Consider the following 115343-nt stretch of genomic DNA (forward strand, 5'->3'; position numbering starts at 1 on the left):
CTTCCCACCAGAACTAGTAGCAAGAGCCCGGAAAAATGTTTCAAAATATCAATGGATGGCTGGACAAAAGAATGCGATTATTAAAGCAGCGCAACCCTGGCTGAAGATGTCAGATGATGAGCTTTGGGCGCTCATGTTTGGGCCAACTATTCATCGTGCATGGCATGTGCTTTCTGATGGCAACTGCCCTGCTTGCAAGAAACCTGTTCCCATGTATGGTTGGCGCCATGATGCACTGAATCATCCGTGGAAGGTTCAATGCCCACACTGCAAAGAGTTCTTCCCAAAGAATGATTTCTACAAATTCTATCTTTCTGGCCTTGATGAACATGGCATTTTTGATCCAAAGAGGGCCGACCGAACACTTCTCTTCAATACCGAGCATCCAAATCCAGACGACCCACTCCATAAGTTCGGTGTGGATGATGGTACAGGTTACGTTGAAGGTGGAAGGAAGTGGCAATTTATTGGCGCATATCTGATTTATGGCCAATGGAAACAGGCGGTTCTTGGCGGCATTCGAAACCTTGCAGCTGCATATGTAGTTACCGGTGACCGCAGATATGCTCACAAAGCTGCTATACTCCTTGATAGGGTCGCTGACCTTTATCCAACCTTTGATTTCATGTCCCAGGCGGATTTATACGATGGGCGAAACCAGGGCAACGGGTATGTCTCTGTGTGGCATGATGCATGCGAAGAAACCCGTGAGCTTGCAATGGCGTACGATATGATTTCTGCCGCCATTTTTGAAGACCGAAAGCTGATCGAATTTCTTTCACAAAAAGCAAAGCTTTTTGGCATCAGTAGCCGAAAGACCTCCGCAGAAGATATATGCCGCAATATTGAGGACCGCATTTTGCGCGATGCTTTAGCCAATCCAGCGAAAATTCATTCCAACTACCCTCGTGCGGAGATTACTAAGATAGTAATCATGGCAATTCTGGGTTGGCCCACAAATAAAGACCAAGTGATGGCTATATTTGATGCAATGATGGAACGTGCCACCGCTGTGGATGGCGTAACGGGAGAAAAGGGACTGTTTGGATACTCAGCAATAACCATTCAGAGCGTCGCTGGATTGCTAGAACAGTTTTCAAGAATTGACTCGAGTTTTCTAGCGGATGCTCTAAGGCGGCATCCGAGAATTCGTGATATGTTTCGCTTTCATATCGACACCTGGTGCATGAAAGAATACTATCCTTGCGTAGGTGACGCTGGAAGTTTCGCTCGGAAGTGTACTTCGTATGTTGGGGTGATTTTCTCCAAAGACCCGGCGGCTGGGAGCATGTGGACGTTTGCACTTACTCCATCGATGTTTAGCTTCCTGTGGCGTTTGTACGAGGTGACCGGAGATGCCAATTTTGTCAAAGTGCTTTACCATGCGAACGAAAACAAATTGGAAAACCTCCCATACGATTTGTTCTGCGATGCCCCCGAAGCTTTTCAAAGGGATGTCCGCAATGTAATTGCTCGAGTTGGGCCAACCATAGAGCAAAAGAGTGTCAACAAAAAGGAATGGCATATAGCAATCCTTCGGTCTGGCACGGGTAAGAACGCCCGCGCAGCATGGCTTCTGTATGACTCAATGGGCGGACATGGGCATGCAAATCACATGCACCTAGGCCTCTTTGCAAAAGGTCTCGACCTCCTGCCTGACTTTGGCTACAAGCCTGTCCAATTTGGCGGCTGGGGATCACCTAGGGCAATGTGGTATGGCATGGCGGCGGCGCACAATACGGTGGTGGTGGATGGAAAAGATCATGCTGGCGGTGCTGGCACCTCCACACTATGGGCTGATGGTGCGGAGTTCCACGCAATTCGAGCTACAGGAGGGGAGCCAGTCGGCACCAGGCGGTTTGAGCGTTTGATAGCCCTTGTGGATATTTCGGAAACTAGTTTTTATATATTTGATGTGTTCAGGGTATTTGGGGGAAGTGATCATGCTAAGTTTACCGGAAGCCATTTCGGAACTATTTCAACAGACGGATTGTCACTCAAACCAGCACCAGATTATGGCTACGGCACGCAAATGCGTAATTTCCAAGTTGATTCCAACCCCCAGATTCCCTGGAGCGTTGATTGGAAGATTGAAGATAAATATGAATATCTTCCAAAAAACTCTGATATCCATTTCCGATATACCGACCTGACTTACGGTGCTGAGGCGTATGTCGCAGAGGCATGGGTTGCACTCGGCATAAGCACTACTGCGGACGCATGGATACCGCGAATCATAACGCGCAGAAGGTCAACTGCTAGAGACTTATCTTCAACCTTTGTTGCGGTAATGGAACCGTATGAAAGTAGGTCTGCCATTAAGGAGATTCGGAGGCTTTTTCTCTCAGATGCTAAGGGCGAACCATGCTCAGACAATCAAGTGGCAGTCGAAATACTATTAGCAGATGGAAGTCGCGATTTAATCACCTCATTAGATATTGAAAACACACACCGTATCCTTGTCCAAAAGGAATGGGATATGCAAACAGATGCTGAGCTTTGCATGGTTCGACAGGACGAGAAAGGCAAAATCAGAAAAATAATCGTGTGTAAAGGTAGTTTCCTTGAGGTCGATGGTGTCAAAATAGCTTTTAACGGCAAACCTGAGTTTATTGAGCTAGCCATTGATGAAAGCAAAGCATTGCTTATCTCCGGCGATGCTGAAGATATCAAGACCACTAGTTTGAATGTCATTAAGTAGTTCGGTTTGTTAAACCAAAGATGCCAACACGACGCGAATTTTTAAGGCGAGCAGCTGGTTTTATAGTCGCTGGGGAAATCACTTTGTGTAACGAAACTAAGGCGGATAATATGTCGCAGAAAACTAAGTTACCGGAAATTATTACCCTTCCTGCAAGCTATTACCGGCAATTCGATGCCGATTTTGATCTCGATGTTCCCGCTGAGGGCTATGGCGGGTGGAAGAAGGCGGAAATTGAAATCTCACGTGACCACACGGCGCTTGTCGTAATGCACGCGTGGGATATGGGCACGAGGGAAAAATACCCTGGCTGGCATAGGGCGGTCGAATATATTCCTAGAGCCAATAAAATCTGTCAAACTGTTTTTCCTAAGCTGCTTTCGGCGGTTCGAGAAGCTGGCTTTAAGCTTTTCCATGTGGTCGGTGGTAGCAGGCATTACTATAGTCAATATCCTGGTTATCAGCGAGCAGTCAAGTTGGCAGGCGCTGAACCTGAGCGACTGGAAAGCATAAAAGCTGACCCAACTCTTGAAAAGTTAAGAAAGTTCAGGGATGACCGCGTTTTTGTTGGTCGTCATAATGCAACAGATGTGGCAGAGGGCTTTAAAAATCTCGATTTTCATCCAACAGCAAAGCCTGTCGGGGATGAGGGAATCGCTGAGAATGGCCACCAATTGTTTGCTTTGTGTAAGGAAGCAAGTGTGAATCATCTTATTTACACCGGATTTGCGATTAATTGGTGTCTGCTTCTCTCGCCGGGCGGAATGGTGGACATGTCAAAGCGGGGGATAATGTGTTCTGTAATCAGGCAGGCGACTACTGCTGTGGAAAACAAGGAAAGTGCGCGAGAGGAGCTTCACAAAGAAGAAGCTCTTTGGCGCGTTGCCCTTGCGTTCGGCTTTGTTTTCGACATAGATGATTTTATTAAAGCGTTGAGGGTAACTTAGTAATTATTGATGCATTGTGGAGCTTTGTAATTGACTTAATCCACAAAATTGTGCTGTTATCTTTAAGAATTTTGTTGCTCTAGAGGGGAAATCATGGCTAATTATATTTTCCGAAAACTCGAAGAAGTTCCTACAATACAATGCCCCTGTGGTGAGAGCACAAGGATAATAACATGCGAAGATACACCTGTTGCCAATATCCACGTAACCTATATCACTGATTCCAAAAAGCATTACCATAAAGAGGTTACCGAGTTCTATTATATTCTCGAAGGTTTTGGGGAAATGGAACTGGGTGATGAGGTGGTTCCTTTAAAGCCTGGCGTAACTATTCTCATTCCACCTGGCTTGCCACACAGGGCCTATGGCGAGGTTAGATGTCTGATTGTTGGTGTGCCCGCATGGCAACATGACGATGAGTTCTTTTGTGGTGAATAGAAGACCTTGCTGATGAAGGAGGCCGCTTTAATTGTCCAACCAAGTAGCTCTCGAACAGCAACTCAATAGTTTCGACCATGGTGAGCGCCGTGCCGCTTTGGAAGAACTTGCATTGCAAGTTCAAAAAGGGCAGATTAAGGTACCGCCGCCGAAAGAAGAGGTCAATCTTCACTTCCACACATTCTTTTCCTTCAATGCGAATGGGTGGTCGCCAAGCTGCATTGCATGGGAGAGCCTAAAATATGGCTTGGAGATATCAGGAATAGTAGATTTTGATGTCCTAGATGGCATGGATGAGTTTCTTGCGGCAGGCGAGATTCTTGGATTGAAAACAGTTGTCGGCCTTGAAACCCGCGTTTTTATCAAGGAGCTTGAGGATAAAGTGATGAGCTCTCCCAATGAGCCGGGCATTGCCTACTTTATGGCAGCAGGATGCTTTAAACAACCTCCTGAGGGAAGCGAAGCTGAGCGCATACTTAGGTCAATGGCTCAGACAGCCCACATGCGAAATATCGGCTTAATGTCACGGGTGAATGCATACCTGGGTGATGTTCAGCTCGACTATGAATCAGATGTAATTCCTTTGACTCCTTCGGGCAATGCAACCGAACGCCATCTTTTGAAAGCTTATGAGTATAAGGCTGAGCAAGTATTTGGCGGAAACATAGACAAAATTACATCGTTCTGGTCGGAGAAGTTAGGCATGTCAAAAGAGGAAGTGACGGCGCTTATTCCTGATACGCCGAAGTTCCATGAGATAATGAGATCGAAACTTATGAAGTTTGGCGGGGTAGGGTACGTGCCGCCGGATAGCGGAAGCTTTCCTACCATTGAGGAAGCAGTCCAAATGATTCATGGAATGGATGCATTGCCGATGATTGCGTGGTTGGATGGTACTAATGCAGGCGAGGAAAATACGATAGAGTTTCTTGCACTACTTCGTTCAAAGGGTGTAGTTTCGGTTAACATTATACCTGATCGGAATTGGAACATTAAGGATCCGGCTGAGAAAGCGCTCAAGCTCCGCAAATTGGACGAGGTCGTGCGGGCCGCAAGAGATTTTAGAATGCCAATCTCCGTTGGCACGGAAATGAACAGGGCAGGACAGCCCTTTGTGGACAACTTCTCGGCGCCAGAACTGAAGCCTTATGTGAAGGATTTTATCGATGGGGCGCGATGCATCTATGGGCATACCATTCTTGCGAGATACGCAGATTTTGGCTGGTTTAGCGAAAAAGCGTATGCGGCTTTTGGGCGCGATGAAGGTGCCAGAATGCGGTTCTTTGTCGAAGTCGGCAAGTCAATCGTTCCTTTGACAAAGATAGATGGGCGTCTCAAGGATATAAATGACCCTGAAACTATTATTCGATTTCTAAAAAACAGCTAGTAGAGGAGAATCAGTTGGCAGGATTCACCACCAGGCCTGTAATAATGAGCACACACGCAGTAATTTCAACCGGACATTACCTTGCGACGAGTGCAGGGCTGAGAATTCTTCATCAAGGTGGCAATGCAATTGATGCAGGGATTGCCGCTGGCTTTTGTCTTGCAGTTCTTGAGCCGCAGCTTAATGGAATTGGCGGCGAGGTGCCAATATTGATTTATTCTGCTGAGCGCGGGAAGGTCTTTGCAATCAATGGGCAGGGAACAGCTCCAAAGCGGGCAACCATTGAATGGTTTAGAAAACAAGGAATTAGTTTAATTCCAGGCGATGGCTTTCTTCCCGCCACTGTGCCAGCAGCTTTCGATGCGTGGGTAACGGCGCTTCGGGAGTTTGGCACAATGACGCTTGCCGAAGTACTTGTGCCAGCGGTTGAGATTGCAGAGTTTGGTTTCCCCATGTACGCTCATCTCAGAAATGCCCTTTGCACTCATGCGGAAAAATTTCTTTCAGAATGGCCAACTTCTGCAGAGGCATTTCTTCCGGACGGCAAAGTTCCCGAAATTGGAGAAATCTACCGCCAGCCATACTGGGCAGCTACTTTCCGGAAGATTATCCAAGTGGAGAAAGAAGCATCAAACAGGGGCCGTGATGGCGCTCTTGAAGCCGCTAGGGATGCTTTCTATAAAGGCGAAATTGCTGAAAGGATAGCAGAGTTTGCCCAGAGCACAAAAGTGAAGGATGCAACCGGCGTTTCGCATTCTGGATTGATTGAATATGATGATCTCGCAGGCTACCGAAGCCGAATAGAGGACCCCGTTTCCGTCAACTACCGTGGATATGATGTGTTTAAGTGCGGCCCGTGGTCTCAGGGGCCGGTTTTTCTACAGCAGTTAAACCTTCTGGAAGGTTTTGACCTTAGAAAAATGGGTCACAACTCAGCGGATTATATCCATACAATCATCGAGTGTGCTAAGCTTGCCTTTGCAGACAGGGAGGCATATTATGGCGATCCTGAGTTCGATGACGTGCCGCTTGACATTCTTCTGTCGAAAGATTATGCGGATTCCCGAAGGGCATTGATAGACCAACGGCAGGCATCTGATGAATTTAGGCCGGGAGATGTTGGCCGTGGACCATTACCATATGACCCAGCGTCTGTCGCCTCTCCAAATGAGTCGGATTCAGCCGACCATGACACAACTCATTTGGATGTTGTTGATGCCGCTGGAAACATGTTTTCAGCTACCCCAAGTGGCGGTTGGCTGATGTCGTCGCCGGCGATCCCAGGTCTCGGGTTCCCCCTGGGCACCAGGGGACAAATGTTCTTCCTAGATTCACGTCGGCCAAATGCACTCCAACCTGGCAAGCGGCCGAGAACGACTCTCACACCGTCTTTATGTATTAAGGACGGCATGCCGTTTATGGCGTTTGGTACCCCTGGCGGCGATATGCAGGACCAATGGACACTTCAGTTCTTCTTGAATGTTGTGGACTTTGGCATGAATGTTCAGGAAGCTGTGGATGCGCCATTATTCCATACATCTCATTTTCCAAGCTCATTCTATCCACGCACTATGTTGTCCAAGCGGTTGGCTGTTGAAGAACGCATACCCGAAAGCATTCGAGAAGAGCTGGCGCGGAGAGGGCATATAATTGCTGTTGGTGGGCCATGGGCTTTTGGCAGGGTGCTTGGAATTCAAAAACGTAATGATGTGATCTTTGGCTCTGCCTCGCCTCGTATGGAGACGGCGTATGCGGCGGGGTGGTGACGGAACACCTTGTGATAGAACATTTGCCGCCGTAAAAATAAAGGGAATCGTCAAAGGCTTAGTAGCTATGAAGGTGCATGCTGGTCTAAAATAAATGTAAATTAAGAATGCATTACGGAGAGCTGGACTTTGGATAAATCAAAGACATTAGTGGATACTCAGAGTAGCCATGACCGAAGGAAGGTATATCTCCAGCGGGTCGGTGTCAAAGGCGTGGAAATTCCGTTTCAAATCAAGGCTATGGAGGATGGCCATCAAACCGTTCTAGCTACCGTAGACCTGATGGCGGACCTGCCCCACTATTACAAGGGCACACACATGAGCCGATTCATTGAGATACTGGAGGAATGGCGCAACCGTCCAGTTTCAGGCCATGAAGTCAGGTTGATACTTCAGCAAACCAAGGATCATCTTCGAGCTGAGATGGCGCATGTTAACATCAGATTTAAGTATTTCATCGAAAAACAAGCGCCTGTATCAAAGCTGAGGAGCATACTCGGCTATACCAGTGCGTTTTGTGGCGACCTAAATGGAAAGACATTTGACTTTACACTTCGAGTAAATGTCCCAATTAATATTGTATGTCCTTGCAGTAAAGCCATATCGGAGGTTGGAGCACACAACCAAAGGGCTTTCATTCGAGCAAGCGTGCGTTTTGTTCCAGGAAAATCGCTTTGGATTGAGGAACTAGTCCACATTTTGGAACAGCAAGGGAGTGCCCAAATCTATCCAATCCTCAAGCGTGAGGATGAGAAATTCGTTACTGAGCGTGCGTTTATGACTCCAAAGTTCGTCGAAGATGTTGTCCGTGACTGCGTTCTCGTTCTTCGGAAGGAGCCTCGCCTTCGGTGGTTTGAAGTTGAGTGTGAATCAGAGGAATCAATTCACGCCCACAACGCATACGCATACCACCAAGAGACGCTTATGCAATCCTAGGCAACATCTCCTCGGTAACAAGACGCGAAGGAGTCCCGCCGGAGAAAAAGATTTCAAGGTTGTGTACTGCTGCCTCTCCTTGGCGGCGAACCATCTCAGGTGTGCCTCCTGAAATGTGTGGCGTAAAGACAACGTTTTCAAGCGCAAAGAACTCATGACCATCTGGAAGAGGTTCGGGGTCGGTTACATCTAAAGCCGCAGTAAATCGACCTGTTTTCAATTCTTCCAACAGCGCCTCGTGGTCAATAATTGCCCCTCGCGCAGTATTAATCAGAACCGCTCCTTCCTTAATTGACTGCAAATGCTCACGGCGAATCATGTGGCGGGTTTCTTCCGTCAGCGGCGCATGGATTGAAATTACATCGCATTTTGCGAACAGTTCCTCTAGGGAAACCTTTTTTGCCCCGAGGTTCTCAGCTTCCTCGGCAGTAATGTAAGGGTCATAGATACAAAGCTCAACATCCCATGGCTGAATAAATCTGATTACTTTGCGTCCGATTAGGCTTGCACCAACGATGCCAACGTGCTTGCCATTCAGTTCTCGTGGCTCTGCAACTCCGTAGGGCCGCCAGGTTTTTTGTGTACGGATGGCAGAAGCTAAGTTGACTACATTTCTAAGCATTATTTCCATCATAGCTACTGTCATTGCAGCTACTGAAATAGCCATTGCTGGTTGTGATGTGCAAACAGTGATACCTCGTTTGAAGACCTCAGGTGTAATTATTCCCTTGATTGAACCGGCGGCGTGGACGATAACCCGCAGTTTATCCGCATTTGCGATAACGTTAGGACTAAATCGTGGCGAACCCCAGCTCGTAATGCAAGCATCGAATCCTGGTATAAGCAAAGAAAGCTCTTCTTCGGTGTAGTTTTGGTCATGTGGATTTGCGACAACCTCACCAAGAGCATTGAGTCTAGCTTCCGATTCTTGGCTGAAGAGTCGTGCTCTGAGTGTTGGTCCAGGAAGGATAAGTATCTTGTGCATAATGTGTCTCCATTTATTGGTTGTTATCCCCAGCTTACCTGGCGGTATCTTATAAGTCAAGAGCAAAGTTTGGTTGACACCGAAAGCCTTAAAGTAGTAGATTAGATAACCGTGGAATTGCACAAAATTAGCTTATTGTGCGTCTAATAAACGTGGATTTATTGTACAAGGCATGCCATAAAAAGGCAGGATTCCCTTCTCGCGAATGTGAAAGGTCTAGAGTTGATGGGTGGAGTGAAAGTTGGCTAAGAAGATTGCAATCAAAGCAGATAGGCATAGCTACTACAATGAGCCGGTTATTGTAGCAATAGATGGGATGGAAGACCCAAAAGATTTGGGTCTTTCTCTTGTCGAGATTGGAACGGGCCGGACAATTCCGGCCCAGGTCATGGCCAGGCATGAAGATTGCATCCATCTTTGTATAGTGGTTGACGCTTTACCAAGAGGAGAAAGCCGTGAATTTGAGATAGGCTGTTCTTCTGATACGACCGATGGTGTGAATCTTATTGATGATGGCAAAAAAGTCGAATTTTGGATAGGTGGGAAGCTGTTTACAGCCTATCACTACGCATCTGATCTCCCAAGGCCATTTATGTTTCCTTTAATAGGTCCAGGCGGTGTAAACGTGACCAGGCGCTTCCCAATGGAGAAGGATGTCCCTGGCGAGACTAGCGACCACAAACACCATAGGTCTTTGTGGGTTGCTTTTGGCGACCTAAATGGTGCGGATGGATGGTCTGAGGAGCCTGGTCATGCTGTAACCGTGCACAAAGAGTTTCTCGATAAAAGCAGTGGCACAGCTTTTGGACGGATAAAAACGTTGAATGATTGGCTCGATTCCTCTGGAAATAAGATAATGGAGGAGGAGCGTGAAGTTATCGTATACAATGTATCAGAACATGCCCGTTTGATAGACCTCCGCGTCGTATTTAAAGCAACCCAAGGTGACGTTCGGTTTGGTGATACCAAAGAAGGCGGCATAGTAGCGATTAGGGTCGCTACGAGTATGGATGGCAACAAGGGAGGCTTGATTACAAATTCATACGGCGGCGTTACTGAGATTGAAACTTGGGGCAAGCGCGCACATTGGTGTGATTACTCTGGACCGGTAGAAAGCCAAACCGTTGGAATTACTATATTTGATAATCCAGCCAACTTCCGATATCCTACATATTGGCATGTTCGAGATTATGGCCTTATGACTGCGAATCCATTTGCTTTATCGGCATATAAAAAAGACCCCAGCGTTGATGGGAGCTACATTTTAAAGGCTGGAGAGATATTTCCATTTGCTTATCGGATATATATTCATAGCGGCGATGTGATTGCCGGAAATGTAGCTGAGAAGTATCACGGATATATCAACCCGCCTGTTGTGGCGGTGGAATAGGGTGCAAAAATTTCCAACCAAGCTAATTCTGCAGGCATTATTTATATAGGTAATGATGTTGTCTACCGGATGCTCGACCTTGGGTCGGGTTTCCGAAGAGGAGTTATTGGTGACGCCAGGAACGCCATGGAGCTGGTGCTGGCGCACGTATGCGAATTTATTTTCCGCGTCGGCTCACCTGGTGAGAATGCCCCATCTGTTGAAATCAATCCCAATAATGCTGATTTTTTGGAAGTACGAGAATCCGAGGGCTCAGGTTTAGCCTTCTTTTTCAGACATCATAATCCCGAATTGGAAATAGAGCTTCGTGTGAGCGCAGGAATAGGTCCTCAGTTATCAAAGCAACTATTAATTAAAAATATCGAAGAAAAATCGCTCGTGCTTTTCGACGCGGTGCTCGATAGGTTCGAGGTACCTGAGGATGTAAACCTTTCTGGAGGCGGGCGTGGTTTGCCGGTAGTTATTGGAAACAGCGCATTCACCGCAATTGAGTTTCCGGAATCCGAAAACATTATCAAGGATTCGTTGGTCTCATTAGAATATTATCCGGCGTCGATAATTAAGCCAGGCGAAACTTTTAAGACCGAGCGTGCCATCTTCCGACTTTGCACTAGAGAAATTGAGGCTGAGGTTTTAAGCTATATCGAAGAGGTGAGAATTAATAAAAGCAAGCATTTTCGCTGCTGGTACTCTTCTCGTGGTGCCCATGAGTGCGAAGGGCCAAGTGAACATATCATAGCGGAACAACTAAGACATGTCTTAGACTTAAAAACAAATTGGCGTATACCATTTGAGTATTTTATTCTCGACTTTTCAGATTGTGATGTTGTGCCAGCCTTCTCTTCCGGAGACGAATGTTTTCCCGATGGTTTAGGCAGCACCCTAGAAAAAATAAAAAACGCTGGCCTTAAGCCGGGAATTAGTTTTGATTTTAATCATTTGTCGGAAATTGGGGACCCCCGGGATCTCCTCTTGGGGTTAGTGAATAGGGGGCTGAAGTTTATCTCCTTTCATTTGGGCTCCCAAGACAATGTGCTTTCTGACAAATATCAGCTGAATCTGCGCGCTCGAAAATTGATAGAATTGTTCTCTAATCTCAAGGCAGCTGATCCTGAGATTATCATCCAAGTCTCGACATCTAAATGTTCGCCTTGGTGGTTAAAATTCGCTGATTTTGTTTCCGAGGATGGTGACGGCACGGCCGAGATTCCAGCACCAAGCTTGAGGCATAGTCAAATATTGCATAATGACCTTAGGCATTGCTTATTTAAAGTAGATAGCGGCACTTATATTGGTTATTCGGACCGGCCTTTCTGGTCTGGAAAGCAGTTTTGGAAACGTGATTTGATTATGTCGCTTTCCCGAGCTGGGCGAATAATGCTTTCAGGAGAGCTACATTTGTTGGATGATAATGATAGGCTTTTCCTTCAACGTCTTGTACAAGTGAGGAGCGCTCACCGTGCGAGTATTGGTTTGCTTCAGCGAGTCATCGGAAAGCCCGAATTAGGAAAGGTATATGGGTTTTCAAGTGCAATACACGGCCGAGGCTTGGTTGCCCTTTATAATCCCTCCTGGGAAACAAAAGTCTTGGAACTTCGTGCTGAGGATTTACACTGTGATCCGTCTGTAAGAAATATCTGCGTTCAAATTTTCCCGGAACACGCGGCATGGGCGATCCTTCCAGGAAGTAGCTTTCATATTCATATTGACCCTTGGGAGGTAAAATGGCTTGAAGTAGAGCCATCCGATGAACATATCGAGTTATTGGAAAAGAAATTTAGGCGAACGGAAAATGAGCAAATCCCTGTTACGTTAGTGCTGCCACCGGAAGGTGTAATAACAGAAATTACTCAAGCATTGGAAATGATCGATTTTGGTACCGGACTGGCATTTCGTTGCCGACCTGAATTGCCTCGTGCTTGGGAGTCCTTTCCGTTAATGATTGATATTAGTGGCCTAAAAGGCGAATTATATATAAACAACCACCCAATGGGAGTAAACGGAGAAGCTGGTTTCTCTATACTTTATCCTTGGACTAGGGATTATAGCTATATCGATTTCGGGAAGCAAAACCTGGTCTATTTGGCTACCAAAGAGGGCAATATTAAGCCGCAGTCGAACATCAAACTCCGCTTATTGCCTTACTACAGTAGTAGCGCATGTCGTGAAGATTGGCCGCACTCAACCGATTGCTCTATGGTCATAATTATCAGATATTTTGAGGATGAGAAGCCTTTCCGGCCCTCACTTGATCCGAGAATTGCTCAATGTGCCATATGGCTTGATGGTGTATGGATGGAACCATATAGGGTGCCACCGCTTATTCCACGCGTTCGCTCGGGCTTCTCATGGGCTGTCTTTATACTTGATCTTGAGGGCGATTGGGAGTGTGTTCGCATTCTCGTCCCAAAGATTGTCAATTGTGAATATAACGTTGAGTTTTTCCTTACCGATAAATTAAAAGCAGCTACTTTTGCGCAGGGCGAGTGAAATGAGGGGCAATCTGCCAAACATTTGGGGAAAAGGCGGAGCGCTCTTTGCATTCTCCGGTTTTGATGGCCCAACAGATTGGGCTCATCCATTTGTAGGTTCGACCTCAGGTGAGGGTAGGGGCATTGATTTTCACACCAATACTCCTGCCTCTTTGATGTTTCATTTCCCTCCTATTTGCTCCATTGAAGATGAGGTAGTCGCATGTGATGTCATTTCTTCGTTGATTACTTTGCGAAACGGCAGGCTGCGTTTAAGATATTTATTCCTCGACGAAAAAACTGTGACAGGTGAAATATTCGCTATAGAGTCGCAGTCCCCCCAAGATGTTTCTATTGTTATTATGATGCAGGGAACGCTAGAGGTCCAGGATGCCACGAGTATAATATTCAAAGCAGGGCCCGAGGAACTTATTCTCATGGGCAAGGGCGCTAATTTGCACGTTTTCGAAGGAAAGCTATGTACATCGCTTGGAGAGGGTCAAGGCATAAGGTTTGTATTGACTTACTCATTTGATATGCCGACTGGATCTAGGCTTGCTGATGCCGAACGGGCGCTGGCTGTGGACTTAGGTAAGATTTACAACGACCGGCTTGCCTTTTTTGAAAAATTGCCGTTGCCCGAATTCGAAGACCAGCTTTTCGTAAAAACTTATTATAAATGTGCGTCGGTTCAAAAAATAAATTGCAACAGGGCTGAGGGACGTATTAAATTCGACTGGAGCACACCCGACCGCTGGCCGCACAAGCATATGTGGATATGGGATTCCGCATTTCACGCACTTGGTTTGAGGCATTTTGCACCAAAATGGGCGATGAACTCAATAAAGGCTGTTTTGTCAAAGCAAAGGCCTGACGGTTTTATCCCACATATGATGACGCCAAATGACGAACAAGACTCATTACTTGTTCAACCGCCAATCCTTTCATGGGCTACGTGGAAAGTGTATGAGACGACACGAGACGAGAAGTTTCTCCAATACTGTTACCCACGGCTAAAGGCAATGTTGCTTTATGATTGCAGGGAGCTTGACAAAGATGAGAGCGGCTTGTGCGAATGGCCGAGTAGCAATGCCTCTGGCATGGATAACTCTCCGCGGTTTGACCAACCCATTGGTGACGCGGTCGATTTAAATGCGTATTTAGTCAATGACCTTGCCTACCTTGAGAAAATTGCTCGAAGGCTGGGGTTTTCTAATGAAGCTGGCATTTGGGCAGACCTTAAGTACAGCCGTATAGCCTTGATCAATGAGCGGCTATGGAATGCCAACGAGGGTTTTTACTATGATTTAACACCCGATGGAGTACAGATTGACCTTAAAACGATAGCAGGATTTACTCCTTTATTTGCCGGAGTATGCAGTGAGAGCCAAGCAGAAGACCTCGTGAGGCATTTGAGGAACCCTGACGAATTTTGGCTGAAGTTCCCCATCCCTAGCGTTTCGTTTGATGAGCTTTCGTTCTCAGATGATATGTGGCGGGGGCCGGTCTGGATTAACTTCAACTACATGGTCATAGAAGGTTTAATTCGATATGGCTACCTAACTTTGGCTGACGAGATAAAGAAAACAACATTGAGCGAGATTGCACGCTGGTATGCAGAGGATGGGGTTGTATACGAGTTTTATGACAGCAAAGCTTCGAAGTCGCCTTCAAAACTTAGCCGAAAAGGTAAGCAAGACGTTAAAATTGGGGGCTGGCAGGTGGCCGAGTGTATAAAGGACTACCATTGGACGGCGGCATTGTTCATAGATATGGCATTGGGTTAGCGGTAAACAAAAAGAAAACTATCCTGATTACATGCTAATTGGTTAATTGTTGATGAGTATCCCTACTGATATTAAAACAACAAAGGCTGTTGAGACCACAGCAAAACCACAAAAAGGCCTCACTAAACGTGTTGTTTTTATCGCCTTCATTCTGACCATTATTAACGACTATTGGATTGTGCAGATGGAGGTCGTACGTTATTCGTTTGCAACTTATGCCTCTCCATTTTATAACTGCCTCTTCACCTTACTCGTTCTAAGCCTAATAAATATGGGAGTAAGGAGCAAGTGGCCAAAATTTGCCCTTAATAGGGCTGAATTAACAACTATTTACATCATGGTTTCCATAACAAGTGCTGTACTTTCGCACAATATGATGGAAATCCTTGTCTCGTTGATTGGCTATGCATTCTTTTTCCAGTCGCCAGAAAACAACTGGGCAAACATGTTCCTTCACTGTCTGCCAAAATGGCTAACGGTAAGCGACCCGAAGTCATTGCGGAACTTCTATTATGGTAATTCGACGCTCTACGACCCAGCAAACTTTACACCGTGGATAATACCGGTCATTTCTTGGTCTGTGTTTTGCTTTGTTTTGATAATAACTATGCTTTGTATAAATAGTATATTTCGCAAGCACTGGATAGAGTCCGAGAAATTGACATTCCCTGTGGTAATGCTTCCTTTAGAAATGACCGACGAGACAGGTTCGCTATTTAGAAACAAATATATGTGGATGGGTTTTGCTTTCTCGGGCATGCTAACCCTCCTTGCTGGCTTAAATTATCTTTTTCCATCTGTTCCCCATATCCAAATTGTGCGCAGGGACATTGGTAAGTACATCGTCAACCAGCCCTGGAAATCAATGGGTGGAATTCCCTTGGGTTTCTATTTTTGGGCAATCGGTATTGCATTCTTGATGCCGTTTGAACTTTCATTTTCATGCTGGTTCTTTTATTGGCTTGTGAAACTTGAGTTGGTGGCAAGTCATTTGCTGGGATTGCATGAGCTGATGGTTGTTGGCGGCGGTTTTGACCGAGCCTATCCGTTTGTAAACAGCCAGGCATATGGGGCATATCTTGGCTTTTTTGTTATGAGTATGTGGACCGGTCGCCACTACCTTAAAAAGGTATTCCGAACGGCGTTCCTACGAACCCGCGAAATTGATGAATCAAAAGAGGCCGTCAGCTACCGGACAGCAATTCTTGGAGCAATTGCTGGCATTTTATTTCTCAGTCTTTTTGCCTATCGGATGGGTATGTCGCCATTAATAATCGTTATTTTCTTTATACTTTATTTTGTGTTTGCAGTCATTGTAAGTCGAATTCGAGCTGAACTTGGTTTCCCAACGCACGACATGCACGTAATGGGTCCTCAAAATCCCATAGTGACAGCAGCCGGAACGCAAAATCTTTCCTCACAAGATTTGGTTGGATTCTCAATGTTTTATTGGTTCAACAGAACTTATGCAAGCCATCCATCACCGCACGAAATGGAGGGTTACAAGCTCTCGGAACGGACAGATAGCCATGCTCGCCAAATGTTTTATGCTGTTGGAATTGCCGCAATCTACGCTATGCCAATTGGGTTTTGGATGCTCCTGCACACCTACTATCAAAACGGCGGCGCCACTGCAAATATGGAGCAATGGGCGCTTGGCTTTGGGAAAGAAGTTTACAACCAACTTGCAGGCTGGATGAAACAGCCTTTTCCGCCGAACCCAACGGCATTTATGTTTGTTGGTGTTGGGTTCCTTGGCTCAATGTTCCTCGGATGGATGAGAGTTCGTTTTCTTTGGTTCCCATTCCATCCTTTAGCATATGGTCTCGCGAGTAGTTGGGGAGTGGCACAGCTTTGGATGCCGCTTTTCATAGGGAGCACTGCAAAACTCCTCACTTTAAAGTTCGGCGGGCTATCTCAATACAAGCGAACACTTCCGTTCTTCTATGGATTGATTCTCGGTGAAATCACAGTCGGATGCTTGTGGACCATCATTGGCATAGTCCTCGATATCCCAACCTATGATTTTTGGCCTGGGAAGTTTGCCTCATAGGCTTAGAAGCGCTGAATTGAAAAAAATCTTAGAAAACTTTTTTAATATATCCCTTGACATGGAATATATTGTGTGATAGTCTAAAAACACCACAATATATTGTAGATGCGCATCCAAGTTTTATCATGAAATGTCCTTACTGCGGTCAAAATAATGACAAGGTTTTAGATTCCCGCTCGGTTCGTGATGGAGAGGGAATCCGCCGTCGCCGAGAATGCCTCGAATGCGGTAGGAGATTTACTACGTACGAGGAAATAGAAGAACTTCGTCTTGTCGTGGTGAAAAAAGACGAACGGCGGGAGCCTTTCGACCGTTCAAAATTACTTAAGGGAATGGTTACTGCCTGCGAGAAGCGGCCGGTTAGCGTTGCTCAACTTGAAGCTGCTGCAGATGAAATTGAGCGCACACTCTACAATCGTGGTGAGAAGGAGGTGCGCTCATCCGAAATTGGCGATATGGTTATCGAGAAGCTCAGACGCCTGGACCAGGTTGCTTATGTAAGATTTGCATCCGTCTACCGTCAATTCGAGGATGTAACGCAGTTCAAAGAGCTCGTAGACGTTCTTGATGCAGATTTGGCAGGCAATTAAGAGCACACAAATGCCAACGGCGTAGTCCAGCTTCGGCTGGATAACGATTTACAAAGTCAGGGTCGTCTTCAGACTGCATTGAAATTTTAATCACTCTGGATTCAGCCCTGCGTTTGCATTACCTAGAGGTTTTTCGCCGGTGGAATCCGGCTAAAATTTTCTATAGGAGGGGTCGAAGATGCTCACCAAGAACGCAATCACCGTTTTAGAAAGGCGTTATCTTAGGAAAGACGAGCAGGGCAACCCAATCGAAACGCCCGAGGGTATGTTCCATCGCGTCGCTAATGCGGTCGCGGCAGCAGAGCGGCTGTATGGTAAGTCTGATGATGAAATCAGAGAAATCGAAGCCGAGTTTTACCGAATGATGTCAGAGCTAGAATTCCTGCCAAACAGTCCTACGCTGATGAATGCAGGAAGGAAGCTGGGCCAACTAGCCGCATGTTTTGTTTTGCCAATCGAAGATACAATGGAGAGCATCTTCGAAACCATCAAGCACACTGCGCTCATTCATAAGAGTGGCGGGGGTACGGGATTCTCATTCTCACGTCTCAGGCCAGCGAAAGACGTCGTCCAATCTACCAACGGCGTTTCCAGTGGCCCAATTTCCTTTATGGAGGTCTTTAACGCGGCTACCGAGGCTATTAAGCAGGGTGGCACCCGTAGGGGAGCGAATATGGGTTGCCTACGTGTAGATCACCCTGATATCCTTGACTTCATTACAGCAAAAAAGGACAACAACCGGCTTACCAATTTCAACATTTCCGTTCTTGTTACCGAACAGTTCATGGAAGCTGTCGAGAAAAACCAGGACTACGACCTAATCAATCCTCGTACAGGCCAAAAAACAAAATCGCTAAATGCGCGCAAAGTCTTCGATTTGATAGTAAACATGGCGTGGCGGAACGGTGAGCCGGGGATTATTTTCATTGACCGTATCAACCGCGATAATCCTACTCCTAAGCTTGGAGAGATTGAATCAACAAATCCGTGTGGCGAACAGCCACTCCTTCCCTATGAGGCATGTAATCTGGGCTCAATTAACTTGTCAAAATTCATTGCTAACTCTGGAGGTGAGCCCGCGGTAGATTATATGAGGCTGGGGAAGGCCGTTAGGATGGCGGTTAGATTCCTTGATGACGTCATTGATGTCAGCAAATACCCTCTGGTGCAAATTGATAAGATGGTCAAAGGCAACCGCAAGATTGGACTAGGGGTCATGGGCTTTGCAGATATGCTCATTATGCTAGGTATACCTTATGATTCTGAACAAGCAATCACTTTAGCAGAGGAAGTGATGTCGTTCATCCAAACCGAGGCTAGACAAACGTCCGCGGAACTTGCCGCTGAACGAGGAGCATTTCCAAATTTCGAGGGGAGCATCTACGATGTGCCAGAGGGAACTCGAATGAGAAATGCAACAGTGACAACCATTGCCCCAACTGGTACTCTGTCAATAATCGCTGGATGCTCTAGCGGAATAGAACCACTGTTTGCAGTTGCATACATCCGTACCGTTCTCGATGGGACCCAACTTGTAGAAGTCAATCCATTATTCGAGAAAATTGCCAGAGAGCGAGGGTTCTATAGCGATGCCCTGATGAAGGAAATCGCTGTACGTGGAACGGTAAAAGGAATAGCCGAAGTACCGACGGAAGTTCAGCGCATATTTGTTACAGCTCACGACATTGCGCCCGTGTGGCATGTAAAGATGCAGGCGGCGTTCCAAAAATACGTAGACAATGCGGTTTCGAAAACTGTCAACTTTCCGAATTCCGCAACAACCGAAGACGTAGCGGAAGTCTTCAAGCTTGCCTACCGTTTGGGCTGCAAAGGCGTTACTGTCTACCGGGACGGCAGCCGTGAAGAACAGGTGCTGAGCGTTGGCACTGGCAAAAAGGAGGCAACATCGAACTCTGAGACCGGTGTGCTTCAGCCGCGACCGAGGCCGGTTCGAACGTTTGGTGTGACCGAGAAAGTTAAAACGGGTTGCGGAAATCTATACGTGACGATAAACGAAGATAGCGAAGGCCTATGCGAAGTATTTGCGAGAATGGGAAAATCTGGTGGATGTGCCTCATCTCAGCTTGATGCGGTGTCGCGCGTTATCTCGGCGGCACTTCGAGCTGGGGTTAAGCCTGAATCCATCATCAAGCAGCTTAGGGGGAATGTTTGTCCCTCGCCAGCATGGGACCAAGGAGGCCGAGTACTCTCATGTCCCGATGCTATTGGGATTGCTCTTGAACATTACCTTCAATACAAGCAGACAGGCGAGCCGGTAGAGACAGTAAGCAAATGGCAAAGCCCGCTCGACAATCTTGTTGGTGCTTGCCCTGACTGTGGCAGTGCTGTCGAACACGAATCTGGATGCATTGTTTGCCGCTTTTGCGGGTTCTCCAAGTGCGGGTAGGCGCTTTGCGGCGAAAGTTGCAGATTTGAAGCCTTCTTGACATTAGGCGCGGGAGAAGCTATCATTGTTTCAGCGTGACTGGCGAATGAGCGGAATTGACCGCGATGGAGCGCTAATACCTATTGAATGCCGACCGCCTGGGCAAAATAACGCCCAGGCTTTTTATTTTTACGCGGTCAGTAGGCGAAAATTGGAAGTATAATAGGTTCTGTTGGCCTGATTATAAAATTATTATTGTAGCCAGATATGGGGGAGGAAAATAAATGAATCAGCAAGTTATTCCACTTAGGTATGGTATGAATCCACATCAGAAGCCTGCACAGGTCATCTTGACTGACAGAAGTCCCAAAATAGAAATTCTGAACGGCACGCCAGGGTATATTAATTTTCTTGATGCTCTAAACGCTTGGCAGCTCGTTCGAGAACTTAAGGCTGCGCTCAATCTTCCGGCCGCAGCGTCATTTAAGCATGTGAGCCCAGCTGGAGCCGCCGTGGGATTGCCACTATCGGATACTTTGAAAAAGGCATATTTTGTTGATGATATGGACTTATCTCCGCTAGCTATTGCCTATGCTCGTGCTCGCGGTGCGGATAGAGTCTCCTCATTTGGCGATTTCATTGCTTTGAGCGATACCTGCGACCTATCTACTGCGCAGCTTATCAAGCGCGAGGTTTCAGATGGTGTTATAGCGCCGGCATACGACGGGGATGCGCTGGCTCTATTGCGAGGGAAGCGTGAAGGCAAATATCTAGTTCTCCGCATTGACCCGGATTATAATCCGCCAGAAATTGAGCAACGTCAAGTTTTTGGCGTAACACTTGAGCAGAAACGCAATGACATTAAGATTGATGCCAGCGTACTTGCGAATGTTGTTACAGCGAAAAAGGAAATCCCACCAGAAGCTCAGCGGGATTTAGTTGTTGCGCTTATTACATTAAAATATACCCAATCGAACTCTGTCTGCTTTGCCTACGATGGCCAGGTTATAGGCGTTGGTGCGGGCCAGCAATCTAGAGTGCACTGCACTCGACTGGCCGCCGGGAAAGCGGATCTATGGTGGCTGAGACAGCATCCTAAAGTGCTTGAATTAGAGTTCAGAAGTGGTTTGAATCGCGCTGAGAAGAATAACGCCATTGATGAGTTTCTCTGCGACGACCTGACTCCTCCTGAAGAGGCGCTTATGCGGGAGAACTTGCCTGGTGCTCAGCGCTTAACGAAAGAGGAGAAACGCCACTGGCTTGACAAGCTTACAGGAGTCTCACTAGGCTCCGATGCCTTCTTCCCATTCAGGGACAGCATTGATCGCGCAAGCAGGACAGGCGTAAAATACATAGCCGAGCCAGGTGGGTCAACGCGGGATAATGAAATCATTGCAGCAGCCGATGAATATGGTATGGTAATGGTATTTACTGGCATTCGCCTGTTCCATCACTAATCCAAAGTAACAGAAAAATTAAAATTGATGATTTTAAAACAATGGGAAAACAAAAAGTAACATGAGAACAGGTACTGCGAACCTGCCATTGCATGGCGGAACTGCGCCTGCATGGCTTTTTTCTAGAATGACAAAACTATCACGTGAGATTATTTCCCTCATGGTGATAGAGTTCGGCACAAACGAGGTGCTTGCCAAGCTCTCGGACCCTTATTGGTTCCAAGCTTTGGGATGTGTCCTGGGGTTCGATTGGCATAGCTCCGGGGTCACAACTACCGTTTGCGGTGCCATCAAGGAAGGTCTGAAGGGCATAGAAGATGAAATAGGTCTCTTTGTTGCTGGTGGAAAGGGTAGTGTCTCGCGTCGAACTCCCCAGGAAATTGTGGCTTATGCCGACCGCTTTTCTCTAAACCTTGATCCCTCGAAGTTAGTCTACGCAAGCCGGATGTCAGCAAAAGTGGATAACACGGCTGTTCAGGATGGTTATCAGCTCTATCACCACGTGTTCATTTTCAATAAGCATGGCGAATGGGCAGTTGTTCAACAAGGCATGAATGAAACAAATCGTTGGGCGCGGCGGTATCATTGGCTTTCTACAAGCATGCAAGACTTCGTGTGTGAGCCTCATGCCGCTGTTTGTTCAGATTCTAAGAGTCGGTTTGTGCTAAATATGGTGGCAGAAGAGGCGGAGGAGTCACGGCGTACCTCTGCTGTTCTCGCGTCAGAGAGGCCTGAGAAACTTGTAAAAGAAATCGTGCGCATAAAAGAACTCAACCTTCCAAAACATCACGAAGTCCTCATAACTGATCTTTCCCCGCGTTCGCTTGAGAAGACCCTATTAAAGGCATATGAACGCAGGCCGAAGAATTTTCGGCAGCTTTTAGAAATAGAAGGTGTAGGGCCAAAGACTGTCCGAGCCCTTGCTATGATTGCGGACCTCGCTTATGGGGCATCTGCTTCAACGCGCGACCCTGCTAAATACAGTTTCGCGCACGGAGGAAAAGATGGACATCCATACCCTGTAAACCGCAAATTATATGACCGCTCGATTGAGGTTGTAAAGCGGGCTGTTGAACAAGCGAAAATAGGGAATACAGAGAAGTTAGATGCACTGCGCAATCTAAGCCGATTCTACGATTTCTAGGTTTTTTAATATAAAAGTTTGTTTGTCATATCGAGAAATGCTGTACTACATTGGACGCACACTTTTTAGGCTCGCATTTTGGCTACTTGGTGGGTTAACATCAGTTGGGGCCGAAAATATACCTCCTAGCGGCGGTGTTATTCTTGCGCCCAACCATAGGAGCTTTGCGGACCCCCCTGTAGTGGGATGTGGAATGAATCGAAAAGTTCATTATATGGCAAAGGAAGAGCTTTTCAAAGTTCCAATACTTGGCAAGCTCATACGTGCTGTTGGCTCCTTTCCAGTTCGGCGCGGAACGGCAGACCGAGCTGCTCTCAAGAAGGCGATTAAGATGTTGGAAGAAGGGCGTGTGATTTGCATCTTCCCCGAGGGTACTCGAAGTGTTGATGGAAAACTGAAAGACCCAGAGTTAGGCATTGGCCTTGTAGCACTCAAATCAAGGGCGCCGGTTGTGCCAGTTGCTGTTTTGGGAACAGATAAAGTACTAGGCCCTCATTCTAAGCTTCCTAGAAGACATCCGATTAAAGTAGTCTATGGCAAGCCGATTACCTTTGACGACTTGTATGAGGGAAGCCATGGACGCGAAGCCTTGGAGGAAGTTGGCCGTCGGACAATGGATGCGATTGCTCGCCTTCTAGCCGAAGCAGGTGACCCTAAAGCAACCGAAAGAAAACAGTCCTAAACTTTACACAGAGCTATTGACAAAACGTTTACAAATACTTATACTTTTTTGTAGCTGGCTCTCGCAAAAGCCTCGAGTGAAAGCATTGTATGCTGAATATTTAGTCAGCCCAGCGTCCACCTTCCGAAGCCGCAAAACCGCAGGGTGTGCAATCTTCGATTGGGCGCATCTTCACGGATGACTGACGCATGGCGGGAGCGCTAATTGGAAAACCGTTTGCTTATCTTTATAGGGTTTTGCAACCCTGTGGTATTATTATTTCCCGCAGGTCTAATTGAAAGCCTTATGCAACAGCAACACTAAGATCTTAAAGCGTTCAACGGAAGAGAGGTTTTTGACCGTGGCCAAACAGAAAGTTCTTGTAGTTGACGATGATGAAAACACTTGTGAATTGGTAAGGCTTCAGTTGGAGATGGCCGGATTCGAGCCAGTGTGTGCTTATAACGGAAAGGAAGGACTAGCAGTTGCCCGCGAGCACCGGCCCAATTTGATAATCCTCGACCTTATGCTCCCAGAGTTAGATGGAATAGAGGTATGCCGTGAAATTCGACGTTTCTCCGATGTCCCAATTATTATGCTAACAGGCAAGGGTGATGAGTTCGATAGAGTACTTGGGTTGGAAATGGGTGCGGATGACTATGTAGTAAAGCCGTTTAGCCCGCGTGAACTTATCGCCCGAGTAAAGGCAGTCTCGCGGCGCACGAAGCAGGCGGCAAGCCAAGAAGACCAGCAGGTTCTAAACTTCCCCGGTTTCTATATTAACCTTCTTTCAAGGGAAGTAAGGGTTAATAACGAAAAGGTAAGCCTAACTCCAAAAGAATTCGATTTGCTCTGGCATTTGGCAAGCAATCGAGACAGAGTGTTCACTCGTGAGCAGCTCCTTAAACAGGTTTGGGATTATGATGAGTTTTTTGGCGACGAGCGAACGGTGGACCAGCATGTAAAGCGGCTAAGGCGAAAAATTGAAAGAGATAATTCTTCATGTAGGATAGCTACCATTTGGGGAGTTGGCTATAAGTTCGAATTTAACAACAATAAGTAATGGCAGCTTACAACCAGTTTGGTCTGAGTTGGCTCGTAATTTAAGCGATAGAACCCCACGAAATTACATGAACCGCACATTCATATGCCTAAGGGTTCGATTGATCATTCTCCGAAGGATTTTTCCCTTGCAGTGATGAACTTCTATTCTGAATAATCCTCATTATTCCTTCTAGGAGGTTTTTGATGCGGTCTAACTTTATTTTAAGGCCAGTGTTGCTTGCCAGCCTGGCCATCTTACTGTTAATTGTCTCATTTGGATGGGCACAAGATATCCCAGATTTTACTTTTATCCATGGCAGCGACTCACATCTGCCTGACAGTATGTCTTCAACGCAATCAGTAATAAGCGAAATCGCAAATCTCGGCGAAATAAACTTGTTGCCTTATAAAGTAACAGTACCTGCGCCGTCTTTTGTCATAGTAACTGGCGACCTTACGGAGTTTGGTCCTTTCCAGGGCGGTCTTGATGCTTATCTTAACTGCTGGAAGAATGTAAAAATTCCTATCTACAACCAATCTGGCAATCATGACGGTACATGGTATTGTATCCGCCGCGCACTTCGTAGATGGCATGGGTCGCACTGTTATTCATTTGATTTTAACGATTGCCACTTCATTGGTTTAGATACCTCCACACCTCAAGATCCTCGTCCGACCATTACGACCGAACAGCTTCTTTGGCTAAAAGAGGATTTCAAGAAGGTGAAGCCTACTACGCCGGTTTTTCTATTCTTTCATCATCCCCTATATGGAAGTGAGTTTGCAAGCGAATTCGAGTGCGATAGGCTTGTAGATATTTTGCGCCCTTATAATGTCGTTCTTATGATGGCTGGGCATTCACACGGACATGTACTTGCAAATGCAGTGGGATATGATCTTGTAACCGGTGGTTCGTTCTTAAAGCCTGACCCGGGGTTTAGCATAGTATCTGTAAAAGATGGCATTCTGCGCGTTGCATATAAAAAAGCGGGAGAAAAGGATGCTACTATTCCGATTCTTCAGAAGCCACTTTCTATAAAAAGCACCTATCCCGAAATCAAAATATTAGAGCCCCAGGAGGGCAAAGTATATGCAGGCGACTCAGTTCCTGTAATTGTAACTATTACTGGAAATACTAGCCGTATAAATGTGGCCACCTATAAGGTTGATGGAGAAGTTGTTGGCGATTTTATGTTGGAGATGGAACAATACAAAGATTCCCTAGATATACGCCAGCTTCAGCCTGGCGCTCATTACCTAAAAGTTACTTTTACCGACGAAAATGGTAGCACCTTCCAAAAGTCGGTAAGCTTCTACACGGAATCATCTTCGGGTGCTAAAGCTATTTGGCGAGCATTCGCGGGCGGTTCATGTAAAGGCGCGCCTGCCATTACCAATGATGCGGTTTATGTTGGTGCTACTGATGGCAAGCTTTATGCTTTTAGACGTTCAGATGGAAAACTGCTCTGGACTTTCAAGACAGGAGGCGAGATACTGTGTCAGCCACTTGTGGTGAATGATACAGTATATTTCGGCTCAGGCGATGCTAAATTCTATGCTGTTGGCATAGATGGTAAGCTGAAATGGTCATATAATGCAGGCGGTCCTATTTATTCTTCACCTGTGCTGGCAGGTGATTTAATAATATTCGGATGCAACGACTCCAAGCTCTATGCACTCAATTCATCCGGAAAATTAGTTTGGGCGAACGATGACGCCGCCTATACTATTGAGAGCAAACCATTTGTTGACGGCGATACTGTTTACTTTGGCGCTTGGGATACTTATGTTTATGCTGTTGACGTCAAGACTGGTGCCACAAAATGGAAATGTGTTGGCTATGGTTCAGCAACAAAGCCTGCAGCTAGATATTATAGTCCAGCCGACTGTGGGCCCGTTGTTTCAAATGGCAAGGTGTTTATTGCAGATAGGAACATGAGTTTAAGCATAATAGACGCCGCTTCGGGCAAGATGTTAGATCACCGCGATAACTGCGCAGGGGTGGGGCTGTCCGAGGACGGACAACATGTATACCTCAGAGGCGATTCGAATAATGTCACAAAGATAGATCTTGAGGGGAAAGATGTCTGGAGCGTAAATGCTGGCGTACGGTTCATGCCAGCGGCCCCGACTGAGCGCGACGGCGTAGTTTATGTATGCACAAACACTGGCACGCTAAAAGCTTTATCTGCTTCAGATGGCAGCCTTTTGTGGACTTATCAGGTTACTCCGCGTCTTTTCGTAATGTCGAGCGTTGAGGCAAAAGACGGCGTTGCCTTCGTCACTGGCATGGATGGTAGCATAACGGCAATCTCAGGAGGGTCAACCATAGCGAATTAAAAAATCTCGCCAGACCTTGGAGCGAGATTTAATAAAATGGCGGGGGTGCTTCCCGCCATTTTTCTATATCTAATAGCTTATTTTCTAGAACTAGATTTTATAATTGTCGCCTGAGCCGTATCTCATCCCTTCGGGGTATTCCGGCGAACCCTACTTGGACCTCGTTGTCTTTGGCAATGAAGTTAGGTTTCACATCATATATTTGGAATCCATTTTTCTGGTAGAAGTAAATCGTCGGAAGGTCATCATTAGGCGTGGAAACCAAAACTTCTTTCTTTTTTTCGGACGAAGCCTTCTCAATGAGGCGTTCTATGAGCATGCTACCTGCTCCCAAACCCTGATATCCTGGTAGAACATCAAGCATTACGATTACCAAAACCTCGGGTTCAATTGCATAGGAAAGCACTCCAGCTATGTTGCCATTTGAATCCGCGACATAGGCAGGCAAGCTCAATAAATCATATTCTTTATCCAGGGAACTTACTTTTGTCTTGCCTTTAAAGTATTCTGCTAGCTGCTTTATTCGTGAGTAATCTTCAGGGGTTGCTTCTCTTACCGAAAGGCTGTCGGATGAGCCAAAACTAAGTCTCGATACTACCTCGATGCGGGCGTGTTCGGCGCAAACAGGGCGGCCGCTCCGACCACAAACGAATAACGCATCAGCCCCACAAATTGTGCATTGCATACGCAGTCTCCTGAGGCAAACTGTCCAAAAGCTAATACATATAGAAATTAATATTTGCTCTTAGAATATCAAGCGCCTAGGGATTTGTCAACGAGTAAACTACCACTCTTCTTCTTCCTCCTCTCCTTCCTCCTCTTCCTCCTCCACTTCCACTTCCTCTTCCTCTATCTCTTCTACTTCTTCTACTTCTTCTTCTTCTTCTATCTCTTCTTGTTCGCCGGCAAGCGTGAGACGCCCTGGTGGCCTCACATATCCGCTGGCAGGCTCCTCGCTTGGCCCAACCGCCTGGCTGGACCAATATTCGTAGTAGGGTTCAAATGCGGGAGCCCCCTCATGAAACTCTGGTGCCAAGCGAATTTTCTCTGCGTGAGTCAGAATGCGAACCGCGTCGTCGAGAATTTCTAGCTCTTCAACCGGAACGAGGACGTGTTTTCCACCCATACCAACCATGCCATTGAACTCAATTGCCGCCATTTCGACCTGACGATTGCGCGGATTCACATAAAGGTCTTCAACAATTCCAACCTCCTCGCCAAGAGGATTGACTACCGCATGGCCGCGGATGTCGGGATAATGATTGAGATAATCTTCTTGATCTTCAAGGTCGCTGAGCTTTTCTAAAATCAATGGCTCGTGGGTACCCGGCTCTTCCATCGATATTTCAGTCATCAGCACCACTCCTCTCTTTAAAAAATATTTTCCTGAGTTCATTTACCCTAGAATGCCGTGCTCAAACTTATGACAATGGAAATATGCGTGGCTGCGTGCTTAATTGGCAAACACTTTGTGATGGTATCTAGAATGCTTGATAATCTTAACTTTGCTATGTTAGAATACTTTGTCATTTGCAAGAGCAAAGCGATGCTCGCAAATACGAAGCCGCAGGGGTTAATAACTGAGCTATAAGAAAATATATCTCCTTGAAAGCACCCGGTGGCACTGGCGCAGAACTTTAATTCTTACACATCCAAGTGGGCTATTGAGCGTCAATAGCCCATTTGAGGAAACATAAAGAATGCCTGTAGTAGTTGGAGTGTGCTTTAAAAAGGTTGGGAAGATATACTACTTTGATCCTGCCGGGCTTGACTTGCAGGAAGGTGATTTCGTCATTGCCGAGACTGCGCGCGGCATCGAGTTAGGCCAGGTAATGACCGAAGTCCGCGAGGTTCCCGAGGAAGAAATAGTGCCGCCTTTGAGAAATATTCTCCGAAAGGCAACGCCTGAGGATTTCGAGCGCGAGGAGAGCAATAGACAGAAAGAAGAGCATGCTTTTCGAGTTTGTGCTGAAAAAATCCAAAAACACAACCTGCCAATGAAGCTAATCGAAGCTGATTACTCATTTGACGGTTCTCAGGTGACGTTTTATTTCGCCGCCGAAACGCGAGTTGATTTTCGCGAGCTTGTAAAGGACTTGGCAAGCACTTTGCGAATAAAGGTTCAGCTTCACCAAGTCGGCGTGCGCGATGAAGCCAAGTTTTTTGGCGGTTTGGGGATGTGCGGGCGAGCGTTGTGCTGCGCAACTTTCCTAAAGGATTTCGAACCAGTCTCCATGAAAATGGCAAAAGAGCAAAGTCTTTTCCTCAATCCTATCAAGTTTTCCGGCATATGTGGCAAGTTAATGTGCTGTTTGAAATTCGAATATCCAATCTATAAGGAGGCTAAGTCCAGGCTTCCAGCAGTCGGCTCCACGGTAATGACGCCAAGAGGTCCAGGCAAAGTAACAGAGGTAAACATTATTAAAGAGGTACTTACGATTGACTTTGGCGAGGGGATCATTAGCCACTATCCCGCTTCCGAGGTTAAAGTAGTTTGTAGCTTATCCAAAGAAGAAAATGACAGAGTGGAAGACGAGCAAAGGGAAGCCGAGTTTCAACCGCCTTCGATGTGCAGATGTCCTGCAGAAAGTTGTTCTGCGCATTTGATAAACCAAGAAGAGGGCGATTTTGAGCCCAGGGAAGAGCGATTCCAAGAGATTCCTAGCGACTACAAAACGCAGAAGGAGCAGTAGAAGATTAGACAATGCCAATATACGAGTTTAAGTGCCAAAATTGTGGAACGCGGTTTGAGAAACTCTGCAATATTAACTCTGCAGCGAGCGGTATAAATTGTCCAAACTGCGGCGCTTCTGAGGTGCGCCGTCTAATATCTGCATTTTATTCACATGGTAGTAGCTCACCTTCGAGTTCAGGCTCGTCGAGCTGTGCGTGTTGCCAAAAATCAAGCTGCGCGGGTTGCAAATAAAAGTTGCTTGCGAAAGCGTAATAAGCCTCAATTGGAAGTTTGTTAATTAAGAAAGGGTTTATCTCGTGTGTAGAAAAATTGACAAAGTATTCTACATAACAACGCCTATTTATTACGTAAATGATGTGCCACATATTGGCCATACGTACACCACTACCGCCGCAGATGTCCTAGCTCGGTTCAAGCGTCTGCAAGGATTCCGAGTGCTGTTTGGCACAGGCACCGATGAAAATGCACCAAAAGTTGCAGAAGCTGCTGAGGCAAAAGGGCAAACACCTCAAGAGTTTGTGGATGAAATTGTCTCCGAATACCTAGAGACTTGGAAGCGCATGCACATCGCTTACGACGACTTCATTCGCACAACTGAGGAAAGACATCGTCGCGTTGTAGAAGCAGTGTTCGAAAAGCTGCTTAAAAGCGGGGATATTTACAAGGACTTCTATAAAGGATGGTACTGCATCTACGATGAAACCTTTTTCCGAGAATCCGAAGTCGTCGATGGCTTGTGCCCCAATCCTGAGTGCAGAAGGCCAGTTCGCTGGGTAGAAGAAGAGAATTATTTCTTCCGCCTCTCGGCATACGGCGATCGCCTGCTCGAGTACATTGAGTCGCATCCGGATTTTCTTGGCCCAGAATTCAGAAAGAACGAGGTAATCAGCTTTATCAAAGCTGGTCTAAGAGACGCTTGTGTTACGCGAGCTTCTTATGGATGGGGCATTCCAGTCCCCGGCGATCCAGAGAAAGTCATCTACGTTTGGTTCGACGCCCTTCTTAATTATCTCACCATGGCAGGATATTTGTCAGATGAACGGAAGTTTGCCGAAGTATGGCCGCCCGATGTTCAACTTATGGCAAAGGATATCTTTGTAAGGTTTCATTCCACGTTGTGGCCTGCCATGCTAATGGGCTTAGATTTGCCGCTTCCTAAGCGTATATATGCACATGGGTTCTGGACCGCCGAGGGTGAGAAGATGTCGAAATCAAAGGGGAATGTCGTAGCGCCGGTGCAGCTCGCGGAAGAAATTGCCGCCATGTCGCAAGCAGACTTGGATATCGCCATAGATGCGGTGCGCTACTACCTTATGCGTGAGGTAACTTTTGGGCTAGATGGCGATTTTTCACGCGCTGGTTTGATTGGGCGATTTAACTCAGATTTAGCAAACGACCTTGGAAACCTCCTGAATCGAACTCTGCCGCTTCTTCACCGCCATCGGGGCGGTGTCGTGCCCGAGCCGGCGGCTGACGATGAGCAAAGCAGAAACCTTGCTGACACGGTCTTGAAAATGGTCGAAGAGGTTGCGGAGTGCATTGACCGCCTGCAGTTCAGCGAGGCGCTTAGTTCGATTTGGGGTGTAGTCGCCCGTGCAAATAAGTATTTGGAAGAACAAGCGCCTTGGCGACTTGCAAAAGATGAAACAAACGGCTTGCGATTAGATACCATACTGTATACTGTGCTAGAAACAGTTCGCACAATTGCAATTGTCATACAACCCTTTATGCCTACGGTTTCGCAAGCTATTTGGAGCCAGCTCGGCATACCCGAGCCGCTTTCAGAGCAGTCTTGGGATGACGCGGCCGCTTGGGGAAAGTTGAAGCCGGGAACACGCACAGCCGAACCTAAGCCGATATTTCCGCGAATAGAGACCAAAAAGATTGCTTTAACTCAGGCTGGCGAAAGTAAACGCCCCGCACCAGCGGTGGCGGCAGAACGCAAGGAGGATAAGCAAGTGGAGCAAATTTCGTTTGAAGAATTCAAGAAAATTGACCTGCGTATCGGGAGAATTGTTGCCGCCGATAAAGTCGCCGGAGCTGACAAGCTCCTCCAGCTTAAAGTTGATTTAGGAACAGAGCAAAGACAAATTGTTGCAGGAATAGCTCAATGGTATTCACCTGAGGAATTGGTTGGGCGTGAAATTGTTGTAGTGGCTAACCTAGCTCCCGCAAAAATCCGCGGCGTGGAATCAAAAGGTATGCTTTTGGCAGCAGACGTTGACGGCACAGCGGTGCTATTACAACCCGATAAAGAAGTTCCTCCTGGCTCTGGCGTAAGATAATGCAAAAAGAGCGGAGACTATAAAAAAAGTCTCCGCTCTTTTTGTTGCTGGTTTTATCAGCTACTTTTGAACATTATTAGATTTGGAATAGTCTAATTGAATAGCGCATGATTGCTTAAACGTGAGCACAGTTCGCGCCCACCCCAGAAAAGAGGAGGAGAAACAAAATGTTTTCAAGCACGCATGGAAAGGTCCTAATCGCAGTGTTAGCGCTGGTGGTGCTAGTCAGCATGATCGCAATCTTGGCGAGCAATCCCAGACATGCGCTTGCTCAAGTGCCGCCTGCTCTTGATGAGCGGCCTGCACCAGCACAGCCTCCCAGCCAGCCACCCATGGGCGATATGAATATGACGCGTCGGCCCATGATGGGTCTAGGTGGTATGTCAATCGCCGCCAATGAAAAGTATGTTTATGTAGTAATGGGCGGCACGATTTATCAGTTTACTGCTGATACCCTCAAAAAGGTCAAGGAGACGACCATTTCACCTGCGGCACAGACAACACCAGGCGGAATGATGCCCCCAATGAGCCCAAACAATTCGCAAAGGATGCCTCGTCAAATGGGCACACCAAGCCAAAATCCTTAAAGAAAATAAAGAGAATAGTTATAAAGATTAACTACCAGCGTCTCTTTCTATATTAGAATAGGGACGCTTTCTTTTATCGGAAAAATTTGACGAGGAACGGAGAGTATGCTACATTTTTGCAACATAAGGTCTGCAAAAAACCGCAATGATTTTTAAAAGATTTTTATTTCTCACTTTACAACACCAAGGACATGTGATACACTTATGCGCAGAAGGCACGTTCCAAGTTGAATAGCCATGCTATTCAACCTCATCCGATTCAACGAAAGTGTTCTCGTGGTACTCACAGTCCTCGCGACCACTATTCTAACGGGTATATAGCCTTCAATTTAATGTAGAGGTACTCGTCGCCCTTGAGAGTCGTGGAGATACTTTTCTATGACCAAAACAGGGTCAAATTGGTCGTCGAGATGTCTGACCCGACTCGATACTCGACAGAACATGCTCCGCACATCCCTCGCTTGCTCTTTAAGCTATTTCCACATTTAGCTCGGCACCGATGCGACAATGACAACGGATACACATTCAAGAAAGAATGCCGAAATACTGAGATTCCACACCTTTTTGAGCATCTTATTATCGAATTGCAGGGTCAAGTTCAAAAAACTAAGATTCTCAAAGGCGAGACACAATGGAACTGGCGAATAGATCCTAGAGGCCGCTTCCATGTGTACGTTGACTACGAAAACGAAATCCTTGTTCTCGGCGCAATCCGACTTGCGGAACGCATAATCAATGCCCTCGACGACCGCAGAATTGATGAAATTGACATTGATAAGGAAATCGGGCGTCTAAAAGAGCTAGCCGCTCTTGGAATGGAGATTGCTAATCCCAGCCAAAAGCGAAGTGAAGCACATTCTGCATCAAATCTGTCGCCAACGCCTACAACCGCAAACCTTTAGCCAAAAAGCCAAAGTAAAAATACGAATACGATAACCTACTAATTTAAAAAATCTGTACCTCCCGTGAGAACATATTTCCAGGGTTTCTCTCTATTTCGCCCCCAAAATTTCAACTTCGTTTGCCTTCTGGAGTCCTCCCTCCGCCGCAAAAGGCTAGCAAATTCTTGAGCGAGAGTCCAAAACAAAATTGTTGCTGTAATGATGCCTAAATGAAAAATTGCAAACTACATGATTTAGCGTGCCTCATAAAAAATATCTGCGACAACGAAGGAGTTGTTGGAGCTTGCAGATAAAATTATGAAAACGTTATCATTTTTTCGCTGAAACTGGTTGACTATCTGAGCAAGCGTAGTTATAATAAAGAAAAAGCGGGCTGTTTGCACTGTGGAGACCACCCGTTGAAAATTTATATCTCAGTAGATATTGAAGGGATAACGGGACTGGTACACTTTCACCAATATTCGGCAGAAAGCGGCCAGCAGTACGATATGAGACTGCAGATGACGCGCGAAGCAAACGCCGCCGTGGCAGGAGCATTCGAAGGCGGTGCAACCGAGGTATTGGTGAATGATGCCCATGGAACCCAAAAAAACCTTATACCGTTTGAATTGGATAAAAGAGCTAGGCTAATCCTAGGGAATACCAAGCCCCTTTCGATGATGCAAGGGATAGATGAATCATTCGACGGGGCTTTCTTTGTCGGCTACCACGGCGGCGCTGGAATGCAGGCAGTGTGTTCCCACACGTACACCGATTATGTGTCAGAGGTTAGATTAAACGGACAGCCTGCCGGCGAGGTTATGATAAATGCGGCAGTCGCAGGATACTTCGGAGTCCCCGTCGCGCTTGTGACCGGCGATTCCGCCGTCTGCAATGAAGCGTTGTCTATCCTCGGCGCAGTCGAAACGGTAGCAGTAAAAGAACCCATAACAAGGGCTTCAGCCAAAAGCTTGCATCCTGAAATCGCATGCGAGCGGATTAAAGCCGCCGCTAAGTCAGCCGTTGAGCGGCTATCGGAGCTGGAACCATTTACATTGGAACCCCCTATCCGATTAGCGATATCCTTTACACACGCTGGCTGTGCGGACCGCGCGGAAATCATGCCTGGCTCACGGAGATTGGATGCCGTCACAGTCGGCTACGAGTCAGAAGACTTTCACAATCTTTATCGCGGATTTCTGACAATGTTGGACTTAGCGGGAACAGCCGCATAACGGGTAAAAAAACTATTTGGATAATGTAGAGCCAACGCTGTTTGCTCAATTAATCAGAAAGTCGAATTATCACAAATGGTAGATATGAATCTAAAGGAGAAAATTGGACAGCTCCTAATGTTCGGCTGGCAGGGTGAAACAGCCGAAGAAAACCTGAAAGTGTCCGCTCACGCTCGTGCGCTTGTTGAAGAATTCAAAGTAGGCGGAATTATCCTTCTTGGAAGGAACGTTCAAAATCCAGAGCAGGTTGCAAATACCCTAAACGAGCTCCAAAGCCTTTCGAAGCTCCCCCTTTTTATAGCGGCCGACCAAGAAGGCGGCCTAGTTACGCGCCTTAAGGACCCATTCACCATCTTTCCAGGGAACATGGCTCTTGGAGCTACAAGATCGCCGGATTACTGCTACAAAGCCGCGAATACAATTGCTGAGGAGCTATTAGCAGTCGGCGTTAATTTTAACTTCGCACCATGCGTTGACGTAAACATCAATCCAGATAACCCCATCATCGGCGTACGGTCGTACGGGGAATCACCTGAACTTGTCGCAGAGCTGGGAGTTGCCGCTATAAAAGGCTACCAATCCGCTGGAATCCTTGCCTGTGCCAAGCATTTCCCCGGACATGGCGATACTTCGGTCGATACTCACCTTTCACTGCCTGTTATCCCTTACGACCGCGATCGCCTAAACGCAGTTGAACTAAAACCCTTCGCTGAGGCAATAAAAGCCGGCGTGGCATCAATCATGACAAGCCACATTGCCTTTGCCGCACTCGATGGCAAACTGCCAGCCACCCTTTCAAAAAGCATTCTCACCAACCTCCTCAGAGAAGAAATGGGATTCGACGGCCTTGTCGTTACCGACTGTCTTGAAATGAAAGCCATCGCAGACAACTTCGGCACCGCCGAAGCCGCAATTCTCGCCTTAAACGCCGGTGTGGATATCCTGCTCGCTTGCCACACTCTCGAAGTTCAGGCAGAAATCCGAGATGCGTTAATCCGAGCAGTTGAATCAGGCGAAGTACCAGAGCAGAGAGTGGATGAGGCTGTCGAAAGGATACTTGCTGCAAAAGAAAAATTCGACATTGAGTCAAAACGCTTTGTTAAGGTGGAAAAGCTTCGAACGGTCATTGGCGCAGATGACCACCGCAATCTCGAACTCGAAATAGCGCACAAAGCCGTAACCGTGCTTAGGAATAAAGACAAAATACTGCCGCTCAAACTTGGCGAAAATGACCAAATACTTGTGCTAGGGATGCATCCAGCGACCGAGTCGTTCGCTCAAGCAATAAGAAAATATCACAAAAATACAAAGCACTTACGCGTAAGTGCTTCGCCCAGCCCCGAGGAGATTTCTCGGATAAACCAGTTGATGAAGCAGTCGAAAGTTGCGCTTCTAACAACTTGCCCTTCGGAGCCGTGGACGAGAGGCTTTATTAAAGAAAAAATCCAAGCCGAATTTGTAAGTCGCATGCTGAATTCCAAAACTCCCGCCGTGATTGTAACTGTAAGGGAACCATACGACCTGCGGCATTTCCCCGATTCGAGAACGTGCATAGCAACTTACGGATACCCCGCAGCAACCGTACAGGCAACCGCAGATTTGATATTTGGCAAAGTAAGGCCAAGCGGCCGCCTCCCCGTAAGCGTTCCCGGATACGCAGATTTCGGGGCCGGTATTAGCTTCTAACAAGCCGAAGCCTAAACATCCAATCCAGCCAGCAAAAATTTTCCATCTCTTCACGATTCGCCCCAATTCTGCTATAATAAAAACGAGCGGAGGGGTGCCGGAGTGGTTTATCGGAGCGGTCTTGAAAACCGTCCTGGCGATGAGCCAGCGCGAGTTCGAATCTCGCCCCCTCCGCCATTCCATTAAGTGGCTGCAATTCTCCAAAAAATTCAACCTTCCACCGCTTGCGCATCTCAAAATTCTCTGCCACAAAATAAACCCGTCCAAATATGAGCATAAGGAAAATCACCAAATGCATAAATAATCCAAATAGCTCCGCTGAATATCCCAACCTAAAGTCTCAGAAGCCGGTGCATAAAAGACCAAAATAAAATAAAAAACCAATATCCACAGCGCTTTTTCCCAATTCCAATTTCGCTTGGAGCAGGGGCTACGTTATTGAGCCTGAAAAACAAGAGGCTCGTAGCTTTTTCCAAGAAGATTGCCGCATCCAGCAAATCCATTGCAAGCTAAAATAGCCGATATTTACCTTGTTACCATCGCTTGGTGCTTGTGTACCATCAAATGGTTGGCGTGTACCATCCGATGGTTGGCGTGTACCATCGAATGGTTGGTGTATACCATCGGATGGTTGGCGTGTACCATCGGATGGTTGGCGTGTACCATCGGATGGTTGGTGTATACCGTCGGATGGTTGGTGTATACCATCGCTTTGTAGCAAAAGATAATTCCATGGTTGCGCTTGCCATCTAAGGCGCATCCAATCCAGGCTCAGAGAGCATATTTAATCTGCAATGATAAGCCAAAAATCTCGGAAGCAAACAAAAGATCCAGCTTATTGGCGGCAATTCGCAGTACGTATATTGACCGTCTCATCTCGACATGATAGAATATGCAAGCTGAGGATAGGAGGAATAATCGTTGTTTGAACCAATCCCCGACTTTGAGCGCCTACGCAAGGCTTTAACCTGCGATGGAGAACCCGACAGAGTTCCGCTATGCGAATTGGGCATTAGTCCGACAGTTATGCCGCAATTTATCGGGCGAGAGGCGAAAAATCTTGAGGACTACGCAGAATTCTACGCGAAGGCGGGCTATGACTACCTGAAGGTAACCCCAATTTACAATTGGAATCCCGAGGGCAGAGTGCCAAAGGAAGGCGTTCGCAGGGGAGCTGGCAAAGCCGCAGACACAGATACCGAGGTGAGCATTCAGTATGCTCCAGAAGGCGAGGGGATAATTACAACACTTGAAGATTTCGAGACCTACCCCTGGATGGACGTTGAGGATGTGGATTTCAGCGTCTTTGACCAAGCGAACAAGATACTCCCCGACGGCATGCAGATAATAGGCCACCAAGGCGACATCTTTACCAACGCTTGGTGTTTGATGGGATTTGAGACATTCTCCTATGCGATGGTTGAAGAGCCAGAGTTAATTGAAGCCATGTGCCACAAGTGCGGGGAGATAATCTACGAAATCTTCGAGGTTATAGCCGAGCAGGAAAACATCGGCGCTCTTTGGCTTTCCGACGACATTGCATACACGGAAGGCCTAATGGTTTCGCCATTGTTCCTAAGGAAGCACATATTCCCGTGGTTCAAGCGCATTGGGAACCTAGCGCGCAAGATAGACGTCCCATATATGTATCACTCTGACGGCGACCTTTGGCAGGTAATGGATGACCTAATAGACGACATCGGATTCAACGCACTGCATCCGATTGAACCGAAGGCGATGGACATAAAAGAGCTTAAGGAGAAGATTGGCGACCGCGTTTGCTTGATTGGAAACATCGACCTAGGATACACGCTCACCAGAGGCACGCCCGAGGAGGTAGAAGAAGAGGTTAAGGAGAGAATACGCGATATTGCGCCGGGCGGCGGGTACTGTGTTGGTTCTAGCAATACCGTGCCTTACTACGTTCCTTCCGAGAACTTCCGCGCAATGGTGGAAGCAACGCTCAAATGGGGAAAATACCCAATCAGCATTTAAATTTTCATCTGAGAAAACCGAGCAAATTGGAGTAAGAGAAAGTCCTTCGATTCGCCGATATTTACAACTTTTCCACAATCAAAACTAATGCGGAGTAGCACAAATGGCAAAATACATCTCACTGGCGATAATTCTAGCATTTGGACTAATGATTGCCGGATGCGGAGGCGGCGGTGGTGGAGGCGGTTCGTCCCTCACAATTAGCCCTAGCTCCGTTACCCTCAATATTGGGGGGACGAAAACATTCACGGCAAGCGAGCCTGTTGACTGGCGGGTAGCTGAGATTAATGGAGGTACTATAACAACAGGTGGAGTTTACACCGCTCCGAACGTGGCTGGGACTTATCATATTGTTGCGACAAGCAAGGCAAACCCTAGCAAGGTGGCAATTGCGACGGTATTCGTTGCCGCCAGTGGGACTAGCGTTATCATAGACCCAAGCAGTGTTGCACTTAGGCCAGGTGGGAAGGTAACGTTCTATTCAAACATACCCGTTAACTGGAGAATACAGGAAACCAACGGCGGAACCATCGTTCCTTTGAGTGAGACTTCGGCAGAATACACTGCGCCCTCGAGAAACGGCGATTATCACGTTATCGGCACAAGCAAAGCAGACCCGACAAAGAGTGGAACTGCAAATATATTTGTAGACAGCGATCTCCCTCCTCCTCCGCCACCGGGTTAATTTGGCAGACTTGGTTGCCCTGGGAACCAGATAGCCCCCAAGAAGCGTACTCCTAATAGAGCAATCTGCTGGACACAGGGGATTGTTTAAGGGGAGTGGGGTATGACAGCTAGGCACTGCAGTTGGCTAGTCGAATTTGGCTGGCTAATCTGGTTATTCATTTCTCTGGGACTTATTCTCTTTCATCCAGCCGCAGTCCATTCATAACCCAAAGGGTTGAAGTGCGGGCTTTGCGGTTTGCGAATCTAGGGCTGAAAGAGAATAGCTATATCGTTTTGTGAGCGGACCTTGAGCAGGCGGAGGAGATTGGAGCCGCTTTCCTCGCAAGAACTAATCCCCGTTACCATAACAAGGCTGTTCAAACCGGGCAGTGTGAGGTTCGGAGCGTAGCATTTTAGGTGGGCATTTGAGCCGTCGTTGATTACAAACCAATCTGTTCCCACGGATTCGACGTGGCCCCAAGTTCGGACAAGGAGGCCAATGTTGTTCAGTCCAGTTCCCCCAAGTACGCCCTTTTGCCCAACAACTGGCGGGCCCTCGGAGTAATGGAAGTCGGAGCCTCCTATGTCGGAATTCTTCAGCCCGACGGGTCTGAGAGAAATGGGCGAACTAATTTCAACTAAGTCTGGGTCGAGAATAGCCCTCTCGCCATTGACCGTTGCCATCATCCCTTGGATGTCGAGCACCATTCCGCGGACTACGGGCGGAACATCCGAAAAATAAAGTTGGATTCCACAGCCTCGGTCAGCATTTTGCACATATATGCAATTGCCGATTTCATCTTTGGCGGTGGATGCAACGGCGCCCGAGATTTGGACTAAGCTGTTGTCTGGGAGGCACTTCGCCTCCGCAATAGTTACAGGCGCCAGCGCCGAAGCGAACTTAACGTTGTAGTCCTGGCAGTCGAAGTAAGCGGCGTTAACGTTGCCCAAAGAATCAAGTGCGTAGCTCAAGTGCCCGCCTGGTGGTGGAAGCGGGTCAATTTCTTCGGTGAACCACCTGCCTCCGAATTTCCATGCATTCATTAACCTTCCTGTGGAGGGATCGAAGTAGCCAATCATGGGTATGCCGCCCTGCGTTATAGAAAGGGCACAGTTGTAGAAAAAGCCCATCGAGAGCGTTGCCACTGTTTCCGGCGCAAAGGATGCCGCTATTCTCAGGAACTTAAGCTCCGCCCTATCGAGCGACAATTGGAAGTAAGCTACGCAAGGAATGCCATCGGGGCCTAAAGCAATGGCCGACTGTCCGAAAACTGGGGATGAAGAACTCCCGTCAAGGGTTTTGACATTCCACTGGCCATCGCCTTTGCTTGTTGCCAGCTTCAACTCGGATGAGGACGCGTCGACAAAAGCAATATATATGTCATTGCCATTGATGACCATGGCTGGCTTCGTTACATCGCCGACTTGGGCAATATCCTCAGTAAACCAAACGCCCGAATCAATTCGACGTGCGAAACTAACGCTGAATAATTCGCCAACTGCGCGGCAGAAAGCTATACAAGGCTTCCCCGAAGAGTTGAATCCCAGAGAAATATTGCTTGGAAGCCAGCCGATATCTCGGACGGTCTCAAAATTCCAGTTTCCATATTGTTTATAAGCGAATCGAAGCAAAATTCCGAAATAGTCAGGGCATTCAATATAGGCAATACACGGCTGACCATCTGGGGTAAAGGCAAGCGATGAATATCCGCCTGCAAATCCTGCGGCTGTAACGCGTGTTGAACTCCAGCCGCCGAGGTCCTTTGAAGCTAAATAAAGATCTCCAGCCGCTGTGTAGCTTATCGAAGGGATGTTTTCAGGGCCAATTGCGATGGAACAATCGCCATTGGCGAATCCACCGCTGTATACTTGCTCGACATCCCAGAATGCGGCGTAGGAAGGTAAAGCAGTCAAAAATGCTATTGTTACAATAGTTAGAAAAACCAAAGCCTTTTTGTTCATTGTTGGATAAAATGAGGGCCGGAGAGCATTCGCTCCGCCGGCCCTTAGTTATCAAGGTGTTCTATAGACAATTACTGCGATGTCGCCGGAGGTCAATGGACCGCCTGCCGAATACGCTATCTTCGACAGCGAGTCGCTTACGAGAGGGATTGCCCTGATGTAGAATTCATCCCTCAGCGAAGTGCTTGGATCATCCGGCGCAGCGTTGTCTATTGCCTTTACCTCAATCAAGGCAGGCCGTCCGTTAAATGTGCCCTTGCCGACCATCACCGCCACGTTTTCTGATATTTGGAGGTGTTCTACGGCTGGCAGGTAGATTTTAACTGGAGGACGAATTGAAACGGCTTGAACCAAAGGGTTGTACTCCACATAATACAAACTGCCTTTTACCACTCCGTTGATTTTTGATGCCTCAAAGGTGAACTTGCCAGTATTCTTTCCTACGGCTATTGTCCCTTGGCCCTTGGCGGACAGATTAGGAGTCGGAGGGGCAGAGTAAACAACAATATCCCCCTTGATTACACCGCCTGCCTTGTCGTAGATGATGGGCAGCGGGCTGTTTAGAGGCTTGGCGACTATGTGGAACCAGTCTTGATTCAAATCGTCAATAACTTCCACCATCAGATTCGCCGCCATCCCATTCCACCAGCCGACGGCGTGAATCCAGGCGTGATTGCCCTCAATCCTCAATCCTGTGACAGATCGTGAGTAAATCACGCATGGACGTATTGAGGGATTTGAGGGAAGCTCTTGATACTTGAAGCCGCCAAAAAGCACATTCCCCGACCTTGCAACGTTGATATCAAAAACGCCGTAGGTCGTTTGGTCAACCAAGATGGCGCCTGTACCCTTGACGCTGGCTTCTGGAACTGGGGTAGTCTGGGCTGTCAGATGGGGGCTAAACACGACTGCCATCAAAGCCGCCGCAATTACCACTAAAGCAGTTCGCCTAAGCAAACTATTCACCTCCTTTCTTTCTTAGAGGGTAGCATGCTATGGGAACTTAAATTTAAGATAATAGCATTTGAGCGGTTTGTCAATAATAATTTTTTTGATGATTCTTCGAACGCAAAGGATTATCTGTGAAGTGAATTTAAAGATGCATAAAGGGTCGAAAAATCTAACTGCTTTCAGCTCTTCTTGGAAGAGGAGGTTTTTGAAGTGAGCCTGAGAACAGTTTTTGCTTGCACAGCTCTAATTGTTTTGACTATGGTTAGCCCGCTTTTCCCTGCAGAGGAGATGCTTTCTTCACTGCCGGTCTATCCGGGCGGGAAGGTAGATTTTGAGCTCAACATTGCCGAGGATGACTTCCTGCCAGCATTTCGTCACTTGCTTTTGGCAGTTCCAATATTCGCTGGCAAGATGGCAACAAGTTTTCCAACTTCTGAGGCAGCAAAAGATGGGGTGCCGGGGACTCATCCAGTTGACCCAAAGACATATATGAGAATTAGCTCGGAGATTGCAAAAGAGCTCCAGGCCGCTACTACCGGCCTCAAGCAATTTTCGGTGGTGACCTACCGAATAGATAATGCTGTAAAGCGAGAGCAGGTTGCCAACTTCTACATGCAAAAGCTTGGCTTGACCAAGGGATGGAGGAGCATTATGCGAGTGGATTCACCGCTTTGCATGTGCCGAATCTATGCCAAGCCGGGCATCGAGGGCATCTTTGTATTGATTGTGCAGTTTGACCGCATAATTGCAAGTAGGACCAGCGGCAAGATTGACTTTGTAGCGATTAGCAGAACATTGGAAAAGTACTTGCCGGCAATTTCCGAACAAATGACAAACTTGAAGCTTCCGCCTCAGCCTGAGCAGCCTGCGTCGGTGCCTGGGCAATCTGACAAGGATTCGAAAAATGGAGGCCAGGCTGAGTAGCTCGAATTTTCCAAAAGCAAGAAACTTTTAGTTTTACTTCCTTCCGTGTGCTTGCCAGAATTCCTCGACGGCACGGCGCTTTTCTCTGGCAAGGCGGTCGCTCAACCCAACCCAATAGGTCTGAGGGTTAACCAGGCGCCTCATTTCCGCCGGGATGTGCTTGATTTGCTCCTGGGCGAAAGCTCGAATTTCTGGGACAGGTTTTGGGGGGACGAGTCTCTTTCCTTGGCGCATGACAGGTTGGAGGAGAGGATGCCTCTCACAGTGGCTGGAGAATCTAAGTATTTGTTCGAACACCATGCGGTCGTGTGAGACAACCTCGCCCATTTTCCAAGATTCATCATCATCTTGGAACATCACGTCCCCTGCGATGAAGCCGTTTTTGTCATAGAATCTAATTGGCATCTTAATTCCAGGGTCTGTCATTTTCTCGGGGTTATCCGTAATCTTAAACTTTGGTTCCCAACGGCCGTTTTCATAGATTGCCGCAAGTTTGTAGACTCCACCGAGAGCAGGTTCTGAGCCTCCAGTCATGAGCTTGGTGCCAACGCCCCAAGCGTTTACTTTTGCACCTTGGCGTTTGATATCAGCGATTAGCATTTCATCAAGCTCGCTTGATGCCACAATTAGAGCGTCCTCAAAGCCGGCTTCGGCAAGCATTTTGTAGGCTTCTTTGCTTAATTTTGCCAAATCACCCGAGTCTATACGAATTCCTGGCCTGCCAGTCCAGCCTTTAGCACGAAGCTCTTTGAAGACTTTAATTGCGTTGGGCACGCCACTTGATAGGGTGTCATATGTATCCACGAGCAGGATTAGATTCTTGGGAAATACCTCCGCATATGCACGGAAGGCGTCAATCTCCGATGGAAAAGACATTATCCAGCTGTGTGCTTGGGTCCCGACGGCTTGGACGCTAAAGCATTTTGCCGCTTGGGTGTTAGATGTGGAGTCGCAGCCGCCGATAATTGCAGCGCGAGTTCCGCTCATTCCGCCATCTGGTCCTTGCGCTCTACGAAGGCCGAACTCGAGGACGGGGTCGTTTTCTGCGGCGTATTTTACCCTTGCGGCTTTTGTTGCTATTAGGGTCTGATAGTTGAGCCGGCAGAGAAGTAGCGTTTCAATGAGTTGCGCCTGCGCAAGGGGGGCTTGTACTCTGACCACTGGTTCATGGGGGAAAATTGGCGTGCCTTCGGGCGGCGCCCACAGGTCACCCTCGAATTTAAAGTGTTTCATCGCCTCCAGAAAGTCTTTTTGGAAAAGGCCAAGGCTCCGTAGATAGTCTAAGTCATCGTCGGAAAAACGAAAATCGCTTAGGTCGTCAAGCAAGTCATCGAGTCCAGCGAAGATTGCGAATCCTGTGTCGTTTGGCAGTTTGCGGAAGAAATACTCAAAGACGGCGGGCTCATTTTGTTTGTGATGGTAGTAGTAGCCTGCCATCATTGTTAATTCGTAAAGGTCTGTGAATAAAGGTCCTAATGGCGACATGCCGCAATTTCTTGGGCGCATTTTCCTTGTCTCCGTTGAGTTTCTCCGATGCGATTCTACCCACAATTTTCGCCTGCCATCATTTTTGCATATATGCAATACGAACAATCGCTGAAGGGTAGGGCGGTAGATTTGGCGAACATTGAAATTAAACTAAAAAATAATTAGCTTGGCAATATTTGCATTGCCGAATTAGAAAAGAGTGATGGCATGGTTGAGGATTATAAATTGAGTAGGCGCGATTTTCTAAAAGGCTCAGCGGCTACTGGGGCCGCTTTGAGCTTGGGCGTTTATGGCGGTAATGCCGCACTTGCTGAACCTAAGGTAATTGGCGCGAACAACCGCATTCTGGTGGGAATTATCGGCTGTGGAAACAAGGGGACAAGTCATCTCAGGGGTCTAGTTCAGAAATCAAAAAACGAAGGGAAGGTTGCGGTTGTTGCGGTATGCGACATCTACGAGCGCCGAAAGCAGCGTGCAAAGGAAATCTCTGGTGCAGAAGTATATCACGACTATCGTAAGCTTCTTGAGAGAAAGGACATCGATGCCGTTGTTATTGCCACTCCGGATCATTGGCATGCGCCTATGGCGATTGATGCCATGCAAGCTGGAAAAGATGTGTACCTTGAGAAACCAATGACGTACACATGGGAGGAAGCAAAAAAGGTGGCGCAAGTTGCCAAAGAGACAAATCGCGTCCTTCAGGTGGGCGCACAATCCTGTTCTGATGATAGGTGGTGGCAGGCAAACAAGCTGATTAAAGAAGGAGCAATTGGCAAAGTGCTTTGGACTTCCGCGAGCTTCTGCCGAAACTCAGTTAAGGGTGAATGGAACTATCCAATTGACGAAGATGCTAGCCCGGACAACCTTGATTGGAACGCATGGCTTGGCCCTGCTCCAAAAAGGGAGTTCGACAAGGAGCGGTACTTCAGATGGAGAAAATATTGGGATTACTCAGGCGGGATTGCAACCGACCTTTTCTATCACACACTTTCGCATCTTCAAATTGCCCTTGGTCCTGAGTTCCCAAAGCGCGTCTCAGCTGGCGGTGGGATTTATGTCCAGCACGACCGCGATGTGCCTGATACGTTCCACATGATTATTGACTATCCGAGTGATCATTCCATCGTGCTTTGTTCCTCCATGGCGAATAGACAAGGCATAACCGAAATGATCAGGGGTCACGAAGCAACGATGTACTTTGAGGAGCCAGGAGTAGTTATTCGCCCGGAGAATGAATTCAAGGATTTGAAGCAAGAGATTAGGGTTGCTCTCAATGAGCGGCCCAGCCATATGGATAATTGGCTTGATTGCATCAGGACTAGGAACAAGCCTCATCTCGACGCCGATACCGCCTACAAAGTTATGGTAGCAATTGCTCTCGGGGTTGAGTCCTATCGCAAGGAGAAGGTCATGCGGTTTGATTCCGAAAAGGAAGAAGTAGTTTAGAAAATAGATGAACACGACGTTTGAAAAACTAAAAGCAGAAGGACAAGTCTTTGTTCGGTTGCGCCGTTGTGCGATGGGATGCCTGTTTGAGCTGGCACTTGCGGGACATGATGAAGATTATTTGACGGCTGCTGGGGCTGAAGCACTTGATCTTTTAGAGCCTTTGGAGCGCCAGCTGAGCGTCTTCATCCCCGATAGCGAGATTTGCTATATAAATGGCTGCGCTTGGAGGGAGCCAGTTAGAGTAGAGGCAAGGCTTTACAAACTGCTCAAACTTTCGGCTCATTTAAGTGAAGAAACGGACGGAGCTTTTGATATTACATCCGGCCCTTTGGTTAGGTTATGGGGATTTGCCGGTGGGGGTAGGCAATCGCATATTCCTTCGGACAAGGACATTCAGGACGCGCTGAAATGCGTGGGTTTTAGATATGTCCAATTTGACGATGAATGGTGTACTGTTCAGTTTCTAAGGGAGGGCATGGAGTTCAACTTAGGGGGAATAGGAAAAGGCTATGCTATTGACGAAATTGCCTCCTTTCTAATGGAGCGTGGGGTTACCAGCGGCTTGATACATGCTGGAACGAGCACCGTTTATGCGCTTGGGTGCCCGCCAGGCGAAGAAGGGTGGAAAATTGGCATCCGTTCAGGAAGTGATTCGAAAGAGATAGTGACAACCATCACTCTGAAAAATCAGGCACTCTCAACATCTGGCGGATATGAGCAATACATCGAGTTGGACGGTTTAAGATATAGTCATATAATAGACCCACGAACAGGTTTTCCTGCAGAGGGATTACTCAGCGCCAGCGCAATAACTAGCTCAGCGACCTTAGGCGATGCTCTCTCAACGGCCTTTTTTGTACTCGGTGTTGAGGGTACACGTGACTATTGCAAAAGGCATTCGGACGTAAGCGCAGTTTTGGCGCAGAAAGATGGAAGCTGTCTACAGATTACTCATTCATCTTAGGTGAATACTGTTGATTATTAATCTTTAAGTAAAGTACTCATCAGGAGGTAAAAATGACAGAGCAGGATTCATTAAGCAGAAGAGATTTCCTTAAGGGTTCGGCTGCTGCTGTTGCGGCAATGTCGGTAGGAGTCTTTGGAGCGGCCCAGACGAAGGCAAAGGCAAGCGATGTAGAACCCGTCATTTGCGGTTTCATCGGCACTGGCAGCCAGGGGCAGCTCGATTTAGGGCGGCTCATGCGCGTTAGCGGAGTGAAAGTCGCGGCGGTATGCGATATTTATCCGCCGCACCTGAAAAAGGGGATGGAGATAGCGCAGACGCTCAGGGGATATACAGATTATCGGTGGATGCTTGATCGAAAGGATATTCAGGCGATTTGCATTGCAACGCCCCTTTATCTTCATGCTCAGATGGCAATCGATGCAATGCAAGCCGGAAAGCATGTCTTCACAGAGAAAATGATGGCATATTCAATTGACCAGGCAAAGGCAATGGTAAAGACAGCACGCGAGACTGGCAAGATCTTGCAGGTCGGCCACCAGCGTAGGTATAGCCCGATGTATCATCACGCTTATGATTTGGTGAAGCAAGGCGTTTTGGGCAAGATAACACATGTACGCCTGATGTGGAACAGAAATGGGAGTTGGCGTCGTGCGGTTCCAGAACCTAAGTACGAAAGATTGCTAAACTGGCGTTTGTATCGCGAGTATTCGCAGGGCCTTATGGCCGAGTTGGGCAGTCATCTACTACATGTGACGAATTGGTTTCTCGAGGCGACGCCTCTTTCTGTGATGGGTATGGGAGGCATAGACTATTGGAAGGATGGCCGCGAAGTTTACGACAACGTAAACGTCATTTGGGAATACCCGGGCGGCGTCAAAGTATACTTCCAGTCTTTGACCACAAATCAATTTGACGGCTGCTACGAGCAGTTTATGGGCGACAAGGGCACCCTGGTATTGGGAAGCAAGGCACTGCTTTATCCCGAGCCTAAGGCAGAAAAGCTTGCGTGGAGCGATTTTGCACACAAGGAAAAAGTTGACGGCAAGGAAGCAATCCTTCTGGATGCCGGTGCTACGAAAAAATTAGACGAGCAGGCTGCTAAAAAGGGTGAGGAAATAAGCGGCCGAGAGGCGAATAAGGACGACTACCTTAGTGAGATGGAATCGTTCATTTCGTGCATACGCGAGGGCAAGCAACCAGCATGTAATGCCGAAGAAGGACTGTGCGCCACCGTCACATGCCTTCTTGCAAACGAAGCAATGGATAAAGGCAAGAAGCTGGTTTTCACGCCCGATATGTTCAAGGCATGATGTCAGATGAATCAGCATGCTGATTAATGGTTAATTGGCAAAAGGTAAGGTTGCCTTAAATTCAATAGGTTGATGCATATTTTAATCCAAAAAATCTTGGAGGTTGATTATGTCTAAAAAAATCACACGTAGGGAGTTCATCGGCAAAGCTGCTGCAGGTGCAACAGGGCTTGCGTTGGCAAGCACAGGATTGTTGTCTTCATCAAGAATTCTTGGGGCTAATGATCGCCTCTCAATTGGCATAATAGGCTATGGTCAGCGGTGTCGAAGTCTTGCAAACGATTTGTATAAAGTATCTAAGGAATGCAATGCGGAAATTACTGCAGTGTGCGATATTTGGACGCTCAACCTGGAGCGAGGGGCGGCAAAGGTAAAGGAATGGTGGGGCAATGAACCACGCAAGTTCCGCTATATTGAAGACATCCTGGCGCTTGATGATCTTGACGGCGTCATCATTGCGACCGCCGACTTCCAGCACGCAAAGATGCTGTTGCAAGCAATCAAAGCAGGCAAGGACGTCTATTGTGAAAAGCCTATGGCAAATGATATGAAAGACGCAAGGAATGTGCTTAAGGCATACCGAGAAAGCAAATGTGTTGTTCAAATTGGCACACAGCGTCGAAGCGAAGGCATCTATCCAGCTGCCGCTAGGTTTATTCAAGGAGGTGGCCTCGGCACACTCAGCAAGATTGATGTTTCGTGGAACTACTTTGGTCCGCGCTGGCGGCGAGACGATGTGAATGAGGTCAGGAAAGAGGATACCGACTGGAAACGATTCTTGATGGGAAAGAAATACCGCCCGTGGGATCCACACCAATATATGGAATGGCGCCTCTTTAGGGATTTCTCGAGCGGCATTCCCGACCAATGGTTGAGCCACATGATTGATGTTGTTCACTGGCTTACTGGGGAGAGCTATCCTACGAGTGTAGTTGCTCACGGCGGTGTCTATGTTTGGAAAGATGGTCGTGAGAATGCTGACACCTTCCACGCACTCCTAGAATATCCAAAGGGCTTCTTGGTGAGCTATTCCACAATGTTCGGGAATTCAAGCCCCGACACATTCAAATTCTACGGGACGAACGGTACACTTGACTGCAGGACTTGGACGGTTACTAGAGAAGGTGGCGGCGGCGACAAGAAATGGAAGGAAGAAATCAGACTTCAGAAGCAACCGGACGAAAATCATATGAAAAATTGGCTCGACTGCATGAGAAGTCGCAAGACACCAAACGCAAGCGTCGAGGCTGGTTATTCGCATTCTATAGCTTCCATTATGGCGGCTCGGGCGCTCTGGACGGGTCGTAAAGTCATTTATGACCCCGAAGAGATGGAAATTCACGTAGTGTAGAATCGAAGCCTTTAATTCCTCAGGGTTAAAAGGGACATGACATGAAGAAAGGTTTCTTGGTCCTAACTATTCTAGTGTTGCCATCTGTGTTGTTGGGGGCGGGCAGTGGTGGCAAGCTCATTAGCATTGATATTCCTTCCAGCCAGACCGGAGTAGCGATACCAGTAGCTCTGAACGTTAACATGGGTGACTGGAGATTAGAAGAATATCCTTCCGGTGGCGAAGTTCCATGCCAGCTAGACAGAGCAAACGGTGTTTTATACTTCGTCGTTGAAACGCCAAAATCAGACAAGGTAGTTAAAAAACGTTTCAAACTGATACGAGGCCGTTCCTCAACACGCGTTGGCTTCTCGCTAGAAAATGTAAAGCACAAACAGCTCGTGCTTAGGGAGAATAATAAACCGGTTCTCGCATTCAACTACGGTATGATTCTTGCCGAAGGAGTGCCAGAAGATCGGCGCAGGTCATGCTATATTCACCCAGTTTATGGTCCGAGTGGCGAGTTGCTTAGCGATGACTTCCCTAAAGACCATTATCATCACCGTGGCATTTTTTGGGCTTGGCCTATCGTAAAAATAGGAAATAAAACCTACAGTCTATGGTCAATAGTGGGTATTCGCCAGCGCTTTGAAAAGCTGCTTTCAGTCGACCTTGGGCCAGTCTATGGCAAGTTTAGTGTACGAGATGGATGGTATACCGACGATGGTACAAAGATTATGGATGAGGTTGTTACCGTTACCGCATATCGCACAACCACCGTAGGCAGAGTGGTTGACATAGAACTAAAGTGGACGCCGGTTTCCAAGCCAATAACATTAGATTCATCTGAAAGAGGATATGGTGGATTCAGCATGCGTTTTGCGCCGAGGAAAGATACGATTGTTTATACACCAAAAGGGCAAGAGAAAGGGGACGTTGACCGCGTACAGTTCGAATGGAGCGACCTATCTGCCAAATTTGGCGATGTGTCCGAGTTCTCCGGTGTTACAATTATCGATAATCAATCGAACCCAGTGTATCCAACGGCATGGAGCAATCGGTATTATGGATTCCTGAATCCCAGCTTTACCGGTTTGGGCCCAGTAACGATAGATTCTGGCAAAACGATTACGTACCGCTACCGCCTTTGGGTCCACAAAGGCAATGCTCTTTCAGGAAATGCAAAGGAAGCATATGAAGCCTATACAAAAGGAGTGAAAGTATACAGCGACTGCGAATAAGGAAGCGTTTTAGGCTGGGCAAAACGTAGAAGCAGTTGTGACTATAAAGCTCACGTCATTCTTTTTATGGGTGATTTGCTAGCCCTAGCTGTTATATTAAGGAGGATTTTATGAGCGATAGTAAAATTGGAAGGCGAGAATTCCTCGTAAAATCTGCGTCGGGAATTGCCGGGTTAGCATTGGGCACAATGCTTGCGGATTCGAGGGCAATAGGCGCAAATGACCGTCTTTCCATTGGTGTAATTGGAGCTGGTGGGAAGGGACGCGACAACATGGCACAGGCAATGCGATATTCGGATGAACTTAACCTTGAGATTACAGCAGTCTGTGATGTTTGGAAAGTAAACCTCGAATCTGCCGTGGCTGCAGTTGAAAAACAATACGGCAGAAAGCCCCGTGCATTTACTGCTTACGAAGATTTGCTAGCACTCAATGACGTTGACGCTGTCTTAATTGCAACACCCGACCATTTGCACTGCCGCATGTTAATTGACGCGATGAGAGCCGGAAAGGACGTTTTTGTTGAGAAGCCTATGGCTATGTTCCTTGACCAGGCTAATGAATCTCTTCGAGTGCAAAAAGAGACAGGCCGCGTTGTACAGGTGGGCACTCAGCGGCGGAGCGATGGGCGGCACGCTGCTGCAGCCAGGTTTATTCGTTCGGGCGCTCTTGGTACAATTAGCCGCGTGGAGGCGGCGTGGAACGACTGCGCGCCTCGGTGGCGAAAAGGTGATTTGTCAAATTGCAAGCCCGAAGACGTGGATTGGAAAAGGTTTCTCATGTGCGCCAAAACACGTCCTTTCAGTGCAAGTCGCTTCCGAGAATGGCAGCTTTACCGGGATTACACGTTGGGGCCAGTTGGCTTGCTAGGAAGTCACATGATTGACGTTGTCCATTGGTTTATGGATGACTACCTGCCTACGAGTTGCGTGTGCCATGGCGGAAACTATGTCTGGAAGGATGGCAGGGAGCATGAGGACACTATATATGCGTTGTTCGAGTACCCCAAGGGATTCATACTTCGATATTGCACAGGTCTTGGCAACACCTCGGGCAATGGTTGCTACTTCTATGGAACGAACGGTACATTTGACACGGCTACTTGGAAAGCCACCGGTGATGGTGGCAGCGGGAAAGACAAAATCAAAGAAGAGATAATAATTCAAACAAGTGGCGGAGTGAACCATGTGAAGAACTTCCTCGAGTGTATTAGAAGTCGGCAGACTCCCAATGCGAGTATATTTCATGGATACGCTCATTCGGTTTGTGCAATCATGGCTGCTCGGTCGCTCCGAACAGGCAAACGCGTAACCTTTAATCCAAAGGAGCAGAAAATCTATGAGACCTAGCATATTCTTGCTATTATTATTAGTTTCCACAATAGCATTTGAAATACCCGGATTTGGCAAGCAGACAATATCAGTCGTGGCAGAAGAGACGGATTACAACGAAGTGCCCGTCACTGCGCTTGTTCCAAATCCCGGCAAGACATCTGGAGTTATAGTACTAAAAACAAGTAAAGGGGAGCTTGTTCCTTGCCAGTCGGAAGTCGTTCCCGAGGGATTGCGAATTACTTGGATTGTCCGCAACCTCAAGAAAGGCGAGAGGCGAACCTATACAGTGGTCCAAGTCGATGATAGGTTTGCAGTACCAGGGAAGCTTGTGCGCCTAAGGGATACCGAAGGGTCCGTTGCAGTGTTGATAGGTGGTTCGCTCTTCACTAGCTATATATACACGGGTGCGCCCAAGCCATATTGCTACCCAATAATTGGTCCAAGCGGTGGGCGAGTTACCCGCAACTACCCGATGCAGGTTGTGCCTGGAGAGACGACAGATCATCCTCATCACCGCTCGTTTTGGTTTGCACATGGTGATGTGAACGGTGTTGACTTTTGGTCCGAAAAGCCTGAAGCTGGCAAGATTGTTCACCGAAAGTTCGAGGCGTTGGAAAGCGGCCCTGTCTTTGCAAAAATATGCTCCCTGAATGATTGGGTAGGTCCTGATGGAAAGAAAGTTTGTGAGGACAAGCGCGAGCTCAGATTTTACAATACCTCTAGCGGAAGGCTTATGGATTTTGAGATAACAATTCGCGCTACCGAAGGCCCTGTAAAGTTTGGGGATACAAAGGAAGGTACGATGGGCATTCGGGTTGCCTCCTCCATGGATGTTGATAAGGGGCAAGGTCACATTCTCAGTTCGCGTGGAGAAAAAGATGGTAGTGCCTGGGGCAAGCAGGCGGAGTGGTGTGATTATTACGGTCCGGTCAATGCAAAAACTGTTGGGATAGCGGTTTTTGACCATTCATCCAGCTTCCGACATCCAACCTATTGGCATGTTAGAACCTATGGCCTGTTCGCCGCCAATCCCTTTGGCTTACACGATTTTAAAAATGACAAAAAGCTAGATGGCAGCCATACTATCCCAGCGGGTGGTGAAATTACATTTCGATACCGCATTTTTATTCACAAAGGCGATCCTGACTCCGCTGGCGTTGCCGCCGCATACTCCGCATATGCTAATCCACCCAAAATAGAGGTCGGAGAATGACCGCAAATAAAGACGGGAATACTGTCGAGACTCTATCAAAGCCATTTGTAAGACCGACGCCATCAAAAGATTCGCGGTACGAGCGGTGGCGTTATACAACGTTCGCGGTTACCTGGATTACATACGCAGGCTTTTACCTAACTCGGCAGTCGTTTTCTGCCGCCAAAGCTGGAATAATAGAAGATCCACTTGTACATGTCAGCAAGAGCATGCTTGGCGTGGTTGATGCTGCGTATCTAATTGCTTATGCTATTGGTCAGTTTATTTGGGGAGTAGCTGGCGATAGGTTTGGTTGTCGTAAGGTTGTACTTACTGGTATCCTGCTTTCCATCGTGGCTGGGTTTGCGATGGGCGTGTCATCGGTTATCTTGCTTTTTGGAATATTTTCATTTGCGCAGGGGATAGCCCAAGCTTCGGGATGGGCGCCGCTAACGAAGAATATCGGATGCTGGTTCTCGCAGAAAGAGCGCGGTCGAATTTATGGTTGGTGGTGTTCGAATTACTCTATTGGTCCAATGATCGCCACACCTTTCGCAGGATATATGGCTGAACACTTCACAAATTGGCGTTACGCATTTTTTATTCCGGCGGCGACTTTCCTTCTTATATGGTTTTTGGCTTTGGCTTTCCAAAGAAACAAGCCAGAGGATGTTGGCTTAGTGGGAATTGAAGAGTATCATTGCGAGTGCTCGACAGACTTGGTTGCGCCAAAAGAAAATTCCGAGGACAAGGAGAGCTCCTGGGAGGGTATATGCAAGGCTTTTAAGAACCTGATGGTTATTCGCCTTGCAGTTGTTTATTTTCTTTTGAAGCCGACACGCTATGCACTTATTCTTTGGGGACCTCTCATGGTAAAAGAGAAGCTCGGAAAGGGAATGGGCGAGTCGGCTTTGATAAGTGCTTTATTTACGGCAGCGGGTCCTCTAGGAGTGTTGTTCGCTGGCTATGCATCAGACAAGCTTTTCAACGCTAGGCGAGTACCAATTTGTGTAATAAGCCTCATTCTTCTTGCGATTATTACCTGTCTTTTTGATATTCTTACGCATAGTAGAAGTCCTTTTGTAATGGGGCTAATGCTTTTCGCAATCGGCTTTCTTTTGTTTGGCCCAGACTCCATTCTCGTGGCGACCGCCGCTGTGGATTTTGGAACCAAAAGAGGTGCTTCTACAGCCGTTGGCTTAATCAATGGTTTTGGGTCCGCCGGGGCCGTACTGGGCGGCTCGTTGCCTGGGTTAATTTCTGAAAAGTTTGGTTGGGGGGCATTGTTTTATAGCCTGGCAGCATGTTCTTTTGTTGCAGGCGCACTCTTGCTGCCCAAGTGGAATGCCGTTCCGGCCAAGGAAGAATAGTGTTTGAAATGAAAATGGATTCGCGAGAGCGCGTATTTCGCGCCTTGAATTTTGAGCAACCAGACAGGGTGCCGATTGACTTTTGGATGTCTAGCGGTTTCAAGAAAAAAATCCTCAGCTATCTTAGGATAGACGAAAAGTCATTTCTTGACGTATACGATATTGACTTGCGGTACATCGAAGGACCTAAATATATTGGCCCACCGCTTAGAACATTCTCCGATGGCACAGATGAAGATATCTGGGGTGTTCGGCGTTCAACAGTAACTGTACCAACGCCTGGTGGACAGGAAACATATAAGGAGGTTGCCTGGTCTCCTCTTGCCTTTGCTAATTCTGTCGAAGATGTTTATTCCTATGACCACTGGCCTTCGCCTGATTGGTTTGATTATAGCGAGATTGAAAAACAATGCGACGAGATTCGCAATGAAGGACGAGTGGTCGTATTTATGGGAGACCGCATGAATCGTTTGGCACAACTCAAGCCAGCGATGTACCTCCGAGGAGTCGAGGAAATTTTTGTCGACATGGGTGTTTCTCCCGAAATTGCTGAGGCAATCTTCGAAAGGATTTGCAATTTCTATTGCGAATATGCGGAAAGAATATTCGAAGCGGCAAAAGGCAAAATGGATATTCTTCTTATGGGTGATGACTTTGGCTCACAGAATGGACCGTTGGTTTCGCCGGAGATGTGGGCACAATTTCTTGGCAAGGGGTTTTCTAAATATATTTCGCTTGCAAAAGCATATGGTCTACGTGTAATTCATCATACTTGTGGCTCTGTTCGGCAAATAATACCTCTAATGATTGAGCGTGGCCTCGACGTACTTCAATCGCTCCAGCCGGAAGCGGCGGATATGGACCCAAGAACGCTGAAGTCTGAATTCGGGAACCAACTAGCATTCCACGGGGGGATTTCTGTTCAAAGAACACTCCCTTTTGGTGCGCCTAGGGATGTAAGGAGCGAAGTCAGAGACAGAATCGAGGCACTTGCGCCTGGCGGAGGTTATATTCTTTGTACGGCGCACAATATCCAAGCAGATACGCCAGTGGAGAATGTCGTTGCACTTCTCCATGCATACATGGAGTATGGACGATACTGAAGCAAGAAGGGATTTACCAGGAAATCAAAGTTCAGGAGGGGGTAAGTGGAAAACTTTACCATATTCGACCTCATAGTAGTGCTTGCTTATCTTATTGGCATAGGCGGCATTGGAATTTACCAAGCTGTAAAGATAAAAAGTTCAGGCGACTACTTTGCCGGAGGCAGGAAGTTCAGCAAATGGCTGATGATGATGCATGCTCTTGGAACTGGGACGCACGCAGATGACCCAGTTGTTGTCACCGGTGCGGCATACAAGCACGGTCTCTCAGGAATTTGGTATACTTTCGTTTATTTATTTGTTACGCCCTTTTATTGGATTATTGCGCCGTTTTTTAGGCGTTCGCGGTTTATAACTACTGCAGACTTTTTTAAGGTGCGTTTTGGAAGAAAAATGGCGCTCTTATATTCGGTAATGGGCGTAATTACCTTTGCGCTTTACACGGGGATGATGCTTAAGGCAACTGGTACCCTTGCCCATGCTGTCACCCAAGGCGCCGTGCCAGAGTGGGTTGCAATTGCCGCAATGACGGCGGTATTCGTTTCGTACGGGCTCGCAGGTGGTTTAGTAGCAACGGTTGTGACGGAGTCAATCCAAGGACTGCTGATTGTCGTAATGTCTTTGCTTCTCGTTCCATTTGGTTTGATTAAAGTTGGAGGATTTTCACGCCTTCATGAGCTCCTTAGTGCAGATAAGTTCAGTCTTCATGCGCCAACCGAACTTACAATACCTTGGATTATTACGGGCTCGATTATGATGTTAATTGGCATTGTTTCTCAGCCTCATATTATGGAGGTTTGCTCGACAGGTAAGACGGAATTTGAGGGGCGAGTAGGATTCACATATGGCAACTTCGTGAAGCGGTTTTGCGCTATAGGGTGGGCGCTTACAGGCGTCATAGTGCTTGGCTTGGTGACAATGCCGCATGGCATACCGCCACTTGGGGCAGAAAGAGAGGCGGCCTTTGGAACAGCGATTCGGGTGCTCCTGCCTGCAGGATTTACAGGGTTGATGTTTGCTGCAATTCTTGCAGCACAGATGTCTACATTGAGTGCGTTTATGGTGGCGTCATCGGCGTTGCTGGCGCGGAACATCTACAAAGAGCACATCAATCCAAATGTCGACGACCGGCAGCTTCTGTGTTTGGCGCGTTGGATAGGTTTGATAGTTGTTGCAATCGGCGTCATTTTTGCGCTTTGCGTATCAGGCGTGGCGCAGGCTTTAGTAATAAACTGGGCTGTGTCAACGCTTACTGGCATCTTTATGTGGTTTGGGGTATTATGGCGCAGAACTAATGCTACTGGCACATGGGTTTCTTTTGCCGTCATGGCTGTGATTTGGTTGGTTCTTGGTCCAGCTGGCGGCGTGATTAAAAACTTTTGGCCTGCTGCACCTGCGGTTGTAGGCATTTACGCAGATAAGAGTATGCTCCAAAACTTGGGATTATCTTTTCTGCCTGCAGGTATAGTAGCATTAATTATTGGAAGTATTGTTGCTGACAGAACAAGAAGCAGATTGCCCGCGCTCATTTGGCTTGGCATAATTGCAGTTTTCTGGGCAATCGTCTTCCCTCTAAAGCTTAGTTTTGGAACGTTTATGGATTTCAATAAGGTTGCTCTCATGATGACCAATTGTTTGTGTGCCGCAGTACTTGCTTTGTTGGTTGGAATAGTTTTCCCTAGCCACCAAGATAAACGAAAGCTGGAAGAATTCTATCTTCTGCTTAAAACGCCGGTTGGACGAGAAGAAGAATTGCGAAAAGCAGGCGTTGAGGTCGTATACGCAGGACACAGCGAAGGGCATCCGTGGGAGCTCAAGCATCCGCGATTGGTAAACATTGGTGGGTTCTTTGTGGCGCTTGCATTTTCACTTATTGTTTTAGGTATTCTGTGGGGGATTTCACGGATAGGCGCGTAAATTTTGGGGGCTTGATGTCGAGAATTGGCATAGCAACGTGGAACTTTGGCGAGGGACCGCTTTGCGAAAGGGTGCGAACTTTCGCAGAAATGGGCTATAACGCAGTAAGCATAAACAATAGGGCCCTCGATTTTCTTACTGAGGAAGAAGAAGGAGAGATAAGCAAAATCGCCGATGAGCATGACCTTTTGTTAACGTTTCACGGCAGTTTGGTGCCCAAGGTTGCCAATGAATCCACGATTGTTGCCCATGCCGAAAGAATGGTGAAATGGCAAAAGCGCACCGGGCGAATCAAATGCGCATCGTATGATACTCCACATGTAGCAATTGCTGAGGGAATTTACCGTGCAGATCCACAGCCCATACTAGGCATCCTAGACATGGTTCTCTCAATCTTTTCGGGAACTGGAGTGCGTGTACTATTAGAAGACTGCCCGATTTTTCCTTGGCAAGCAGAGCGCATGAAAGAATTAGCTGAAAAACATGTTCACCTAGCCATCCTGATGGATCTTGGCCATATGAATCTTCGCCTGCGGGAGCCGAGACATAACCCACAACCACTCAAAGCAGGGGCGGTCGAGGAATATCTCAAAGGTATCCCGTATGAAATAGCGGAGTTGCACGTTCACAGCAACGATGGAACAAAAGATCAACATGCTCCGCCTTATGCGCCCAATGCCGACCTTGCAACTGCTGCAAAAGTTCTGCGAGAAACAGGCTTCAAAGGCATTTCCACCATTGAGCTAGTGCCAGCTTGGTGCGGAATGCAGCCTGAGGAGATTATTCCCGCCTGCAGAAAGTCATTAGATTATTGGGCAAATCTCCTTGCTTAGGCAAAGTAGCTTTAACAATTGCACAGTGGCAATGATTGGCATTAACGAATGCTTTCAACGCTTGCCAACATTGCTAGTACCTCTCTGTAGCTTGCATTCTCGGCTATGGATGGGTATAATTGTGCGAGCGGGTGCACAATGGCCTGCTAGAAGGAGCTAAACACATGATGACTTCAGCAGCAACGATGGTAATCATCGCAATATTGGGCGTAGCCGGCCTAATAATTCTTTGGCTGGTATACCTATACAACCGATTAGTTGTTTTGCGAAATAGGATTAATAATGCCTGGTCGCAAATTGACGTCCAGCTTCGTCGGAGATACGATCTAATCCCAAATCTCGTCGAGACTGTGAAGGGCTATGCAGCGCATGAGAAGGAGGTTTTCACAAAAGTAACCGAAGCTCGGGCCGCAATGGCTTCAGCACAGACTATCGCAGAACAGGGGCAGGCGCAAAATATGATTACTCAGGCTCTCAAATCCCTTTTTGCAGTTGCTGAGGCGTATCCAGATCTTAAAGCGAACCAAAATTTCATGATGCTGCAAGAGGAATTGTCTGGGACAGAGAGCAAGATTGCATATGCCCGTCAATTCTATAACGATACTGTGATGGCTTACAACACGCTTATCCAGTCGTTTCCGGCCAATCTTTTTGCAAAGGCATTTGGTTTCACCGAAAGAGAATACTTCCCCATGGAAGAGGCCGCACGTGAACCCGTTCAAGTCAAGTTTTGATAGAAGGCGAGGAGTATTGCTTAAATAAAGGCTTTCCCATTACTAATTATTGCCCCATGTATGAGCAAGTCGCTTCAAATATACGCAGGTCATACTTACTAATATTCGCCTTCATCTTATTGATTGGCGGGCTAGGGTACTTGTTTTCAGAATCCACCGGCTATCCTGAGATTCTCCCACTTGCGCTTGTTCTAGCCATCGTGAGCAGCGTAGGTAGTTACTACTATAGTGACAAAATTGTGCTTGCGATGTCCAATGCGCGGCCAGCGACAAAAGAGGAACATGCCTTTCTAATTAACTCAGTTGAGGGGCTTGCAATTGCAGCTGGAATTCCTGTCCCAAAGATATATGTCATTGATGACACCGCACCGAACGCATTTGCAACCGGCAGAGACCCTGAACACGCAGTAATTTGCGTGACAACGGGTTTGATGCAAAAACTGAGCCGTATTGAACTAGAGGGAGTTATTAGCCACGAGATGGCACATATAAAGGGATTCGATATTCGCCTAATGGCGCTGGTTGCAGTTCTTGCAGGCACTGTTGTCTTAATATCCGATTGGTTGCTTCGGAGCATGCGGTTCGGCTTAATTCGCCGCAATAGAAACCGTGGATTGGGTGGGAATCCTTTTATGTTGGTAATTGCACTAATTGCCGCTTTACTTGCACCTTTAATCGCTCTTTTGATGCAGCTTGCTATTTCGAGGAAGCGGGAGTTTCTTGCCGATGCTCAGGGTGCATTGCTTACTCGATATCCAGAAGGTCTGGCAAGCGCTCTTGAGAAAATCGCATCAGACACAGAACCACTCGAGGTAGCAAATAAAGCAACCGCCCATATGTATATCTACAATCCTCTGCGCTACTATGGAGGATGGCTAAACAATCTTTTTAGCACACATCCACCAATTGAAGAACGCATTCGCCGCTTGAGAAACATGTAATCTTGACGTTTAATTTTCGAACGTTGAGTGCCAAGTATTAAGCGCCCAAATGTATGAAAGGACAGCAGCAACAAAAAACATCGGGCTCGAGCATGACCAGCGAGAGGTCAGGAGAAGTTTTTGCCTTCTCTCGATGGATGCCATTTTCTATTTTTGTGGTCTTGCTTTAATTGATTCTCAAACCGTTCTTCCCACTTTCTTGGCGACACTTACGAAATCTCCTATGCTGATTGGCGCATTGATGGCTATTCGCCCTGCAGGTGTTTTCATCCCCCAGCTCTGGAGTGCTCACTATCTTCGGAAGCGGACGCGCCATAAAGGCTTCCTTATTAAGGTTGCCTCAATTTCGAGAATTGCCGTAACTTTCTTGGCAATAATTCTTTTCTTTGCAAACAGCGGAGATAAAGTACTCATGCTTTGGGCTTTTGTTGCAATGTATACAGCGTTTTGGTTTTCAGAGGGTGGAGTGGGGGTTTCTTGGACCGACCTAGTTGCTAAGACGATTCCCGAGCGGTTGCGCGGGCGATTGTTTGGATTGATGCAGGTAGTTGGAGGCATATTAGGAGTACTGGCTGGTGTTTTCGTGAGCCGAATGCTTTCGGAAAAAGGGCCAGATTATCCAACAAATTTTGCAGTCCTAATGGCTGTATCGGCGTTTTTCTTCTGGATGAGTTTAGCTAGTCTTTCTGCTGTTCGTGAGCCAGAAGGGCCCGCCGATGATTGTGACGGCGGCTTTCTTGAGTATATCGGCAAGCTGGGCAATACCCTCAAAGAACATAGCCAGCTTAAGCGGCTGATTGCAGTGCAAATGCTAGCAGGACTAAGTGGACTTTCGCTTCCATTCTATATCCTATATGCGAAAGAAACATCTAAAGTCACTGGGGAAATGGTTGGTATTTTTCTTCTTGTTCAAACGATAGGAAGTATTCTCGCTGCACTGGTAACAGGCTATCTCAGCGACCACAGAGGGCCAAAGACCGCAATAATATTGACCCTTGTACTCGGTATTTCAGCGCCTGCCACGGCTCTTGTGGTTGGTGGTGCACAGGCATGGGCGTTTGGATTCGTCTTCCTAGCGGTTGGTGGACTCTTGGGAAGCTCGTGGATTGGCATAACGAACTTCCTTCTCGAGATTTCCGAGCCAGAGGAGCGGCGAGGGTTAATTGGGTTGATGAACACTGCGAATACACCGGCAATGCTGTATCCCCTTCTTGGCGGCCTAATAGCGCAAGAATTATCATACCGTGCCGCGTTTGTTCTGACAGCGCTGGCTACATTAATTGCCCTCCTTCTTTCATTAGGATTAAAAAAGCAAGAAAAATGATAGCTCTACTAAAATTCAGCATCCAGCGCCAATTTGGTATTAGAATGCCGTGGAGTCCTAGTTCGAATTTTAAGCCTAAACTTCTAAAATTCTTTGTTTTTGGAAAAATTAGTAAGGCATGTTGGGAAATAAAGTACGATTAAAACTTGAGATGCAAGTTCGCATCTGTGTTTATCCCTTAGGTTGACTTTCCGACAGACCACTTCTTTTTAGTATAGTTGTTTTCAATTACTGGCTACTAATACAATGCGATTGCGGAAGCAGGCTTTTTATGTTATACTATGCGGGTATACTAGGTTTGCATTCGACAGGTTGCCGGAGGGGCAATTGTGCGGCATGGTTTGGTAGTTGGAATTGTTGGTCCCACGGCAACGGGGAAAACTGCCGTCGGGATTGAGCTTGCAAAGCGCTTGGATGGGGAGATAATCTCCGCTGATTCGATGGCAGTCTACAAGTTAATGAATATTGGGACTGCGAAGCCGACACCAGAGGAACTTGGCGGAGTTCGGATTCACCTAGTTGACGTTGTTTGGCCAGATGAAGAATTCAGCGTTGCGGAGTTCAAGCGGTTGGCAGAAGAAGCAATTGCAGATATTCTGTCACGAGGAAGAATGCCTTTGGTTGTTGGCGGCACTGGGCTTTACATAAAAGCGCTCACAGGCGGTTTAAGCATTCCAAGTATAGGACCCAACCGGATGCTTCGAGAGCAGTTAAAAGCTGAGGCGGAACAGTATGGAAATGAATATTTACTTGAACGTCTTCGAGCAATTGATCCGATTACAGCGAGCCGACTGCATCCAAATGACCTTAAAAGGATAATTCGGGCACTTGAAGTTTATGTAATTTCTGGAATGCCAATATCGCATTTTCATGGAGTTGGTGGTGAGTACAAAGCGCTTTATGATTTTAAGCTGTTCGGCCTTACCATGAGCAGGCCTACCCTCTATGCTCGTATTGAGGAAAGAGTTGAAGAACAAATCAGGGCTGGACTTATAGAGGAAGTTCGATCACTTTTGGAGAAGAATTATAGTCCTGATCTACCTTCGATGAAAGGTTTGGGGTATAAGCAAATTGCAGGATATTTGCGTGGCGCATATGATTTAGAAACCGCTATTAAGCTGCTCAAGCGAGATACTAGGCGATTTGCAAAAAGGCAATTTACCTGGTTTCGTGCGGATAAAAGCATACATTGGATAGATGTTGAAGGACTCAGTCCGTCGCAAGTTGCCGAGAAGGTTATCGGCCTGCTAAAGGTAAAAGTCTAGTCTACGTATAATGCTAGGGGGAGCCCATTTAGGTACGGAGGATAAACGTGATGAACAAGGGACCGGTAAACCTGCAGGATTTGTTTCTCAACCAGGTGCGCAAAGAAAACGTTCCAGTGACCATCTATTTGATTGGTGGCGTGCAACTCAAGGGAGTTGTGCGCGGCTTTGATGCCTTTACTGTGATGCTGGACAGTCCTGGCAAACCCACACAGCTTGTGTATAAACATGCAATTGCTTCGGTAGTACCTTCAAGGCAGGTAACCATACAACAAGAGTCCCAAAAGGAAACGTCTGAAGAGCAGGATGCAGAAGCTTGAGTTTGTAAAAATGCACGGAATCGGCAATGACTTTGTTCTTGCCGATTTCGTTACAAATGGCATACCCGATATTGACTTAAAAGACCTTGCCATTCGTATTTGCGATAGGAACTTTGGCGTAGGTGCGGATGGGCTTTTACTTGTCCTGCCTTCGGAGATTGCCGACTATCGAATGCATCTCATTAATCGCGATGGAAGCGAGGCTGAGATGTGTGGCAATGGAATCCGTGTTTTCGCAAAGTATCTTTATGACCGCGGTATGGTAGGCGAAACGGCGAAGATAGAGACCCTTGCGGGTATTAAAACAATCCAGCTTGAAGTGAAAAATGGAAAAGCAATTGGAGCAACAGTTGGAATGGGCAAGCCACGTCTTCGGGCAGAGGATATTCCTGTCATCGGCTATGAAGGTGAAGTTGTCAATCGGCAGCTTGATGTCGAAGGCGAAAGTTTGCAAATTACATGTGTCTCGATGGGCAACCCACACTGCGTTATCTTTGTGCAATCAACAGACAGGGTTCCTGTTGAAACACTTGGTCCTAAAATTGAGAAGCACCCCGTGTTCCCGCAGGGTACTAACGTCGAGTTTGTGGAAGTAATAGCTCCGACAGAACTAAAAATGCGTGTCTGGGAGCGCGGCGCGGGTATGACAATGGCATGTGGAACCGGTGCTTGTTCTTCAGTTGTGGCGGGAGTGCTAAACGGATTATGTGAACGGCAGGCTACAGTCCATTTGCCTGGCGGGAACTTATTCATTGATTGGCAGGAAAATGACGAAATATTTATGACAGGCCCTGCCGAGGAAGTTTTTGTGGGCAAATATATGTATTAAATTGGCATTGGAAAGTGGGACAAAAAGAGCAATGGTAGAGTTCGCAAAGAGACTTCAAAGCATACCACCCTATCTATTTGGAGAGGTTGCGAAATTGAAGGCGCAGGCTCTCGAAAAATGGGGGGATATTATAGATTTTGGGATAGGAGACCCTGATCAGCCAACTCCGAGTCCTATTATTGAAGAATTAGCCAAAGCTGCTATGGACCCTACTACCCATAGATACGATGAAACAGACTATGGATTACCCGAGTTTATCAATGCGGTGGCAGGGTGGTATGGACGAAGGTTTGGCGTGGGTCTCGAATCAGATAAGGGCGAAGTACTATTACTTATTGGGTCAAAGGAAGGACTAGCTCACCTGGCATGGGCATTTATTGACCCAGGTGATATAGGATTAGTTCCTGACCCTGGATATACGGTGTACAAGATCAATATTGCTCTTGCCGGTGGGGTGCCTTACACAATGCCGCTTCTGGCTGAGAATGGCTTTCTGCCTGATTTTTCTGCTATACCATCGGACATTGCGCGGAAGGCAAAACTGCTTTATATCAACTATCCAAATAACCCAACAAGCGCAACTGCTACCCTTGAATTTTTCGCCGATGTAGTAGCTTTTGCGAAAAGTTATGATATTATTGTTTGTCATGATGCCGCATATTCAGAAGTCACTTACGATGGTTATCGCGCACCAAGTTTCTTGCAAGCGCCTGGTGCAAAGAATGTAGGAATTGAAATACATTCGCTTTCGAAGACCTACAACATGACGGGTTGGAGAATCGGTTGGGCAGTTGGCAATCCCGATATAATAAAGGGCCTAAGTAAGCTTAAATCATACGTTGATTCGAAACAATTTGAGGCGATTGACCGTGCCGCAGCATATGCACTTAATCATTTGAATGGTGTTCCTGATACTTTGGTTTTGTATAAAAAGCGGCGGGATATTCTTATAGATGGATTAAATAGTCTCGGTTGGAGCTTGCCAAAGACAAAGGCAACGTTATATGTTTGGGTGCCAGTGCCGCCAGGTTATACGTCTGTTGAATTTAGGAACACACTAATTGAGAAAGCTGGTGTTCTCGTAGTACCTGGTATTGGTTATGGCGAATACGGCGAGGGCTTTGTGAGATTTTCCCTTACTGTGAGCGGTGATTCCGATGGCGAACTTGTCGCCGAAGCCATAGAAAGAATTAGGAAGAATATAACGATACGCTGGTAGGATCTGTTTGCATATGCGAATAGTAGGCGTACTTGGGAGTAAATTAGTCTTATAGGCGAAAAACATCCGGTATGGCAATATTTGTGGCCAGTAAGGTGAAATGGATTCGGCTTGCAGAATGAATTGGGAGTTTTCTGCAAGCCGAATGTTCTTAGGGGTGGTTGATCAATTAATCAATTTTTATGGTTGATGGATCTGCCTTTTCAAGTTCAAAAGCTGAGTGCAGCACTTGTACAGCTTTCTGCACGTCAGCCTTGGGAATTAAACAAGTGATGCGTATTTCGCTTGTTGTAATTGAAACTATGTTTATCCCCTCCGCTGCCAGTGCGCCAAACATTTTATCGGCATAGCCAGGATGGCTTCGTATCCCTGTGCCGACAATCGAAACCTTGGCTAAATCGGAGGAGCTTATCATTTCTTTTGCGCCAACTTTTTTGATTACAGGTTCGAGCACCTTCTCAGCTTTTGCTAGGTCTGCAAGATTAACGGTAAAGGATAAGTCGGTTACTCCATGACTGCTGACGTTTTGGACAATCACGTCCACGTTGATATTTGCCTCAGCGAGGGCGTGGAAAATCTGGTATGCAATCCCAGGGCGATCGGGCACCGAGCAAACAGTAATCCTTGCAACATCGGTGTCGTGTGCGATCCCTCGGACGGGATTTCTTAATTCCATGCTCTCATCCTCCTTAGTAATTAATGTTCCTACTATGTCCTTAGCACTGTGGGCTACGTAAACGTCTATTCCGTAAAGTTCGGCTAACTCAACCGCCCTTGAATGCATGACACGAGCTCCTTGTCCCGCCATTTCCAGCATTTCTTCATAGGATATTCGGTCAAGTTTTCTTGCTTGTGGTACAAGCCTTGGGTCAGCGGTGAAGACTCCGTCTACGTCGGTATAGACCTCGCATTTATCTGCATTTAAGGCCGCAGCTAGGGCCACTGCCGTGGTGTCCGAGCCACCTCGACCAAGTGTAGTAATATCAGCCCAAGTTGCGTTATCTGTGATACCTTGGAATCCTGCGACGACAACAACCTTTCCCGACTCGAGTTCTTGACGGACACGGCTAGGATCAACACTTGCGATTCGAGCTTTCCCTGGCACCTTCTCTGTTATGATGCCTGCTTGGCCTCCTGTGAGAGAAACTGCAGGGACGCCGACCTCGTGAAGTGCCATCGTCAAAAGTGCACTGCTAGCTTGTTCACCGGTTGACAAAAGCTTGTCAAGCTCGCGTTCATCAGGGTGTTGGGTGATGGCTTTTGCCATTGCAATAAGGTCATCTGTAGTGTCACCCATTGCGGACACAACCACCACAACTTTATTTGATTCGTTGGCAACTTTTTTTATTCGATCGGCTACTAAGCAAATCTTTTCTGTTGTAGCTACCGAACTTCCTCCATATTTCTGAACAACAATCACTTCGTCAAACCCCTTCCCGGCCCCTGAGTATGAAAACCAAATGATAATACTGATAAAAGGTTAAACGCCTTTATGCAATTTCCTGCATTATAGCGCCCCAAATTTTGCCATCAGGCATCTTCAACTTACTTCAAAGTATACAAAATATATTAATGATTTTGCAATATAAGATGGGAGTATTTTTAAGTTGGCGGTTAGAGTGCTTTGCTGTTGGGGCAACAAGGTAATTGAAGCAGAAAGATATTGTGAGTCGACTATTTGGTTAAAAGCTGGGTGGTCTTACCACCCAGCTTTTGATGTGATGTTACGCGGCTTTTGCCTCTTCCTCTGCAGGCCGGCGTGCGCGTCTTGGTACAACTTTTATTTCATTGTGAACATCTACGACGCCTGGTATCCACCAAGCATCATCTCCTGCAGCATGTTTGATTCGCTTGCTTGGAACCTCACCGCGGAGGTAAACAGTTCCCGCCTCTACGGTGACGTCAATATTGGCATCAAACGGGATAAGCGGGTCTGCGTCAATTGCATCATAGATCATCTCTTCAATCTCGGAGTCTGTGGGCAGTCCACCATAGTAGGCAGGCGTATAAGGTGGAGCATACCCCCATGAAGGAGCTGCCCAAGGAGAATGTCTCCAAGCAGGGCTTTGCATTGGTGTCGTCCATCCTTGAGCCCACCATCCAGGGCCAGCTCCCCATGCTGGTGCCGACCACATTGGAGCACCTTGCCATCCGGTTTGTGGATTCCCACAACAAGGACATATTGCGAAACCGTTTGCCAATACTAACACCTCCTTTTGTAGCATTGATGCAATATTTTTATTTTCCTAATCGATGGGGTTTGAAACCAAAATTGGTGAATTTAATGTGGTTAGACAATTTAGTCGCTTTGTCTTGTTTGAAGCTCACTGTGAACGTCCACCACGCCAGGTGTACTCAGCGCGTAATTTTTTGCCACTAAAAGTTCTTTTTCTGAGTTCACAATGCCGGAAAGCGTGACTACGCCATTTTTTACTTCAACTATGATTTCACGAGGGTCAAGTTGAGGGCTCGATTCAAACGCTTGAATTATATCTCCTCTTATTTCTTCGTCAGAACGCTCGATTCCAGCCTTGGGGCCATATTGGGTAAATAATGGTTGATGTATGTCATAAAGTTTATTAATCTGGTTTTTATTCATAAGAATATTCTTCCTCGGCTTTTTTGATTATCAAATGATTTTCAACTTGCTGAACGCCTGGAACTGCTGAGGCAATTTCTTTTGCCAAGTCTCGTTGCTTTTCATTTGTCACTTCGCCATAAATGCGTACTACCCCATCGTGAGACTGTACGTCTAGGTTTAGAACTGTTAGCCGTGGGTCGTCGGAAATTGTCTCTGCAACGTCATTGGCTATCGTAACATCATCAATTGGTTTACCTGGTGCTATATGGATATCGGAGATAACCTCCCTGACTCCTCTCACAGATTCGGCTATTTCAATGGCATGTTTTTTAACAGCTAGGCTTGGAACCTTGCCCATTAACACGACAGTTCCATGATAGGATCTTGCACCAACAGATATTAGGTCCGGTTCGCTAGCAAACTTTTCGCTTAATTCTTTTTCAATCTCAATGTCGGGATGTTCGCCGTCGCTGCTAACAGTGATGTCATTTTCTACGGCCTTGACTCCTTTGATACTTTGGGCAATCTCTCCAGCAATTTCTTTTTCCTCGAGGGTGTCTACCACGCCTGACAATATTACTTTCCCATCGTGGGTCTCTACTATAATGTTAGTTTCTTTAACATATGGTGATGCGCCAAAGGCGGCTATTATTTCTCCGGTAATTTCATCATCGCTACGAGCCTTCACCTTGTCCTCCTTCTTTAGTAGTCAGCAATTGAAATGGGAAGGGCAGAACTTGCTGCTCTGCCCATGTTTTCATCATCTTATTGAGCACATAGCCTTCTTTACGGAAGCTTATTGCTCTTTTGTTTTTGGGAATCAAGTGCAATTTTGAATACTTCATCAATGCTCTCAACGAACTCAAAATTCATTTCTTTACGCACGTCCTCGGGGATGTTTTCCTCGACGTCTTTTCGGTTGTCTGCTGGCAGTATCACTGTTTTAATTCCCGCACGGCGTGCTGCTAAAACCTTTTCCTTAATTCCTCCAACGGGCAACACTCTGCCAGTAAGCGTAATCTCGCCCGTCATCGCTACGTCAGGCTTGACAATCCTACCCGTGAGGAGAGATGCCAGCGCAGTTGCTATGGTTATGCCTGCTGATGGACCGTCTTTTGGTATTGCTCCCGCCGGAACGTGCAAGTGAATGTCGCTTTTTGCAAAGAACTCTGGGTCAATATTTAGTTCAGACGCATGAGAGCGAATATAGGAAAGAGCGGCCTGAGCCGATTCCTTCATTACGTCGCCTAACATGCCTGTCATTGTAAGTTCCCTTTGGCCCGGCATTTTGGCAGCCTCAACAAACATTACCTCACCGCCAATCGGCGTCCATGCGAGTGCCGTAGCCACCCCAGGTACCCGCACTCTTTGCAAGACTTCTTCATGTTGGAACCTAGGTGCACCCAGATACTCTACTAGCTTGTCAGGATCAAGGTGGACACTTTCGGTTCTGCCTTCGGCGAATTGTCTAGTTACCTTGCGACATACTGCGGCAATCTCACGTTCGAGATTTCTGACACCAGCCTCGCGCGTATATCCTCTAATTAGAGTATAGATGGCATCATCAGTCCAAATGAGGTTTTCTTCTTTCAAGCCATGCTCTGCCAGTTGTTTTGGAATAAGATGATGCTTGGCAATCATCAACTTTTCTTCTTCGGTATAGCCAGCAATTTCAAGAACCTCCATGCGGTCTTTTAGCGGCGGCAGGATTGGGTCTAGCATATTTGCAGTTGTAATGAACAGCGTACGAGACAAGTCAAATGGAACCTCGATATAGTGGTCACGAAATTCCCTATTCTGTTCTGGGTCAAGCGCCTCAAGGAGAGCTGCAGAGGGGTCACCTCTAAAGTCTGCTCCGACTTTGTCAATTTCATCCATCATAAAGACAGGATTGTTCGATCCTGCGCGCCGGATGCCTTGAATAATTTGTCCTGGCAATGCTCCAATGTATGTTCGGCGGTGTCCGCGTATTTCGGCTTCATCGCGAATGCCGCCCAGCGACATGCGCACGAACTTTCTGCCCAAAGCGCGCGCAATTGACATCCCAAGCGATGTTTTTCCCACACCAGGTGGTCCGACAAAGCATAGAATCGGTTGCCGAACCTCGCCGGACGCCTTGAATTTTCTCACCGAAAGGTATTCGAGAATCCGTTCTTTGATCTTATCGAGGCCATAGTGGTCCTCATCGAGTATCTTTTTAACATGTAGGATGTCTAGATTATCTTCTGTGCTTATGCTCCAAGGCAATGAAATGAGCCAATCTAAATAAGTGCGAGACATTGAATACTCAGGAGCGCCGGGCGGCATTCTTTGAAGACGGTCAAGCTCTCGATTAGCTGCCTTCTCAGCTTCGGGAGGCATTTTTGCCTTTGCTATTTTTTCCTTAAGCTCGTTAATCTCCATTGTGCGCTCGTCTATTTCGCCAAGCTCCTTTTGTATCGCCTTTAGTTGCTCGCGCAAATAGTACTCGCGCTGGGTTTTTGTCATTTCGCTTTGGATTTGCGATTGGATGCGACTACCTATTTCAAGAACTTCTACTTCGCGGGAAAGAATTGCCAAGAGTTTTGAAAGACGTTCGCGAACATCTACTGCCTCAAGGAGTTCTTGCTTTTGGGGAGTTGGGATGGGCAGATTATTGGCTATCGCGTCCGCCAAAAAACCTGGCTTCGTTACAGTATTGGGCAACGCTTGAAGTTCATCAGGAATATTCGGCGATAGAGCGACCACGCGCTGGAAAAGGTTGCCAACATTTCGCCGCAGTGCTTCAATCTCGATTGTTTCCTCAGATGTGTAATCGGTTTTCTCTGGCAGGACCTCAACCTTCGCGCGAAGATAAGGCTCAAGCTGAGTGACTTCTCGGATTCTTATTCGCTGGATGCCCTGCACGATTAAGCGTATGTTATCGGGCAGGCGCATCATTGTATGTATGACAACGGCTGTTCCAACTGGGTATATATCTTCCTGCTTTGGGTGCTCTATTTGGGGATCACGCAGTGTGGCTACAGCAATGATTCGCTCACCACTTGTTACAGCGTCGTCTATTAATTTTATAGAACTTTCTCTTCCCACTGAAAGCGGGCTAACGACGAGCGGGAAGAGGACAGTATCGCGCAGCGGTAGCAAACGAAGCTCCTCTGGAATCGGCATCTTCGTTCGGTCTTCTGCAGAGCTTACAACATTTTCCATTATTTCAGATGATACGTCTTCCATATGCAAATTGCTCCGTAGATTTAATGTCTTTGTAGAAAATGCTAATTGGACTTTTTCTCTTCCTCTGTGTGTCCTTCAATTGGTACTTTGCGCGAAGTTGGTATGTGTTCAAGCTTGGGAAGAGTTACGATTAGAAAACCTTCCTTATATTTAGCGCTAATTCGGTTTCGGTCAATTGAAATACCAGGAGGAAGAGGTATGTCCCGCTCAAAATGCCCAAAATAACATTCTAATTGATAGTAGCGTTCTTTGCGCCTGTTATCTACGTAGGCTTCGGACCTGTTGCCTTGAACGTTGAGAATGCGTCCGTCTGCCGACAAGGTAACGGATAACGATTCTCTTGGCACACCGGCAATCTCAACTCGCACGACCAGCTCGCCTGGTGTTTCATATGTATCGGCTTTTGGAACCCAAAACTCGGGCTCCTCGGCTGGAAGCTCGAGTAGTCGACGCATGGCCTCAGCAGAACAACGCTGCATTTCCAATTCCATTTGTCTGATTAAGTCTTCATAGTCTTTGAACATTTACAGACGTACCTCACTTAAGCTATACTTTAATCTCTTAAGAATTTTGCACGGATTACTTCCCCATCGTCACATAAACGTGGTGCACAGCGCCATCTTGGAACGCTGGAATTAAGTTTGAAGGATACTCTTCCCCATCTACAACTATTTTTTTAACACCTTTATTTACGTGTTCTGGGTTTTCTACGTGTATTTCGTAAATAGCGTTCCTAAAAGTTCGTTTTATTGAATACCTATCCCATGAGCTTGGAATGCATGGATCTATTCTTAGTCCCTCCAATTCTGGTCTAACGCCCATTATCCATTCGAGCGAGACCTTCCACATCCATGCCGCTGTTCCAGTCATCCATGTAAATTCGCCAAGGCCAAAATCTTGCGAGTCTGGGCCGTGGACATACTCAGCGTAAACGTATGGCTCGGCTTTGTAAACATCAGGGTTTTTGCCCCTTATTATAAATGAACTCCTTTTCCAAATGTCGTAGGCTCGGTCTCCTCTTCCCAATATGCATTCTGCCATGACCGCCCATGCCACAGGATGGTTGAAAATCGTTCCATTTTCCTTGGTGCCGGGCGCGAACCGGGTAATTATTCCAATCTTGGGGTTCGGCTCGGAGTATGCCGGAAGGAATAGTACTGGGCCGTATTGGGTTTCAAGATGCTTTTCGACTGCTTGCATGCATGTTAACGCACGTTCGCCTTTGGCGACACCGCTCATCACCGCCCAGCTTTGGGCATTTAAGAAAATTTTGCCTTCAGGATTTTTTGAACTCCCGAAGACTTGACCATCGTCTCGCGTGCCTCGAACATACCATTCACCATCCCACAGATGTTCGTTTACTGCGTCGGCAATTTCATCGGCAGCTTTTTCGTATTTTTCAGCCAATTGTTCCATACCTGCAGCTCGGAGAATCACAGATGATTCTTTCAGCATCCAGACTAAGTGCTCTGAGACCATTGTGCTTTCGCCTCTACCTTGACGACCTACATGGTCGAGGCCATCATTCCAGTCGGCAGCCTCCATCAAAGATATGTGTCGTGGGCTTAGCCTGGATAAACTATAGTCCAATGCATGGATTAGGTGCTGGCGAACAGTCTCTGCTCCGCCGTCATAGTAAGGGGCTAGCTCATCAAGAAATGATAAATCACCAGTTTCTTTTATGTATTCAACAATACCCATCACGAGCCACAGGGGGTCATCGCTGTGTCCGGTTTTTACTCCAATATTTGTAAGCGGGTCCCAATTGTGCAGTGTGCTTCCATCAGGAAACTGGTGCTCAATAATATAAAGAGCTCGCTGGCGCGCCCATTCGGGGTTGTTCGGTAAGACGCCTAGCATATCCTGCCAGCTGTCGCGAAAACCTACTATTGAGGCGCCGCCAATGTAATAGGAATCCATCCTTGACCACCGCGAGGTAATCCAGGACTGATATTTATTCCAGATATTAAAAGAAAGGCAGAAATCAGGGTCGGGTGTTTCACACCAAGTATGTGATATATAACCTTCCCAATATTTTTTAACCTCTTCAAGAGCATGTTCTGCTTCTTCCCACGTATCATATCGTTCTTTTGTAGTAAAGGCATCCTCTTTGCGGGGTGCTACCCCTAAGATTATTAGAAAACGCTTTTCTTCTCCTGGTTGGAGCTCAAAGTTATGTTGAAGAACACCAACAATTTCTCTTCCATTTCCTAGGCTATTTGTGCATTGCCCTTGTTCGACTACTATAGGACGTTCCCAGCCTCGGTAAACCCCTAGAAAGTTTTCCTCTAGGCAATCAAAACCAACGGGCTTGGTGTTTGATGTGAAAAAGGCATATTTATCCCACCGAAGATTTGGATTGCCGGTGCCAATTGGCGCAACGTTCCAGAACCGTGTGGTAACAACGATTGTGTCATTTTCAAAGTATACCTCATTGAAAAGTTGAGCGAAAGACGCCTCAATTAAATTGAACGCATAGTTTGCTAGCGACCACTCGATTGTTGAGAATGACGCAAGTTTCCTAGGTCTGTCGCCAACGTTTTTAACCTTTACCATCCAGATTTCGCAATCGTCGCGCCTTGGGACAAAATATGTAATCTCGCCGGCGATTTCGCTGTACTCCGATTTAAGTCTTGTATATCCTAGGCCATGTCTGGACTCCCAATTTACGTATGGTTTTTGGACCGGCTGCCAATTGATGTTCCAGTATTCCCCAGTCTCCATGTCACGAAGGTATACAAATCGGCCTGGGCAATCGCGGTACACAACAAATGGAGGGTATTCTTTGGTGATTCGATTGTAACCCGAAGTTTCATAAAATGAATACCCGCCGCCTGTTTGTGAGCAAAGGGCACAATACTTTTCGTTTGAAAGATAGTTAATCCAAGGCCGCGGGGTATCTGGTCTGTACATGATATACTCTTTTCCATCAAGCGAGAACTCACCATATTTACTCATCGATCCAACCCCCTTACCAAAAGTTCGTCAACGTTGACATGCCTGACCCCCGGTACTCCGCTAACAATAAACTGCGCGACGTCTCTTTGCTCGAGATTTTCTACATACCCTTTGAGGAAAACATTACCTGCAGAGACACGCACCTCTATTGGTAGTCCGCTTATTCGTTTGTCAGATGCAAGTGCATTCCTAACTCTGTTTGATAAAGCTTCATCTGCGACAGTCATTTTTAAAACCTCTCTTACCTCGGTTATTTTGGGATGTTTGATAGATTATAAAGCAACAATATTGCGTTGAACGAGATCTATGCTTTATGAAGTTTTGCGATTCCTGTATTATATCTTCACAAACACAATATCCGGCTACAAAATGCCTACCCATGGGTGCGATAGTTCTAAACTCAGCAGAAACAAGCACACCTAGCGCTTGATTTGCAGTTATGCACAATCTAGCCTAACAAAATGTTATTTGCATATGCTTCGGGCATCTTAGTGGAAGGTTGATTTGTAATTGGGGCTAGCCAAGACATGAAAAATGCGTTAAAATCTAGGTTGTTGTGTTTTGGAAAGGTTTAAATAAGGCTCATGCCCACAACTCATAGCGATTAAAATAAGAAAGGAGAAACATTAGTGGCTTACAAGATTACTGATGAATGCACCATGTGCGGAACCTGCATTGAGGAATGCCCATTTGAAGCAATTAAAGAGGGTGACCCCAAATACGTAATTGACCCTGATATTTGCACCGACTGTGGCTCATGCCAGGCTGTGTGCCCGACAGGAGCGATTGTAGAAGACTGAGTTTTTAAAAGATTAAAATTGCGTGAACGGCATCCAGGGATGGTTCTGTTGGTGGGTGCCGTTTTTCTTTTTCGGCTTTGGAAAGAATGCGTTGTGCGTCTGAGGAGGCAAGCAATGAAGGTAGCGGTGAATGTTCGAAGTTTTGCCCTGAATTTCTATCGAGGTGAAATGGATCTTGAGAAATTTATATGGAAGGCAAAAGAGTTGGGTGCTGATGCTGTGGAACTTAGTAGCTTTTATTGGCGAGATCGAAACGCAGAAATTGGGAAGGTCAAAGTTGCATTAAAGGAAGCTAAAATGCCTGTATGCACCTGGGCTGTATGGAATAACTTTGTGAATCCAGAACGTGGTAAGCGTGAGGAAGCTCTAAACAGTATCTACAATGGCATTGAAGAAGCAGTGAACCTAAACTGCGGTGTAGTTAGGGTTTTATTGGGTACTGTTGCTGATGGGGTTTTGTTTCAGACTGCTCTTGATTGGATAGTTACCGGGTTGGTGGAAGCAGTTAAATACGCGGCGGTACATGGGGTGGTGCTTGCTATTGAAAACCATGGATTTTTGGTTGGTAAGTCTGAGCAAATCGAAGGGGTAATTAAAACTGTGAGCTCACCTATACTGCGTGCAAATGTTGATACAGGCAATTTTCTTCTTGTAAACCAATATCCTGCAGATGCAATTAGAAGGTTGGCTCCTTGGATTGTCTCTGTGCATTTGAAGGATTACAAAGAGGTTCCTATTGGTTACCAAGGAAATGCTTGCATTGCAGCAGATGGTAGGAAATATATGGGGACAGTACTTGGTGAGGGCGATGCAGATATCCAGGAGTGCTTGAAGGTGTTAAGAGAAACAGGTTACAAAGGCTATCTTAGTATTGAATACGAGGGGGATGAAGATCCTTTCGGTGCTGTTTCAAAAAGCATTTCCTACGTGCGTTCACTCATAGCTGCACCTAGTTAATAGATTGGAAATGAAATAATTGCCGCAATAATAGCTTCCTAGGGGTTAGCCAACTGTAGTTTTTATTTAAGGTAAAAGTGTCATAATAATTTTGGAGATAATTGGTTGCAGATAATAAGGTAGCATTATGCCTTCAACTAACAGAAGGATAAGTTTAAAAATCAGGTTATTAGTTGTACTCCTTGCCGCTGTGATTATCCCTTCGGTAGTGATTGCAGGAATTCTAGTGCGCACGGGTGCCGAAAGAGAGCAACGCCGAATCTTTGCTGAGATGCAGGCGGTTACAGAAGCGGTTTCAGACGACATTAGCGAATTTATGGGCAATGTGCAATCGATCTTGGTAACGGCTAGCCTTTCTCACGCTTACTGGGTTTCTCGACGACAAGCCCTAAGCGATCTCCAAAAGAAATTCCCCTTTTTCGAGCAATTAGCAATCTATGATTTTTCAGGCCATGCCCAAATTATAGTTCGACAAATGGGTACCACTTGGCAACCCCCACAAGTTCTGACGAGACTGGCAATAAAAGAAGCAATGGCGGGGCGAAATTATACTAGTGATGTTCAGTTCGTCATGCCTCACTCCCCTTTAGTTCTTGTTGCTGTGCCAATTGGTCAGCCAGGAGAGCCTCCATCAGAGGTGCTTTTTGGCGTTGTCAGCCTTGAGACCTTGGAAGACATTATAAGCAAGGTTCGCATGGGGCGGGGGGAATATGTTTTCGTTGTCGATAAAAAGGGGCGAGTTATTGCCCATCCCCTAGAACGCATGCACTTAATAGGTGCCGATTTCTCACGTCTTGGCCCCGTGCGACAAGCTCTTCAAGGAAGAACTGATACTGCTCTTGCGCGAGAAGATATTTTTATAGACCCGTCAGGGAGGGAAGTTGCAGGAGTTTTTCGCCGGGTTCCCAATCTTGGTTGGATTGTGGTTGTTCAACTTCCGGTAAGCGAAGCTTTTGGATCTCAGGCTGGAACGTTTGCAATAGCATTGGCTTGGGCATTTTTATTTGCTGTTCTTTTTGGTTTATTTGGGTTGTATTTGGTTCGGCGAGTAACCATCCCTATATCGAAGCTCAAAGAGGGAGCCGAAGCTATAGGCTCCGGAAATCTTTCTTGGCGCATTAATGTTCGAACGCAAGATGAATTAGAAGACCTTGCGGACGCTTTGAATCAGATGGCGGAAAACTTAGAGGTCTCCAGACGCCAACTTGAGGAAGAGCATGATCGAGCTGTTAGGGCCGCAAGAGAAGCCAACATATTGTTTAGGGTATCCCAGTCGTTGGTGTTTTCCATGGGCCTTGAGCACCGGCTGATGGTTGTAGCCAGAAACCTTGCTGATGTGTGTGATGCAAGCAAAGCCGCACTTTGGCTAGTAGAGAATGAATACTTGAAGCCGGCGATATCTCATGGTTTATCTGCCGAAGAAAAAGAGTTTTATGCTAGCTGGAGCTTGCCTCTTTCAACGGCTGATCCAATGGTGAAGGAGGCTGTGGAAAGACGAAAACCAATTGTTATACACGATGCGGCAAATGACCCTCGTGTACCGCCCGAGTTTGCCGCAAAGCTCAAATTGCGGTCGGTGCTTGCGGTTCCCCTCGTATTTCATGAAAATGTGATTGGCTATGGAATAACTTTTACTCAGGATGAATTGCGAAGATTCACACGGCGCCAGGTAAGGCTTGCACAAGCTGTAGCTGCACAAGGTGCGGTAGCAATAGAAAATGCACGCGCTTACGAGCGAGAACGTCGAATATCAGAGACACTTCAGAGGTCCTTCCTGCCTGAGGTGCCAGAGGTAATTGGTAGCTTCCAGTTTGCTGATAGATACGAGGCGGCTTTGGCTGAAGCACAAATCGGCGGGGATTTTTATGACGTAATAGAAATCTCTCCTGATAAGGTAGCTTTGGTTATGGCTGATGTATCAGGTAAAGGGCTGAGCGCAGCAATTCATACGGCTCTGATAAAATATACTGTTCGTGCATATGCGATCGAGGGTCTCGATCCAATAGGCCTTATCACAAGATTAAATAAGGCAGTGTATAAATTTATTGGTGGCCAAGTCTTCATTACTTGCTTCTATGGTGTGCTTGATACAGTCTCTGGCGTGCTTGAATATGTGAATGCTGGTCATGAATTGCCACTTCTCAATAGCAGCCAACGTAGGCTGTGTATGTCGCTGGCTACTACAGGCACAGCGCTTGGGATTGTTGAAAGTTTTCCATTTACTTCAAAGAGCATCAAGTTTGAGCCTGGGGACGTCCTTCTCTTATATACAGATGGCGCAACAGAGGCCCGGCGTAATGGGCAATTCTTGGGCATAGAAGGGCTTGAAGAAATGTTTTGCCAGCTCGCTCATGAAGATGCGCTGTATATCGTAGATCAGCTAGATTTACGCATCCGTGAATATGCAAAAGGCGTTCTCCACGATGACCTAGCGTTGCTTGTTGTAAAGGCAGGGCAAGAGCTGAAATAAAGAACTCTAGGGCTAAAATTTAGTAGGTTTATGCATTTCGCAATTATGTCTAATTTTTGAGCACCAAGGGGAAATCTCTCTGAATTATGTGACTATGTCGTAACAAACTGCATTGAGAAAACTCTTGATTTTCCTAGATTTAACGTGTACTTTTGGCCTTTCTGCATGCCAAATTTATGGCTGAAAAATAACATTTCTGACCCTTCAAATTTCATTGACGCCCTGGTGGCCCCATGGTAAATTTTCTGCTGTACCTATAAACCAATGCCGATTTTAGGATTGCCTAGTGGCGGAATCGGCAATGACAGGCTTGTTTTCCTCACGACAAGATCTTTGCAATTTCTGACAATGCACATGGATGGAGAGTAAAAAGCATGACCACGGAAGTTCAAATAAGAAAAAGCCATCGCTACCTGCCGCAACTGCGCAAAATTGTTGCCTGTCTTGCCGCAAAGCTGGGGATGAGTTGGAAAGATATTGCTGATACTGAGGATGCAGTAAGCGAAATATGCTCAATCTCCATAGACAGAGCAAATGGAAAATGTGAGGAAAACCTTTTTATCAAATTGGTTGTTTATGGCACATGCATGACGGTGGAGGTAACTGACCCTTCCAAAGCTATTGACCCGAAATGTTCTGCCAATGGGTGCCAGAATGAGTATCGGCAGGTATTGGAATGGGATAGGCTTTTGGAGCTTGCAGACAATGTTGAGCTCATCCGTGGGGATGAAGGTACTACCATTAGAATTATCAAATATGCAGATAGACTTAGGAATACTCGACTAGCCGAAGAATCGGCTCATTTATCTGCCGCATCTGAGACCGCCAATTTGCATGCTTGAACGAAGGGTTTGAGCAATTTCCTCACGATGGTACGGGCATTCTCGTGGTTGGCTATAAACCTTGCAATAGGCGGGCTTATTTTGTAATACGCGGCTATGATAGTTCTTCCTGGTGAATTCGTGAGGAGATAATCATCCCTAAACTTTCGGAGTATTACCACTTCTTTTGCCATTGGTGTTCCATATGCAGCCGTGGCAATAAAGCATTGTGGAGCGCCGAAATCCGTCTTTCGAAAGTCTATTTGCTCAATTACCCATCTATTACGCGTCTTGGTAAGATAATAGGCCAAATAGGCGGTGCGTGTTCGATGATCAGGACCAACAAAGACGTGCTTTGCCCTTGCAATTGCTTCATCCCCATGAAATTCAACGGTGGTGAACCTGAACTCAGTTGTGTCTATTTGGTCTAAAGCTTCGGCAGTAAGCTTAAATATTTGGCGTGGGGTAAGAGCATGAGAGTACCTACCTTTATAGTAAATGCTTATTTCTCCATAGGTGTCAACATGCCACATTAAGAACTCGGGGTCTTTTTCCCGCCAAGTTGCCTGAATATCTACAAGTGCTTCCTCAAGTGACCCTGGGGGTGGTTCCCTATATTCGTAAGTTTGTTGCCAGGGTTTATGCTTTCGCTCCCGATAATCATGGGTTATTACAATCGCACCGATGTCATAGTAAGGGTAAAACCTATAACAGTGCTCATCATAAGGATAGAAAAAGTCATCGTGAAAATGTCGGCGGAATTCGTAAAGAGGGTCGCGCTGCTTGCTTCGTTTTTGAATTTGACTGCCAAGATCGCGCGTTGCAGGTCCCCTCTGGGCTGGTGAAGGATAGGGGATGCCTCTGCGTTCCTCATTTCTACGATAAAGCTCGTCATTTGATTGTTCAGAGGGTCTTGATTCATCCCTTCGTTCGGACTTCTTTTCCACTGGCGGAGGGAGAGGCGGAGAAGGCTTGGGACTTTCTGACGATTCGGTTTTGTTTTCCTTTTCCTCACTTGAAGTTTCAGACGAATCAGTATTTGGCTTAGTCTTGGTAACACCTTTGGCAACTGCAGGTTTGCTGAAGGGCGGCACGTTAATATAAACAGCGGTCATGACAAATGCTGTTAGGAGAACCGCGCAGAAAAACCTTATGGAGAGTTTTGCTCCCATTTTTCAAACTCTCCTCTTGTGTTTTATCACCATTACCATGGGTACGAAGTTGAACATCCGACCTCTGTTATATACCAATTGCTTCCAAATCGTTCAAGCGTGTAAGAAACGTATACGGTTTTCACAAAACCACTATCTTCATCGACGTAAATATGAGTTCCAAATGCAACAACACAATCGGAAGAACGTTTGTGAATCCTGTCAAACATAAAACTGCGCGTTCTTATGTTTCTCATAGCGTCACGCGTCATATCGTAATAATCTTCGGCGTCGATGGAATAAGCGTATTTGCCGTTCAAATATACCGCAATGCGTGAATTGAACCTAAGGTAGTCTCTTATAAGGTATTCATCGCCTCTTTCCCACGCTCGCTGTATGCGAGTTAGGGTTTCCCGCAATCTGCGGCCGTAGGCGTCACAAAGATAGTAGTCATCGTTCCAGTTGATAGCGATTGGGATTTGAACGCAGATGTGTCGGTTTGCAAACGTTGGGATAAATACGATGCGTGGCCCAAAGATATATGGTGGAAGAGCTCCATAGTAGAAGTATATTGACGGCCAGCAGTAATCTTTTCTATAGGTATAACAGTAATTTGGGTAAAAGAAGTGCCGAGTTGAATAAGAAATAATGTAGGGGTTATAATCGCCTCGTTTGTATTTGTGCGTTTCCGTGCGCTCGTTTTTTCTCTCCCAGTCAGGTGACGTGTCCCGTTTTTCAGTGCGACCGGACCAGATTTTTCCTATGCTCGAATACTCTTTTCTTGTTGAGCCGTTAGAGGATTTGTTTGAATTAAAATTAACACTTTGCTTATCGCGTTGTGTGGTTGAGCTTCGCGATTCCCACCGACCATTGATGCTTAGGGGCGACCAACCACTGCCTTTTGATGTTGGTGGGGAAGACTTTTTGAGTACAGGGTTTCCGGGCGAAAAGGGCTTTGTTGAAGATAAGTTTAAGGATGTTCCACCCCAGGATGCAGTGCCCCTGTATGATGGGCTCAACCTGCTGTTTTCGGATCTATTACTATTCCAACCAGTACTAATACTAGACCTATTAATAGTAGGCCGTGGGATATTCGCACGAGAATTCGCCGAGCCCCAAAAATTAAGACTTGATTTTTCGGTCTTGGTTACTCCTTTTGCATAGGAAGCATTTTCCATTGCAAGTGCCAGGAATGCGAAGATGAATACTGCAAGAATGGTAATTACGAGGAGCTGTCTAGCTTTTATGACCATTTCGGTCACCCCTTTCATGGGAGAACGTTTGTTTGCTTTGACGAATAGGGCAGATTTTTAGTTTCTTTTTAATATAATTGACGTAAGTCTATAACCAAAAGTTTCATAACTATCTCGAAATCGAAGCGGGATTTCAAACATATGTTCTGGAAATAATCAGACGAACTTCTCAGGTAAGTTTGCTAGTCTAAAAGAAGAACCCATCTTTTAGAGAAGCAATTAAATTATTAATTGAAACCATCTGCTCAGGAGTCCACTGATGATATCAGTGGAAATCAACGCCTTCTATTATTGCCACGCTTGCTTTCTATATTGCGTTTCAACTGAAGCAGCCGTTCTTCACTTTCTTTAACAAAACGTGATAGCCTTTCCTCGAAACTTTGGGCTACTGCTGTTGTTTCTAGTTCGCTCTCTGGTTCAGGGCCGAGATTGATTTCTTCGGTAGGGCGCTCAATGGATTTTTCGCGCTCGCGAGGTTCCGGAGGTTCCTGAGGAGGCTGCTCAACTTGCTTGGTTGAGAGTTCATAGCGCCCTTTGCTGTTGACGCTCAAGACCCTTACTCTAACTCGGTCGTGCTCTTTGAAATAATCCTTGACATCCCTGACAAACGTATCTGCAATCTCGGAAATGTGGATTAAGCCGGTCTTTCCACCTTGCATCCTGACGATAGCACCATACTCAGTTACCTTTACAACTACTCCGTCGACGGTGCTTCCGATTTCTATAGCCATTAGACCTTTGCGCGTTCCTCCTTACGTTTTCCACCTTGATAAAAAACCGTAGGTGGAGATTCTGCAATTATTGACTCTTAAATTGTTTAGCACATGACCATAGCACGTTGGTGCGTGATTGCTTGCACAGCGTGCGCTATGTATCGGCACTCAGTATATCGGGGCGAATTTTCTTTGTCAACAGGTATTTTTACCTGTAACCTATTAATTTTTAATATGGACATCTTGAAAAAATGAAACCTATTAATGTTAGCAAAAGCTTTTTTGTTATAATGTCGGTCGGATAGCAATTCTTTACCTTGCAAAATTGGCTTGTCAAGAGGTGGAAAAATTGAATATTGACAATAATTTCGATGTTATTGTGGCAGGTGGTGGCGTTGCAGGTATTGCCGCTGCCGTTTGTTCGTCAAGAATTGGAGTCAAGACGCTCCTAATTGAACGCTATGGATTTTTGGGTGGTCTTGGGACAGCTGGACTGGTTAATCCTTTTATGAGCTCCTGTACTTCGAGGGGCGAACAGCTTGTTGGAGGTTTCTTTAAAGAAATTTGCGACCGAATGGCAGATATGGGTGGTATGTTTGGAAGAGCATTCGACCCAGAGGCGATGAAGTTTGTCGCACAGGAAATGTTGCTCGAATCGGGCGGACACCTTCTTCTTCATTCTTGGATAACAGGGGTTCGTGTTGTTGGGAAAAGGGTTATCGGCGTTGAGGTTTTAACAAAAAGCGGGATGATTAACCTTGATGGCGCAGTTACAATTGATGCTACTGGAGATGGTGATGTTTCAGCAATGGCAGGCGCACCATTTGAGATGGGAAGCCCAGAGCATGGAATGACTCAGGCGATGACTCTTATGTTCACAATCGGTGGCGTTGATATTCGCAAAGCGCTAGTGTATGCCAAGGACAACCCGGACCAAATGCGCTTTCCAAAGCCGCAAACCGATGCGGATGTGGAGCGTCTGTTGAAAACATCTGTTGGAGTTGCGGGCTTCTATAAGGAAGTTGATGAAGCACGTAGTAAAGGCGAGTTTCCACTTCCGCAAGATATGGTTTTCTTTATAGCATTACCAACGCCTGGTCACGTCGTGGTGAACACGACGCACATTGGAGGATTGGATGGCACTCGTTCGGAAGATTTAACGCAGGCAGAGATTGAGGGGCGGCGACAAACGATGGCTTTGATGAAATTCTTCCGCAATTATGTGCCGGGTTTTGAGAATGCTTACCTAGTTCAAACCGCAACCCAAATTGGCGTAAGGGAGACACGTCGCATTTTAGGCGAGTATGTCTTTACCGCAGAAGATGTAGTAACTGGAAGAAAATTCCCTGATTCTGTGTTGAGGTCTGCGTATCCAGTGGATATCCATCGGCCTACTGGCATTGGTTATTCGCGGGCGGACGATGGAAAGCCAACAAATGCTCCTCCGCCAGGTGATTGGTATGAGGTTCCCTATCGGTGTTTGGTGCCGCGTGAAATTGAAAATCTTCTCGTTGCAGGCCGATGTCTTTCAGCAACCCACGAGGGTCAGGGAGCAGTTCGAATAATGCCGAATTGCATGGCACTTGGCCAGGCCGCTGGTGTAGCTGCTGCGCTTTGTGTTAGGGAAGATGTGACCCCTCGGAAGCTGGACTATAAACTCCTAAGAGATTACCTGCTTGATCAGGGAGCAATTATCTAAAGTTAGTACATGAGCCGCCGTTTTTAATATTCCCAGAGGGCATTTTGGAGGGTGAAATGGGCAAGGCTGTTGATGTTGTTAGTAAGTTTGGCATGGTTGCTTCAGACAATGCGCTGGCTTCTCAGGTTGGGCGCGATATACTTCAAGCAGGCGGGAATGCCATAGACGCGGCGGTTGCGACCGCTCTAGCGCTTTGCGTAGTCAAACCTGCGTCTAACGGAATCGGTGGTTATGGAGGGCAGATGGTTATTTATCTTTCGAGTAAAAAACGAGTTGTCTCTATTGACTACAATACCCGTGCGCCAAAGGCGGCAACCGAAGGTATGTTTGAAATCGAGAATAATACAAAAAAGTATGGTTTGGGGGAGTTTGCCCCTGTTGTTAACAATGCTAATTTCGTAGGCCCTCTTGCCGTATCCGTTCCCGGAACTGTAGCAGGCCTTTCTCTTGCCGCGGAGAAATTCGGCCGCCTTGGGTGGGGTAAAATTATGGAGCCGATTATCCGCCTAGCGGCTGATGGGTTCCCAGTTTATCCGGGGTTGGCTGTGCAACTCGAAGGACTGAAGAATGGCGCAGACGAAGATTCGATAGCAACAATGTTTCCCGATGGCAGCATACCACAGGAGGGCGAAATCTGGGTGCAATCGGATTTGGCTCGCCTATTGGAGACGCTAGCCTCCGATCCTCATTCTTTCTATGTTGGGGAAATTGCAGAAAGAATTGTAAACCGCGTTCAATCATTGGGTGGTATACTCACTTTAAATGATATGGCAGAATACAAGGCACAGGTCTGCAAGCCATTAGTTCTTGAATACAGAGGAAAACAAGTTCATGCTTGTCCAGCACTATCAGGCAGTCCAACCGCACTTGAGATTCTGTCGGTACTTAAGGTGTTGAGCCCAGAGCCATACTCGCCGGACGATCCAAAATACTGGGCAAATCTCGCAGATACGCTAGTCCTAGCTTGGAGAGATCGGTTCAAATATATCGGCGATGTTCCTGGCATTGAGCGAAAAATTCGATGGTTGATTTCCAGTAAACATGCTGGCAAGCTCGCTAGAAGGATTAAAAAGGGGCCAGTTGCTCGCCGACGGCGCCAATCTGAAATAGTGGGCTGCACGGTAAGCCTGGTGGCTTGTGATTCCGAGCGTAATATGGTTGCCCTAACGCAGACTCATGGTGGTGGATGGGGTGCGAAGGTTGGCGTTCCTGGCCTTGGTATTGTTTTAAACCATGGAATGTCGCGTTTTGATCCGAGGCCAGGGTTTCCAAACTCTGTCGGCTCAGGGAAGGCCGTGATGCATAACATGTCGCCGCTAATCGTTACTAGCAACGGTAATCCAGTTGCAGCTTTTGGACTTCCAGGGGGCCGCATGATACCCAACATGGTGGCTCAGTTTGCGGTAAATATCATCGACTTTGATATGACACCTGCGGAAACACTTAATCGCCCGAGGATACACACTCATCTTGCAGGAATGCTTGTTGAGAAGCATCTGCCGGAGACTGCGAGGGAGGCGATGAAGGCACGTGGGCATGTGCTGGAGGAGCGCGAAACGCTTGCCGGCCTCGCTTCATGCGTACGAATAGATGGCAGTCAAATTGTAGGTGCTTCGGGCGCTGGGGTGGAGGGCGCAGCAGGGGTTCTGGAATAATTACTAGTCATTGGCTTCTAATAAATTAGCCAAATAGCAATAAGTGAAAGAATGACCCCGAGCCACTGGCTGTGCGAAAGTTTTTCTTTCCATGCGACCATAGAGAGGGTTGCCGTAAGAACTAGGTTGCCAAGGTTCCTTACAGGGAAGGCAACTATTCCAGGGATGTGCTGAAGCGCAATCAAGAAAAAGAGCAAGCTTAGTGCACCGCTAAATCCCATGAACAAACCTATTTTTCGGTCGGTCATTGTTGTTTTTCCGCCTTGCATCTTTAGGAGAATCAACCCCATTGTCATTGGAACTGCGTAGTACATTAGCATATATAAATCACGGTAGGCGTCCAACCTGCATTCATGAAGCGCTTTGTTTGCCACATGGAGCAGACCTGTCAGCATGAATGCAACCATGAGGAGAAGAAAGCTCATTAACCCATGCCTCCATTTCTTGTTTCGTGCCTGCCAAAAAGAATAAGTGCCAAAGCAATTAGCACAAGGCCAACAATCTGCTTGTGATTCGGTTGCTCGTGCCAGACGAAGATAGAGGCCAATACGGGAAATGCTATCGCCAGGCTGATAACTGTCCAGGATGTTGAAAGCTGACCGTAGCCTATGTGATAAAAAAATGCCAAAGTTGCAAAGAAAACCATAAACCCTGAAATTGAACCTAAAATAATAGCCTGAATGTTTAGCGACAATTCATGCTTTATAAGAGTATAGGTGATTACGGTTAGGGTAGAGCCAATGTACATCCAAACGTTTACGGCTTGGACATTCGAATTTCGGCGTGTTGCTATCTTGTAGCTCATAGCAAAGCCAGTGTTGAAGATGATTGATAAGATCAAGAATAAAACCATGATAGATTTTTCTGATTAGTTATTTATTCGCATTTAGCGCTTTTTCTCTTGCCATATGGAAGAAAAAGGGCTATTTAGAGTTGGGATCTCATGCCACCATTGTAAGCGCCCCAAGTAGTAAATGGCAAGATGTGAAAGAAGGTTAGCTCAGCAGTATAACGGGTAATATCTTGAGTGGCGATTTCTTAGCATTTTAATTGCCGAAACGAAGCGGCCCATGCTAGAATAAATGAGCATTGGGCCAGGTTACATTTTGAAGGAGAAGAGCAATATGGAGATGTATGGCATTGTCATGGCAGGCGGCGGAGGCACACGATTGTGGCCAAAGTCTCGAGAAAACTTCCCTAAGCAGATACATCCTCTGGTGGGAGAGAAGCCGCTTGTGCAGGCTATGACAGATAGATTATCCGCAATTCTTGGCGAGGACAAGGTCTACATTATAACTAATGCCCATCATGTAGATTTAATCTGCGAAGCAACCGCGCGGAAGCCCGATGTGGTGTTTATCGATCCTTATAGGCGCGATACAGCACCTTGCATAGGCCTTGCGGCAGCATATATAAGCCTAATAGACCCAGAGGCAATTTTAGGGGTTTTCCCGTCAGACCATTATATTTCGGGTGATGAAGAGTTTGCACAAACTATACTGGCTGCGAAAAAGCTAGCGGAAATGGGAAAAGTGGTCACAATTGGTATACCTCCGACAGCCCCTGAAACAGGATATGGTTATATTCAAATAGAGCCCGAGTACGAAGTCATTAAAGGATGCGAGGTTCATAAGGCAAAACGATTTGTTGAAAAGCCTGACCTTCCGACTGCTAAACGATATGTTGAGAGTGGTGATTATCTTTGGAATAGCGGCATGTTTGTATGGAGTGTGCCAAAAATTATGGAGCTCTTTGCTCTTCATTTGCCGGATATTCATGAGCGGTTAATGCGAATAAAAGATGCCGTCGGCGGAGAAAATGAAACCGACGTCCTTCATCGTGAGTATGAAGCAATGCGTCGGATTTCCGTTGATTATGGAATAATGGAGAAACTCGACGATATTATGGTCGTGCGGGCAACGTTTGGTTGGAATGACATTGGTAGTTGGACGGCAGTAAGCGACATAATGCCAAAGGACGAATACGGAAACGCAGTTAACGCTTTTCACATAGGAGTAGATACGACCAATAACTTGGTTGTTGGTTCGGAGGACAAGCTAATTGCAACCATTGGGCTTGATGATATGATCATTGTTGATACCGAAGACGCGCTCCTTGTTTGTCCGAAAGACCGTGCGCAGGATGTGAAAAAGTTAGTAGAGTTATTGAAAGAGCGGGGTTTGGAGAAATATCTGTGAAGTTATTTCCAAGTAGACATAAAAGTCCTAGTTTCAGCGCAAAGCTTGCAAGGCTTCTAATCCTCTAATAATGCAAAGGTAAACTCTGGCCGTAAAAATGGACATCCGCAAGGGCATTGTACAAGTTTATACGGGAAATGGAAAAGGTAAGACAACCGCTGCGTGGGGACTTGCGCTTAGAGCTATTGGGCGTGGGCTTAGGGTGGCAGTTGTGCAATTTCTGAAGCCTGGTAAATCAGGAGAGGTTTTAGCCGCAGAGCGCCTTGGGTCAGCAATTTCAGTTTTTGGACGAACATCGCCTTTTGATCCGAATGTCAACCAACGTGAATCAGCAGTCCTTCGTGAGGAAAGCCGTCAAAATTGGGCGCAGGCGGTTGAAATAATCGAATCTGGCGAGTATGACATGGTCATTTTGGATGAAATGTGCATAGTGCTTCATTATGGTTTTGTCAATACTGAGGAAGTATTAGCAATTCTCAATCGGCGTCCACCTTGGGTCGATATCATTTTAACAGGTAGGTATGCGCCTAAGGAGCTTGTGGATGCCGCCGACCTTGTGACAGAAATGGTTGAAATAAAGCATCCTGGAAATTCAAGACAGGGGATTGAATATTAGATAATAAGCAAGAGGAGCTATAGGCAAAGTGACAGGCAGAGAGAGGTTTCTGACTGCTCTTAGGCGGGGGCAGCCTGACAGGGTTCCAATTTGGGAGCTCATTATAAACGAACCCACACTTTCTGCACTCTATGGGAATATAGGTTATTTTGCTTTGGCCGAGAAGCTTGACTTAGATGCAATTACGGTTTTTGAAGATCATCACCGGGAGGATTTGGGCGGCGGCTATTTCCGCGACGAATGGGGCATTGTGTGGGGAGTGGAGCCATGTGGAGTCGCTTATCCAGCTGGCCATCCGCTGAAAAGTCCAGCGGACCTAGATTCTTATAAGCCCCCCGACCCTTATGCTGACCACAGGTTGAAAACAGTTTCTGAGGCTGTTCGTCGCTTTAAAGGCGAAAAAGCTATTGTCCTCTGTGGACATGAGGCTTTCGAGTTTTCTCATTACCTTATTGGTCTTGAAAATCTCTTCGCCGCCTACATTGAGAACCCGGAGTTTGCCCATCGTCTGGCAAGAATGATAGTTGATTATAAGAAGGCAGTGCTTCAACGAGCGATTAATGAAGGGATAGATGCCGTAGTATGTGGAGATGACTATGCTTACCGAACAGCGCCCTTGATGTCTCCTGCTTTCTTTGAGGAGTTTTGTGTTCCTTATATAAAGGAAATGGTAAACACAGCTCATCAAGGTGGAGTTCCCCATATAAAGCACACCGATGGGAATATTTGGCCGATACTTGATATGATTGTTGCGACAGGGACAGATGCAATTGACCCACTCGAACCAATTGCTGGGATGGATATCGGGGAGGTTAAGGCAAAGTATGGCGACCGCGTTGCCGTTGTAGGAAATGTCGATTGTACTGAGGTCCTCCCGCACGGCACGCGGGAAGAGGTCATTGATGCAGTAAAGGAAACAATAGCGAAAGCTTCGGTTGGGGGCGGTCATGTAATTGCATCGAGTAACAGTATTCATCCCGGGGTTAAGCCAGAAAACTACTTGGCCATGGTTGAAGCAGCAAAGCAGTTTGGGCAATACCCTCTTGACGAGAAAATGGTATCGGAATACAAAACACATAAATATATCGCGAAGTATCTTCACAATAGCTAATGTCAATTGCTATAATAATAGTAAGGGGCGAAAGAAATGCGACTTCTGACACTTCTAAAAAGCAAAATCCACCGAGCAACTGTTACGGACGCTGATGTCAATTACATAGGAAGTATTACAATTGACCAAGACTTGATGGAGCGTGCAGACATAAAGAAGGGTGAACTTGTGCATGTCTGGAACGTTACCAATGGTCAACGGTTTGAAACCTACGCAATTCCCGCGCCGAAGCGGTCTGGAGTCATCTGTGTAAATGGAGCCGCGGCACATCTTGTAAAGAAAGGAGATAAGGTAATAATTGTCTCCTTTGCCATTACTGATGAGGAAGTAACCCCCAAGCTTATTTTAGTCGACGAAGAAAACAAATTTCTAAGGTACCTTTAGCAAAATTTAGTTTTTGCTACGAATCTTAATTTACTTGACATGACCTCGTAATTGCCTCGTTCACTTGTTGATTGCTGAAGTTCAAATAAGCATTTGTCCGCGGTTACCCATGCTTTTTGGGTGAGTAGTTTTCCAAATTTGGTCGGTTTAGATGATTAGGAATTCCTGTCTCATCGGGTGGAGTCTGGCGAGGTAATACAAAGGATTGCAAATTGACACAGCCATGAACGAATTGCTACAATAAACCGTTTAAAAGGGAATCCTAATAAAATGGTGCCGAAGGTCGGGGTCGAACCGACATGAGGTTGCCCTCACCGGTTTTTGAGACCGGCGCGTCTGCCAATTCCGCCACTTCGGCACTGAGCAAATTATAACCCATTTCACGTCGGTTGTCAATGAGGAGGCCGCCCTTTATGAAAAAAACAATTGCCGTTGCTTTGATTATTGTGTTGGTGCTTGTTCTTGTTTTTGTTTCCTTTGTGATTATTGCGCTGACGGCAGGTAAGGGTGGCACCATACCCAGATTTGGATACAAGGTTGGATTAGTTCGAATTGAGGGAGTAATTTTCTCGGGAAGTGGTCAGGGGGGACTTTTCGGTGATCAAGGTGCAGCTTCGGAAAGAGTGATTCGGGCGCTTGAGCGTGCGAGAAAAGACAATTCCATAAAATCGCTCGTCATCAGGATTAATAGTCCTGGGGGAAGCGCTGCAGCCTCACAAGAGATATACAACGAGATTTTACGCGTTCGACGGTCAGGCAAGAAGGTTACAGTCTCGATGGGCGATGTTGCTGCTTCTGGAGGATACTACGTTTCGGCTGCTGCAGACCGAATATATGCTAACCCTGCAACTATAACTGGCAGCATTGGGGTAGTCATGGAAATCGCCGATCTCCATGTCCTTCTTAATCGTTTGGGAATTGAATTGGGATCAATTAAGAGCGGGAAGCACAAGGATATGGGGAGTATATCGCGTCCCCTTACTCCTGAAGAGCGGAAAATTCTCCAGGGGTTGATAAACGATGTTTTTGAGCAGTTTGTAAGAGACGTTCACAAAGGCCGGAAACTTCCACTTGAAAAGGTAAGAGAACTTGCTGACGGGCGCATTTTTACCGGCAGTCAGGCGAAAGCATTGAAGTTGGTGGATGAGCTTGGCGGTCTCGAGGATGCGCTCAAGGCAGCGGCGCGCGATGCGGGAATAAAGGGGGAGTTCGAGGTCAAAGAGTATTATGAACAAAGAGGTCTCTTGGGTCAACTAATAAGTGAAGCAGAATCAAGCTTTACCAGCCAGTCTCGCGCTAAATTTCTTATGGGATTAGCGCGAAGATTACTGCGCGTGGATAATTTCAACTCGCTATCCCATCCTGATTACTGAACTACAGATATAAAACCAATATTTGATTGTTCTGGCTAATTGGGGTTGGGAATTAATCTTTTTTGTTTGGCGTTAGATATGAGTTTTAAAATGAGCAAAGGTAAGGTCATTCTTATAGACGGAAACAGCCTTCTATACAGAGCTTTCTTTGCCCTACCACACTTTTCTACATTGGAAAATCAGCCAACGAATGCAATTTACGGGCTTGCAATGATGCTATTGCGCCTCCTAGAAGAGGAAAAGCCCGATATCGTTATAGTATCTTTCGATGCCCCTGAAAAAACTTTTCGGCATGAAGAATACGTAGAATACAAAGCCCATCGAAAGCGGGCCCCCGATGAACTTCGTTCCCAGGGGCCTATTGCTCGCGAGATGATTGAAGCCTTCAATATTCCTATTCTTGAGGTTCCAGGCTATGAAGCTGACGATGTTGTTGGCACAGTTGCTAGAAAAGCCGAGTCAGAAGGCTATGACGTAATCATTGTTACAGGTGACCTAGATGCTCTGCAACTTGTGGACAGCAAAGTTAAAGTAATGACTACCGTAAGGGGTGTTACTGAGACTGTCATCTACGATGAGAAGTCTGTTGAGGCTCGCTATAGCCTTAAGCCTAAGCAACTTATTGATTATAAAGCTCTTAAAGGTGATCCTTCGGACAATATTCCGGGCGTGCCGGGCATCGGCGATAAAACAGCTGTAAAGCTTATTAAAGAATTCGGTAGCCTAGAGAACATCCTTGCGCATATTGATGATATACAAGAAGCGCGGCTACGTGAGCAAATACGAAATTCGATTGACCAAGCGTTGCTCTCAAAGCGATTGGCAACCATTAAGACTGATGTCCCCATTAACATTAACCTTGAGCAATGTAGGCTTCGAAAGCCAAACCTGCCAAAGCTTCGAGAGCTTTTCAAGCGTTTGGAATTTCGTTCGTTGTTGAAGCGGCTACCCGAGGATAATGCCCAGCCTGTTCTTGAATTTGAGTCGGACGCCAAAGTAGAGGAATTGTCTGAATACAAACTCGTTTGCAATAGACCCTCTTTAGAAGCATTATTGGTACAAATTGAAAAAGCCGGGGGTTTTGCTTTTAGGATTCATGGAACAGCCGCACACCCAATTAATGCAGATGCGCTGGGTGTCGGGGTTTCTGTTGCCCCTGGTAAAGCGTATTATGTGCGCTTTGGCGAGAATAGCGGGCTGAGTCTCCTGGATTTCAGGAAGTTATTGGAGTCAGAGAAAATAAAAAAATTCGGCCATAACCTCAAGTACGAATATGAAATAGCGCGAAAAGTTGGCATCGACATACAAGGTCTTGAGTTTGATACCATGCTTGCCGCATACCTAATAAACAGCTCACGGAATGTTCAGAAGTTGTCAGACGTCGTATTTGATTATCTATCAAGTGAATTCCCAGGCAAAGAGGGGACACAAGAAACTGAGCAAGAGCGGCTATTTGCGGCAGAGGCAGATGCGGCTATGCGTCTGGTCAGTATTCTCACGGATCACTTGGTGAAAGATAACATCGAGCTATTGATGTATAACATCGAAATGCCACTGGTGCCCATACTTGGGGATATGGAATTGACGGGCGTTGCCGTAGATAGTGCTTGGCTGGGGATTTTATCTGAAAAGTTAAGTGAACGGATTAATAACCTTCAAAAAGAAATATACACGCTTGCTGGGATGGAGTTCAACATTGGTTCTCCCAAGCAGCTTTCGTTTGTGCTTTTCGACAAGCTGGGCTTACCGGCAGAGAAAAAGACAAAGACCGGTTTTTCGACAGATGCTGATACTCTTGTGGCCCTGGCACCAGCGCACGAAATCGTAGAGAAAATTCTAGAGTACCGAGAACTTACAAAGCTAAAGTCAACTTATGCAGATACCCTTCCCAAGCTAATCAATCCCAAGACGGGTCGGATACACACTACACTCAATCAAGCTGTCACTACGACGGGACGGCTGTCTAGCAGCGAGCCAAATCTGCAGAACATTCCCATTAAGACAGAGACAGGAAGGGAAATTAGACGAGCGTTTATCGCAGCTCCTGGCAATTTGCTTGTTTCGGTAGACTATTCACAAATCGAACTCCGCATCTTGGCGCATGTAAGCCGCGATGCTGAGCTACTGCGTGCTTTCAGGGAAGGTGAGGACATTCATACAACTACCGCTACTAGGTTGTTTGGCGTTTCAGCAGATGAAGTGACGCCAGAAATGCGGCGTCAGGCTAAAACCGTAAACTTTGCGGTTATTTATGGTATGAGCGATTACGGTCTTTCAAGGGAGCTGAATATTCCGACTGGGGTGGCAAAGAAATATATCGAAAGCTACTTCCAGCAATATCCCGGAGTGCGGAAGTACGCAAGCGAAACTCTTGAAAAAGCTCGAATAAATGGCTACGTAGAAAGCTTGATGGGGCGACGTAGGTATCTTCCGGAATTGAACAGCGCTAATAGGGTCTACAGGGAGTTTGCCGAACGTGCAGCGGTAAATATGCCGATTCAGGGGACAGCTGCGGATATTATTAAGCTGGCGATGATTGCAGTGAACGAGCGACTCAAGAAAAGCAACTTAACAGCAAATATGGTGCTTCAAGTCCACGACGAACTAGTCTTTGAAGTTCCTGAAAATGAGGTCGACGAACTCCTAAATTTGGTACTCCCGGCAATGCGGGATGTATATCCTTTGGATGTTCAGCTTGAAGTGGAAGCAAAAGTAGGAAAGGATTGGTGTACGGCTCAACCAGTATCTGTCGAGGAGCATATTGGTGCCTGAGTTATTGCCCATGCGGTATTGGCATGTATCTAAGTTATGTGTTATAATACTGAGCAACGACATGCGGAAGCGGTCCTAAAGTAGCATGAACAAGCTGGACCTGCCGGGACAATTAAGGTGCCGCGCAGGGAAATTTAAAGCAGTAGAGTTCCCACCTACCTACTGCTAAATTCCAAAAACATGCACGACTGGGCGGATGTGGGATGCTACGTCCAAATACTTTGAACGGACAGCAATATTGTCCGTACTAGGCGTTCAATTGAGTAAAGCAATTGACGCCTAGAAGAGAGGAGTATTTAATCATGACTTACGACAAAGAGGCTTACGAAGCCACCCCGCTAGAGAAAACGGGCTCCAACAAGAGCGAGGCCAAATCAGAGGATTTGGTCATGAATAATGAGCAATTGACGGAATCAGAAGTAAGCGAACCAGCTACGACATTTACAGAAGGAGCAGAGAAAAAGGCAGAAGTTTCGGTGGAGGCCGAGACAAAAGCAGAGGAGAAAGCTCCTGAGCCTGATAGTGCTGCGACATCTGCTGAAGAAGCCGAGCCCCAATCCGTGAAGAAAACCTCAGAACGTGGAGATCATTATTCGGAAACGTTTCGATCGTTGTCTGAGGGCGACCTAGTGGACGGAGTCGTGGTCCATATCGATAAAGATGGGGTGCTCGTGGATGTTGGCACAAAGTCAGAAGGCATAATCAAAATGACGGAGCTAGCACAGGAGCCGTTTCAGTCGCCGGAAGAAGTAGTTTCCGTTGGCGACCGAATTAACGTATATGTGATGGAAACGGAGAGCCAGGATGGCAGCTTGCTACTATCAAAGAAACGCGCCGATTTCGAAAACGCATGGAATAGGGTAATCCAACACTACGAGGAAGATAAACCAATTACCGCAATGGTAACCGACCGCGTAAAGGGTGGTTTGGTAGTAGACCTTGGGGTTAGGGGTTTTATCCCAGCGTCTCATGTCGGTAGCGGGAACGTTAAAAACCTTGATAAATATATCGGCCAGTCGCTTCCCCTTAAAATTATCGAAGTTGACCGAGACCGCCGAAAAGTAGTTTTATCGCATAAACTTGCAGTAGAAAGCGAACGGGAGAAGCGGCGTGCCGAAACCATAAAGTCACTGCAAGAGGGCCAAATTCGCGAAGGTATTGTGCGACGCATTACCGACTACGGTGCGTTCATTGATCTTGGCGGTATTGATGGGCTTCTGCACGTTAGTGAAATGTCATGGACGAGAATAAACCATCCGTCGGAAGTGGTAAAAGTCGGCCAAAAGATTCAGGTGATGGTTTTGAAGCTGAACCTCGAGGCCGACAGGATATCACTCGGGCTGAGGCAAATTCTGCCCGACCCATGGGCGGATATCGAAAGTAAATATAGTGTCGGCCAGGTAATCGAAGGTGAAATTTCGAGACTAGTGCCGTTTGGCGCTTTCGTTCGGTTGGACGAAGGTATTGAAGGGATAATTCCAAATGTTGAGCTGAGCAGAAAACGGGTTAAAAAGCCAGAGGATGTAGTTAAAGTTGGCGATCATGTAGAAGCAAGGATTGTCGAGCTCAAACCCGAAGAGCGGCGTATGACTCTAAGCATTCGCCAGATCCTTGAGGAAAAAGAAAAATCGGAATATGAGACTTATCGCCCAGCCCAAGACGAAGGCCGCATGACACTGGGCGACCTGGTTGGAGATAAACTTAGGGAGCTTCGAAGTGTAGTCGAGGAGGTAGAGGATCAACCTTCTAGGAAGCGAAAAAAGAAACAGCATATCAAAGCAGATGAGGAAGATTTTGAAGCTGATGTTGCGGGACCTTCCTTTGCCGAAGAAACTCTATCAAAAAAAGACGACGAAGCTGAAGCTGAGATAAAAGCGGTTGCTATCGAAGTCGAGGGCGTCCAGACCGAAATTCAAGAAGCATGCGAAGAAGTTAATTCCTCAACTAATGAGGCAGTTTCTGAAATATCTTCGACCGAAGAGGCAATGAAGCAGTCAACTACTGGGGCGGAAGAAGAGCCTGGTGAAGAATAAAAACACGGCAAAATCATATGGTGTCCTTCGTCAAATATCAGAGGTCGTATGAGCGAAGGTCAGGATAAAAAGGTAGGACCGGTCTGCAAAGAGCAAACAATGCGGACCGGCCCTTTTTGTGGCCGGAAAGTGCTTATTGTGGGACTCACCGGCGGTGCCGCTAGTGGAAAGTCCACTGTTGCAAAAATGCTCGCTGACCTTGGTGCACGCGTAATAAGTGCAGACGATATGGTGCACGGCCTTCTGGATAACGATCCTGAAGTTCAGAAGGAAATAATTCAGGCGTTTGGTAAAGACATTCTGAACGAGCAGGGGCGGATAGACCGTAGAAAACTCGGCAAAATAGTTTTTAAAGACGCAGAGAAAAGAGCCCGTCTTGAGAAAATCATACATCCACGCGTATTAGCCCAAATAGAATCCGAGATAAATAATTTTCGTAAGCAATGCGAAGGAGTACTAGTGGTTGAAATTCCATTACTAATAGAAACGTCATCGGTTCGAATGGTTGATAAGGTTTTGGTAATTAGTGCGGAACAAGAGACGCAGATAGAGCGTCTACAAAAGAGATACGGAATCTCTCGCCGTGAAGCACTTCAACGCATCACGGCGCAGTTACCAATGGCTGAAAAAATCAAGCATGCTGATTGGGTAATTAGCACTGAGGATACTTTCGAAAAAACGAAAGAGCAGGTAAATTCTGTGTGGCATGCAATGCAAGAATTGCTTGCACAACAAAAATAGCTGTGCTATAATCGGGGCGTTGTTTGCACAATTAGAAATACTGGTATGAGCCTCTACTGCGAATGGAATCAGGCGCAGAGCATTGATAGGGGTAGTTTATTGGTTTAAATCTGCTGGGGGCAGTCGTGAGATATCCTCAATCCAAATTAGGACTAAATGAAAAAGCGTGAACTCATGAAAGTTATTTATCTACTTTCCACTTTGGATTATAGCGCTCCTCGCGTGATTTCATTCTGCAGCATATACCAGTTTCGTAAAGGCAGTAATTTAAAAGAATAGTTTGGCGTTAATTCGACAGCACGCCAGCAAGACAAGTATTTCCTAGGAGGAAACACTGTTGTGAAAGCGTTTAGGGTAAGAGACACGCGTTTACCAGTAAGTTTGCTGTGCATTGTTGCCATCCTAACATCCATTGGCTGCACGGCGTTCATCCCCGGAGCAGTGTTTGGCCAAGGGAGGATAATCGAGGTTGCCGTAGTTGATTTCCTGAATACCAGCAAGATGCCAGGCAAAATGTTTGGCAAAATGGCAACCGATGCGGTTGTCGTCGAGCTATTCCGTTCAGGGAAGTTCAATGTTACCTCTGGTGACACTCTCCAAGCCAAGATGCAGGAGCTTGGATACTCAGTTCCTCTCACTCCTGGTCTTTCGCAGAGACTAGGTCAAGAAGTTGGCGCAAACTGCATTATTAGTGGGGAGCTAGATCATATCAAAGTTGACAAGGATAAAAATCAAGCTGAAGTTCGCCTTAAAGTCGCTATGCGTGATGTTGCGTCTGGGGAACTAGTTAACGGCGCAATTGCAGTTGGCAGGAGTTATCCGCACGTAGGATATACCGCTGATGAAGACAAGCTCCTGGTTGAAGCAATAAGCGACGCAGCTCGAATCGCTGTAGAGACAATGGTTCAATACATACTCCCCGAAGCCACCGTCCTCAGCTCAGTTGGAACAACCCAGGTCTTGCTAAATAAGGGATCTCAAGAAGGCATCGAAGTTGGTATGGAAATGATTGTCCTGCGACGCGGCGAAGGCGGGCAAGACGAGGTTGTAGGCCGAGTTAAAGTCTCAAAGGTCACCGATACAGACTCAATCGCTACAGTCATACGCGCACCAAAAGGCGTGAAGCCTGAAGACCGCGTGAGAGCTATTTTCGAAATGCCCTCTGCAAAGGATGTAACATCTAGCCAACTACCAGTACGACCTAGTGAGCAGAGAAAACAAATCTCTCGTGGGAGCCGATTGGCTTGGGCAATCGTAGGTCTTCTAGCGATAGGTGCACTTTTTAAAGGCGGCGGTGATCAAGCTGAGACAGTACCAGGAGTCACAGCCCAGGCTGGGGCACTGCCCGATATAAATCCACACGAAAGCGACGTAGGCATATTGATAACATGGAACGCACCTAGAAATATTGGCTTGGTAAACATTAGAGAGTTCCATGTCTGGCGCGATAATTGGGGAAATCCAACCTCAGGAGGCCAGGGTACTATGGCACCTGTACTGGCGCCGGGCGTCAATACAATTGGACCAGTTGCTGGGTTCGACTATGGAGTAGTTGATGAACCCTCACCTCGAACCGTGGATGCTTGGCATTATCCATCTCTTGACCATACAACATTGGAAGAAGCAGATATGAGCATGAGCGGCATTTCTATTGGTAGGCCGCATAGATATTATGTCTCTTGTGTTTATCAGCGTGTCAATCCGACAACAGGAAACATAACCTATTGGGAGACACCTCCTGTTGCGGCAGGTATTGCAACTGCTTTGAATAGGCCTATATGCCAGCCTATAACCATGGGCATGGGAGACCTTAACGATATTACTTTTGAGTGGGAAAGCTCGGGAGGCGCCGATACATATTGTATTGAAGTATCAAAGAGTCCGAATTTTGAGCGAGATGTTACATGGGTACATCAATTTGTTCAGCGTACTTCGATGGATGGAGTACTCATGTCAAAGACGTTCACGAATGTTTTAAGAGACCGCAATGGCAATTTAGTTCCCGAGCTGCAGGGTATTCAAAACGGCGATACTCTATACTGGCGCGTTGGTGCAAGAAACAGTGCTGACAGGCCGGGCCCAATCCCCGCTGGACCGTCTCCGCAGAAAGACGGCCCAAAGAATACCAGATATATTTATAGTTTAATGGAGCAGTTTACTGTTGAGCTCCCACCAAGCCCGCCTGGCGTTGAAGACGGTGGAAGTGATGGTGGAGGAACGCCGCCAACGCCCTTCTAACTGACGTAAAGAAAGGATGCGGAGCAACATGTTTGGTAGAGCAATGGGACGCCGTAAATCCCTTTGGGTGCCATATTTGATAGCAATAGTGTGGGTACTGGCTGGAGTCGTGCCCAGTTTCGCCGAACCTTTTGGAACCTGGCTAGTGAATTCCCAGCGCCCAAAGTACGTGCCAAACGAAATCTTGGTTTCGCTACATGAAGGAAAAACCGACGCTGATCTTGCGGGTTTTAATGCTGAATACAAAACACGCTTAGCTCGCAGAGTCAATTTCGGCAATATCGTTGTGCTCGACCTTTCAGGTAGCGGAAATACACCTGACGGGATAATTAACAACCGTGAAGCGATTCTCAAAAAATACCCGGCTATCAAATCCGTCCAATACAACTACTACCGCTACCCTTTGGATGTTCCTAATGACCAATTCTACCCAGCGCAGATTAACCCAAGAAATCCGAATTTTATATCTGGCCAATGGCCTTTGCAGCCGCACCCAACTAGGCCTGAAATCCTTCACATTCGTGCGCCAGAGGCGTGGGATATCGAAAAAGGTAGCAATCGCGTTGTGGTAGGTGTAATAGATACTGGTGTTAGAGATAGGCTTTCTTTTGACGATCAAGGACAAATAATTCGGCGGCCGCATCCTGATTTGGAGGACCGCATCCTCAAAGGAGAAGGCTATGATTTTGGAGATTTTGATTCGGACCCCTCTCCATCTGAAAACGACCAAGTTCCATCTGGTACAGTTACACACGGCACACACGTAGCGGGGATAATTGCAGCACAGGCGAACAATACAATTGGTATTGCAGGCCTATGCTGGGATGGAGTGTGGATACTTCCTGTAAAAGTAATGCCTGATGGCGACCCCGGGCTTCCTTTGGATGCAATTATCAACGCAATCTATTATTGTGCAACATGGGAAGGCAAAGACCCAAACACCGGTGAGCCGCTCAAGTGCAACGTCATAAACATGAGCTTTGGCAGTCAAAGCCCGACGGAAGAGGAAGAAAGAGTATTGGAGTATGCAGTAAGTAAGGGTGTCGTTCCAGTTGCGGCTGCAGGTAATTCATGGGAAAATGGCGCTCCACCACCAGGATATCCTGCCTCTTATGATTGTGTAATTTGCGTAGGTGCCACGGGATATCTTGATGACGTGACTAGCTTTTCCCAAAGAGGACATGTGGTAGACATTGCAGCGCCAGGCTATGAAGTTCTGAGCACAGTTTGGTATAGGGCTTTAGCAACAGGTCCTGCACAACCTCCTGGCGGCGGTGGTACAACTCCACCCACACCTGGTTCGGTAGTTCAGCAGGAACCGCCTTCTCAGACATGGCCTGACCCGACAGGTAACGCATTTAGTTACATGTCGGGGACCTCAATGGCGTGTCCTCATGTGGCTGCTGCTGCTGCACTGCTTATTTCTCGAGGCGTGCCCTCTTATGATGTACAGGAAATCCTCTGCAAAAGCGCTACCCCAATGGGATTTGGCCGTCCGAATGATAACTATGGCTGGGGTTTGCTGAATGTCTATGAGGCTTTAAAGAAAGCTACCATTGACGTGGAGATAACTTCGCCTCAAAACGGCAACGAAGTCGGCACCTTGCGTCCAAAATGCCGCATAGACTTTCGACATGCCAAACAAGATACAATTCGTGTTTGGGTTGACGATAAACTTGTAATAGGTCCGGCAGGTGCAAGTCCCGACATCATTCCGAATTGGGAAACGGGCTATCACGTTCTGGACGAGAATGCAGGCACAACATATCTAATATTTGAGGTACCGCTAGCCAGCGACCGCACACTTCACTCAATCAAGGCTTTTGCCGAAACCGATAATCCACCGGACGTTCCTCAGGCCATACCGATGTCTGATGAAGATACTCATTATTTCAGGGTTCAGACGCGCAAATTCGCGGCTGGCTGGAACTTGATTTCCGTGCCATATCAGATTGACCAATCAATTGCTCCTGAGGCGTTGTTTGGCGATGATCAAGCGCTTTGGCGATATTCCTATGCCGATGGGAGCACAGGAAGATATTATGCGTACTGCAAAGCTGGCGATAGATATGACAATGAGGCAACGCTAACGCCGGAAAGCGTCTTAAGGAATCTTTTGGTGTGCCCAATCTCATCGCTATCAAGCCCAACAGCACTGGCAACAGCGCCCGCAGGTCTTGGTTACTGGCTTTATGTCGAAGATCCCAGCGGATATACAATACCTGAAAGCTTTGGAGCTCCTGTTCCTGAAGAACCCTATACTATAGGGTTGTATAGAGGATGGAACATGGTCGGATGTCCATTTACGTACCCGGTGCAATGGGCAAACGTGACTGTCGAGTGCGGTGGTAATTATCTGCGGGCGACCGAAGCTGTTGAAGCAGGGTGGATATCTCCGATTATCTATACCTACGATTCATTCTACAAACAATACAGATGGCAGCGAATCGAAAAAGCCGTTTTGAGACCTTGGGAAGGTCAATGGATTAGGGTTGTTACTTCGGGGCCCAGGCCGCCTGATGTTTCAAATGGTGAGTTTTCTGTGAACATTGCGTCGCCTAGTGACATAGCTGATGATTGGGTAGCCTACGACGTTGGAGCTGGAAGCAGTTCTTACTCCCTTGCTAATGTTCCAAATCATAGTGGTTACCCATCACAGGCGCAAAGGATAAGCATTAGAAGTGTTGCAGAAGGCGTTCCATACTCTGCTGGAATTTACCAGCGTGTACAGTGCCAAGAAGGCACCAGATACGTGTTTTCAGTTTGGACCTACCGCAATAGCTCTGGCGATACAACCGAATGCACAAAGGTCGGGATAGATCCCTACGGCGGTGTAGACCCAAGTGCGGCGGTATGGTCTGCTGAACAATACTCCGTGGGGAATTGGACTCGGCAGATTGTTTATTGTACTGCACAGAGCTCTCATCTGACCGTGTTCATACAAGCGACTACTAATAATGCTACCGTACCGAATACCGTCTATGTGGATTTGGCTAGGTTGTCTGGTGGGCGCGATGTAACTTTAATAATTCCGCCGACGCCTTGTGGTTCTATGTACTAGAATGGATGCTGAGCGGATAAGGAGGATTGAGTTGAAAACCTTTAACGAATGGTCAGCACTCCTGTTAGCTATAATATTTGTATTACTTACATGCTGGATTACTGTGCCTGCAAGTGCCGGATTTGTTTCCGTTCAAAATACGCACATAGGCCTATCAGTTGGAAGAGATGATGAATGGGACCTTCAAATAGCGCATTCATTAATTCCAAATCAGCCTATAGCAGGGCGTTTCTGCATTTGGGCTGTCGGTGGCGACCCAACGGTTGGAGAAGATGACTATTCCGATATAATATGGCAGCCATTTGGGCCCGGTGCTGGTGCTCCCGGTGATAAATGGGGCGCTGTCCAAATAATGGTTGATGGTTATGATGACGAGGGCAATCGCATGTGGGCGCCTTTTGAAGTTGGAGGTACATCCGGCATTTGGGGAGATGAAAACGACGGCATATGGGACGTCATGCCGCATATTCGAACGGATAAACATAACATGATTTATGGGTCATGGTATCCGGTGTCGACCGAAGACCCGCCTGGTTTAATTCCCATAAAATGTGAGCAAACAGCCAGATTGATGCATAATACCGTGCGTTTCGAGTGGAAGCTTACAAATGAAGATATAGTGGACCATTATGTAGGAATGCGCATATATTGTGACTTTACACTTGGCGATGGTGATTACGGAACACGTGACCGTTTAATGGTTGTAAGTATTCCAGGTTATCCAATAATAGAAGAGAAAACCCTTTTGTCCGTCGGTCAAATCCCGCCAGTAATCGAAATGTTTGATTCGGTGACGAATCCCTTAAGATCAATTAGGGTTACTTTCCAAGGAAGCGGTGCTACTATGCCTGATAAGGTCGGCATTGATGATTGGCCCGATGTAGCCGGTTCTGGTTGGACTTACGGTTACGCGCTGGGCCAGGGTGGCGACCCATGGTTAGCATGGCTTTATGAGCCAATAAAGCATACATATATAAATGATGTGGCGTATGGTGCTTTTTGGAAGCCGCGCCGTTTAATGCCCGGACAGTCGAGAACAATAGTACACTATATTGGCCTTGCCTGCTCAAGCGCTCAGATGTCAGAACCGAGCGAAAGAAATATTCAGTACTGTGCAGCCGTTCATTCGCCTAGGTGCCTGAAATATATAGGGGCAGGCTCATCCGGCATGGTCTATCCAGATCCGTTTACTATAACTGCTTATCTTGAAAATCTAGAGCCACACATGGATTTCACGAATGCCAGCTTTACTTTAATACTTCCTCCAGGTCTTGAACTAGATCCATCAGAGAACAACCACTATACCAAGACATTAGTTCGCGTTCCTGCAAAAAAGGAGGCATCTGTTTCTTGGAAAGTGCGTGTTACTGGGTCGCCAAGAGGCATCATGAACTTCTCAGTTGCATTTAGTGCATATCCCGGTGTTGGTACAACAGTTACACGAACAATCAATATTCCTGCTGCGGAAAAGCAACCGCTCTCGTGGCGGTGGCAAATGATATCGGTGCCGTTTGAGCTGATGAATAGCGAGCCAAAGACTGCGCTCGGGTTAGTCGGCGAAGAATGGACACCGGAAAACCGCGATGGGAGCTGGCGGCTTCTTGGATACGACCCAGTGACTATGCAATGGGAGGAGCCGGTGAATAACCTAGTGCCAGGGAAGGGCTACTACCTCTGGCTTGCACGACCTCAGACTGTTTCTCTGACGCCAGGCAATTTTGTGCCACGCGAGTGGGCGGGTACTAAGGGTTTTCATATCCCTCTAAAGCAAGGCTGGAATATGGTTGGTAATCCATACATATACGCAATGACGTTTGGAGAAATACGGTTCTACCACGCAGATTGCGGCGTACTAGACTATGATGAAGCAGTAGCCAAAGGCCTAATTTCGAGAACAATTTTCTCATGGAACGCAACATTCCAAAGATGGGATATGTATAGCAAGCGGGATGCTCAACTAAAGCCTTGGCAAGGCTATTGGATACGCGCATTAAGGTCTGGCGTAGATATGATAGTGACGCCTGAGGCACAAATCGGCGCCGGCATTGGCGGCGAGATACCACCGGAAGATACGGATGGAGGCCCAACGCCGCCGCCAACTCCATAGAGGAGCAATTTCTTGGTAATTGTAGCGCTTAGGAGGTTTTTATTATGAACTATAAAGGGACAATGGCGCTAAAATGTGCAATCATTGGACTATTATTTGTAATTGCAATTGCTTCCCAGTGCCATGCCCAAAGCATTGGAAGTGTAACAATAGACCCAGTCGAAGCAACTTCAAATAGTGTCTATAAGGTGCAATTCGTCTGGACTTGTTCTGAAGCTCCATATTTCCCTGATGCGGGTACACTCAGGCTTGAATATCTTTCTGACCCATATGGTGGGTCGGCGGTTACTTGTCCGGTCCCTGAGGAGTGTGGCAGAGGACATCCAATAACGGGGCGGCTTTATACCATTTGGGTTAGCGCAGGTCTTAACCTTGAAAACGAGTCTCCTCATCCCAAAATGGAGCATTTGTATTTATTTGAGGCTTTAAAAGCCAATCCGGATGGGTCTCCACGGTCAGTAACTTTCCAAATCAAGGCCACATTTACACAACCGCCTGAGAATGAAGGTGACGAGCCAACAGTTACTGAGGTTACGGCTGACGTAGGGCCGGTAACTGTCCATGACTCCCATCCTTGTAGTGCAAATCCGAGGTATGGGGGCGTGAAATGGGACCGCGATTGGCTGACAGGCTATGTGTTATATCCTGATCCTCTTACTCTTGATCCACTTTTTACAACGGGTTACGAGGGTCAGTCTCCAGAAGATCCAGAAAATCCAGATGATGGAACTACTTCAAGCACTTACACCTTCCGCATAAAATACAACAACGACGACAGTCGTGCGCCTGAGCCTTGGCACAGGTCTTATGGGAATAGTACAGCTTTCCTTACAACGCGACCAGGCATTGACCCGTCGGGCGTGGTGTTATATGTTTACGATCCCTATGCCAATAGCGGGAGTGGCGCATACACAAACCTGCCAATGCAGCCCAACGCAGAACTTGGCGATGGGGTATATGAGTATATAATCCGGCCAGACCGGTGGAACAGCTATAGGGCTTTAAGAATAGGCAATTATAGGTACTTCTTTGGATGTTCTGATGATTATATTCGCGATATGAATGGCGAAATTCCAACTTGGGCAGAAGAGCAGCCGTTTTCATATGGACCTTTATCTGGCAGCTGTCTTTCCCACAATAAGCCATCGCCTGAGTTCGGCAATGTATATAACATGGGTATTTATGTCTGTCGCCCAACTTTCGTGCCAGGGGTAACCACTGTTTATCCGTGGAGCGCAAATGAACATCCCAAAGTAACAGTTGGGTTGTGGAGCCCGAAAGAGTGTGGATATCATACTCATATGTATACGATTGACCCGTTATATCAAATGCACAACCCAAATGGACAAGCTACAACGGGTGCTACAACCAATGACCGGCTTAGTTTCCAGATAGTATATGGGCAGATTGACGGAATTCCCCCACAAGAGATTAGCGTTTGGATTTATAAAGGCAATAATACCAATGGTCCTCTTGAGCGGCGAATTACGCTTGAGCCCACGGAAGCAGTAACTTCATCCAAGATAAAGGCTGGCTTGCTTTATCGAACTCCTTCACCTATTTCGCTTGAAGCTGGCCCGCACGTCTGCTACTTCACAGCTTCGGATGGAAAAAAGAGAGTAAAGTGGCCTGTTAGAGGTGGAGATGATTGGATTTGGGGACCGTATATCAACCATAGGCCTGAGCTTTTAGATGCAAAGGTAGAGCCAAAAATCGGCACCGCCGGAGATAATTTCCGTTGGACTGTAACCTATAGGGATGCCGACAACCAAAGGCCATACCAGGCGCATCTCATTATTCAATTGCGCGATGGCGGAACCCTAGAAAACGGCGGCGCTGTAAGGGTCGTCATGGAGAAACTTGACAAAAGTGACAATACTTACGATGACGGCGTAGTTTACAAGTTTGATTCTGCAAATTTAGAACACGTCTTGCAGCCTGGCCAGCGGAAATTCTATTTTGAATTTGTCGATGACTGGGGAATAGTAACAGACCCCAATGAAAGAATATATGGTGAAAAGGTTTGGTATCCACCTCGGTCCGGAGATGTGCCAAACTGGATAGATGGACCGTTTATAAAACCGAACACTAAGCCGATTCTCTCATTAGGCAAAGTTGAATCAACGGACGGAACAGCGAATTCAGCAACATTGTGGAGATACTCAGTCCGCTATACAGATGCGGACAACCAGCCACCAACCTATGTAATAGTCTATATTGGAACAGTGCACGCGGATGGAACGATTACCTGGGATGGTGGTCACGCAATGTTGCCTACCAACCCATCGGATGTAGTATATACCGATGGGAAAGACTACAGCTTCCTCACGCGGTTGGGCGGCGATCCCACGGCAGTCAGTTATTACTATTGTATGGTAGCTGCAGATGGTATAGATCCGGCTGTTTATGACCCATCTACCGGCAGCACGAGCGCTCATACAATTTGGAATCCGATGGAGACCCTCACATCATCAACGCCAACGGATACTTTCTTCACAACTCATAAACCGCTAGTAGCAGGAGTGCCAACAGGTGGGGGAGTTAGAGACCAATATTACGATAGCGAGAACTGGCCGTTATATGAATATCCATTGGTTTATGACGCTTCGAATAAACCCTTAAGCTATGATATTGAAAATTCGGACTTCGAGAATGGCGTAATCAAGCTATACACAAGTGCTACGACGATTAAAATGCAATATTGGTTTGGTGTTCCTGGCCCAACCTCGGTTGGGCTGAACACCCCTCCAAGATTGACTGCAGGGCAAGTTTCCCCTAACCCTGGCACAACCCAAACTACATTTCGGTTCTCGGTGGTGTATTCGGACCAAGATGGACCGCAAGGGCAGATGCCTTCGTTTGTTAGGGTAAAGGTTGATGATGTGCCATATGACCTTTCTCCTGTGTTCGTTGGGACGCCGAACTACAAGATTGGCGTAACATACCAGACAACTATGAAGCTTTCGCCAGGAGTCCACAGATACTACTTTGAGGCGTCCGACGGAGCAGGGTATGCAGTGTTTGATGCAAGCGGCTCGCGTTCGTCCGAAAATCCAATCCTTGGACTTACTCAAATAATTGGTCCGTATGTGAACGATCCGCCGACTCTTACACTTGGAACCGTGTATCCAAATCCTGTAACAGGAATTAGCCCAGCCCAGTGGGTTAACTACACCGTTACTTATACTGACTTGAATAACGAACCGCCTGATGTTGGGTACCCAGTTGTCTATGTGAACAAAGCTACCACAAGCCTTGAGGCTCGTGAAGTTGAGCACAATGCCAAAGTAGCTGCACTAGGTGCGAATACCATCACCGCTGTGACAATTGACGGTCAATCTCCGGGTTGGACTGTTGATGAATTCAAAGGTTTGCCACTCCAAATAACGAGTGGTCAGCTTTCAGGTACTGCGTTCACTATTCTCTCCAATACCGAGGATACGCTGACATTAATCCAGGACCTGACGGGATCAGGGCTGCAGGTGGATGATACGTTCAGCATAGGCAAGTTACAGCTTCAGAAGCAAGACCCGGCTGATAACAACTATACTGATGGTGTGGTGTATGAGTATCGAATACCTGGTCTTGGCGCCGGCAGTTATGTAGCCCGGTTCAAGAGCATTACTACAGAGGTAATTGGGCAGAATAACAAGACAAGACAAACGGTTGTGCGATTCCCAATAACAGAAAGTGACATTTCTGGTCCCATAGTTATCCAATCTGCGCCTCCTGGTAACGTTGCTCCGGTTCTCTCCGACGGAAGCATTTTGCCGCAGATTGGCAAGGCTACTGACGAGTTTACGGCGACCGTTACATATAGAGACGATAATGGCGATCCTCCAACCCGCCGTCCAGAGGCACAAGGCTATGTTCGCGTTGTAATAGATAATGTGCACTCAATAGACTTATTGCCAACTGGTCTGAGTGATTGGGTAACTGGGGTTGTAATGACGGCGCCAGTGACCGTGACGACTGGAGGCATTCATAGATACTACTTCGAGGCTAGCGATGGATGGTTGGTAACCCGCCTCCCGGCGACCGGATACTACACGTATGTTGTCAATCGCAAGCCAGTGCTTCTAGAACCGAAGGTGACGCCAATCGAGCACAACGCTGGCCGGGAGTATACCTACAGCGTAATATACAAAGATCCCGACGGACAACCGCCATTCACGCTTGGACTTTATATTGATGGCGAACGGATTGAGATTAAGGGGTATCCCGACCCAGCTTCTGGTACGGACTATGTTAATGGCGTCCGCTATGTATACTCGATAAGGAATATGCTCGCTGTAGGCGTAGAACACAAGTATTACTTCACCGCGTCGGACGGTATAGAAGATGCAACACCAACGCCAGAAAAGATTGGACCGCGAGTGCATGCAAATCTACCACCTCAACTAGTTGGAGGCAAAGTTGAGCCAGCGACGGGCTTTGATGATTCTACGTACACATATTCCGTTAAATATCTCGACCCATTGGGCGAAGATCCCGAATATGTTAAGGTATACATTGATGGAACCGATGAAGCGCACGCTCATTTGATGACTAAGGTCCCAGGCCAGAATGACTACACCTTGGGTGTGACATATACTTATTTGCAGTCAGGACTGTCTGCGGGCACTAACCATACATTCTTCTTCAAGGCTTCCGACTGGCTTGACGAAGCAGTTAATCCTGAGCCTCCAACAGACCATTACACTGGGCCCGTGGTTAAAGAACGCCCGACAGCAAGTATCACCATCCAATGCGGTGATTCGCCCGCAGTTGGAGAACCAACAACCATAAGTGGCAAGATTACGCCGGCAATGTCTGTAAAGCTGACGATAACACTTACAGAGCCGGATGGCGATCTGGTGACCATGTATGTGAATACCGGTTCGGATGGGCGTTATTCGAAGTCATGGACGCCAAGTGCTACAGGAACTTGGAAGTTGAAAGCAACGTGGGCTGGTTCAGGCGACTACAAGGAGGCAAGTTCGCCAGAAATATCGGTCACAGTACTTGGTCCATCATATACAGTCACTGGTCTTGACCTAATCTCGATTCCAATGAGGCCAAACAATAGCTTCGTCAATACCACGTTTGGCAGTGACCCACCATATGCGGTTGCAGCATATGACCCAACAATTGGGAATTACAAGATCTATTCATTACTGCCGAGATATAGGACCGACTTTGACTTCCCAGGGATATTCCAAGGGCGCGGTTACTGGATCAAGACGGATGTGCCCAAGGTAATTGCTCCGAAGGGCTCTTTGAATACATCGACAGTGACGGTTGAGCTTAAACCCGGATGGAACCAAATAGGTTGTCCATATATAAGTGAAGTAAACTGGGCTGACCTGCGCGTTTCCTACAACGGTAGCGATCCCGTCGACCTGGTAACTGCTGCAAGTAGAGGTTGGATAAGAGACTACGGTTGGGGTTACGACGCAGCCACAAGACAGTACAGATTAGTTCATGCCACAAGGTCAGGGGCCGAAAGAACGCTGAAGCCATGGCATGGTTATTGGATCCGTGCGTTTAAGAACTGTCAGCTTCGGTTCTCTGGCAACGACTTCCCGCCACCACCCAGTGATGGAATGAGCGTAGAAACTCAGGCTATTCAAGAGGCTACTTCGGCAGGAGCCAGTGCGCCAATTTGGGAAGTGAGTCTCGTAGCCAAGCTTGATGATCTCGTGGATGAGCAAAACTACTTTGGTATGGCTAAATCGACACTGCGGGTAGAGAGCCCTGCTTACTTTGAGGGATTCGTGGATGTCTACTTTACCGATGACAAGGGCGGCATGTACGCGATTGACTTGAAGTCTGGTGAGATTATCGGTAAGTCGTGGCGATTTGTTGTGGCAACTGACCAGGGTGGCGGAGATATCGAACTCACATGGCCTGGTATCGAGAACATGCCAGACAATATAAGCTTGACTCTCGTTGATGAGCTTTCAGGTAAATCTGTTGATATGAAGAGCGATAGCTCTTTCATCCTGCCAGCGAGAGCAGCTCTTGGAGGCAGGCCGTTCCGCATAATTGCTGGAAAGTAACAAGTGGTTGGGAATCCAGCCGTGTTAGGAGAGAGGAAGAGTACAGGTGATGCATAGATTTAGAGCAGCTAGAATTTTAGCATGGTTATTGGTTGTTTTGCTAAGCATTCCTTATTTAGCAGGCGGTGCTCTTGCAGCCGGGAAGTCGGAGATTTATACACAGACGGTAGTGACATTCCCGTTGGATGTTGTGGACAACGAGAATATTAAAGTTGCTGAAGAACTCAGTATGCTATTAAATCATGGCTTGGAAAGCAGTCCGAAATATATCGTTCTGCCTTTTTCCAACCGTCTGCCGGCAATACAACGACTCGTTGTTTCTCAGCCAGAGAAAAAGCTGAGTTTTGAGGGTCCCTTCTTTAGCGACCAAGCTAGCATAAATCGCGCGCTTGAACTAGCCAGATTGTTGTCAGCCGATGTCGCGGTTGTTGGCTCGCTAGATGAGTGCGTGTGGGATCAAGCAAAAGGACAGGCAAGGGTGACTGCTACCTTGGAATGGTATGATCTCAAGACTGGCAAGAAAGTAGACACCTTGACTGCTACTGGTATAAGGGCAAGGTCTGCAGGTGATTCCACAGCAACTCAGAAGAGTATAACGGCTGAGGCGGTGAAAGAATTAAGCGAAAAGCTTGTTTCTGGCATAACCGGTCAAGAATATCGCGCTGAAACAACTTCCAAGCCAGCAGCTGTAGCTAAGACAAACGGAAAGAGCAAGAAGAACTCATGGCTGCCGATGTTGCTGCTTTCTTTAGGCGTAGGTTTGCTCCTCGGAAGTGGCGGCGGAGGTGGCGGAGGTGGTTCTGCTGGCGGAGGGGATGAATTGCCACCACCTCCACCGTTCTAATCGCTATAAGGATATTTGATGTCATATGACAGGAGCGTATATGACCGTGGGCAGGAAATTATTTGTGGCAAGGATTTGCTTGCTATGTATTGCGTGTCTAGTATTATCCCTTTTCGGCACAGGGTATTGCAGTGGCGCTGAGCCGGAAAGCAGGCTAACAACGACAGTCATGCTATTTCCAGTAGCAGTTAAATCTAACGGAGGGGCTAGTCGTTGTGCGGCCGATTTGTTCATTCTTATTAAAGAACGATTGAATGAACAACCTGGCATTCGAGTAGTAGCGTACGATGTTAAAAATGTTTCTGTACAGCGCATGATACGCGAGCAGAGGCTCGATGAAAAAACAGCAGATATATTTGAGGCAGATGCCACCGGAGAGGCTAAGGCATACAAAGTCTGTAGCGAAATGGGAATTGGGGGAGCCGTGCTCGTATCGCTGACAAAGTACCGGTATGATACAAGCAAAGCAAGCGTCGAGATTGAGGCTAAGTTGGAGTATTTGGATATCGCAGCTCAAGCTCCAAAGAAGGTAGTGCAGGCAACAGCAGTTGCAAAAGCAGATTCCGAAACTGCAAGCAGAACCGAGGAAGCTCTATGCATACAGGCGGTGTCAGACATCGTGGATAAATTCTTTGAAAAAGGACAGGGTCTTACGAGAGCCGATTTTGGAGTCACAATGACGGAGCAGGAAAATTCAATTGCTGCTCAGACCAACAGAAAGGATAACATGCTTCCGGCAATGCTTGGCGCTTTGCTATTGGGATTACTTCTTGGCGGAGGAGGTTAGAGAAAAAACCAATTCGCCCAAAACATGCAAATCAGGCCCGTGACTGAATGACAGCGCGGGCCTTTTTAACCGCAAAAATATCTTTTATGCTTACACATTGACAGCTATCTCAGAATGTTTTAGCATTACAACGCAATGCGCAGAAAAATACTTACACTTGCCTTCTTATACCTATTCATATTCATAATGCTACAGCTTCCCACACTCGGCGGAACTATGGGTACTATTATTCTAAGAGTTAGTCCAGTTGTTGTTCCGGCGGATGGTAAGAGTATTGCAACTGTTAATGCGGAGGTTCGAGATTCGGACGGAGCCCTTGTACCAGATGGAACTGAAGTTCGTTTCACAGCAACCCTTGGAGTGATTGAGGAAAGTGCGCAAACATCGGCTGGAGTTGCAAGGGCAAAACTTATTGCCTCCGAAATTCAAGGCACATGCATTATAACGGCTACGTGGATTGAGGGCCGTGCGGCAGCTCAGACGAGCGTAACCTTTGGCGAAGAAGAACAAGTGCCCCAGAATCGGAGATATATTACCATTGACATAGCCGATTACGTTGCGTATAGCGCTGACCACAAAGTTCTTGAGGCGATTGGTAACGTGCATCTCCAGAGCAAAATAATTCGCATGGAAGCTGATGCAGTTCAGATAAGCCTTGAAGAAAACAAAATTGTAGCCCGTGGGACTTTAGGCAAGCCAATAAAGATAAGTACGGATAAGGGAACGACAGAATGTGAACTTCTCGCAACAGATTTAATGATGGAGCAAGCCGTAATCTTGGCAACAAGCAAAGGTGGACTGCGCGCTGTGGACTTGAGAGGCGACCCAAATCAAGGCTTCCCCTTTGGCGATAGCCCCGAATATTCACCCCAGCGTTTCGACTTTGCTGATCTTTCAGGTGCTGGAATCGTGGTAAAGGCGAAGGAGGCTACTGTTTTTCCTAATGATAAAATTCAATTTAGGCGAGCTAGCCTTTACGTTGATGGAAAGCGAATGTTTTCCTTGCCGCTTTATGTCCTTTCGCTAACCGGCTACCAGCCAGATAGTGATCAATACGTTGGATATACCAACTCAGGGCTCGCACTAAATGTACCTCTATATTATATGCTGAGTCCAAATGCGAGCGGGGCGCTACTTCTTCGGCATGGTCAGCCCATGGGATGGGGCTGGTATGGACGGCCGCCAGGATGGTTCATCGATATGCGACAAAGGTACTTCACAGACCATGGCGAAGGAAGTTTAGTAATAAGTCAAATTACAAGTAGCGACTGGGGCGCACATTTCACTCACACCCAGCGCTTCGATAATCAAACAGACGCATCAATCTACCTAGACTATCCTGCTCATAGAGATTTCTGGGGATCACTAAATCTAAACAAAAGGCTGGACGATCTTAGCTTCGGCATAAATATAGATACGCGTAGGTCACCAGGCGCAACGCCTTTTTGGATGGGACAGTTTGCTGTTCAAACGCGGCCAAAGCAGATTGGCAATTCGCCTTTTAGATTCAATATTTCTTCTTTTCTCAGATATGCAGAGCTCGGTGATGAAAAAAATGATGGGTTTTCGGAAACCCTTCGTGGAAACATTACTTCATCACCTATCAAGTTTTCCCGTAACTTAGATTTTCGAACTTCGGTAGGCATTGGTTATGTCTTTGGCACCTCTAGTTTATCTGGCATGAGCATAAATGCTTATGGCTCATTGAATTGGAAGATATCCCGCAATAACCGATTCATGTTGAGCTACAGATTTGCGGAAAGAGCAGGGTATTCCAGCCAGCTTATAGACAAGCAGAGCCTAATGGCTTCGTGGATTGTTGGTGATATGCGGAAGTGGAACGCTTCTATTTATGCTATAAAAGGACTCGATACTAATTCGCTTACTATGTTTGGTAGTCTAAGTTATAGGCTTGATGAAGATTGGCGAATTGGACTCAGGTCTACTCTGAATGAGTTTCCTTCTTTCAACGGCACAACATGGGTGGCAAATACTTATAATGATTTTGAAGTTGCACTTGGGAAGCGCATCGGCAATCAAGAAGTGATGGCTGTTTGGTCAAAATCGCAGCATAAAATACTTTTCGAGTTGGGCACCGGTGCATTTTGAAGTATAATTATAAAGACTCAAATCGAAAAATTGCGAACATGTGTGCGAACAATACAAAATCATTTGAGCTATTCTACTTTTTGCACCAAAGAAGATATGGGCGAATTCAAGTTAGTATGCGAATATGAACCAAAGGGCGATCAACCTAAGGCAATCCGCCAATTGACTGAAGGGTTGAACGCAGGATATCGCTTCCAGACACTTCTAGGCGTCACGGGGTCTGGAAAGACGTTTACGATGGCGAACGTTATCCAGCAAGTGCAGAGACCCACGCTGGTGATTGCCCATAATAAAACACTTGCTGCTCAGCTCTGCAGTGAGTTTCGGGAGTTCTTTCCTCACAACGCTGTTGAATACTTTGTCAGCTATTATGACTACTATCAACCTGAAGCTTATATTCCCGAAACAGATACATATATTGAAAAGGATTCTTCTATCAATGACGAAATTGACCGGTTGCGCCACTCGGCGACGCAGGCCGTTCTTGAGCGTCGAGATGTCATAGTCGTGGCGAGTGTTTCCTGCATATACGGACTGGGTTCACCCTCTGAGTATAAGCGGACAATATTGGCTTTAAAAGAGGGCGAAACATACGACCGCGAGGAAGTGCTGCGAAAGCTTATAGAAATGCAGTTCTCCCGAAATGACATTGCGCCACAAAGAGCGACGTTCAGAGTAAGGGGCGACATCCTCGAGATTCAACCTGCAGACGAGGAAGTAGTAATAAGGGTTGAATTTTTCGGCGATACAATCGAGAGAATTACCATTCTCGATCCACTTACTGGTGAGTTATTAAGCAGGGAGGAACGGATTACCGTATATCCGGCAACGCATTTTGTAACACCTACTGATGTTCTAGAGCGTGCTCTTGCCGGGATTGAGGCTGAGCTCCAGGAGCGCATTAAATATTTCAAAAGGCAAGGAAAGTTGCTCGAAGCGCAACGAATTGAACAGCGCACTAGGTACGACATGGAGATGATGCGGGAAGTAGGCTATTGTTCCGGAATCGAGAACTATTCTCGTATCTTAGATGGCAGAAAACCCGGAGAGCCGCCTGCATGTTTGCTTGATTATTTCCCTGATGATTATCTTATCTTCATCGATGAGTCCCATCAGACTATTCCGCAACTTCATGGTATGTATGAGGGCGACCGATCGCGAAAGGAAACGCTGGTCGAATTTGGATTCCGGCTTCCATCCTCATTGGACAACCGACCGCTTCGTTTTGAGGAATTCATTGATCGTGTCAATCAAGTCATCTTTGTCTCGGCAACTCCCGGGCCTTATGAGAGGGAACATAGCGAGCAAATTGTGGAGCAGATAATTCGGCCAACTGGTTTGGTTGACCCTGAAGTTGAAATACGCCCGACACAAGGGCAAATTGATGACCTAGTGCATGAGATTAAGGAACGTGCATCCAAAGGGCAACGCGTTCTTGTGACTACCTTAACCAAGAAAATGGCGGAGGATTTGACTGAATACCTGCTGGATTTGGGTATTAAGGTTCACTATCTCCACTCGGAGATTCATACACTCGACCGCAACGAGATATTGCGTGATCTTCGCCTTGGCGTCTACGATGTAGTGGTTGGAATCAATCTTCTTCGCGAGGGTCTCGACCTTCCGGAAGTAAGTTTAGTTGCAATTTTAGACGCAGACAAAGAAGGATTTCTTCGGTCTGAAACCTCGTTGATTCAAACAATTGGCCGAGCGGCGAGAAATATCCATGGAAAAGTAATTATGTATGCCGACGACGTAACTGGTTCGATGCATCGTGCAGTTGAGGAGACAGAACGCCGCCGAAAGCTCCAAATTGAGTATAACGAAAAGCATGGGATTACTCCCGCGTCGGTAGTTAAAGCAGTGCGTGACGTAATAGAGGCTAAGAAGGTAGCAGAACAAAAGGCTTATTACAAAATAAAACCAAACATCTCTGACGATGCCTCAATTGATGAAATAATGCTAGTCCTTGCGGATTTGGAGAAAGAAATGCGTCAGGCGGCTAAATCCCTTGATTTTGAACATGCCGCTGAGGTGCGCGACGAGATTATCCGCCTAAAAAAGCTGCTGCCTCTCAAATAGGTTTTGGATAGTTATTTGCATTTTTACCCCCTTCTGTACATTCAGCGGCTTTTTCACAAATT

88 protein-coding genes and 2 tRNA genes (1 of these 90 only partly in view) are annotated in these 115343 nt (G+C 46.8%); 70 read left to right on the forward strand and 20 right to left on the reverse strand.

What is annotated here, in order from left to right; translation table 11 throughout:
- The 6 genes from K6T99_01485 to folE2 form a co-directional block, all read left to right on the forward strand.
- A protein-coding gene (locus tag K6T99_01485) for a heparinase II/III-family protein (protein ID MCL6518480.1) crosses the window boundary here: on the forward strand, window positions 1–2701 show its 3' portion. The gene continues 95 nt to the left of window position 1, outside the view; only the last 2701 of its 2796 coding nucleotides appear in the window; the start codon falls outside the window, past its left edge; it ends in the stop codon at window positions 2699–2701.
- Window positions 2702–2811: 110 nt separating this feature from the next.
- Window positions 2812–3648, forward strand: a complete 837-nt coding sequence (locus K6T99_01490; protein MCL6518481.1) for a hypothetical protein — start codon at window positions 2812–2814, stop codon at window positions 3646–3648.
- Between the two features lie 93 nt (window positions 3649–3741).
- Window positions 3742–4086, forward strand: a complete 345-nt coding sequence (locus K6T99_01495) for a cupin domain-containing protein (protein MCL6518482.1) — start codon at window positions 3742–3744, stop codon at window positions 4084–4086.
- A 31-nt stretch (window positions 4087–4117) separates the two neighbouring features.
- Entirely contained in the window at window positions 4118–5473 is a 1356-nt protein-coding gene (locus K6T99_01500) for a hypothetical protein (protein MCL6518483.1), read from the forward strand.
- Between the two features lie 44 nt (window positions 5474–5517).
- Window positions 5518–7239, forward strand: a complete 1722-nt coding sequence (locus tag K6T99_01505; protein MCL6518484.1) for a gamma-glutamyltransferase family protein — start codon at window positions 5518–5520, stop codon at window positions 7237–7239.
- A gap of 129 nt (window positions 7240–7368) precedes the next feature.
- On the forward strand, window positions 7369–8175 hold the full coding sequence (gene folE2, locus K6T99_01510) for a GTP cyclohydrolase FolE2 (GenBank protein ID MCL6518485.1): 807 nt from the start codon (window positions 7369–7371) through the stop codon (window positions 8173–8175).
- Here the strand turns inward: folE2 and K6T99_01515 are convergent.
- Window positions 8162–9160 (reverse strand): hydroxyacid dehydrogenase, encoded by a 999-nt coding sequence (locus K6T99_01515; protein MCL6518486.1) that lies wholly within the window; start codon window positions 9158–9160, stop codon window positions 8162–8164. The genes folE2 and K6T99_01515 overlap by 14 nt on opposite strands.
- Before the next feature lie 241 nt (window positions 9161–9401).
- Here K6T99_01515 and K6T99_01520 point away from each other — a divergent pair, with 241 nt between their 5' ends.
- The 12 genes from K6T99_01520 to K6T99_01575 all read left to right on the forward strand — a co-directional run bounded on the left by K6T99_01520 (window position 9402) and on the right by K6T99_01575 (window position 26483).
- Entirely contained in the window at window positions 9402–10550 is a 1149-nt protein-coding gene (locus K6T99_01520) for a PmoA family protein (GenBank protein ID MCL6518487.1), read from the forward strand.
- Between the two features lie 69 nt (window positions 10551–10619).
- Window positions 10620–13040 carry a hypothetical protein gene (locus K6T99_01525; protein ID MCL6518488.1) on the forward strand — a complete coding sequence of 807 codons (2421 nt, stop codon included), beginning with the start codon at window positions 10620–10622 and terminating at the stop codon, window positions 13038–13040.
- Window position 13041: 1 nt separating this feature from the next.
- Entirely contained in the window at window positions 13042–14808 is a 1767-nt protein-coding gene (locus tag K6T99_01530) for a hypothetical protein (GenBank protein ID MCL6518489.1), read from the forward strand.
- 52 nt (window positions 14809–14860) lie between these two features.
- Window positions 14861–16861 carry a hypothetical protein gene (locus K6T99_01535; protein MCL6518490.1) on the forward strand — a complete coding sequence of 667 codons (2001 nt, stop codon included), beginning with the start codon at window positions 14861–14863 and terminating at the stop codon, window positions 16859–16861.
- A 125-nt stretch (window positions 16862–16986) separates the two neighbouring features.
- The gene (nrdR, locus tag K6T99_01540; GenBank protein MCL6518491.1) at window positions 16987–17451 is read left to right on the forward strand and encodes a transcriptional regulator NrdR; all 465 of its coding nucleotides are present in this window, start codon (window positions 16987–16989) and stop codon (window positions 17449–17451) included.
- Between the two features lie 178 nt (window positions 17452–17629).
- Window positions 17630–19858: a vitamin B12-dependent ribonucleotide reductase gene (locus tag K6T99_01545; protein ID MCL6518492.1), complete on the forward strand. Its 2229-nt coding sequence runs from the start codon at window positions 17630–17632 to the stop codon at window positions 19856–19858.
- 64 nt (window positions 19859–19922) lie between these two features.
- Window positions 19923–20060 carry a hypothetical protein gene (locus K6T99_01550; GenBank protein ID MCL6518493.1) on the forward strand — a complete coding sequence of 46 codons (138 nt, stop codon included), beginning with the start codon at window positions 19923–19925 and terminating at the stop codon, window positions 20058–20060.
- A gap of 61 nt (window positions 20061–20121) precedes the next feature.
- Entirely contained in the window at window positions 20122–21294 is a 1173-nt protein-coding gene (locus K6T99_01555; GenBank protein MCL6518494.1) for a phosphoribosylaminoimidazolecarboxamide formyltransferase, read from the forward strand.
- A 61-nt stretch (window positions 21295–21355) separates the two neighbouring features.
- Window positions 21356–22438: a DUF763 domain-containing protein gene (locus K6T99_01560; protein ID MCL6518495.1), complete on the forward strand. Its 1083-nt coding sequence runs from the start codon at window positions 21356–21358 to the stop codon at window positions 22436–22438.
- Window positions 22439–22475: 37 nt separating this feature from the next.
- Entirely contained in the window at window positions 22476–23120 is a 645-nt protein-coding gene (locus tag K6T99_01565) for a 1-acyl-sn-glycerol-3-phosphate acyltransferase (protein MCL6518496.1), read from the forward strand.
- 340 nt (window positions 23121–23460) lie between these two features.
- Window positions 23461–24162 (forward strand): response regulator transcription factor, encoded by a 702-nt coding sequence (locus K6T99_01570; protein MCL6518497.1) that lies wholly within the window; start codon window positions 23461–23463, stop codon window positions 24160–24162.
- A gap of 185 nt (window positions 24163–24347) precedes the next feature.
- Window positions 24348–26483 (forward strand): PQQ-binding-like beta-propeller repeat protein, encoded by a 2136-nt coding sequence (locus K6T99_01575; protein MCL6518498.1) that lies wholly within the window; start codon window positions 24348–24350, stop codon window positions 26481–26483.
- 97 nt (window positions 26484–26580) lie between these two features.
- Here the strand turns inward: K6T99_01575 and K6T99_01580 are convergent, their stop codons facing one another.
- Window positions 26581–27168: a GNAT family N-acetyltransferase gene (locus K6T99_01580; GenBank protein ID MCL6518499.1), complete on the reverse strand. Its 588-nt coding sequence runs from the start codon at window positions 27166–27168 to the stop codon at window positions 26581–26583.
- Between the two features lie 99 nt (window positions 27169–27267).
- On the reverse strand, window positions 27268–27837 hold the full coding sequence (locus tag K6T99_01585; protein MCL6518500.1) for a PRC-barrel domain-containing protein: 570 nt from the start codon (window positions 27835–27837) through the stop codon (window positions 27268–27270).
- A gap of 346 nt (window positions 27838–28183) precedes the next feature.
- Between K6T99_01585 and K6T99_01590 the strand changes: the two genes are divergently transcribed.
- The 11 genes from K6T99_01590 (at window position 28184) to K6T99_01640 (ending at window position 38532) form a co-directional block, all read left to right on the forward strand.
- Window positions 28184–29176, forward strand: a complete 993-nt coding sequence (locus K6T99_01590; protein MCL6518501.1) for a stage 0 sporulation family protein — start codon at window positions 28184–28186, stop codon at window positions 29174–29176.
- A gap of 11 nt (window positions 29177–29187) precedes the next feature.
- Entirely contained in the window at window positions 29188–29409 is a 222-nt protein-coding gene (locus tag K6T99_01595) for a zinc ribbon domain-containing protein (protein ID MCL6518502.1), read from the forward strand.
- A gap of 77 nt (window positions 29410–29486) precedes the next feature.
- Window positions 29487–31463 carry a methionine--tRNA ligase gene (gene metG / locus K6T99_01600; GenBank protein MCL6518503.1) on the forward strand — a complete coding sequence of 659 codons (1977 nt, stop codon included), beginning with the start codon at window positions 29487–29489 and terminating at the stop codon, window positions 31461–31463.
- A 167-nt stretch (window positions 31464–31630) separates the two neighbouring features.
- Entirely contained in the window at window positions 31631–32050 is a 420-nt protein-coding gene (locus K6T99_01605; GenBank protein ID MCL6518504.1) for a hypothetical protein, read from the forward strand.
- Between the two features lie 353 nt (window positions 32051–32403).
- Complete coding sequence (locus K6T99_01610) at window positions 32404–32952, forward strand: hypothetical protein (protein MCL6518505.1); 549 nt, start codon at window positions 32404–32406, stop codon at window positions 32950–32952.
- 398 nt (window positions 32953–33350) lie between these two features.
- On the forward strand, window positions 33351–34166 hold the full coding sequence (locus tag K6T99_01615) for a M55 family metallopeptidase (protein ID MCL6518506.1): 816 nt from the start codon (window positions 33351–33353) through the stop codon (window positions 34164–34166).
- 84 nt (window positions 34167–34250) lie between these two features.
- Window positions 34251–35852: a beta-N-acetylhexosaminidase gene (gene nagZ / locus K6T99_01620; GenBank protein MCL6518507.1), complete on the forward strand. Its 1602-nt coding sequence runs from the start codon at window positions 34251–34253 to the stop codon at window positions 35850–35852.
- Between the two features lie 88 nt (window positions 35853–35940).
- Window positions 35941–36029: transfer RNA gene (locus tag K6T99_01625), tRNA-Ser, on the forward strand.
- A 387-nt stretch (window positions 36030–36416) separates the two neighbouring features.
- Window positions 36417–36605: a hypothetical protein gene (locus K6T99_01630; protein ID MCL6518508.1), complete on the forward strand. Its 189-nt coding sequence runs from the start codon at window positions 36417–36419 to the stop codon at window positions 36603–36605.
- 168 nt (window positions 36606–36773) lie between these two features.
- The gene (locus tag K6T99_01635) at window positions 36774–37847 is read left to right on the forward strand and encodes a nucleoside 2-deoxyribosyltransferase (GenBank protein ID MCL6518509.1); all 1074 of its coding nucleotides are present in this window, start codon (window positions 36774–36776) and stop codon (window positions 37845–37847) included.
- Window positions 37848–37950: 103 nt separating this feature from the next.
- Entirely contained in the window at window positions 37951–38532 is a 582-nt protein-coding gene (locus K6T99_01640) for a hypothetical protein (protein MCL6518510.1), read from the forward strand.
- Between the two features lie 245 nt (window positions 38533–38777).
- On the opposite strand, the gene K6T99_01645 is transcribed toward K6T99_01640, so the two are convergent.
- Together K6T99_01645 and K6T99_01650 are read right to left on the reverse strand one after the other, a co-directional pair.
- A complete protein-coding gene (locus K6T99_01645; GenBank protein MCL6518511.1) occupies window positions 38778–40475 on the reverse strand; it encodes a hypothetical protein in 1698 nt (565 codons plus the stop codon).
- A gap of 51 nt (window positions 40476–40526) precedes the next feature.
- Window positions 40527–41432 carry a hypothetical protein gene (locus K6T99_01650; GenBank protein ID MCL6518512.1) on the reverse strand — a complete coding sequence of 302 codons (906 nt, stop codon included), beginning with the start codon at window positions 41430–41432 and terminating at the stop codon, window positions 40527–40529.
- Window positions 41433–41636: 204 nt separating this feature from the next.
- Between K6T99_01650 and K6T99_01655 the strand changes: the two genes are divergently transcribed.
- Window positions 41637–42350 (forward strand): hypothetical protein, encoded by a 714-nt coding sequence (locus K6T99_01655; GenBank protein ID MCL6518513.1) that lies wholly within the window; start codon window positions 41637–41639, stop codon window positions 42348–42350.
- Window positions 42351–42383: 33 nt separating this feature from the next.
- On the opposite strand, the gene K6T99_01660 is transcribed toward K6T99_01655, so the two are convergent.
- Window positions 42384–43835 (reverse strand): nicotinate phosphoribosyltransferase, encoded by a 1452-nt coding sequence (locus K6T99_01660; protein ID MCL6518514.1) that lies wholly within the window; start codon window positions 43833–43835, stop codon window positions 42384–42386.
- Between the two features lie 210 nt (window positions 43836–44045).
- On the opposite strand from K6T99_01660, the gene K6T99_01665 reads away from it, so the two are divergent.
- The 18 genes from K6T99_01665 to K6T99_01750 all read left to right on the forward strand — a co-directional run bounded on the left by K6T99_01665 (window position 44046) and on the right by K6T99_01750 (window position 64516).
- Window positions 44046–45284 (forward strand): Gfo/Idh/MocA family oxidoreductase, encoded by a 1239-nt coding sequence (locus K6T99_01665; GenBank protein MCL6518515.1) that lies wholly within the window; start codon window positions 44046–44048, stop codon window positions 45282–45284.
- A gap of 7 nt (window positions 45285–45291) precedes the next feature.
- Entirely contained in the window at window positions 45292–46251 is a 960-nt protein-coding gene (locus K6T99_01670; protein ID MCL6518516.1) for an FAD:protein FMN transferase, read from the forward strand.
- A 53-nt stretch (window positions 46252–46304) separates the two neighbouring features.
- Entirely contained in the window at window positions 46305–47564 is a 1260-nt protein-coding gene (locus K6T99_01675) for a Gfo/Idh/MocA family oxidoreductase (protein MCL6518517.1), read from the forward strand.
- Between the two features lie 109 nt (window positions 47565–47673).
- Window positions 47674–48915 (forward strand): Gfo/Idh/MocA family oxidoreductase, encoded by a 1242-nt coding sequence (locus K6T99_01680; protein MCL6518518.1) that lies wholly within the window; start codon window positions 47674–47676, stop codon window positions 48913–48915.
- Window positions 48916–48956: 41 nt separating this feature from the next.
- Window positions 48957–50135, forward strand: a complete 1179-nt coding sequence (locus tag K6T99_01685; protein ID MCL6518519.1) for a PmoA family protein — start codon at window positions 48957–48959, stop codon at window positions 50133–50135.
- A 110-nt stretch (window positions 50136–50245) separates the two neighbouring features.
- Complete coding sequence (locus tag K6T99_01690) at window positions 50246–51484, forward strand: Gfo/Idh/MocA family oxidoreductase (GenBank protein MCL6518520.1); 1239 nt, start codon at window positions 50246–50248, stop codon at window positions 51482–51484.
- The gene (locus tag K6T99_01695; protein MCL6518521.1) at window positions 51474–52682 is read left to right on the forward strand and encodes a PmoA family protein; all 1209 of its coding nucleotides are present in this window, start codon (window positions 51474–51476) and stop codon (window positions 52680–52682) included. The genes K6T99_01690 and K6T99_01695 overlap by 11 nt, the downstream gene beginning before the upstream one ends.
- On the forward strand, window positions 52679–54031 hold the full coding sequence (locus tag K6T99_01700; GenBank protein ID MCL6518522.1) for an MFS transporter: 1353 nt from the start codon (window positions 52679–52681) through the stop codon (window positions 54029–54031). The genes K6T99_01695 and K6T99_01700 overlap by 4 nt, the downstream gene beginning before the upstream one ends.
- A complete protein-coding gene (locus K6T99_01705; GenBank protein MCL6518523.1) occupies window positions 54031–55134 on the forward strand; it encodes a hypothetical protein in 1104 nt (367 codons plus the stop codon). The genes K6T99_01700 and K6T99_01705 overlap by 1 nt, the downstream gene beginning before the upstream one ends.
- Before the next feature lie 45 nt (window positions 55135–55179).
- On the forward strand, window positions 55180–57051 hold the full coding sequence (locus K6T99_01710; protein ID MCL6518524.1) for a sodium:solute symporter family protein: 1872 nt from the start codon (window positions 55180–55182) through the stop codon (window positions 57049–57051).
- A gap of 14 nt (window positions 57052–57065) precedes the next feature.
- Entirely contained in the window at window positions 57066–57884 is an 819-nt protein-coding gene (locus tag K6T99_01715) for a TIM barrel protein (protein MCL6518525.1), read from the forward strand.
- Window positions 57885–58069: 185 nt separating this feature from the next.
- The gene (locus tag K6T99_01720; GenBank protein ID MCL6518526.1) at window positions 58070–58618 is read left to right on the forward strand and encodes a LemA family protein; all 549 of its coding nucleotides are present in this window, start codon (window positions 58070–58072) and stop codon (window positions 58616–58618) included.
- 56 nt (window positions 58619–58674) lie between these two features.
- Window positions 58675–59559: a M48 family metallopeptidase gene (locus tag K6T99_01725; GenBank protein MCL6518527.1), complete on the forward strand. Its 885-nt coding sequence runs from the start codon at window positions 58675–58677 to the stop codon at window positions 59557–59559.
- A 49-nt stretch (window positions 59560–59608) separates the two neighbouring features.
- The gene (locus tag K6T99_01730; protein MCL6518528.1) at window positions 59609–60883 is read left to right on the forward strand and encodes an MFS transporter; all 1275 of its coding nucleotides are present in this window, start codon (window positions 59609–59611) and stop codon (window positions 60881–60883) included.
- 329 nt (window positions 60884–61212) lie between these two features.
- The gene (gene miaA, locus K6T99_01735) at window positions 61213–62148 is read left to right on the forward strand and encodes a tRNA (adenosine(37)-N6)-dimethylallyltransferase MiaA (protein ID MCL6518529.1); all 936 of its coding nucleotides are present in this window, start codon (window positions 61213–61215) and stop codon (window positions 62146–62148) included.
- Window positions 62149–62198: 50 nt separating this feature from the next.
- Window positions 62199–62468, forward strand: a complete 270-nt coding sequence (gene hfq, locus K6T99_01740; protein ID MCL6518530.1) for an RNA chaperone Hfq — start codon at window positions 62199–62201, stop codon at window positions 62466–62468.
- On the forward strand, window positions 62455–63297 hold the full coding sequence (gene dapF / locus K6T99_01745) for a diaminopimelate epimerase (protein ID MCL6518531.1): 843 nt from the start codon (window positions 62455–62457) through the stop codon (window positions 63295–63297). The genes hfq and dapF overlap by 14 nt, the downstream gene beginning before the upstream one ends.
- Before the next feature lie 31 nt (window positions 63298–63328).
- Window positions 63329–64516 (forward strand): LL-diaminopimelate aminotransferase, encoded by a 1188-nt coding sequence (locus K6T99_01750; GenBank protein ID MCL6518532.1) that lies wholly within the window; start codon window positions 63329–63331, stop codon window positions 64514–64516.
- A 169-nt stretch (window positions 64517–64685) separates the two neighbouring features.
- Here the strand turns inward: K6T99_01750 and K6T99_01755 are convergent, their stop codons facing one another.
- The 8 genes from K6T99_01755 to K6T99_01790 all read right to left on the reverse strand — a co-directional run bounded on the left by K6T99_01755 (window position 64686) and on the right by K6T99_01790 (window position 73492).
- Window positions 64686–65936 carry an aspartate kinase gene (locus tag K6T99_01755; protein ID MCL6518533.1) on the reverse strand — a complete coding sequence of 417 codons (1251 nt, stop codon included), beginning with the start codon at window positions 65934–65936 and terminating at the stop codon, window positions 64686–64688.
- Between the two features lie 304 nt (window positions 65937–66240).
- A complete protein-coding gene (locus K6T99_01760) occupies window positions 66241–66717 on the reverse strand; it encodes a BON domain-containing protein (protein MCL6518534.1) in 477 nt (158 codons plus the stop codon).
- Between the two features lie 98 nt (window positions 66718–66815).
- On the reverse strand, window positions 66816–67115 hold the full coding sequence (locus K6T99_01765; protein MCL6518535.1) for a BON domain-containing protein: 300 nt from the start codon (window positions 67113–67115) through the stop codon (window positions 66816–66818).
- A complete protein-coding gene (locus K6T99_01770; GenBank protein ID MCL6518536.1) occupies window positions 67108–67785 on the reverse strand; it encodes a BON domain-containing protein in 678 nt (225 codons plus the stop codon). Before K6T99_01770 ends, K6T99_01765 begins: the two co-directional genes overlap by 8 nt.
- Before the next feature lie 98 nt (window positions 67786–67883).
- A complete protein-coding gene (lon, locus tag K6T99_01775; GenBank protein MCL6518537.1) occupies window positions 67884–70283 on the reverse strand; it encodes an endopeptidase La in 2400 nt (799 codons plus the stop codon).
- A gap of 65 nt (window positions 70284–70348) precedes the next feature.
- A complete protein-coding gene (locus K6T99_01780; protein ID MCL6518538.1) occupies window positions 70349–70831 on the reverse strand; it encodes an Hsp20/alpha crystallin family protein in 483 nt (160 codons plus the stop codon).
- Between the two features lie 55 nt (window positions 70832–70886).
- The gene (locus K6T99_01785) at window positions 70887–73265 is read right to left on the reverse strand and encodes a glycosyl transferase family 36 (protein MCL6518539.1); all 2379 of its coding nucleotides are present in this window, start codon (window positions 73263–73265) and stop codon (window positions 70887–70889) included.
- Window positions 73262–73492 (reverse strand): BON domain-containing protein, encoded by a 231-nt coding sequence (locus K6T99_01790; protein ID MCL6518540.1) that lies wholly within the window; start codon window positions 73490–73492, stop codon window positions 73262–73264. The genes K6T99_01785 and K6T99_01790 overlap by 4 nt, the downstream gene beginning before the upstream one ends.
- Before the next feature lie 402 nt (window positions 73493–73894).
- Here K6T99_01790 and K6T99_01795 point away from each other — a divergent pair, with 402 nt between their 5' ends.
- From K6T99_01795 to K6T99_01810, 4 genes are all read left to right on the forward strand, one after another.
- Window positions 73895–74065: a 4Fe-4S binding protein gene (locus K6T99_01795; GenBank protein ID MCL6518541.1), complete on the forward strand. Its 171-nt coding sequence runs from the start codon at window positions 73895–73897 to the stop codon at window positions 74063–74065.
- 114 nt (window positions 74066–74179) lie between these two features.
- Entirely contained in the window at window positions 74180–75022 is an 843-nt protein-coding gene (locus K6T99_01800; protein ID MCL6518542.1) for a sugar phosphate isomerase/epimerase, read from the forward strand.
- Between the two features lie 127 nt (window positions 75023–75149).
- Complete coding sequence (locus K6T99_01805) at window positions 75150–77492, forward strand: SpoIIE family protein phosphatase (GenBank protein ID MCL6518543.1); 2343 nt, start codon at window positions 75150–75152, stop codon at window positions 77490–77492.
- A gap of 374 nt (window positions 77493–77866) precedes the next feature.
- Window positions 77867–78334: an ATP-binding protein gene (locus K6T99_01810; GenBank protein ID MCL6518544.1), complete on the forward strand. Its 468-nt coding sequence runs from the start codon at window positions 77867–77869 to the stop codon at window positions 78332–78334.
- Here K6T99_01810 and K6T99_01815 read toward each other — a convergent pair.
- The 3 genes from K6T99_01815 to K6T99_01825 form a co-directional block, all read right to left on the reverse strand.
- Window positions 78292–79485, reverse strand: coding sequence for a hypothetical protein (locus K6T99_01815; GenBank protein ID MCL6518545.1), 1194 nt, complete (start codon window positions 79483–79485; stop codon window positions 78292–78294). The genes K6T99_01810 and K6T99_01815 overlap by 43 nt on opposite strands.
- 32 nt (window positions 79486–79517) lie before the next feature.
- Entirely contained in the window at window positions 79518–80717 is a 1200-nt protein-coding gene (locus tag K6T99_01820) for a hypothetical protein (GenBank protein ID MCL6518546.1), read from the reverse strand.
- Between the two features lie 275 nt (window positions 80718–80992).
- Window positions 80993–81448: a S1 RNA-binding domain-containing protein gene (locus tag K6T99_01825; GenBank protein ID MCL6518547.1), complete on the reverse strand. Its 456-nt coding sequence runs from the start codon at window positions 81446–81448 to the stop codon at window positions 80993–80995.
- A gap of 331 nt (window positions 81449–81779) precedes the next feature.
- Here K6T99_01825 and K6T99_01830 point away from each other — a divergent pair, with 331 nt between their 5' ends.
- Together K6T99_01830 and K6T99_01835 are read left to right on the forward strand one after the other, a co-directional pair.
- The gene (locus K6T99_01830; protein MCL6518548.1) at window positions 81780–83129 is read left to right on the forward strand and encodes an FAD-dependent oxidoreductase; all 1350 of its coding nucleotides are present in this window, start codon (window positions 81780–81782) and stop codon (window positions 83127–83129) included.
- Between the two features lie 56 nt (window positions 83130–83185).
- The gene (locus K6T99_01835) at window positions 83186–84784 is read left to right on the forward strand and encodes a gamma-glutamyltransferase family protein (GenBank protein ID MCL6518549.1); all 1599 of its coding nucleotides are present in this window, start codon (window positions 83186–83188) and stop codon (window positions 84782–84784) included.
- A gap of 17 nt (window positions 84785–84801) precedes the next feature.
- Here the strand turns inward: K6T99_01835 and K6T99_01840 are convergent, their stop codons facing one another.
- Together K6T99_01840 and K6T99_01845 are read right to left on the reverse strand one after the other, a co-directional pair.
- Complete coding sequence (locus tag K6T99_01840) at window positions 84802–85209, reverse strand: DMT family transporter (protein ID MCL6518550.1); 408 nt, start codon at window positions 85207–85209, stop codon at window positions 84802–84804.
- Window positions 85209–85637: an EamA family transporter gene (locus tag K6T99_01845; protein ID MCL6518551.1), complete on the reverse strand. Its 429-nt coding sequence runs from the start codon at window positions 85635–85637 to the stop codon at window positions 85209–85211. The genes K6T99_01840 and K6T99_01845 overlap by 1 nt, the downstream gene beginning before the upstream one ends.
- Window positions 85638–85908: 271 nt before the next feature.
- Between K6T99_01845 and K6T99_01850 the strand changes: the two genes are divergently transcribed.
- The 4 genes from K6T99_01850 to K6T99_01865 all read left to right on the forward strand — a co-directional run bounded on the left by K6T99_01850 (window position 85909) and on the right by K6T99_01865 (window position 89093).
- The gene (locus K6T99_01850) at window positions 85909–86982 is read left to right on the forward strand and encodes an NTP transferase domain-containing protein (GenBank protein ID MCL6518552.1); all 1074 of its coding nucleotides are present in this window, start codon (window positions 85909–85911) and stop codon (window positions 86980–86982) included.
- A 97-nt stretch (window positions 86983–87079) separates the two neighbouring features.
- Entirely contained in the window at window positions 87080–87598 is a 519-nt protein-coding gene (gene cobO, locus K6T99_01855) for a cob(I)yrinic acid a,c-diamide adenosyltransferase (GenBank protein ID MCL6518553.1), read from the forward strand.
- Window positions 87599–87626: 28 nt separating this feature from the next.
- Complete coding sequence (locus K6T99_01860) at window positions 87627–88709, forward strand: uroporphyrinogen decarboxylase family protein (protein ID MCL6518554.1); 1083 nt, start codon at window positions 87627–87629, stop codon at window positions 88707–88709.
- Window positions 88710–88745: 36 nt separating this feature from the next.
- Window positions 88746–89093 carry an aspartate 1-decarboxylase gene (locus tag K6T99_01865; GenBank protein MCL6518555.1) on the forward strand — a complete coding sequence of 116 codons (348 nt, stop codon included), beginning with the start codon at window positions 88746–88748 and terminating at the stop codon, window positions 89091–89093.
- 271 nt (window positions 89094–89364) lie between these two features.
- Here K6T99_01865 and K6T99_01870 read toward each other — a convergent pair.
- A tRNA-Leu gene (locus tag K6T99_01870) sits at window positions 89365–89451 on the reverse strand.
- 55 nt (window positions 89452–89506) lie between these two features.
- Between K6T99_01870 and sppA the strand changes: the two genes are divergently transcribed.
- The 12 genes from sppA (at window position 89507) to uvrB (ending at window position 115281) form a co-directional block, all read left to right on the forward strand.
- Entirely contained in the window at window positions 89507–90466 is a 960-nt protein-coding gene (sppA, locus tag K6T99_01875; GenBank protein MCL6518556.1) for a signal peptide peptidase SppA, read from the forward strand.
- 90 nt (window positions 90467–90556) lie between these two features.
- Window positions 90557–93238 carry a DNA polymerase I gene (polA, locus tag K6T99_01880; GenBank protein MCL6518557.1) on the forward strand — a complete coding sequence of 894 codons (2682 nt, stop codon included), beginning with the start codon at window positions 90557–90559 and terminating at the stop codon, window positions 93236–93238.
- A 302-nt stretch (window positions 93239–93540) separates the two neighbouring features.
- Window positions 93541–95271, forward strand: a complete 1731-nt coding sequence (gene rpsA / locus K6T99_01885; protein ID MCL6518558.1) for a 30S ribosomal protein S1 — start codon at window positions 93541–93543, stop codon at window positions 95269–95271.
- A gap of 48 nt (window positions 95272–95319) precedes the next feature.
- The gene (gene coaE / locus K6T99_01890) at window positions 95320–96012 is read left to right on the forward strand and encodes a dephospho-CoA kinase (GenBank protein ID MCL6518559.1); all 693 of its coding nucleotides are present in this window, start codon (window positions 95320–95322) and stop codon (window positions 96010–96012) included.
- A 339-nt stretch (window positions 96013–96351) separates the two neighbouring features.
- Window positions 96352–98250 (forward strand): hypothetical protein, encoded by a 1899-nt coding sequence (locus K6T99_01895; protein MCL6518560.1) that lies wholly within the window; start codon window positions 96352–96354, stop codon window positions 98248–98250.
- A 28-nt stretch (window positions 98251–98278) separates the two neighbouring features.
- On the forward strand, window positions 98279–101311 hold the full coding sequence (locus K6T99_01900; GenBank protein ID MCL6518561.1) for a S8 family serine peptidase: 3033 nt from the start codon (window positions 98279–98281) through the stop codon (window positions 101309–101311).
- A 31-nt stretch (window positions 101312–101342) separates the two neighbouring features.
- Window positions 101343–103418, forward strand: a complete 2076-nt coding sequence (locus K6T99_01905; protein MCL6518562.1) for a hypothetical protein — start codon at window positions 101343–101345, stop codon at window positions 103416–103418.
- A gap of 44 nt (window positions 103419–103462) precedes the next feature.
- Window positions 103463–109459: a hypothetical protein gene (locus K6T99_01910; GenBank protein MCL6518563.1), complete on the forward strand. Its 5997-nt coding sequence runs from the start codon at window positions 103463–103465 to the stop codon at window positions 109457–109459.
- A gap of 49 nt (window positions 109460–109508) precedes the next feature.
- Entirely contained in the window at window positions 109509–110303 is a 795-nt protein-coding gene (locus K6T99_01915; GenBank protein ID MCL6518564.1) for a hypothetical protein, read from the forward strand.
- Window positions 110304–110349: 46 nt separating this feature from the next.
- Window positions 110350–111090, forward strand: a complete 741-nt coding sequence (locus K6T99_01920; protein ID MCL6518565.1) for a hypothetical protein — start codon at window positions 110350–110352, stop codon at window positions 111088–111090.
- A 135-nt stretch (window positions 111091–111225) separates the two neighbouring features.
- On the forward strand, window positions 111226–113199 hold the full coding sequence (locus K6T99_01925) for an Ig-like domain-containing protein (protein MCL6518566.1): 1974 nt from the start codon (window positions 111226–111228) through the stop codon (window positions 113197–113199).
- Between the two features lie 96 nt (window positions 113200–113295).
- Complete coding sequence (gene uvrB, locus K6T99_01930) at window positions 113296–115281, forward strand: excinuclease ABC subunit UvrB (GenBank protein MCL6518567.1); 1986 nt, start codon at window positions 113296–113298, stop codon at window positions 115279–115281.
- Window positions 115282–115343 lie beyond the last annotated feature (62 nt).

The organism is Armatimonadota bacterium (assembly GCA_023511795.1).
In the GTDB taxonomy this organism is placed as follows: Bacteria; Armatimonadota; UBA5829; order DTJY01; family DTJY01; genus JAIMAU01.

Excerpts from the sequence above, each read along its gene's own strand:
- K6T99_01490 (MCL6518481.1), top strand. The coding sequence starts at position 2,812 with ATGTCGCAGAAAACTAAGTTACCGGAAATTATTACCCTTCCTGCAAGC.
- K6T99_01495 (MCL6518482.1), top strand. The coding sequence starts at position 3,742 with ATGGCTAATTATATTTTCCGAAAACTCGAAGAAGTTCCTACAATACAA.
- K6T99_01505 (MCL6518484.1), top strand. The coding sequence starts at position 5,518 with ATGAGCACACACGCAGTAATTTCAACCGGACATTACCTTGCGACGAGT.
- K6T99_01515 (MCL6518486.1), bottom strand. The coding sequence starts at position 9,160 with ATGCACAAGATACTTATCCTTCCTGGACCAACACTCAGAGCACGACTC.
- K6T99_01525 (MCL6518488.1), top strand. The coding sequence starts at position 10,620 with ATGCTCGACCTTGGGTCGGGTTTCCGAAGAGGAGTTATTGGTGACGCC.
- K6T99_01530 (MCL6518489.1), top strand. The coding sequence starts at position 13,042 with ATGAGGGGCAATCTGCCAAACATTTGGGGAAAAGGCGGAGCGCTCTTT.
- K6T99_01535 (MCL6518490.1), top strand. The coding sequence starts at position 14,861 with ATGAGTATCCCTACTGATATTAAAACAACAAAGGCTGTTGAGACCACA.
- nrdR (MCL6518491.1), top strand. The coding sequence starts at position 16,987 with ATGAAATGTCCTTACTGCGGTCAAAATAATGACAAGGTTTTAGATTCC.
- K6T99_01545 (MCL6518492.1), top strand. The coding sequence starts at position 17,630 with ATGCTCACCAAGAACGCAATCACCGTTTTAGAAAGGCGTTATCTTAGG.
- K6T99_01555 (MCL6518494.1), top strand. The coding sequence starts at position 20,122 with ATGAATCAGCAAGTTATTCCACTTAGGTATGGTATGAATCCACATCAG.
- K6T99_01560 (MCL6518495.1), top strand. The coding sequence starts at position 21,356 with ATGAGAACAGGTACTGCGAACCTGCCATTGCATGGCGGAACTGCGCCT.
- K6T99_01565 (MCL6518496.1), top strand. The coding sequence starts at position 22,476 with ATGCTGTACTACATTGGACGCACACTTTTTAGGCTCGCATTTTGGCTA.
- K6T99_01575 (MCL6518498.1), top strand. The coding sequence starts at position 24,348 with ATGCGGTCTAACTTTATTTTAAGGCCAGTGTTGCTTGCCAGCCTGGCC.
- K6T99_01580 (MCL6518499.1), bottom strand. The coding sequence starts at position 27,168 with ATGCAATGCACAATTTGTGGGGCTGATGCGTTATTCGTTTGTGGTCGG.
- K6T99_01585 (MCL6518500.1), bottom strand. The coding sequence starts at position 27,837 with ATGACTGAAATATCGATGGAAGAGCCGGGTACCCACGAGCCATTGATT.
- K6T99_01590 (MCL6518501.1), top strand. The coding sequence starts at position 28,184 with ATGCCTGTAGTAGTTGGAGTGTGCTTTAAAAAGGTTGGGAAGATATAC.
- K6T99_01595 (MCL6518502.1), top strand. The coding sequence starts at position 29,188 with ATGCCAATATACGAGTTTAAGTGCCAAAATTGTGGAACGCGGTTTGAG.
- K6T99_01605 (MCL6518504.1), top strand. The coding sequence starts at position 31,631 with ATGTTTTCAAGCACGCATGGAAAGGTCCTAATCGCAGTGTTAGCGCTG.
- nagZ (MCL6518507.1), top strand. The coding sequence starts at position 34,251 with ATGAATCTAAAGGAGAAAATTGGACAGCTCCTAATGTTCGGCTGGCAG.
- K6T99_01630 (MCL6518508.1), top strand. The coding sequence starts at position 36,417 with ATGGTTGGCGTGTACCATCCGATGGTTGGCGTGTACCATCGAATGGTT.
- K6T99_01640 (MCL6518510.1), top strand. The coding sequence starts at position 37,951 with ATGGCAAAATACATCTCACTGGCGATAATTCTAGCATTTGGACTAATG.
- K6T99_01645 (MCL6518511.1), bottom strand. The coding sequence starts at position 40,475 with ATGAACAAAAAGGCTTTGGTTTTTCTAACTATTGTAACAATAGCATTT.
- K6T99_01660 (MCL6518514.1), bottom strand. The coding sequence starts at position 43,835 with ATGTCGCCATTAGGACCTTTATTCACAGACCTTTACGAATTAACAATG.
- K6T99_01665 (MCL6518515.1), top strand. The coding sequence starts at position 44,046 with ATGGTTGAGGATTATAAATTGAGTAGGCGCGATTTTCTAAAAGGCTCA.
- K6T99_01670 (MCL6518516.1), top strand. The coding sequence starts at position 45,292 with ATGAACACGACGTTTGAAAAACTAAAAGCAGAAGGACAAGTCTTTGTT.
- K6T99_01675 (MCL6518517.1), top strand. The coding sequence starts at position 46,305 with ATGACAGAGCAGGATTCATTAAGCAGAAGAGATTTCCTTAAGGGTTCG.
- K6T99_01680 (MCL6518518.1), top strand. The coding sequence starts at position 47,674 with ATGTCTAAAAAAATCACACGTAGGGAGTTCATCGGCAAAGCTGCTGCA.
- K6T99_01685 (MCL6518519.1), top strand. The coding sequence starts at position 48,957 with ATGAAGAAAGGTTTCTTGGTCCTAACTATTCTAGTGTTGCCATCTGTG.
- K6T99_01690 (MCL6518520.1), top strand. The coding sequence starts at position 50,246 with ATGAGCGATAGTAAAATTGGAAGGCGAGAATTCCTCGTAAAATCTGCG.
- K6T99_01695 (MCL6518521.1), top strand. The coding sequence starts at position 51,474 with ATGAGACCTAGCATATTCTTGCTATTATTATTAGTTTCCACAATAGCA.
- K6T99_01700 (MCL6518522.1), top strand. The coding sequence starts at position 52,679 with ATGACCGCAAATAAAGACGGGAATACTGTCGAGACTCTATCAAAGCCA.
- K6T99_01715 (MCL6518525.1), top strand. The coding sequence starts at position 57,066 with ATGTCGAGAATTGGCATAGCAACGTGGAACTTTGGCGAGGGACCGCTT.
- K6T99_01720 (MCL6518526.1), top strand. The coding sequence starts at position 58,070 with ATGGTAATCATCGCAATATTGGGCGTAGCCGGCCTAATAATTCTTTGG.
- K6T99_01725 (MCL6518527.1), top strand. The coding sequence starts at position 58,675 with ATGTATGAGCAAGTCGCTTCAAATATACGCAGGTCATACTTACTAATA.
- K6T99_01730 (MCL6518528.1), top strand. The coding sequence starts at position 59,609 with ATGTATGAAAGGACAGCAGCAACAAAAAACATCGGGCTCGAGCATGAC.
- hfq (MCL6518530.1), top strand. The coding sequence starts at position 62,199 with ATGAACAAGGGACCGGTAAACCTGCAGGATTTGTTTCTCAACCAGGTG.
- dapF (MCL6518531.1), top strand. The coding sequence starts at position 62,455 with ATGCAGAAGCTTGAGTTTGTAAAAATGCACGGAATCGGCAATGACTTT.
- K6T99_01750 (MCL6518532.1), top strand. The coding sequence starts at position 63,329 with ATGGTAGAGTTCGCAAAGAGACTTCAAAGCATACCACCCTATCTATTT.
- K6T99_01765 (MCL6518535.1), bottom strand. The coding sequence starts at position 67,115 with ATGAATAAAAACCAGATTAATAAACTTTATGACATACATCAACCATTA.
- lon (MCL6518537.1), bottom strand. The coding sequence starts at position 70,283 with ATGGAAAATGTTGTAAGCTCTGCAGAAGACCGAACGAAGATGCCGATT.
- K6T99_01780 (MCL6518538.1), bottom strand. The coding sequence starts at position 70,831 with ATGTTCAAAGACTATGAAGACTTAATCAGACAAATGGAATTGGAAATG.
- K6T99_01785 (MCL6518539.1), bottom strand. The coding sequence starts at position 73,265 with ATGAGTAAATATGGTGAGTTCTCGCTTGATGGAAAAGAGTATATCATG.
- K6T99_01790 (MCL6518540.1), bottom strand. The coding sequence starts at position 73,492 with ATGACTGTCGCAGATGAAGCTTTATCAAACAGAGTTAGGAATGCACTT.
- K6T99_01800 (MCL6518542.1), top strand. The coding sequence starts at position 74,180 with ATGAAGGTAGCGGTGAATGTTCGAAGTTTTGCCCTGAATTTCTATCGA.
- K6T99_01805 (MCL6518543.1), top strand. The coding sequence starts at position 75,150 with ATGCCTTCAACTAACAGAAGGATAAGTTTAAAAATCAGGTTATTAGTT.
- K6T99_01810 (MCL6518544.1), top strand. The coding sequence starts at position 77,867 with ATGACCACGGAAGTTCAAATAAGAAAAAGCCATCGCTACCTGCCGCAA.
- K6T99_01815 (MCL6518545.1), bottom strand. The coding sequence starts at position 79,485 with ATGGGAGCAAAACTCTCCATAAGGTTTTTCTGCGCGGTTCTCCTAACA.
- K6T99_01820 (MCL6518546.1), bottom strand. The coding sequence starts at position 80,717 with ATGGTCATAAAAGCTAGACAGCTCCTCGTAATTACCATTCTTGCAGTA.
- K6T99_01825 (MCL6518547.1), bottom strand. The coding sequence starts at position 81,448 with ATGGCTATAGAAATCGGAAGCACCGTCGACGGAGTAGTTGTAAAGGTA.
- K6T99_01835 (MCL6518549.1), top strand. The coding sequence starts at position 83,186 with ATGGGCAAGGCTGTTGATGTTGTTAGTAAGTTTGGCATGGTTGCTTCA.
- K6T99_01840 (MCL6518550.1), bottom strand. The coding sequence starts at position 85,209 with ATGAGCTTTCTTCTCCTCATGGTTGCATTCATGCTGACAGGTCTGCTC.
- K6T99_01845 (MCL6518551.1), bottom strand. The coding sequence starts at position 85,637 with ATGGTTTTATTCTTGATCTTATCAATCATCTTCAACACTGGCTTTGCT.
- K6T99_01850 (MCL6518552.1), top strand. The coding sequence starts at position 85,909 with ATGGAGATGTATGGCATTGTCATGGCAGGCGGCGGAGGCACACGATTG.
- cobO (MCL6518553.1), top strand. The coding sequence starts at position 87,080 with ATGGACATCCGCAAGGGCATTGTACAAGTTTATACGGGAAATGGAAAA.
- K6T99_01865 (MCL6518555.1), top strand. The coding sequence starts at position 88,746 with ATGCGACTTCTGACACTTCTAAAAAGCAAAATCCACCGAGCAACTGTT.
- sppA (MCL6518556.1), top strand. The coding sequence starts at position 89,507 with ATGAAAAAAACAATTGCCGTTGCTTTGATTATTGTGTTGGTGCTTGTT.
- polA (MCL6518557.1), top strand. The coding sequence starts at position 90,557 with ATGAGCAAAGGTAAGGTCATTCTTATAGACGGAAACAGCCTTCTATAC.
- rpsA (MCL6518558.1), top strand. The coding sequence starts at position 93,541 with ATGACTTACGACAAAGAGGCTTACGAAGCCACCCCGCTAGAGAAAACG.
- coaE (MCL6518559.1), top strand. The coding sequence starts at position 95,320 with ATGAGCGAAGGTCAGGATAAAAAGGTAGGACCGGTCTGCAAAGAGCAA.
- K6T99_01900 (MCL6518561.1), top strand. The coding sequence starts at position 98,279 with ATGTTTGGTAGAGCAATGGGACGCCGTAAATCCCTTTGGGTGCCATAT.
- K6T99_01910 (MCL6518563.1), top strand. The coding sequence starts at position 103,463 with ATGAACTATAAAGGGACAATGGCGCTAAAATGTGCAATCATTGGACTA.
- K6T99_01915 (MCL6518564.1), top strand. The coding sequence starts at position 109,509 with ATGCATAGATTTAGAGCAGCTAGAATTTTAGCATGGTTATTGGTTGTT.
- K6T99_01925 (MCL6518566.1), top strand. The coding sequence starts at position 111,226 with ATGCGCAGAAAAATACTTACACTTGCCTTCTTATACCTATTCATATTC.
- uvrB (MCL6518567.1), top strand. The coding sequence starts at position 113,296 with ATGGGCGAATTCAAGTTAGTATGCGAATATGAACCAAAGGGCGATCAA.